We start from the raw sequence: 115,343 nt of genomic DNA, 5'->3' as shown, positions 1-115,343 counted from the left end.
ATGCGGCGGGTCTGGTGGCGGAACAGGTACCGGGCATCGACGCGATTCTGGTGGGCCATGCGCACACGGAGATTCCGGAGTACCGGATCGCGAACAGGGAGACGGGGAAGGAGGTCGTGCTCTCGGAGCCGCTGAAGTGGGGGCAGCGGTTGACGCTGTTCGACTTCGGTCTGGTGTGGGAGCGGGGCCGTTGGTCGGTGGAGTCGGTGTCGGCGCGGGTGGTGGACTCGAACACGGTCGAGGAGGATGCGCGGATCACGGGGTTGCTGGCGGACGAGCACAAGAAGGTCGTGGCGTACGTCAACCAGGTGATCGGGACGTCGCGGGCGGCGATGTCGGCGGAGGAGGCTCCGTACAAGGATGTGCCGATCATCGATCTGATCAACCATGTGCAGGCGGAGACGGTGCGGGCGGCGCTGGCGGGTACGGCGCATGCGTCGCTTCCGGTGCTGTCGCAGGCGGCGTGTTTCTTGCGGAGTGCGGGGATCCCGGCGGGTGAGGTGACGATCCGGGATGTGGCGGGTCTGTACGTGTTCGAGAACACGCTGGAGGCGCGGCTGCTGACGGGAGCGCAGGTGCGGGACTACCTGGAGTTCTCGGCGAATTATTTCGTGCGGACGGCTCCGGGTGCCGAGGTGGATCCGGCGAAGCTGACGAACGCGGACGGCATTCCGGACTACAACTACGACGTGGTCAGCGGTGTGTCGTACGAGATCGACATTGCGAAGCCGAAGGGTTCGCGGGTGACGGATGTGCGGTTCGGGGGTGAACCCATCGATGAGGAAGCGCAGTTCGTGCTGGCGGTGAACAACTACCGGGCGAGTGGTGGCGGCAATTTCCCGCACGTGGCGAAGTCCGAGCAGCTGTGGGCGAATTCGGATGAGATCCGCAACACGATGATCGCTTGGGTGAAGGAGAAGGGCGAGATCGACGGGTCGCAGTTCGCGTCGGTGGACTGGGTGCTGACGCGGGAGGGCGCTCCGGTGTTCTGATGCCGCCGGGGTGCCGGTGATTCAGGGGCGGGCCCCCGGAGCCTGTGACGGGTTCCGGGGGCCCTGTCGTGGGTGGGGGCCGGGTCGGCCGGGTCACATGCCGCGGACGTGGAGGGCCCGGTCGAGGTCGGCGAGGTGGTCGACCAGCCGGCGGCGGAGGGCGGGGACGGGGTCCGCGTCGCCGATGCACTGTTCGGTGCGGCGGCGGGTGTCGGGGTGGACGGCGTGAGCGGGGTAGGCCCAGCGCCCGGCGGCTTCGGCGATGGCAGAGCCGCGGCGTCGGGCGACGGCGACGGCTGCGGGGTGGTAGCGGGGCAGGTAGTCCTCGAGGAGCTCGTGCTGTTCGGGTTGCCAGAAGCCCTGGGCGGTGGCGGTGAAGAGGTAGTTGGAGAGTTCGTCGGTTTCGAAGAGGGCGTTCCAGGCTTCGGCTTTGGCGCGGGGGTCGGGGAGGGCGGCGCGGCAGCGGGCGGCACCCTCGCGGCCGGTGGCGCTGGGGTCACGGGTGAGTTCGGCGTCGATGTCGGCGGGGGTGGCGGCGCCGAGAACGCTGAGGCGATGGAGAGTGCGCCAGCGGAGTTCGGGGTCGAGCCGGGGGCCGTGGGGGACGGTGTCGTGGGTGAGCCAGTCGCGGAGTTCGGCCGGGTCGGCGGCACTGTCGATGAGGGCACGGACGGCGGTGAGGCGGAGCCCGGGAGCCTGTCGTTCGCGCGTGGTTTCGAGGATGTCGCGGCAGACTGCGGTGAGGGTGTCCAGGGCGTGGGGACGGGCGTCGGGGGCGAGGTAGCGGTCGGCGATCTGGGTGCGGGCGAAGGTGAGGACGCCGTGGGCGACGGCGACGTCGCTCTCTTGGGGCAGGTGGGTGCGGGCGGCGTCGAGGTAGGCGGCGGGCGGGAGTTCGCCGTCGCGGACCATGTCGCGGGCTGCGTTCCAGACGACGGAGCGGGTGAGGGGGTCGGGGATTGCGGAGAGGGCTTGCCGGACGGTGGTCCAGGATGCGGGGTCGAGCCGGATCTTGGCGTAGGTCAGGTCCTGGTCGTTGAGGAGGACGAGATCGGGGCGGGGGCCGGTGAGGGCGTGGGGGCGGGGGTCGCCGTCGGCGGGGATGGCGAGGTCGAAGCGTTCGCGGAGGGTGAGAGCGTCAGGTGCGGCGGGGGCCAGGTCGTAGGCGGTGACGGCGATGTGGTGGGGCCGGTTGCCGGAGTGGCTGACGCCGAGGTTCCAGGTATGGCGGGTGGGGTTGTCGTCGGTGGTGCGGGTGGTGACGGCGGGGGTGAGGGTGTCGACGCCGGTGGTGCGCAGCCAGCGGTCGGCCCAGGCGTGGATGTCCTGGTCGGATGCGCGGCCGAGGGAGTCGAGGAAGTCGGCGAGGGTGGCGTTGCCGAAGCGGTGGCGGGCGAAGTGGTCGTTGATGCCGGCGAGGAAGTCCTTCTCGCCGAGCCAGGCGACGAGTTGCCGCAGCGCGGAGGCGCCCTTGGCGTAGGAGATGCCGTCGAAGTTGAGGAGGGCGGCGGCGCTGTCGGGGACGGCTTCGGCGTCGGGTGCGACGGGGTGGGTGGAGGGGCGTTGGTCGGCGTCGTAGCCCCAGCTCTTGCGGGCGATGGCGAACTCGGTCCAGGCGCCCTGGTGGGGGGTGGCGTCGGTGACGACCTGGTAGCCCATGTACTCGGCGAAGGACTCGTTGAGCCAGATGTCGTCCCACCATTGGAGGGTGACGAGGTCGCCGAACCACATGTGGGCCATTTCGTGGGCGATGACGACGGCGCGGGTCTGGCGTTCGGTGTCGGTGACGGCGGAGCGGTAGACGAACTCGTCGCGGAAGGTGACGAGTCCGGGGTTCTCCATGGCGCCGGCGTTGAACTCGGGGACGAAGGCCTGGTCGTAGGAGTCGAAGGGGTAGGGCTCGTCGAAGATCTCGTGATAGCGGTCGAAGCAGCGGCGGGTGATGTCGAGCAGTTCGGCGGCGTCGGCGTCGAGGTGTTCGGCGAGGGAGCGGCGGGCGTGGAGGCCGAGGGGGAGGCCGGCGTGTTCGGCGCGCACGGAGTGGTAGGGACCGGCGGCGACGGCCACAAGATAGGTGCTGATGGGTGGGGTGGGGGCGATGGTCCAGGTGCCGGTTCCGGTGGTTCGGGTGGCGATGCCGTTGCCGAGGACCGTCCAGTCGTGGGGGGCGGTGACGGTGAGTTCGAAGACGGCTTTGAGGTCGGGTTGGTCGAAGGCGGCGAAGACGCGTTGGCAGTCGTCGAGGAAGCCCTGGGTGTAGAGGTAGGTCTCGTCGTCGGCGGGGTCGGTGAAACGGTGCATGCCCTCGCCGGTGCGGGAGTAGGGCATGTCGGTCTCGACGCGCAGTTCGTGTTCGCCGGGGGTGAGGCCGTCGAGGGGGTAGCGGCCTTCGGTGAGGGCGGCGGGGTCGAGTTCGCTTCCGTCGAGGAGGATGCGGTGGAGGGTGGTGGGCCGCAGGTCGAGGAAGGTGCTGCCGGTTTCGCGCGCAGTGAAGCGGATGACGGTGGTGGAGGCGAAGGTCTCGTCGCCGCGTGTGAGGTCGAGGTCGATGCTGTAGCGGTGGACCTCGAGGAGGCGGGCTCGTGTCTGCGCTTCGTCGCGCGTCAGTGCGGGCATGGAGTCATGCTGCCTCATGCCTCGCGGGTGGTGCAGGGGTGTTGGCGGAGGTCGTCGCGGGCCGGTGCGGGCTGCGCCGCCGTAGTGTGGAGGTGTGGGATCGGTCGGTGAGGTGGTGCATGGTCTGCCGCACCTGGGGACGGTTCGTTCGTCGATCACCACGTTGTACCGGCGGTTGTCGGCGGACGCGGTGCGCGGGTTCGGGACGTCGGTGCTGCCGGCGGATGTGGCGTTCGCCGATGACGACGATCTGTTCCTCGGGGTGCAGCGGGTGGCGCGGGTGCTGGTGCGGCATCTGCGGTTGCCGGATGCGCGGGTGATCGTGAGTTTCCGCCGGATGCGGCATGCGGGGAGTGTGGAGCTGGCGGCGGGGCCGGAGTACTTCGTCGAGTTGAACGAGCGGTTCAAGGAGCACCGGCGGGACATCGGTGCGGTGCTGGCACACGAGGTGATGCACGTGTATCTGCACCGGCTGGATCTGTGGCTGCCGGACACCGGGGAGAACGAGGTGCTCACGGACACGGCCGCGGCGTATCTGGGGACGGGCTGGCTGGAGCTGGACGCGTTCCGCGAAGACGCCGTGTCCTCGCAGAAGTTGGGCTATCTGACGCCGGAGGAGTTCGGGTACGTGCTGGCGAAGCGGGCCTTGCTGTTCGGGGAGGATCCGTCGGTGTGGTTCACGAGTCCGCAGGCGTACACGGCGTACACGGCGGGGATGGCGGAGGCGCGCAGGGACGGTGAGCGGCCTCCGCTGGCGGCCGCGGGGCGGGTGGGCCGGCACCGTTACGCGCGGGACCGGCGCCGGGCCCTGGGGCTGGATCGGGCGGGGAGGACGGCGCTGCCGTCGGTGCAGGACGGTTACGCGTTCGAGGAGGGTGCGCCGCTGCGGGTGACGTTTCCCTGCCCGGTGTGCTGTCAGCGGATTCGGGTTCCTGCGGAGGGGCGCAGGGTGCGGGTGCGGTGCGGGCTGTGCCGGACGGTGCTGGTCTGCGACGTGTGAGGACGGGCGCGGGCAGGGCTTCGCTCCCCGGTGGGCATCGTCGGGTCATCCGTGCTGCCATGGATGGAGGCCCGGATTCAGCGAGGTCCGACTGCTGCCCGGCCACGTGGGGTGTGCCGGAGGCGGCCCGGGCGGAAGGGAGGCGACCGGTCATGGCGCGCACGAAGAGGATGGCGGTACGCGAGATCATGCACGAGGGCGCGCAGTGCGTCACCGAGGGGCAGACCCTCTTCGATGCGGCGCGGATGATGCGTGATCTGGACGTCGGGTGTGTACCGATCTGCGGTGACGACAACCGGCTGAAGGGGATGATCACGGATCGTGACATCGTGCTGCGGTGCTGCGCCGAGGGGCGTGATCCGGCGCAGGTGCGGGCGGGCGAGTTCGCGGGCAGCCTGTGGTGGATCGATGCGGATGCCGACGTTTCGAAGGCGTTGGACGCCATGGAGGAGCACAAGGTCAAGCGGTTGCCGGTGATCGACGTGGCCGATGGGCACCGGCTGGTCGGCATGATCAGTGAGGCGAACCTGGCGCGCAATCTGAGCGATCACGAGCTGGGCGAGTTCGTCGGGCAGGTGTACGCCCCGGCGTGACGGGGCGGGCTGCGTGCCGGGGGTGCGGTTCGCGGTGATGCGCGGTGCCGCGTGGGGCGATGAGAGGTCGCTCCGCGGGGCGCCGCGCTCTGCTGTGCCCGGTGGGATGCGGGAAGGGATCGGTGGGACCGCCGAGTTGACGGGGACCGGTGGGCGTGACGGGGGTGAGCCGCGGGATCGGGGGGCGCGTCGGGAGGCCGGTGCGGGGTGTGCGGACGACGCGGGGTGCCGGGCCCGTACGGTGGCGGTGGTTTCCGCGTGCGAGGAGTGGCATGGCCCGTTACGGCTCGATGCGCCGGCGTCCGCCGGCCGGTGGTTCGGATGGTGCGTCCGGTCTTGGGGGTGCCGGTGCCGGGGCGGGGCTCGGCAGCCGGGACTTCCTGCTGTTGCTGGCGGCGACGCTGGGCACGTTCGCGAATTTCGCGCCGTTGCTGTCCGTGGTTCCGCTCTGGTCGGCCGAGGGCGGGTCGGGGCACGGGGGTGTGGGTGCGGCGACGGGCGTCACCATGGCGACGACGGTGTGTGCGCAGCTCGGCATGGGGTGGCTGCTGCGGCGTTTCGAGTTGCGGCATCTGCTGGCCGCGGGGGCGTTGCTGTTGGGGGTGCCGACGTTCGCATACCTCGCGTCGTCGGAACTGGGGTGGGTGCTGGCGGTGTCGGGGGTGCGCGGGCTGGGCTTCGGCCTCGTCGTGGTGACGGGCAGCGCGTTGATCGCGGAACTGGTGCCGGTGGGGCAGCGGGGGCGGGCGGTGGGGTGGTACGGCGTGGCGGTGGGGGTGCCGCAGGTGACGCTGTTGCCGCTGGGTGTGTGGTGTTCGGGGCGTTTCGGTTTCGCTCCGGTGTTCGTGGTGACGGGGATGCTCGGTGTGCTGGCGCTGCCGTTGGTGGCCGCGATGTCGGGCCGGCGCTCGGGGGGTGGTCGGGAACCGGCACGGGTGCGGGTGCCGGAGGCTGCGCCGGTGGGGCGGGGTTCCGGGGGCCGGTGGCGGGGGCTGGCGGTGCCACCGGGGGTGCTGGCGGTCGCGGCGTGTGCGCTGGGTGGTGTGACGTCGTTCCTGCCGCTGGCGCTGGGTGGTTCGTCGGTGGCTGCGCCGGTGGCGTTGTTCGCGTTGTCCGCCGCGTTGGTGGTGGGGCGTTGGGGTGCCGGTGTGTGGAATGACCGGGTCGGTGCGGGCCGGCTGGTGGTTCCTGCTGCGGTGGCGTGCGGGCTGGCCACCGGAGGGTTCGCGGTGGTTTCGGGTCCGGTGCCGGACGTCGTTGCGGTGGCGGGGGCGGTGACGGCTGCCGTGGTGTACGGGTTGGGATTCGGTGCCTTGCAGAACGACACGCTGGTGGTGATGTTCCGCCGTGCCGGTCCGGGTGGGAACGGCATGGTGAGCACGGTGTGGAATCTGGCGTTCGACGCGGGGACGGGGATGGGCGCGGTGGCCGTGGGGCTGTTGTCTCAGGGGGTGGGGATGGACGGCGCGTATGCCGTGGCGGCGGCGCTGATGCTGGTTGCGGTGGTGTTCGCGGTGCGGGACAGGGTGGTGGACCGAGCGCCGGCGCAGGGCGCGGGTGGTCTGCGGGGGCCGGATGACACGGGTGCGGTGCGGGCCGGAGACTCCGTAGGCGGCCAGGATCCCGTGCGGGACCGGAGTGCCGGGTGAGCGGCCGGACGGTCCCGTGAAACGACGGCGGCGCCCGCCTCCGGGGGAGGCGGGCGCCGAGGCGGGTCCGGCACTGCCTGTGCGGGGGCTGTCGTCAGGCGGTGAGTGCGCGGTCCGTCGGCCGGACGGGCGAGGGCAGTGCGCTGGTGCCCATGAGGAACCGGTCCACGCCGCGGGCTGCGGAGCGTCCCTCGGCGATGGCCCACACGATGAGGGACTGACCCCGTCCGGCGTCACCGGCGACGAACACACCGGGCACGTTGGTCGCGTAGTGGGTGTCCCGGTCGATGTTGCCGCGTGCGTCGAGGTCGAGACCGAACTGTTCGACGAGGCCGTTCTCCCGGTCGGTTCCGGTGAACCCCATGGCGAGGGCGACCAGTTGGGCCGGGATCTTCCGCTCGGTGCCGGGCTTCGGCTCCGGGCGGCCGTCCTTGAACTCCACCTCGGTCATGTGCAGCCACTGGACGTTGCCGTCCTCGTCGCCCTCGAAGTGGGTGGTGGACACGGAGTAGACCCGGTCGCCGCCCTCCTCGTGCGCGGAGGTGACCTTGTAGAGCATCGGGAAGGTGGGCCAGGGCTGGTTGGCGTTCCGCTCCTCGCCCGGCTTCGGCATGATCTCGAGCTGGGTGACGGATGCCGCGCCCTGGCGGTGGGCGGTGCCGACGCAGTCGGCGCCGGTGTCGCCGCCGCCGATGACGACGACGTGCTTGCCCTCGGCGCTGATCGGGCTGACGGTGAGGTCGCCCTCCTGCACCTTGTTGGACAGCGGCAGGTACTCCATCGCCTGGTGGATGCCGTTCAGCTCCCGCCCCGGGACGGGCAGGTCGCGGGCCGTGGTGGCGCCGGCGGCGATGACGACCGCGTCGTAGCGGCGCCGCAGCTTGACGGCGTCCAGGTCGCGGCCGATCTCCAGCCCGGTGCGGAACTTGGTGCCCTCCGCACGCATCTGCTCGATGCGGCGGTTGATGTGGCGCTTCTCCATCTTGAACTCGGGGATGCCGTAGCGCAGCAGGCCGCCGATGCGGTCGGCGCGCTCGTAGACGACCACGGTGTGGCCGGCCCGGGTGAGCTGCTGGGCTGCGGCGAGCCCGGCGGGGCCGGAGCCGATGACGGCCACGGTCTTGCCGGACAGCCGCTCGGGCGGCTGGGGGGTGACGTCGCCGTTGTCCCACGCCTTGTCGATGATGGTGACTTCGACGTTCTTGATGGTGACCGGCGGCTGGTTGATGCCCAGCACACAGGCGGACTCACAGGGTGCGGGGCACAGCCGACCGGTGAACTCGGGGAAGTTGTTGGTCGCGTGCAGGCGCTCGCTGGCCTCGGTCCAGTCCCCGCGGTAGGCGTAGTCGTTCCACTCGGGGATGAGGTTGCCGAGGGGGCAGCCGTTGTGGCAGAAGGGGATGCCGCAGTCCATGCAGCGTCCGGCCTGCTTGCTGATGATCGGGAGCAGGGAGCCGGGCTTGTAGACCTCGTTCCAGTCCCTGACCCGCTCGTCGACGGGCCGGGTCTCGGCGACCTCGCGCCCGGTGGTGAGAAAGCCCTTCGGGTCAGCCATGGGTCGCCGCCTCCATCATCTTCTCGTGGACCTCGGACTCGGGGAGTCCGGCCTGCTCGGCGGCGTCCTTGGCGGCGAGCACTGCCTTGTACGTGGCCGGGGTGACCTTGCTGAAGCGGGTCACCGCGGCGTCCCAGTCGGCGAGGAGCTTCTCGGCCACGGTGGAGCCGGTCTCCTCGAAGTGGCGCTGCACCACGCCGTGCAGCCACTGCCGGTCGGTCTCGTCCAGCGGGCCGACGGCGGAGGTGAGCTGGGGGTTGACGTTGTCGGGGTCGAGGTCGACGACGTAGGCGAACCCGCCCGACATGCCGGCCGCGAAGTTGCGGCCCGTCTCCCCGAGTACGACCGCGTTGCCGCCGGTCATGTACTCGCAGCCGTGGTCGCCCACGCCTTCGGAGACGACGGTGGCGCCGGAGTTGCGGACGCAGAACCGTTCGCCGACCCGGCCGCGCAGGAAGATCTCGCCACCGGTCGCGCCGTAGGCGATGGTGTTGCCGGCGATGGTCGAGTACTCGGCCAGGTGGTCGGCGCCTCGGTCCGGGCGGACGATGACGCGGCCTCCGGAGAGGCCCTTGCCGACGTAGTCGTTGGCGTCGCCCTCGAGGCGCAGCGTGATGCCGCGCGGCACGAATGCGCCGAACGACTGGCCGGCGGATCCGGTGAAGGTGATGTCGACGGTGTCGTCGGGCAGTCCTGCGCCGCCGAACTTCTTGGTCACCTCGTGGCCGAGCATGGTGCCGACGGTCCGGTTGATGTTGCGGATCGCCACCTGGGCGCGGACCGGCTGGGCATCCTCCGGGGAGGTCGCGGACAGCGCGTCGGCGGCGAGCTTGATCAGCTCGTTGTCGAGGGCCTTCTCCAGGCCGTGGTCCTGGTCGATGGCCCGGTGCCGTACCGCGCCGTCCGGGAGGTCGGGGACGTGCAGGAGCGGCTCGATGTCGAGACCCTGCGCCTTCCAGTGCTTGACGGCGGTGCTGGTGTCGAGGAGTTCGGCGTGGCCGACGGCCTCCTCGAGGGTGCGGAAGCCGAGTTCCGCGAGCAGTTCGCGGACCTCTTCGGCGATGAACTCGAAGAAGTTGACGACGAAGTCGGCCTGTCCGCTGTAGCGCTCGCGCAGCACGGGGTTCTGGGTGGCGATGCCGACCGGGCAGGTGTCCAGGTGGCAGACGCGCATCATGATGCAGCCGGAGACGACGAGCGGGGCGGTCGCGAAGCCGAACTCCTCGGCGCCGAGGAGGGCGGCGATGACCACGTCGCGGCCGGTCTTGAGCTGGCCGTCGGTCTGCACGACGATGCGGTCGCGCAGGCCGTTGAGCAGCAGCGTCTGCTGGGTCTCGGCGAGACCCAGTTCCCAGGGGCCGCCCGCGTGCTTGAGCGAGGTGAGCGGGGACGCGCCGGTTCCGCCGTCGTGGCCGGAGATGAGGACGACGTCCGCGTGTGCCTTGGAGACGCCCGCCGCGACGGTGCCGACGCCGACCTCGGAGACCAGCTTCACGTGGATGCGGGCCGCCGGGTTGGCGTTCTTCAGGTCGTGGATGAGCTGGGCGAGGTCCTCGATGGAGTAGATGTCGTGGTGCGGCGGCGGGGAGATGAGTCCCACACCCGGCGTGGAGTGCCGGGTCTTCGCCACCCACGGGTAGACCTTGTGGCCGGGCAGCTGGCCGCCCTCGCCGGGCTTGGCGCCCTGGGCCATCTTGATCTGGATGTCGTCCGAGTTCACCAGGTACTCGCTGGTGACGCCGAAGCGGCCGGAGGCGACCTGCTTGATCGCGGAGCGTCGCTCCGGGTCGTACAGGCGCTCCGGGTCCTCGCCGCCCTCACCGGTGTTCGACTTGCCGCCGAGCCGGTTCATGGCGATGGCGAGGGTCTCGTGCGCCTCCTGCGAGATGGAGCCGTACGACATGGCGCCGGTGGAGAAGCGCTTGACGATCTCGGATGCGGGCTCGACCTCGTCGACGGAGATCGGCTCGCGGGGGCCGTTCTCGCCGGCCTTCAGGTCGAACAGGCCGCGCAGGGTCATGAGCCGCTCGGACTGCTCGTTCACCCGCTGCGTGTACTGCTTGAAGATGTCGTAGCGGCGGGTGCGCGTGGAGTGCTGGAGCCGGAAGACGGTCTCCGGGTCGAACAGGTGGGGTTCGCCCTCGCGGCGCCACTGGTACTCGCCGCCGATCTCCAGGGCGCGGTGCGTGGCGGCGACGCCGGAGGCCGGGTAGGCCTTGGCGTGCCGGGCGGCGACCTCCTTGGCGACGACATCGAGACCGGCTCCGCCGATCTTGGTCGTGGTGCCGTGGAAGTAGCGGTCGACGAACTGCTCGTCGAGACCGACGGCTTCGAAGACCTGGGCACCCCGGTAGGAGGCGACGGTGGAGATGCCCATCTTGGACATCACCTTGAGGACGCCCTTGCCGAGGGCCTTGATGAGGTTCTTGATCGCGGTGTCGGTCTCGATGCCGGGGAGGAAGGTTCCGGCGCGGACCAGGTCTTCGACGGACTCCATGGCGAGGTAGGGGTTGACCGCTGCGGCGCCGTAGCCGATGAGGAGCGCCACATGGTGGACCTCACGCACGTCGCCGGCCTCGACCAGCAGGCCCACCTGGGTGCGCTGCTTGGTGCGGATGAGGTGGTGGTGGACGGCGGAGGTGAGCAGCAGTGACGGGATCGGCGCGTGTTCGGCGTCGGAGTGGCGGTCGGAGAGCACGATGAGGCGGGCGCCGCCGGCGATGGCGGAGTCCGCTTCGGCGCAGATCTCCTCGATGCGGTCCTGGAGTGCCTGGCCGCGTCCGCTGACCCGGTAGAGGCCGGAGAGGGTGGCGGCCTTGAAGTTGGGCAGGTCGCCGTCTGCGTTGATGTGGATGAGCTTGGCGAGCTCGTCGTTGTCGATCACCGGGAACGGCAGGGTGACGCTGCGGCAGGTCTCGGCGTCGGCGTCGAGGAGGTTGCCGGCCGGGCCGAGCGAGGAGATCAGCGAGGTGACGAGCTCCTCGCGGATGGCGTCCAGCGGCGGGTTGGTGACCTGCGCGAACAACTGGGTGAAGTAGTCGAAGAGCAGGCGGGGCCGCTCGGAGAGGGCGGCGATGGGCGAGTCGGTGCCCATGGAGCCGATGGGCTCGGCACCGGCCTTCGCCATCGGGGCGAGGAGGACGCGCAGTTCCTCCTCGGTGTAGCCGAAGGTCTGCTGGCGGCGGGTGACCGAGGCGTGGGTGTGCACGATGTGCTCGCGCTCGGGGAGGTCCTCGAGCTCGATGATCCCGTTCTCGAGCCACTCCTCGTAGGGCTGCTCGGCGGCGAGCTGGGACTTGATCTCGTCGTCCTCGATGATGCGGCGCTCGGCGGTGTCGACGAGGAACATGCGGCCGGGCTGGAGGCGGCCCTTGCGGACGACCCTCGCCGGGTCGATGTCGAGGACGCCGACCTCGGAGGAGAGGACGACGAGGCCGTCGTCGGTCACCCAGTAGCGGCCGGGGCGGAGCCCGTTGCGGTCGAGGACGGCGCCGACCTGGGTGCCGTCGGTGAAGGTGATGCAGGCCGGTCCGTCCCAGGGCTCCATCAGGGTGGAGTGGTACTGGTAGAACGCCCGGCGCGCGGGGTCCATCGACTCGTGGTTCTCCCAGGCCTCGGGAACCATCATGAGCACCGAGTGGGGCAGGGAGCGTCCGCCGAGGTGGAGGAGTTCCAGTACCTCGTCGAAGGTCGCGGAGTCGGAGGCGCCGGGGGTGCAGACCGGGAAGATGCGGTCCAGCGCCTGTTCCCCGCCGCTGCCACGGTCGGCAGAGCCACTGCGTCCGTGGTCGGCAGAGCCACTGCGTCCGTGGTCGGCAGAGCCGAACTTGTCGCTGACCAGCTGCGACTCGCGGGCGCGCATCCAGTTGCGGTTGCCCTGGACGGTGTTGATCTCACCGTTGTGGGCGACGAACCGGTACGGGTGGGCGAGCGGCCAGCTGGGGAAGGTGTTCGTCGAGAACCGCGAGTGGACCAGGGCGATGGCGGTGGCCAGACGGCGGTCGGAGAGGTCCGGGAAGAACGGCTCGAGCTGGCCCGTGGTGAGCATGCCCTTGTAGACGAGGGTCCGTGCGGAGAGCGACGGGAAGTAGACGCCTGCCTCGCGCTCGGCGCGCTTGCGGAGCACGAAGGCGAGGCGGTCCAGCTCGATCCCGGTGCGCTCGCGGCCGACCGCGGCCACGAAGAGCTGGGAGAAGGTCGGCATGGTGGCACGGGCACCGTTGCCGAGCAGCTCGGGGGCGACGGGGACCTCGCGCCAGCCGAGGACGGTGAGTCCTTCCTCGACGGCAATGGTTTCGACGCGGCGGGCGGCCGCCGCAGCGTCCTCGCCCTCGCCGGGGAGGAAGGCCATGCCGACGGCGTAGGCGCCGGCGGCAGGAAGCTCGAAGGGGACGCTCTCGCGCAGAAAGGCGTCCGGGACCTGCATCAGAATGCCCGCGCCGTCGCCCGAGTCCGGCTCGGATCCGGTGGCACCGCGGTGCTCGAGGTTGCGCAGAACGGTGAGAGCCTGTTCGACGAGCTCGTGGCTGGCCTCGCCCGTGAGGGTGGCCACGAATCCGACGCCGCAGGCGTCGTGCTCGTTGCGCGGGTCGTACATGCCCTGCGGGGCAGGGCGCCCGTCCAAGGGCGACCAGGCGGCGTTGCCGTCGGTCACGGAAAGCCCGGACGTGAGGTGCGCGGAACGCATCGGCTCTCCTGTCGTCGTCGTGGCAGTGTCAGTGCCGAGGGACGACATTGGCCCTCTGCTTCGTTTCCAGCAGGTCACATCATGACTCGCTGCTCAAAAATGGGATAGCTCATTCCAGTATGCGGACACCGGGAGGAGCCGTCCGGTCGGGAAGAGGACGGCGGATCACTCTCCGTCGTCCGGGAGCTGCGCGGGCGACGCTGCCCGCAGCGCTCTGCGCTCTCTTTCCCGGGCCACGCGATTTTGAAACCGCCGAGTAACCGGAATGTTTCGGCATGGGTACGGTCGGGCCGCCGCAGGCGCCGGCCCGACGGCCGTCAGCCGATCGCGGCGCCGAAGAGCGACCCCAGCCAGAATGTCACAGCCGCCGCGGCACCGCCCAGCGTCAGTTGCCGCAGCCCGCTGAACCACCAGCTGCGGGCGGTGACGCGGGCGACCACGGCCCCGCAGGCGAAGAGTCCGGCCAGCGCGAGCAGGACGGCAGGCAGCAGGCTGGTGGCACCCAGTAGATAGGGCAGCACCGGGAGCAGGGCCCCGACGGCGAACGATCCGAACGACGAGACGGCCGCCACCCGGGGGGACGGCAGATCGGTCGGGTCGACTCCGAGCTCTTCCCTGGCATGTATCTCCAGGGCCCGGTCGGGGTCCTTCGAGAGCTGGCGCGCCACCTCCGCGGCCAGAGCCGGAGCGACGCCGCGCCGCTCGTACAGCTCGGCGAGCTCCCTCTCCTCGTCCCCCGGGTTGCGGCGCAGCTCCTCGCGCTCGACGTCCAGCTCCGCCTGAACCAACTCGCGCTGGGAGGCGACGGAGGTGTACTCCCCCGCGGCCATCGAGAAAGCGCCGGCTGCGAGCCCGGCGAAGCCGGTGAGGACGACGGCGCCCGAGGAGACCTGGCCGCCGACGACGCCGCTGATCAGCGCCAGATTGGAGACCAGGCCGTCCATCGCTCCGAAGACGGCGGGGCGCAGCCATCCACCGTTGACGTCACGGTGGGTGTGGTTGTCGCGGTGGGCGGGGTGCGGGCCGGTCTGCGGGGTGTCGTCCCGCGCTGTGCCGTCCTGCACTGTGCCGTCCTGGGCGGTGTCGTCGCCGACGGGGGCCGTAGTGGCCATGGTGGGGTGCTCCCTTCACCGGTGCGGCCGGGCGGCCGGATCCCCAATGCCTCGACGGTACGCACGACTTGCGGGACCGCGCCAGCAAGGAAGGCCGAACTTACCTCGCTGACCTGCCGTTTTGCGGAGGAGCGCGAAGAAATGGCCGCCCCGCGGGTGGCGGGGCGGCCGGGAGACCGGGGCGAGGGCCTCAGAGTTCCTTCGAGGCCCGTTCCGTGCTCGTGGTCCCGGAGGCGGTCGCGTCGCCGGAGTCGGAGGCTTCCGGGGCGCTGTCCTCGGCAGCCGGGCCCGTGGTGCCGTCCTCGGCGGCTGCCGTCGCCCGCGCCGCCTCTGCGGCCGGCTCGACCACCGTCTCGCGGCCCGGGCGCACCTTGGCCGAGATCACCAGGTAGGCGATGGCCGCCACGAAGACGACCAGCGACGTCCAGACGTTGAGGCGCAGCCCCAGGATGTGGTTCGCCTCGTCGATGCGCAGGTACTCGATCCAGCCGCGGCCCACCGTGTAGGCCGCCACGTACAGGGCGAAGGCCCGTCCGTGACCGAGTCTGAAGCGCCGGTCGGCCCAGATGACGAGGAGGGCGACGCCGATGCACCACAGGCACTCGTACAGGAACGTCGGGTGGTACGTGCCGCCCGCTCTGCCGATCGTGGGGTCGGCGTCGATCCGCAGCGCCCACGGGACGTCGGTGGCCTTGCCGTAGAGCTCCTGGTTGAACCAGTTGCCCCAGCGGCCGATCGCCTGGGCGAGAGCGATGCCGGGGGCGACGGCGTCGGCGTACGCGGGCAGCGGGACGCCGCGGCGCCGGGCGCCGATCCAGGCGCCCACCGCGCCGAGGGCGACGGCGCCCCAGATGCCGAGTCCGCCCTCCCAGATCTTGAAGGCGTCGACCCAGTTGCCGCCCGGGCCGAAGTAGGGCTGATAAGAGGTGATCACGTGGTAGAGGCGGCCGCCGACGAGGCCGAAGGGCACGGCCCAGACGGCGATGTCGGCGACGGTCCCCGGCAGGCCGCCCCGGGCGACCCAGCGGCGGCCGCCGAGCCAGACGGCGACGAAGACGCCGATGATGATGCAGAACGCGTAGCCGCGCAGCGGGATCGGTCCGAGGTGGATCACGCCGGTCGACGGGCTGGGAATGAATGCGAGGTCCATGGCAGGTCCGAACCTACAGTGCGTGGGCTGCGGATCCCACCCCCGCCCGCCCCTGGAGCTCGCCCGGCCGCGCCGGAGGACCCTGAGGGGGGCGGTGCGGCCGGGGCGGGGCGGGGCTCAGCTGCGCTTCGCGGAGGCTTCGACGAGTTTCTGCAGCCCGGCCGGGGTCAGCGGCTTCTGCGGGTTGTTGTAGACGTCCTTGCCGTTGAGCAGCACGGTGGGGGTTCCCCGGTGGCCCGACTTGGAGAACGCCTCCTGGGACTTCGCGACCCAGCTGTCGTGCACACCCTCCTCGACGCAGCTGCGGAACTCCGGGGTGTCCAGTCCGTCGACCTTGGCGGCCAGCTCGATGAGGCGGGCGTCGCGGGCGTAGCCGTCGTCGGTCTCCTGCGGCTGGTTCCTGAAGAGGACGTCGTGGTATTCGGCGAACTTTCCGGCGTCCTGCGCGCACGCGGCGGCGTTCGCGGCCCGCTGGGAGCCCTGACCGCCCAGGTTGCCGTCGATGATCGTCGCCAGGTGGTACTCGGTCTTCAGCAGGCCCTTGTCCTGGAGGCGGTGAACGGTCTCGCGGTAGCCGTTCTCGAAGGCCCGGCAGGCGGGGCAGCGGAAGTCCTCGAACACGGTGAGGGTGGCGGGGGCGTCCGGTGAACCCACCGGGATCATCAGCTTGTTTTCGCCCTTGGCCCCGGCGGGGGCGGCCACCGGCCCGGCGCCGCGTTCCGGCTCGTCGCCCATGCCGGCGATCATCACGCCCAGGCCGCCGGCGACCCCGAGTGCCGCCACCACGCAGGCGCCCACGATCAGCATCCGCCTGGTCTTGTCCCGCGTCCTGTCCCGCTCGCGCTGCTGCTGCAGTCGTTCCCGGGCGGCGCGCATTCCGTCACGATTCGTCTGGCTCACACCCGGAGGAACGAACCGGGGAGGCGTGGGCACGCCTCCCCGGTGGTGCTTTCCCTCGAAAGAGGGAGAGATCTCCTCGTCCGGGTGTCAGGGGCGGCGGACACCCCGGGCCAGTTCCCCCGCCAGGCGGCGCACCCCGGTCACTCCGGCGTCCGCGTCGGGGGCGTTCAGCAGTTCCTTGACGAAGGCGGAGCCGACGATGACCCCGTCCGCGAACCGGGCGACCTCGGCCGCCTGCCCGGGGTTGGAGACACCGAGGCCCACGCACACCGGGAGCTGTGTCGTCGCCCGGGTGCGTCGCACCAGGTCCTCGGCCTGCGCGCCGACGGACTCCCGGGTTCCGGTGACGCCCATGAGGGAGGCGGCGTACACGAATCCGCTGCCTGCCCCGGTGATCCGGGCCAGCCGCTCGTCGCGGCTGCTGGGCGCCACCACGAAGACCGTGGCCAGCCCGTGGTGGTCGGCGGCCTTGCGCCACACCTCGGACTCCTCGACCGGCAGGTCCGGGAGGATGCAGCCCGCTCCCCCGGCCTCGGCCAGCTCGGCGGCGAAGCGCTCCTGGCCGTACCGGTCGACGGGGTTCCAGTACGTCATGCAGAGCACCGGGGCGCCGGTGGCCCCGTGGACCTCCCGTACCGTCCGCAGGATGTCGGCGATCCTCACGCCGCCGCGCAGGGCGATGTCGTCGGCGGTCTGGATGACCGGGCCGTCGAGGACCGGATCGCTGTGCGGCAGCCCGATCTCCACCACGTCGCAGCCGCCCTCGATCATCGCGACGGCAGCCCGCACGCCCTCGTCCACCGTCGGGAAGCCCCCGGGGAGGTAGCCGACGAGCGCCGCGCGGTTCTCGGCCTTCGCCGCCGCCAGAACCGATCCCAGCAGTTCCACGTTGCCTGCCATCACTCGGCCCCTTCGGTCTCGTCGGGTTCGACGGCGTCCGTCGCGTCGTACAGCCCGAAGTACTCCGCGGCAGTCGCCATGTCCTTGTCGCCGCGGCCGGACAGGTTGACCAGGATCAGCCCGTCCTCTCCCAGTTCCCGTCCCAGCCGGAGCGCGCCGGCCAGTGCGTGGGCGCTCTCGATGGCCGGGATGATGCCTTCGGTCGCGGACAGCAGCCGGAGCGCCTGCATCGCCTCGTCGTCCGTGACCGGCCGGTACTCGGCGCGGCCGCTGTCCTTGAGGTACGCGTGCTCGGGGCCGATGCCCGGGTAGTCGAGCCCCGCGGAGATCGAGTAGGGCTCGGTGATCTGGCCCTCGTCGTCCTGGAGGACGTAGGAGCGCGAGCCGTGCAGGATTCCCGGCTCGCCGACGCTGAGGGTGGCGGCGTGTTCGCCCGAGTCGACGCCGTGGCCGGCGGCCTCGAGGCCGACCAGCCGCACTCCCTCGTCGGGGACGAACGCGTGGAAGAGACCGATGGCGTTGGAGCCTCCCCCGACGCACGCGGCGACGGCGTCCGGCAGGCGGCCGGTGCGCTCGACGATCTGACGGCGGGCCTCGACGCCGATCACCCGGTGGAAGTCGCGGACCATCGCCGGGAAGGGGTGCGGTCCGGCGACGGTGCCGAAGAGGTAGTGCGTGCGGTCGACGTTCGCGACCCAGTCGCGGAAGGCCTCGTTGATCGCGTCCTTCAGGGTGCGGCTGCCGGACTTCACGGCGACCACCTCGGCACCGAGCATCCGCATCCGCGCCACGTTCAGCGCCTGCCGCCGGGTGTCGATCTCGCCCATGTAGATCACGCACTCGAGGCCGAACAGCGCGCAGGCGGTGGCCGTGGCCACACCGTGCTGGCCGGCGCCGGTCTCGGCGATGACCCGGGTCTTGCCCATCCGCCGGGTGAGCAGGGCCTGCCCGAGCACGTTGTTGATCTTGTGTGAGCCGGTGTGGTTGAGGTCCTCGCGCTTGAGGAAGATCCGGGCGCCGCCGGCGTGTTCGGCGAACCGCCGCACCTCGGTCAGCGCGCTGGGCCGGCCGGTGTAGTTGACCATCAGGTCCTCGAGCTCGGCCGCGAAGGCCGGGTCGGCCTTGGCCTTGGCGTACTCGACGGCGACCTCGTCCACCGCGGCGACCAGCGCCTCGGGGATGAACTTGCCGCCGAACGCGCCGAAGTAGCCGCGCGCGTCCGGGATCCGGCCCTCCGGGTCGGGAATGAAGAAGTCAGAAGACATCCGACGTGCTCCTCGATGGGGCGTTGTGCCCCGACATCTCGTTGTGCATGGTCACGGTACGTCCCGGCAGCTGCACCCGGCCCGTCCGCCCGGCCCCGCGGCGCACACCGGCGCGCCCCGTACGGCGGGACTGCGAGGCGGTGCGTCCGCGTGGGCAAGGCGCACCGGAACGCACGGCATCGCCTCGCGGGAGGTTTGCACCGGTGCCGGAGCGGATCGGGTCCGCATCCGGCAGACGTCATGGCGTGGCGGCCGAAAGGGTCAGAGCGCAGCCGCCGGACGCCATCGCATGCCGTTGACCTGCCCCGGTTCGCATCCGATGACGTAGCGCACGCGCCGGCCGCGCACCCGCCGCGCGGGCGCGCGGCAGCCACGCGGCCTGCAGCCGCGGGCCAGACGCGCGTACGCCTGCACGGGGTCTCAGCCCCGTCCGTGCCGCAGTGCGGGGTGGGCCCCGGCGGCGACGAGGTCGGACACGGCCGTCTTGGGGTCACGGCCGGTCACGAGGGACTCTCCGACGAGGACGGCGTCGGCGCCCTCGTTCGCGTAGGCGATCAGGTCGTGCGGGCCGCGCACCCCGGACTCGGCGACCCTGACGATGTGGTCGGGGATCTCGGGGGCGACGCGTTCGAAGTTCCCCCGGTCCACCTCGAGCGTCTTGAGGTTGCGGGCGTTGACGCCGATGACCCGGGCCCCGGCGTCGACCGCGCGCGCGGCCTCCTCCTCGTCATGGACCTCGACCAGCGGGGTCAGCCCGATGGACTCGGCACGCTCGATCAGCGACACCAGGGCCTCCTGCTCCAGGGCCGCGACGATGAGCAGGATGAGGTCGGCCCCGTGGGCCCGGGCCTCCCACAGCTGGTACGCGGTGACGACGAAGTCCTTGCGCAGCACGGGGATGTCGACCTTGGCGCGCACCGCCTCCAGGTCTGCGAGGGAGCCGCCGAACCGGCGCTCCTCGGTGAGAACGCTGATGACGGCCGCACCGCCCGCCTCGTAGTCGGCGGCGAGGCCGGCCGGGTCCGCGATGGCGGCGAGGGCGCCCTTGGACGGACTGGAACGCTTGACCTCGCAGATCACGTTGACGCTGTCGCCGCGCAGCGCGGCGACGCCGTCCTTGGCCCGAGAAGCCCTGGCCGCCCGCTCCTTGAGCTCGTCGAGGCCGACGCGCGCCTGCCGCTCTGCGAGGTCGGCGCGCACTCCGTCGATGATCTCATCGAGCACACTCACGGGAGCGGCTCCCTTCCGAACGTGATGGTTCCCTGGTCGGCTCCCGGAGAGCACTGCCCCGCGCCGGGACGCTCTGCGGGACCACTGCGATGGTATCCGGACGCGGGCCCCGGACCCGCATCCAGTGGGCGCCGGTCCCACGACCTGGACATTTCCCGGGAGCGAGGGCGCGCATCAGGGCGCCAGGGCGGAACCGAAGGGAAGGTTCCGCACGAGGGTGAACAGGGCGACGGCGGCAGCGAGGGACCACCAGTGCACAAAGCCCAGGGCGACCGCCGGGGCGGGACGGCCGCGTACGCACCTCAGCAGCCAGACCGTCCACACGACGGCGAAGACGGCGCTGCCGGCGACCACCGGGACATTGGAGCCGAGCGCGGTGAGGAGGTCTCCGTGGGCCAGTGCGTGGGCGCTGCGCAGGCCGCCGCAGCCGGGGCAGAGGATGTCCGTGAAGTGGAGCAGCGGGCAGAGCGGGTAGTGGCCCGGGGTGTTCGGGTCGACGGCGCCGACGTATCCGAAGGCGCTGCCGACGGAGGCCAGGACTGCGAGGGGGACGGCCGTACGGCGCAAGGGCCCGTGGGCGTGTTCGCCGGGGCGCGCGGGATGCGGCGCGCGTTCGCGCAGGTGCGGCGGCGCCGGCCGTACAGGCTGTTCGGTCACAGCACCGAGTCTGGATGCCGGGCGGGCCGCGCGCAGCGCGGGTGCCGCCGGGTGCGTCCGTCCGGGCCGTGCCCGGTCCCCGGGCGGCTTCCGCTCGGCTCCGGCCGTCCGGCGAGGGTCGCGCCCCCGCCGAAGGGCCGGTTCCGGGGTCAGCTCTGCGGCTGGGGTTCCGACGCGGGCGCCTTGGAGCGCGTGACGGTCTTCTGGCCCAGTCCGGCGGCACCCATGGCCAGGCCCACGACACCGCCCAGGGCCGCGACGACGAGGCCGCCCACGACGCCGAGCGGCTCGGCCATCACGGTGAAGGCACCGGAGATGCAGAACCCGATGAAGGCGATGGTGACCCCGGTCCAGGCGGCCGGGGTGTGTCCGTGGCTGCTTCCCGCCATGAGTACTCCTCGTTGCTGTGACGCGCCTGGGTGGGCGCGGTGAAGGCTCGGCGTCCATTGTCACCGACGCGCGCGGAACCTCCGTGGCGGGGTCCGCGCCCGGGTGCCTCAGGCGTCGCGGGTGGGGTCCTCGCCGCGGTCGAGCGCCTTCCAGATCTCCTCGGGGCGGTCCGGGTCCGCCGGGGCGCGCCGGGCGGTCGCGCCGGCCTGGCCGGGGCGTTCGTAGCGTCCGGACATCGCGGGCCAGTGCCGGCCGTGGCGGAGCGCGAGCAGCCCCGCCGCCAGCAGCAGCACGCCGCCCGCCGCCGAGGCCCAGGGCCAGACGGTGTGGGCGACCTCGCGTACGCCGGCTCCGGCCAGGCCGGTGGCCGCGGCCGCTTCCGCTTCGAGCGCGGAAGTGTCGGTGGCGCCCAGCACAGAGGTGACGACGATCGCGGCTCCGCACAGGGCCATCACCGCCGCGACCGCGGTGCGTCCGGACCGGCGTACGGCGAAGACGGCGACGAGCGAGGCCAGGGCGACCACGGCGAGGGCGGCGGGGATGCCGGTGACGTCACGACCCTGGGCGGTCAGCGGGACGGCGCCCTGTGCGGCGGACGTGACTGCCTCGCCCCAGGGCCTGCCGCCTGCGACGAGCGCGAGGGCGGCGCCTGCGGCTCCGAGGAACAGGGCGACGGCGAGACTGCGGCGGCGTCCCGCCTCGGCGGGCGGTCCGTCCGTGGTGCTGCCGGTGGCGTGGGCGGGCGGCTCGTGTTCGGGACTCACCCTTCCACTATGGCCTCCGGGCCGCCCCCGCCCGGAGGCGGGGGCTCGCCGGCGCCCTCCCGGCAGGCCGGCAGCGCTCACGCCTGCGGCCCGGAGATGCCGTTGGCGACAGCGACGGCACGCAGGACGGCCGCGGCCTTGTTGCGGCACTCGGTGTCCTCGGCGACCGGGTCGGAGTCGGCGACCACGCCGGCGCCGGCCTGGACGTAGGCGGTGCCGTCGCGCAGCAGCGCCGTGCGGATGGCGATGGCGGTGTCGGAGTCCCCGGCGAAGTCGAGGTAACCGACGCAGCCGCCGTAGACACCGCGCCGGGTCGGCTCGAGCTCGTCGATGATCTGCAGGGCCCGGGGCTTCGGCGCGCCCGACAGGGTTCCGGCGGGGAAGCAGGCGGTGAGGGCGTCGAAGGCGGTGCGGTCCTCGGCGAGGCGGCCGGTGACGGTGGAGACGATGTGCATGACGTGGCTGTAGCGCTCGATCGTCATGAAGTCGACGACCTCGACGCTGCCGGGCTCGCAGACCCGGCCGAGGTCGTTGCGGCCGAGGTCGACGAGCATGAGGTGCTCGGCGCGTTCCTTGGGGTCGGCGAGCAGTTCGTCGGCGAGGGCGGCGTCCTCCCGGGGGGTGGCGCCGCGCGGGCGGGTGCCGGCGATGGGGTGCATCATCGCCCGGCCCTCCTCGACCTTGACCAGGGCCTCGGGGCTGGAGCCCACCACGTCGAATCCGCCGGGCCCCCCGGGTGCCCCGTCGTCCCCGGATCCGGGAAAGCGGAAGAGGTACATGTAGGGGCTGGGGTTGGTGGCGCGCAGCACTCGGTAGACGTCGAGGGCGGAGGCGTGGCAGGGGGTCTCGAACCGCTGCGAGGGAACGACCTGGAAGGCCTCGCCGGAGCGGATCCGTTCCTTGATGTCCTCGACGGCCGACTGGTAGTCGGTGCCGCCCCAGAGCGCGGAGTACTCGGGCACCTGCGCGGGCGGCAGTTCGACGGTGCCGGCCGGAGCGGGCCGGGCGAGGTCGGCGGCCATCCTGTCGAGCCGGGCGACGGCATCGGCGTGGGCCTCGTCGACTCCGGTGTCGAGGTCGTTGTGGTTGATCGCGTTGGCGATCAGCAGCACGGTGCCGTCCCAGTGGTCGAGGACGGCGAGGTCGGAGGTGAGGAGCATGGTCAGTTCGGGCAGGCGCAGGTCGTCGCGTCCGCCGTCACCGACCCGCTCGAGCCGGCGCACGATGTCGTAGCCGAGGTAGCCGACCATTCCGCCGGTGAACGGCGGCAGTTGGGTCGATCCTCCGAGGTCGCGAGGCGTGTGGAGGGTTTCGACGGTGGCGCGCAGGGCCTGCAGGGGGTCGCCGGTGGTGGGGAGGCCGACGGGCGGGGTGCCGAGCCAGTGGGCCTCGCCGTCGCGTTCGGTGAGCGTGGCAGCGCTGCGGACGCCGACGAAGGAGTAGCGGGACCAGGAGCGGTTGTTCTCGGCCGACTCCAGGAGGAAGGTGCCGGGCCGTTCGCCGGCGAGTTTGCGGTAGAGGCCGATCGGGGTGTCGCCGTCCGCAAGCAGCCTGCGGCTGACCGGGATGACGCGCCGGTCGGCGGCCAGCTTGCGGAACGTGGCGAGGTCCATGGTGGCGGCACCGGGAGTCATGTGGCGGGATCCTACTGGTGGGTGAGTGGTCACCGGCCGGAGCCGGGGGTGATGTCCCCGGCGTCGAAGCAGGTGCGGTCGCCGGTGTGGCAGGCGGCGCCGGTCTGGTCGACCTTGACGAGCACGGTGTCGGCGTCGCAGTCGAGGGCGACGGACTTGACGTGCTGGACGTGGCCCGAGGTGTCGCCCTTGGCCCAGTACTCCCGGCGGCTGCGGCTCCAGTAGGTGCAGCGGCCGGTGGTGAGGGTGCGGTGGAGCGCCTCGTCGTCCATCCAGCCGAGCATCAGCACCTCGCCGGTGTCGTACTGCTGGGCGATGGCCGGGAAGAGCCCCTCGTCGTTGCGGCGCAGGCGGGCGGCCAGAGCCGGGTCGAGTCCGGAGGAGGGCTGTGTACGGGACATGCGCCCATTGTGCCGCCGGGGGCGGGGCGCCGTGAAACCGGTGCGCCGGGTGGGCCCGTCGGGGCGGGTTCCGGCTGTCGCCGGATCTCGTGAGCACGGACACGGGCGATGGGGCATGCTTCGGGCATGACCTTCCCGCCTCCGCCGCACGAGCGTCCTTCTTCGTCGCCCGGCGGCGGCTTCGGTCCGCCGCCGGACCTGGGAATGCCGGATGCCGCCGCACCGGTGGCCGGCGGCGTTTTCGGGCCGCCTCCGGCGCCCTTCGGTCCCGGGGCGGGCGGTCCTCCTCCCGGCGGCGACGGCGGGGACCGCGCCCCGCGGATAGCGGCGTTCTTCATCGGTGCGGTGCTGGTGGTCGGGCTGGGCGTCGGCGGGCTCCTGATCGTCACCAGCGACGGCCCGGCGACGGCCGACGCGGGCAGGCGTCCGGCACCGGCGAAGACCTCCCCCACTCCGGCGCCGCCGCGCGGCGGCGCCGGGGCCACCGAGCCGCCGTCGGACACGGGGGCGCCGGGGGGACCGGCGCCCCCGCCCTCCGACGCGCCGGGCGAAGAGCTGCCGTTCGTGGCCCTGGGCCGGGGGGTGTGCTTCGACCATCCCGAACTCGACCCCGGCGTGCGCAAGGTCGTCGAGCGTCCGTGCACGGGACCGCACGACGGCGAGGTGATAGGGAACCGGGAACTCACCGGTGACTTCGCCTCGGACCAGGAGCTGGAGACCGAGGCACTGCGGCTGTGCGGCAGCGATGTGAAGCGCCGCATGCGGGACATTCCGGACGACGGCCGGCAGTACTACAACTACGCGCTCTACCCGTCGCTCCCGACGTATCAGACCGAGGGCGAGAACCGGGTCTCCTGTGCCCTGACGCTCAGCGACGGGCCGGGGGGACGGAAGCTGACGGCCGCGCTCCCCTGACCGTGGAGTTCCCTCCGGACACGCTTCCCGGTGACCCGGCCGGCCCGCGGCAACGAGCCGTGCGGGTCACCGCGCGGCACCGTGGCGGGCCGGGGCTGCCGGTCGTACGCTGGCGGCATGTCGACTCATGCACAGCGTGAACGCCTACTCCTCGCCGACCTGTTGGAAACGGCCGGGTCCGCGGCCCCAACCCTGTGCGACGGCTGGACGACCCGCGAACTCGCGGCGCACCTGGTGGTCCGGGAGCGGCGGGCGGACGCGGCCGGCGGCGTCCTGTTCAAGCCGCTCGCCGACCGGCTCGCCCGGGTGCAGGCCGAGTTCGCCGCCAAGCCGTACGAGGAGCTGATCCAGCTCATCCGCACCGGTCCGCCACGGATGTCCCCGCTCGCCATCAAGCAGATCGACGAAGCCGCCAACACCGTCGAGTTCTTCGTCCACGCCGAGGACGTCCGCCGGGCGCAGCCGGACTGGACGCCCCGGGAGCTGGATCGGGTGTTCTCCGACGCCCTGTGGTCCCGGATCGAGAAGATGGCACGCGTTCTGGGCCGCCGCTCCCCGGTCGGGCTGGTGCTGCGGCGCCCGGACGGCCGGACTGCGGTGGCCCGCCGGGGTGTTCCGGTGGTCACCGTGACCGGCGAGCCGGGTGAGCTGACCATCTTCCTGTTCGGCCGGCAAGAGGCGGCGCGGATCGAGGTGGAGGGCGACAAGGAGGCCGTCGGCCGGCTGTACGAGGCGAAACTCGGGTTGTGATTCCTCCGGGAAGACGATTCCTCACCGTCCGGGGCTGATATGGGGTTTCCGGATGGAAGCGGGCCCCGGCGGTGGGCGGGTGGGGCAGGCACCGGCGCGCTGCCCGAGTTCCGCACGGCGGGACCGCGGCGGTCCGGCGCACGCCCGGTGCCGTCCGCCGCCCCGGTGCCGTCCGCCGCCCCGGTGCCGCTCGGCGGACCGGAGTTCCGCCGGGAGCGATTCCGCTGAGAGCTTGCGGCGGTTCACGGACGGCGTCCGCAGGGGCAGAGTCACCGCATGAGACTGCTGATGCTGGGCGGGACGGGATTCGTGGGCCGCGCGGTCGCGGACGAGGCGCTGGCGCGGGGCTGGCAGGTGACGGTGTTCAACCGCGGACACCACGAGGCGCCGCCGGGCGCCGCCCAGGTGACGGGTGACCGGACCTCGCCCGGCGGAACCGCGGCCCTGGCGCAGGGCACGTGGGACGTGGTGGTGGACACCTGGACGGGCGCGCCGTCGGCGGTCCGCGACGCCGCGCGGGTGCTGGCCGGTCGCGCGGGCCACTACGTCTACGTCTCCAGTCGATCGGTGTACCGCTACCCGGCCGCAGCGGGGCTGGACGAGGACGGGCCGCTGGTGGACGCCTCGCCGGACGACGGCGACGACGGCGATTACGCACGCGCCAAGCGCGGCGGTGAGCTCGCCGCCGCCGAGGCGTTCGGTGACAACGCCCTGCTGGCCCGCGCCGGGCTGATCATCGGCCCGCGGGAGAACATCGGACGGCTGCCGTGGTGGCTCCACCGCATCGCGCGGGGCGGCCCGGTCCTGGCGCCGGGTCCGCGCGAGCTGCCCCTGCAGTACATCGATGCGCGCGATCTGGCCGCGTGGGTCCTGGACGCCGCCGCCCGGGGGCTCGGCGGGCCCTTCAACGTCGTCAGCCGGCCGGGCCACACCACGATGGGCGAGCTCCTGGAGACGTGCGTGCGCGTCACCGGCGGGGCGGCCGAACTGCGCTGGACGGCCCCGGAGCGGATCGTGGCGGCCGGCGTCGAGCCGTGGTCGCAGCTTCCGGTATGGCTGCCACCGGGCGAGCTGTACGACACCCTGCACCGGGGCGACGTCTCCCGGGCGCTGGCGGCCGGCCTGCGCTGCCGGCCCGTCGCGGAGACGGTGGCCGACACCTGGGACTGGTTGCAGAGCATCGGCGGGCGGGCCCCGCAGCGCCCGGACCGTCCCGTCGTCGGCCTGGACCCCGGGACGGAGGCGAAGGTCCTCGCGGGCTGAACCGCCCGTGCGGCGCGACCGGTTCAGCGCACCGGGTGGCCGGCCGCGCGGAGGGTGTCCTTGACCTGGCCGATGCGCAGGTCGCCGAAGTGGAAGACGGAAGCGGCGAGGACCGCGTCCGCCCCGGCGTCGACCGCGGGCGGGAAGTCCTCGAGACGTCCGGCGCCACCGCTGGCGATCACGGGGACGGTGACGTGCTTGCGGACCGCTTCGATCATGGCGGTGTCGTAGCCGTCCCTGGTGCCGTCCGCGTCCATGGAGTTCAAGAGGATTTCGCCGGCGCCGAGTTCGGCCGCGCGGTGGGCCCACTCGACCGCGTCGATGCCGGTGCCGCGCCGCCCGCCGTGGGTGGTGACCTCGAAGCCGGAGGCGGTGACGGTGCCCTCGGCGGTGCGCCGGGCGTCGACCGACAGCACGAGCACCTGGCTGCCGAAGCGTTCGGCGATCTCGCGGATCAGCTCGGGGCGGGCGATGGCAGCGGTGTTGACGCCGACCTTGTCGGCGCCCGCCCGCAGCAGCTTGTCCACGTCCTCGGCGGTGCGGACCCCACCGCCGACGGTCAGCGGGATGAAGACCTGCTCGGCCGTGCGGCGCACGACGTCATAAGTCGTCTCCCGGTTGCCGGAGGAGGCGGTGATGTCGAGGAAGGTCAGCTCGTCGGCACCCTCCGCGTCGTACACCCGCGCCATCTCGACGGGGTCGCCGGCGTCGCGCAGGTTCTGGAAGTTGACCCCCTTGACGACCCGGCCGCCGTCCACGTCCAGGCAGGGGATGACTCGGACCGCGAGGGTCATGCAGGGGCTCCTCGGAGTGGTTCCGGTGCGGCACGGAACGCCTCGAGCTCCACCTCGACCAGCACCCGGCTGTCGACGAAGCCCGAGACCACGACCATCGTGGCAGCGGGGCGTACCGCGTCGAAGAGTTTCTTGTGGGCACGGCCGACGGCGTCCACGTCCCGGGCATGGGTCAGGTACATCCGGGTTCGGATGACGTCCTCCGCCCCGAGCCCGAACTTCTCCAGCGCGACCAGGCCGTTGCGGAAGGCTGCGGTCGCCTGCTCGTACGGATCGCCCTCGCCCAGCAGGACGTCGCCGGCGAACGGCATGGTGCCCGACACGAGCACCCGGTCGCCCGCGGCCACCGCGCGCGCGAACCCGATCGTCTCCTCCCAGGGGCTGTCGGACTGCACTCGCCGCACGGCTTCGTTCATGGGGACACTGCCTCCAGAGCCTCTTCCAGGGTGAACGCCTTGGCGTAGAGCGCCTTGCCCACGATGGCGCCTTCGACACCTTCGGGGACCAGGGAGGCGATGGCCCGCAGGTCATCGAGGGAGGAGACACCGCCGGAGGCCACCACGGGCTTGTCGGTGGCGGCGCACACGTTCCTCAGCAGCTCCAGGTTGGGCCCCTGGAGGGTGCCGTCCTTGGCGATGTCGGTGACGACGTAGCGCGCGCAGCCCTCGGAGTCGAGCCGTGCGAGCGTCTGGTACAGGTCGCCGCCGTCGCGTGTCCAGCCGCGGCCGCGCAGGGTGGTGCCGCGGACGTCGAGGCCGACGGCGATCCGGTCGCCGTACTCGGCGATGACCTTGGCGACCCACTCGGGGGTCTCGAGGGCGGCGGTACCGAGGTTGACGCGGGTGCAGCCGGTGGCGAGGGCGGCGGCGAGCGTGTCGTCGTCGCGGATGCCGCCGGACAGCTCGACCTTGATGTCCATCGAGCGGGCGACCTCGGCGATCCGCGCCCGGTTGTCGCCGGTGCCGAAGGCGGCGTCGAGGTCGACCAGGTGCAGCCACTCGGCGCCGGCCTGCTGCCAGGCGAGGGCCGCGGCGAGCGGGTCGCCGTACGAGGTCTCGGATCCGGACTCGCCGTGCACCAGGCGGACGGCCTGGCCGTCGCGGACGTCGACGGCGGGGAGGAGTTCCAGGCGGTGGGTGGTCATCGGGCCAATCCCTCGGTGATGGTTCTGTGCGTTCCGGAGGCTCTAGAGAGTTGCGAGCCAGTTGGTGAGCAACTGCTGTCCGGCGTCGCCGGACTTCTCGGGGTGGAACTGGGTCGCCCACAGCGGGCCGTTCTCGACGGCGGCGACGAAGGGCTTGCCGTGGGTGGCCCAGGTGACCCTGGGTGCGGTGATGCCGGGGTTGACCGTCTCGAGCTCCCAGTCGTGCACGGCGTAGGAGTGCACGAAGTAGAAGCGGGCGTCGGCGTCCAGTCCGGCGAACAGCCGTGAATCGTCGGGGGCCTCGACGGTGTTCCATCCCATGTGCGGGACGACGTCCGCCTGCAGCGGCCCGACCGTACCGGGCCACTCGTCGAGGCCCTCGGCCTCCTGCCCGTGCTCGATCCCGCGGGAGAAGAGGATCTGCATGCCGACACAGATGCCCATCACCGGCCGGCCGCCGGCGAGTCTGCGGCCGACGAGCCAGTCCCCGCGGGCCTCACGCAGGCCCCGCATACAGGCCGCGAAGGCCCCGACCCCGGGCACGAGCAGGCCGTCGGCGGCCATGGCCCTGTCGTAGTCGCGGGTGATCTCCACGTCGGCGCCGACGTGGGCCAGGGCACGCTCCGCGGAGCGGACGTTGCCGAATCCGTAGTCGAGGACGACCACGCACTTGCTCATTCCCAGACTCCCTGAAGTCGCATGACGCCGGCCAGCAGGCAGAGCGCGGACCCGGTGCCGAGCACCGCCACCACCCCGACCGGCATGCCCTGCTTGCGGAAGGAGATGACGCCGCCGAGGAGGAACAGGCCGACGACGATGAGGAGCGTCGACAGGCCCGTCACAGCGCGCCCTTGGTGGAGGGCAGGATTCCGGCAGCGCGCGGGTCCCACTCGGCGGCGTAGCGCAGCGCCCGGGCGAGTGCCTTGAACTGGCACTCGACGATGTGGTGGGCGTTGCGGCCGTACGGCACGTGGATGTGCAGGGCGATCTGCGCCTGGGCGACGAAGGACTCGAAGATGTGCCGGGTCATCGTGGTGTCGTAGCTGCCGATCATCGGCGCCATGTTCTCCGGTTCGGTGTGCACCAGGTAGGGGCGGCCGGAGAGGTCGACGGTGACCTGGGCGAGCGACTCGTCCAGCGGCACCGTGCAGTTGCCGAAGCGGTGGATGCCGACCTTGTCGCCGAGCGCCTGCTTGAAGGCGGCGCCGAGCGCGAGGGAGGTGTCCTCGATGGTGTGGTGGCTGTCGATGTGCAGGTCGCCCTCGGTCTTGACCGTCAGGTCGAACAGGCCGTGGCGCCCGAGCTGGTCGAGCATGTGGTCGTAGAAGCCGACGCCCGTCGAGACGTCGACCTTTCCGGTCCCGTCGAGATCGATCTCGACGACGACGGATGTCTCCTTGGTGGTGCGCTCAACGCGGCCCACGCGGGTCATGCGTTCTCCTTCATCAGCTCGCGTACCGCATCCAGGAACGCGTCGTTCTCGGCCGGGGTGCCCGCGGTGACCCGCAGGTGTCCGGGCACGCCGTTGTCCCGGACGAGCACCCCCCGGTCCAGCAGCTGCTGCCATGCGGCGTGTGCGTCGTCGAACCGCCCGAACTGCACGAAGTTGGCATCCGAGTCGGTGACCTCGCATCCCGCCGCCCGCAGCTCGGTCACGATGCGGTCCCGCTCGGCCTTGAGCTGGTCGACGTATCCCAGCAGCGTATCGGTGTGTTCGAGGGCGGCGAGCGCAGTGGCCTGGGTGACGGCGGACAGGTGGTACGGCAGCCGTACCAGCTGCACCGCGTCGACGACCGCCGGGTGCGCCGCCAGGTACCCGAGCCGCAGTCCGGCGGCGCCGAACGCCTTCGACATGGTCCGGCTGACGACCAGGTGCCGGCGCCCCTCGATGAGCGGCAGCAGCGACGGGTGGTGGCTGAACTCGCCGTACGCCTCGTCGACGACCACCATCGAGGGCTTCGCCGCCTGCGCGGCGTCGTACAGCCGGCGCACGGTGGCGGCGTCGACGGCGGTGCCGGTCGGGTTGTTGGGCGAGGTGATGAACACCACGTCGGGGCGGTGCTCGGCGATGGCCGCCTCGGCCGCGCCGACGTCGATGGTGAAGTCGGTGTTGCGCGGTCCGGAGAGCCAGCCGGTGCCGGTGCCGCGCGAGATGAGGGCGTGCATCGAGTAGGAGGGCTCGAAGCCGATCGCGGTGCGGCCGGGCCCGCCGAAGGCCTGGAGCAGCTGCTGCAGGACCTCGTTGGAGCCGTTGGCCGCCCACACCTGCTCCAGGGCCACCTCGTGGCCGCAGGTGCGGGTGAGGTACTTCGCGAGTTCGGTGCGCAGCTCGACGGCGTCCCGGTCGGGGTAGCGGTTGAGTTCGCGGGCGGCGTCGCGGACCCGCTCGGCGATCCGCTGCACGAGCGGTTCGGGCAGCGGATACGGATTCTCGTTGGTGTTCAGGCGCACGGGTACGTCGAGCTGGGGCGCCCCGTAGGGGGACTTGCCGCGCAACTCGTCGCGGATGGGCAGGTCGTCCATGGCGGACCGGGCGGGCTTGCTCGTCACTGGCTCTGCGGCACCTTCCAGTCGAACCGTGCCTTGATCGCCGCGCCGTGTGCGGGCAGGTCCTCGGCGTCGGCGAGGGTCACCACGTGGTGGGCGACCTCGGCGAGCGCGTCGCGGCTGTAGTCGACGACGTGGATGCCGCGCAGGAACGACTGCACGGACAGGCCGGAGGAGTGGCAGGCGCAGCCGCCGGTGGGCAGCACGTGGTTGGAGCCGGCGCAGTAGTCGCCGAGGGACACGGGCGCGTAGGGGCCGACGAAGACCGCGCCGGCGTTGCGCACCCGGGCCGCGACGGCGGAGGCGTCCGCTGTCTGGATCTCCAGGTGCTCGGCCGCGTAGGCGTCCACGACCCGCAGGCCCTCGTCGAGGCCGTCGACGAGGACGATCGCCGACTGGCGGCCGGCCAGCGCCGTGGTGATGCGCTCGCGGTGCCGCGTCGCCTCGACCTGGGCCTTGAGGTCGGTCTCGACCGCGTCGGCCAGGTCCGGGGAGTCGGTGACGAGGACGGCGGCGGCCAGGGTGTCGTGCTCGGCCTGGCTGATGAGGTCGGAGGCGACGTGGGCGGGGTCCGCCGTGGTGTCGGCGAGCACGGCGATCTCGGTGGGTCCGGCTTCGGCGTCGATGCCGATGCGGCCCTTGAGCAGGCGCTTGGCCGCGGCCACGTAGATGTTGCCGGGGCCGGTGACCAGGTCGACGGGCCGGCACTCGTCGGTGCCGTAGGCGAACATGGCGATCGCCTGGGCACCGCCGGCGGCGTACACCTCGTCGACGCCGAGCAGGGCGCAGGCGGCGAGGACGGTCGGGTGCGGCAGGCCGCCGAACCGGGCCTGCGGGGGCGAGGAGACGGCGATGCCCTCGACACCGGCCTCCTGGGCCGGGACCACGTTCATCACGACGGACGACGGGTAGACCGCGAGGCCGCCGGGGACGTACAGGCCGACGCGCTCGACGGGCACCCAGCGCTCGGTGACGGTGCCGCCGGGGACGACGCGGGTGGTGTGGTCGGTGCGGCGCTGCTCGCGGTGGACCAGGCGGGCGCGGTGGATCGCCTCCTCGAGTCCCGCGCGGACAGCCGGGTCCAGCTCGTCCAGCGCCCGGGACAGGGCCTCGGTCGGCACCCGGACCCGCTCGAGGGAGACGCCGTCGAACCGCTGCGCGTAGTCGATCAGCGCCGCGGTGCCGCGATGGCGCACGTCGTCACAGATCGGCCTCACCTTCTCCAGGGCGGCCTCGACGTCGAACTCGGCTCGTGGCAGCAGGTCTCTCAGGGCGGCGCCCTCGGGGAGGGCGTCGCCGCGCAGGTCGATTCGGGAGATCACGCAGTCCAGTGTCTCAGACCGGGCGGACGCTCCTGTCGCACGTATCAGTGGCTGATACGGCGGCCGGACACGACCGTCACCCGCCGCGTTCAGGCGGTCGCCGAGCGGGAATGGAGGAAGGTGAGGGGCGTATGTGCCCCACGATCCGGAATCGGCCCGTGTGACGCGGGCCGCCGCCCGGCCTGCAGCCCGTCACGTGCACGGTCCGGCCCGGTTCCGGATTCCGCCGCACGGCAGGGGGAGGGGAACGGCCGTGGTGCATCCAGCCGTACCGGGGAGTCGCGGAGGTCCGGGTGACGGGGGCGAGTGCGCACACCCCGGCGCGGCACACGACGCCGAGCCGCCCGCGGAGCTCGAGCCGACGGCCGCCGAGCGGTCGATGTGGCAGGCGTTCCGCAACGGCACGGTGTGCGATCTGCGGGCCGGCGATCAGGAGCAGGACGACACCGCCGGCCCGTACCCGTGGGGACCGGAGCGCGCCGTGCGTGCCCGGCTGGTCGCCCTGCTGCTGCTCGACGGTCCGCCCGGCCTGCCGGGACGGGTGGCGGCGCTGAAGCTTCGCGGGGCGCTCGTCACCGGCGCCCTCGACCTGTCGGGAGGGACGGTCGAGCCGTACGTGGAGCTGCGCGACTGCCGCTTCGAGCACGAGGTCCTGCTGCCGGAGTGCCGCTTCACGACCCTGCGCATGACCGGTTGTCTGATACCCCGGCTGGAGGCCGCACGGCTGACCACCGAGGGGGACCTCCATCTGCCCCGGTGCACGGTCCCCGGCGGCATGCGGCTCACCGACGCGCACATCGGAACCGACCTGCTCCTCAACCAGCTCACGGTCCACCCCGACCGCCGGGGCCGGTCCATCGCCGCGGACGGGCTGAGCGTCGCCCAGGACCTCCAGGCGGAGATGCTGGAGTCGCGAGGGGAGATCAGCCTGCGGGGCGCGCAGGTGGGGGTGTCGTTCAGCATGCGCGGGAGCAGGCTGAGCAATCCGTACGGGCGGGCGTTGAACGCACCGCAGCTGACCGTCGCGCGCAGCCTCTACCTGACGTCGATCGGGCTCAGCGGCATGCTGTTCGGCGGCGCCACCCCGCCGTACAGCATCTCGGCGACCCCGGCCCAGGGCACCCGGGTCCAGCGGTTCGAGTGCGAGGGTGGGATCCGGCTGGACGACGGCCGGTTCGGGGACGCCGCCGACTTCTACCAGGCCCGGTTCGTCATGGAGCCGGACCAGGAACTGTCGTTGCGCCGCATCCAGACGCCGGAGCTGCGGTTCCTCGGCGAGCGCCCCCGGGCGGGACGGGTGGTGCTGTCGGGCGCGAAGGTCGGCAACCTGGTCGACAGGTCGACGAGCTGGCCGGCCCCGGGGGGGCTGGCGATGGCGGGGTTCACGTACGAGGCCCTGATCCCCCGCGGCAACTTCCCGTTGCCGAAGCGGCTGGAGTGGGTCGCGGCCGCCACCCCGGAATACGCCCCGGGCCCGTACGAGCAGCTGGCGCACGTACTGCGGGCCTGTGGGGAGGACGCGGAGGCCCGGGAGGTGCTGCTGGCCAAGCACCGCCGGCGGCGGGAAACCCTGCCGCCGGCCGGGAAGCTGTGGGGGTACCTCCAGGACCTGACGGTGGCCTACGGCTACCGTCCGGGGCAGGCTGCGCTGTGGATGGCGGTGCTGTGGGCAGTGGGCACCCTGCTGTTCGCACAGAACCGTCCCTCCCCGCTCAAGGAGGGCGAGGAGCCCCACTGGGACGCGGCGCTCTACGTCCTGGACCTGCTGCTTCCTGTGATCGATCTCGGGCAGGCGGGCGCCTGGCGTCCGGGCGGCGGGTACCAGTGGGCTGCGGCCGCCATGATCATCCTGGGCTGGATCCTGGCCACCACGGTGGCGGCGGGCGCCTCCCGGGTGCTGCGACGCAACTGATGCCACGTGCCCGGTCCTCGGCGTGGACCCCGCACGAGCAGACCCGCACCGTGCGATCCGGTGTTCCCGGCTCCGCGGGGCCCGGGGAACACCGGGCGCCTCGGGCCTGTCCTCAGAGATCCACCGGACACGCCTTAGGCTTGAGCGTCGTGACCACCGCGCGCATTCCGCTCTTCCCGCTGAACTCCGTTCTCTTCCCCGGTCTCGTACTGCCGTTGAACGTGTTCGAGCAGCGGTACCGCGCGCTGATGCGCGCCCTCCTCGAGCTGCCCGAGGACGAGCGGCGGTTCGGCGTCGTGGCCATCCGCGACGGCCGGGAGGTCGCTCCGAGCGCCCCGGGGATGCCCGATGTCACGGCCCATACCGCACGCGGCGCCGCCGCCGGTTTCGGCGCGGAGCCCATGGACTCGTTCTTCACCGTCGGCTGCACCGCGGACGCCGCGACGATCCGGGAGAAGAGCGACGGCGGCTTCGAGGTGCTGTCCACCGGGACCCGCCGGTTCCGGCTGCTGTCGGTGGACGCCTCCGGGCCGTATCTGGTCGGCGAGACCGAGGAGTTGGACGAGCCGGAGGGCGAAGGGGCCGGGGCACTCGCGTCGGGGGTGCTGCGGACCTTCCGCACCTATCAGAAGCGTCTGGCGGGGGCCAACGAACGGTCCATGGCGGGCGAGCAGGAACTGCCCGACCAGCCGTCGGTCGTCTCCTACCTGGTGGCGGCGGCAGCGGAACTCGACACCCCGACCAAGCAGCGGCTGCTCGAGGCGCCGACCACGGCGGCGCGCCTCGCTCAGGAGCTGAAGATCCTGCGGGCGGAGTGCTCGGTCATCCGCAGCCTGCCGTCGCTGCCGGCCGTGAAGCTCACCCAGCAGCCCACCAGCCCCAACTGACACGAGGTCCGACGCGTTGCCCAGGAAGTCCCGCAAGCAGCAGTCGAACGGCACGCCCGCCACCGTGGCCCTGACCGCGGCGGGCGTCGCCTTCACCACCCACGCCTACGCGCACGACCCCGCATCTCCGTCGTACGGCGAAGAGGCCGCGGAGGCGCTCGGCGCAGCGTTGGGCATCCCGCTCGAGGACGCCCGGGGGAGGATCTTCAAGACTCTGCTCGCGGACGTCGACGGGGCGCTTACGGTTGCGGTCGTGCCGGTCGCCGGGTCACTCGACCTCAAGGCCCTGGCCGCGGCGGCCGGCGGCAAGCGGGCCGCGATGGCCGACCCGGCTGCGGCCGAACGGGCGACGGGCTACGTCCGGGGCGGCATCTCACCGCTCGGCCAGCGACGGCGGCTGCCGACCGTGCTGGACGCCTCGGCGGCGGCGCACACGACAGTGTGCGTGTCGGCGGGCCGCCGGGGTCTGGAGGTCGAGCTCGCGCCGGCCGACCTGGCGGCGCTCACCGGCGCGGTGCTGGCGCCGATCGCCCGGAGCTGACCACACGGCCGGCCGGGCCGTCACCCGCGGGGGGGTCCCCCGTGTCCGTTGCCGAAGGGAACGCCCATGGCGTTCTCGCCGGGTTCGGGATCCCGCGGGCCGAACAGCGCGGTCAGGCCCAGGTGCACCGCGAGTGCGGCCACCGGCCAGACCAGCAGCGCCCCCTTGGCTCGCAACTGGAGCGGCGCGTCGAAGACGACCCCCTTGCCGACCCGCCGGGCGTGCTGCGCGACGTCGCCCGCCGGACCGAACCAGCCCCCGAGCCGCCAGGCGAGCACGGCGCCCAGCAGTCCGCCGAGCGCGAGGCCGACGACGATCGGGATGCCGCCGGACCGGCGCACCAGGAAGACCAGGGCTCCGCTGAGCACGCCGAACCCCAGCGCGAGCAGGACGAACACGCCGTCGGCCCCGATCGCCTCCTCGCCCTCGGAGTTCTTGAAGTAGACGGCCTTGCCGTCCGAGACGAGGAGCACGTGCGGGGCCAGCCACAGCCAGAGTGCGCCGAGCACCGCGCCGCTGAGGGCCACCAGGACGGTGACCAGGGCCGCCTGCCGTACCTTCGCGGCCCCGGTTCGTTCCCCGTCCGCGCCCTGACGGGGTGGTGGGCTGTGCGAGGGGTCGCCGGGCGGCTCTTCGTGCGGAGTCAGCGGTGCGGTCACCCTGCCATCGTGCCAGTCGGCCGTGGCGCGCCCGGCGGCGGGACGGCCGTCCGGGTGGCTCACCGTACGGCCGCCCGGCGGTAGGCCCGGGTCGCGATCGCCAGGGAGACGACGGCCACCACCGCGCAGACCGCCAGGTCGGCCGTGACCAGTCCCCAGTCGGTGTGCGGCCGGAAGGTGTGGGCCAGTGCCTCCACCCCGTAGGTGGACGGCAGCAGGTCGCGACACCACGCCAGCGGCGCGGGCAAATGGCCGGCGGGCAGTACGCCGAGCAGCAGTGCAGCGGACATGCCCAGCTGCCCGAGCAGGGTGGCCAGCTCCTGGCGCGGGGCGAGCAGCCCCAGCGCCGCGCCGAATCCCGCCAGAGCCGCGCCCGCGAGCGGGATGACGGCCGCGAGGATCCACAGATGGGCCAGCGGCAGCTGGAAGAGGACGCTGCCGGCGACGGCCGTGACGACCGTGCCCGGCGCGGTGAACGACGCGTAGGCGCCGGCCGCCCCGAGCACCACGGCCGCCGGCGGAACGGGCAGCGTCGCGTAGTAGTCCAGGCCCCGGCCGGCCCGGAGCTGGCCGAAGTACTGCGCCAGCAGGTTCAGCGCCACGAATGCCACGACCAGCACGCTCGAGCCGGCCACAACGGCACGCGCCTCGTCGCCCCCGTCGACGACGCCCCGCATGAGCACCATGATGCCGACCGACTGGAACGTGGCCACGAACAACAGCGGGATGCGGGCCACCCGGGCGCGCGAGAGCTGGGCCCGGTAGACCGTGGCGAGTGCGGGCAGCAGCCGGGCGCGGGGAGCGAGCGGGACGGCTTCGGCGGCCGGGCGGTCCGGTCCGCCCGTGACGTCCGCGGACTCCGGCCGGATGCGTTCCCGGCCCGTGACGGTGACGGCCTGCGCCTGCACGGCACTCACCTCTCGCTGCTTCTGTCCGGTACCGGCGACGGTGTCGGTGTTCACGCCTTGACCAGCCCCTGCGTGCGCCCGCCGAGCGCGAGGTAGACGTCCTCCAGGCTGGGCGTGGTGAGGGTGAAGTCGTCGAGGGCCTCGAACGCCGGACCGCCGGTGAGAGCGGCGACCGCCGACCGGGCCAGGTCGGGATCGAGCCGCAGCACCCAGCGCCGTCCCGAGCACTGGGCGGACTCGCTCAGTGCGGCCACCTCGGGCACGTGCAGGGGCGGGCCTTCGCGCCACAGAAGTTCCAGCCGGACCTCGTGCGCCACGAGTTTCTTGAGGCCGGCGGGTGTGTCGCACGCGATGACCCGGCCGCGTTCGAGGACGGCCACCCGGTCGAGCACCGTCTCGGCCTCGATGACGTTGTGCGTGACGAGCACGACCGTGGTGCCGTCCCGCTTGCGCCGCCGGTCCACGGCAGCCCACACGGCGCGGCGTGCCACGGGGTCCATACCGGTGGTGGGCTCGTCGAGCACGAGAACCGGGCGGGGGCCCACGAGGGCCGCCGCGAAGCAGGCCAGCCGGCGCTGCCCGCCGGACAGCTTCTTCAGCGGCCGGCCGGCGATGTCGGCGAGTCCGAGCTCGTCGAGCACTCCGTCGCGCTCCGCACGAGCGGTGCGGGCGTCGAGACCGCGCAGCCGGCCGGTGGTCTCGGCGGCGAGGGAGACCGTGAGCTCGTCCAGGGCGGTCGATTCCTGCCCGAGGTAGCCGATGAGCCGTGCTGCGCGCCCGGGGTGGCGCACGAGGTCGTGGCCGAGCAGGTCGATCGCGCCGGCGTCGGGGCGCATCAGGCCGGTGAGCTGGCGGACCAGCGTGGACTTGCCGGCCCCGTTGGGTCCGAGGAGCCCGAAGATCTCGCCGTGCCGGATGTCGAGGCTGATGCCGTCGTTCGCCCGGACCGCGGGGGCGGCGGGGGCGCCGCGGCGGGCCCGGGTGGCCGGGTAGGTCTTGACGAGATCGCGCACCGTGCACACGGGACCGGCCCCTGCCGTCCCGGCTCCGGTGCCGTGTCCCGCCTGTGCTGTGCCCGTCCTCACGAGCTACGAGGGTACGCGTCCGGCCCCGGTCCTCCAGCCCCGGGGCCCTGGGACTCCGAGGGCTTCCCGCTGCACGGGCCCGTCGCGACCGGGGACCACGCGGGGCCAGCGCAGCCGGGGCTGCGCCGCCTCAGTCACCCGTCCGGGCGCGCTCCGGCGTCGCGCGACTCTCCACCTCGCGCCAGAACCCGGCCCGGATCGCGTACCGGTCGTGCTCGTCGATCTGGTCGTCCTTGTGGGCCAGCAGTCCGAAGCGGGCGGCATAGCGCAGCAGTTCCCCGTCGATGCGGTGCGGGATGCGCGGGTACTCCGCGGAGAGCTGGCGCAGCCGCCGGTCCGAGGCGAGCCGCTCGATCCACCGCCGGGCGAACACCTGCCCGACCTCGGACGGGTCGCCGCTGACCGCGGTGATGTCCTCCTCGCGGTCGGCCCAGCGCTGCTCGGCGGTGGTGAGCTGGGCCAGGGTGGGGAGCGCGGGGGCTTCCGGCTGCTCGGCCTGGCCGCCGCCGGTCCAGCTGCGGTCGGAGGACCAGCGCAGGGTGGCGTGGGGGCCCTGCTGGCCGGTACCGGCGCCGGCGACGTGAGCCCGGCCGAGATCGGCGAGGTCCTTGGGGGTCGGCACGCCCTTGGTGTGGCCGGGTTCGCCGGCCGGGTCCGTTCCGGGCGCGGCGGGGGCTGCGCCGGGCGGGGTGCGGCCGTCCTCGCGGCCGGCGGGTCTGCCGGGGCTCTGACCGGCGCCGTTGCGGCCGGGGTCGGGGGGCGGCAGTCTTCCGGGGCCGTGTGGTTCCTCCGCGGCGGCCTCCGGCAGCGGGGCGGAGAGGATCGCTGCGATCTCCGGACGGGGGACGGCCGCGGGGGCGCCGGAGCCGCTCGGTTCGACGGCACGGACCGCGCGGGTGATCCAGATCCGGTCGAGCACCCGGCGTTCGTCGGCCTCTGCGACGAGGTCCTCGGACTGGTTGTAGTCACCGTCGGCGGCCTGGACGGCCCAGAGGTGGACGGCGACGCCGTGTTCCTTGGCGGACATCAGGCCCGGCAGCAGGTCGCCGTCCCCGGTGACCAGGACGATGTCGGAGCAGGCGCGGTTGCGGGCCAGTTCGGTGAGTTCGGCGTGCATGGCGGCGTCGACGCCCTTCTGGGCCCAGCGTCCGTCGCTGCGGGTCAGGGCGCCCAGCCGCACGGTGACCCGTGGCATGACGCGCAGTCTGCGGTGCTCGGGCTGCGGCACCCGGTCGGGGGCCCCGTCGAACCAGTAGATGCGCAGGAGGGGGCGCTGCGTCTCGGCTTCGGCACGCTCCCGCAACCCCTGGATGAGTGCGGTGTGGTCGACGGAGATCCGGGACCGCGCCGGCTCGCCGGCCAGCAGGCTTGCAGCGGCGCCCAGCAGGTAGCCGGCGTCCACCAGGACGACGCAGCGATCCACGTTGCACCCTCTTCCCTGAAGCACGGCGCCCCCGTAACGGTTCTGCCGCTCCTGCCTCCCGAGTCTGCCCGACCGCAGGGGGGTTAGGGCCGGGTACTCGATCTTCGGCGTGGCGGATCGTGGGCCTCGGCGGCCACCACACCTTTCACACACGGTAATTGCCCGAAATGCGTTCATCGTCGCCACGTGCGAACGTGATTGCGCGAACACGCTCCGCTCCCTTGATCCCGGGGAGCCGCGAGCTGTTCCCGAAACCTCACAGGAGGCACGATCATGGCCAAGAACAAGAACCGCGGGAAGCAGCAGGGCAGTGCCGCCGAGCGCAGCCAGGAGCACTCGCGGAACTCGTCGATGGAGGCACACAGCCAGAGCCAGTCGCAGGCCCAGGGCAGCCCGGCGGACGTGGCGCGCAAGCAGCAGAAGCGCTTCGGCCACAACTGACCTTGTCGCGACGCACCCGAGGGCGCACCCGGTGACGGGTGCGCCCTCGGGCGACATCGGCGGAGCGGCAACCGCCCCACGGCCGGGGAGCGGCGTCGGAGGAGCCGGGGGCACTCACACGAGGCCCCTCCAGGCTTCCTGTCCGAAGCTGCCCTTGATGTCCGAGGCGATCGAGTCCGCGTTCACCTGCATGCCCAGTGCGTACACCAGGGTCTTGTCCGGGGTGCGCACCCGCAGATGCACGGGGAAGTCCCCGGGGTGCGCCAGGGCGATGCGCTTGAGTTCGGCCACGGCGGGCTCGTTGATCCGGTGGTAGGGGAAGGAGAGCTGCACCGGAGGCTTGCCACCGCTCTCGGCGGAGGACACATCGAGTACCTCCAGTTCCCGTCCGAAGATGTTGATCGTGCCGTCCCGGTCTTCGATCTTCCCCTTCACGCTGATGACACTGTCCTCGATCAACGCATGCTGGACGAGCTGGTAGACGGCGGGGAAGAAGAGCACCTCGAGACTGCCGTCGCGGTCGGCGAGGTTGACGATCGCCCACTGGTTCCCCTGCTTGGTCATCTTGCGGGTCACGCCGGTGATCAGCCCGGACAGCTTCACATCGCCGCTGTTGCGGCCGGATCCGAGAAGCTCGGCGATGGACACGTCACGGTGAGTGGCGAGAATGTGCTCCGCACCGTCGAGCGGGTGGGCCGAGACGTACAGTCCCAGCATCTCCCGTTCGGTGGCGAGGAGTTGCTTGCGCGGCCACTCCGACTCGTCGATGGGAAAGTCGAGGCCGAACGCCGGCTCCTCGCCATCGTCCCCTCCCATTCCCGCGAAGAGGTCGTCCTGGCCGAACGCAGCCTGCTTCTTCACCGGGATGATGGCGTCGATGGCGTCCTCGTGGACCCCGGTCAGACCTTTGCGCGTGTGTCCGAGGGAGTCGAACGCACCGGCCTTGATCAAGGACTCCACGGCCCGCTTGTTCAGGGCAGCGATCTCCGCCTTGTCGATGAAGTCGGCGAACGAGGCGAACTTCCCCTTCGACTTGCGGGCGGTGATCAGGGCCTCGATCACGTTGTCGCCCACGTTGCGCACCGACCTGAGCCCGAACCTCACGTCGTCGCCGACGGCGGTGAACTCGGCCACGGACTCGTTCACGTCCGGCTGCAGGACGCGCACCCCCATCTTCCGCGCGTCGGCGAGGTAGACGGCTGCCTTGTCCTTGTCGTCCCCGACCGACGTGAGCAGCGCGGCCATGTACTCGGCCGGGTAGTTCGCCTTGAGGTACGCGGTCCAGAACGAGACGAGTCCGTAGCCGGCGGTGTGGGACTTGTTGAATGCGTAACCCGAGAACGGGAGCATCACGTCCCACAGAGCCTTGATGGACTCCTCGGAGTAGCCGTTGTCCCTCATGCCGCCGTGGAACTTCTCCCACTCCGCGGCCAGCACCTCGGGCTTCTTCTTGCCCATGGCACGTCGCAGCAGGTCGGCACCGCCGAGGGTGTACCCGGCGAGCTGCCGGGCGATGGCCATGATCTGCTCTTGGTAGATCAGGAGGTGGAAGGTGGTTCCGAGGATCGGCTCCAGCGGGTCCTTCAGCTCCGGGTGGATCGGTTCGATCGGCTGACGGCCGTTCTTGCGGTGCGCGTAGTTGGTGTGCGCGTTCGCGGCCATGGGGCCGGGCCGGTAGAGGGCCAGGGCGGCTGCGATGTCCTCGAACCGGGTGGGTTCCATCAGCTTGAGCAGGGTGCGCATGCCACCGCCGTCGAGCTGGAACACACCGAAGGTGTCGCCGCTCGCCAGCAGCTCGTACGTCCGGGTGTCGTCGAGGGGGATGTTCTCGGTGGACAGGTCCACGCCGCGGTTTTCCCGGACGTTCTCGATGGCCTGGTCGATGACACCCAGGTTCCGCAGCCCCAGGAAGTCCATCTTGACCAGCCCCATGTTCTCGCAACTGGGGTAGTCGAAGCCGGTGATCTTCACGCTGTCCGATGCCCGCATGTGCAGCGGGATCCGGTCGGTGAGCCTGGTCTTGGAGAGGATGACCGCGGCCGCGTGGACGCCGGTGCCCCGGGTCAGGCCCTCGACGCCCTTGGCCGTGTCGATGACCTTCTTGACGTCCGGCTCGTTCTCGTACATCTGCCGGACTTCGCCGGCCTCGCCGTAGCGGGGGTGCTCCGGGTCGAAGATGCCCGCGATGGGGATGGACTTGCCCATCACGTCCGGTGGCAGAGCCTTGGTGATCCGCTCACCGTGCGCGAAGGGGTAGCCGAGGATGCGCGACGAGTCCTTGATCGCGTTCTTGGCCTTGATCTTGCCGAACGTGTTGACCATGGCCGTGAACTCGTCGCCGTACTTCTCGGTGACGTAGCGGACCATCTGGTCGCGCCGGCGGTCGTCGAAGTCGAGGTCGACATCCGGCGGGTTGATGCGCTCGGGGTTGAGGAACCTCTCGAACAGCAGCCCGTGCTCGAGCGGACACAGTTCGGTGATGCGGGTCGCATAGGCGACGATCGAGCCGGTCGCGGAACCACGGCCGGGACCGACCGGAATCCTGTTGTCCCGGGCGTACCGGCAGATGTCCGCGACCACCAGGAAGTACGAGGAGAAGCCCATCGGGCCGATGACCTTCATCTCGGTCTCGAACCGCTCCATGACCTCGGCCGGGACCGGGTCGCCGTAGCGCATGACGAGGCCCTTGAGGACTTCCTTGCGCAGCCACGACTCCTGGGTCTCGCCCTCGGGGACGTCCGGGAACTGCGGCATCTCGTCGACGTAGTCGAAGACCTCGTCGTACGACTCGATGCGCTCCGCGATCACCAGGGTGTTGTCGCATGCCTCGGGCAGTTCGGAGAACAGCTCCCGCATCTGTGCGGCCGTCTTGAGGTAGTAGCCGGATCCGTTGAAGCGGAACCGGTTGGGGTCGTCCTTGTTCTTGCCGACACCGATGCACAGGAGGTTGTCGTGGGCGTCGGCCTGGTCCTCGGTGACGTAGTGGGCGTCGTTCGTCGCGAGCAGGGGGAGCTGCAGATCCTTCGCCAGGCGCAACAGGCCGTCCCGCACCTCGCGTTCGATGCCCAGGTCGTGGTCCATCAGTTCCAGGAAGTAGTTCTCCTTCCCGAAGATGTCCTGATAGGCCGCCGCGACCTGGCGCGCCTCGTCGTACTGGTTCAGGCGCAACCGGGTCTGGATCGCACCCGACGGGCATCCGGTCGTGGCGATGATGCCGTCCGCGTGCTCCGAGATGAGCTCCATGTCCATCCGGGGCTTGCCGGACGGGAACTGACCCGTGTACGACGCCTCGGTCGACATGAAGAAGAGGTTCCGCAGCCCCTGGATGTTCCGCGCCCACATCGTCATGTGGGTGAAGCGGCCACCGCCGGAGACGTCCTTGGAGCCTTCGCCGTCGTCGGACATGGCGCGTCGCCCGCCGGGACCCCAGAACTCCTGCTTGCGGTTGCGGCGCGAGGAGGGCGCCACGTACGCCTCGATGCCGATGATCGGTTTGACGTCGTCGAAGTCCTTGGCCACCTGGGAGAATTCGTACGCACCGAACATGTTGCCGTGATCGCTCATGGCGATCGCCGGCATGCCCTGACGCGCGACTTCGGTGAACATCGGCTTGAGCTTCTGCGCACCGTCGAGCATCGAGTATTCGGTGTGATTGTGCAGGTGAACAAAGGAGTCGGCCACCGGGTACGCACCTCCGGAGCAAGTCGTGGGAAGCCTCCACCCTATCCCTCGGGGCCCTCCCAAACGCGGCTGCGGCCGACCCGCCGCGGCATCGGGAACGGACCACGGGCACGACCTCGTCCGATGACGCACAGCACTCACGTCGTGTCCCGGCGTACCTGCCGCCAGGGCGCTCCCCGGCTCGTCCTTTCGCACGCCCCTGCGTGCACTTCCGCACCGCAGGCCCAGCTTACGGCCGACCCCTGACACCGGACGGGCACTCACTGATCCGCCCGGCCGTTGCACACCTGGAACGGCTGTTCGCCGCGACCCGCTCCGGCGTTCCGCCGCCGCTCGTCCATCGTCCCACCAGGAGGCCCACCGCATGTCGCTCCAGCAGGCCACGGCAGTCAACGACGAGGAGCGCGGCGAGAGGATTCTCGCCGTGTTCGACGCAGCCTTCGGCGAGCTCCTCGCCGCGGATCCCGCCGCCTTCGAGGTCAAGTTCCGCAAGATGGCCGGCTCCGCGTTCGCCTTCTACCGGGGCACTGCCTGCCTGTTCTATTCCGATCTCGAGGACGAGAAGGACTCCGGCCCGTTCCTGAACGAGCAGACCTCCCGGGTATGGGTCCACGGCGATCTGCACGCCGAGAACTTCGGCACCTACATGAACTCCCACGGGCGTCTGATCTTCAACGTCAACGACTTCGACGAGGCCTACGTCGGCCCCTTCACCTGGGACCTCAAGCGGTTCGCGGCGTCCGTCGCGCTGATCGGCTACGCCAAGGCGCTCAGCGACGAGAAGATCACCGGCCTGGTCCGGACGTACGCGAGCGCCTATCGCGAGCGCATCCGTGTGCTGGCCAAGGGCGCGCCGGACGGGGAGGTGCCGCCCTTCACGCTGGACACCGCCGAGGGGCCGCTGCTCGGAGCGCTGCGCGACGCCCGCTCCCTGACGCGTTTCGGGCTGCTGGACACCATGACCGAGATCCGCGAGTTCGAACGGCGCTTCGCCCCCGGCGGCGGCTCGATCGAGCTGGACGCGGCCGAGCGCTACAAGGTGCTCGCCGCCTTCGACGACTATCTCGAGACGCTTCCCGAGGCCAGCCTGGCGCGTCCGGACTCCTACCGGGTCAAGGACGTCGTCGGCCGCCGCGGCATCGGCATCGGCAGCGCGGGCCTGCCGTCGTACAACATCCTCCTGGAGGGCAACAGCGACGCCCTCGAGAACGACGTCGTGATCTACATGAAGCAGGCGCAGACCCCGGCGGTCTCCCGCTACATCGCCGACGAGCGGGTGCGCGGCTACTTCCGGCACGAGGGGCACCGCACGGTGATCTCCCAGCGGGCGCTGCAGGCCCACGCCGACCCGTGGCTGGGCTGGACCGAGCTGAACGGTGCCGGCCAGCTGGTGGCCGAGGTGTCCCCGTACGCCGTCGACCTCGACTGGACCGACCTCGACGACCCGGACGAGATCGCCGCGGTGGTGGCCGACCTGGGCCGGGCCACGGCCACCATGCACGCGGCGGCGGACGACGAGAGCGGCCACGCGCTCGTCCCCTTCTCCACCGAGGAGGCCATCGACACGGCCATCGCCGAGGACGAGGACGGCTTCGCGGAGCTGCTGGTCGAGTTCGCGCACTCCTACGGCGCCCGGGCGCGGGCCGACCACCAGATGTTCGTCGACCTGTTCCGCAACGGCCGGCTGAGCTGAGCCGTGCCCGCCGGATCTGCCCGGGCGGGGGATCTCACGGTCCTCTTACCGAGAGGCATGGCACACTCTCCGCGATGGACATATCCGCAGGACGGCTTCGGGCATTGCGCGCGGCGCTCTTCACGGCGCTCTGCGTGACGCTGTCCGCTGCCTCGCACGTCCTGCTCTCCGGGGCGCCGCTGCCCCCGGTCACCGTGGGCGGACTCGCGGCCGGCGTGTTCCTGATCGCCTACGCCCTGGCCGGCCGGGAGCGCAGTTTCCGTTCGATCGCGGCGCTGCTGGTGCCGTTGGAGCTCGCGGCGGACACCGTCTTCACCACGGGCCAGCACCTCTGCTACGGGGAGGCGGGGGGCCCGGTCGCGGGTCCGCTGCGCTCCCTCGGGCTGGACGTGCTGTGCACGGGCGGGCACGTCGGGGCGCCACTGGCCCGGATCACGGGCGGGGAGACCGGTGCGCCGGTCGCGCTCCCGGCCGGGCCGTCCACGCCCTGGCTGCTGCTCGCCGCCCATGTCGCGGTGGGGCTCGCCGCCGCGGCCTGGCTGAGGCGCGGCGAGGCCGCGCTCGGCGGGCTGGTGTGTGCCGTCGCGGGCGCGGCCTTCCGTCCGCTGCTCACCGCTGTGGCCGCGGTGGGCGCGTCGCCGGCCGGACCGGGCCGTGAGCCCCGGCCGCGGCCTGCCGCCCCCACCACCCGTATCCCTCCGATCCTGGTGCACTCCGTCGTCCGCCGCGGACCGCCCTGCCCGTCGTTCTGACGAGAGCACGACCGCAGCCACCCACGATCACGACGGAGCAGGAACACCACCATGAGCAACCGCAACAGCCACGCCAACAAGCAGGCCGCCCGTGAGCGGCTGCGCGCCGAGCGCGAGCGCCAGGCCAAGCGCGACAGGATCCGCCGCCGGCTGCTCGTCGGCGGCTCGATCGTCGCCGTCCTCGGTCTTGCCGCGGGTGTCGGTGTGGCGGTCAGCAATATGAGCGACGAGGGCAGCGGCAAGGGCGACAACAGCAACTGGACCGCCGCAGCGAAGGCGAAGGACTTCGCCAAGCCCGCCAACTCCAGCGGCCCGAACGGCACCACCGTCGTCGTCGGGGATCCGAAGGCCAAGCACACGATGGACGTGTACGAGGACATGCGGTGCCCGATCTGCTCGCAGTTCGAGCAGGCCAACGGTGAGACGCTGATCAAGGACATCAAGGACGGCAAGTACAAGGTGTCCTTCACGTTCGGCACGTTCCTGGACGGCGACAAGAGCCAGCGGGGCACCGGCTCCAAGAACGCTCTCAGCGCCCTGGGGGCGGCCCTGAACGTCAGCCCGGACGCTTTCCTCGAGTACAAGAAGGCGCTGTACTCCGCGAAGAACCACCCGGAGGAGTCGGTCGACGCGTTCTCCGACGACAAGCACCTGATCAAGATCGCCCAGCAGGTCGACGCGCTCAAGGGCAACCAGAAGTTCGAGAAGGCCGTGAACAACAGCACCTACGACACCTGGGCCGTGAAGATGAACGAGAAGTTCTTCCAGGCCAAGGACGTCACCGGCACCCCGACGATCAAGATCGACGGCGCCAAGGTGACGGCCGAGGGCGGCCAGACGGCACCGATGACCCCGGAGCAGTTCCGGACCGCGGTGGACAAGGCCCTGGCGGCGAAGCAGTAGCGGCGCTGCGGCAACGGGCGGGCGAATTCGCGGGATTCGCCCGCCCGTTCGCATACCTGTCAGTAATCTGATCGGCCGTGACCGATGACCACACGCACACCTCTCGCCGCACGGTCGTCAAGGCCGTAGCCGCCTCCGCCGCCCTGTTACCGCTCGCCGGCCCCGCCACCGCCCACGCGGTGGGCGATCTCCCGGCGTTCCGCCACGGTGTCGCCTCCGGCGACCCCCTTCCCGACGGCGTCCTGCTGTGGACCCGGGTGACGCCCTCGCCCGACGCCGTACCCGGTTCCGGCAAGGGCCCGGACACCGCGGTCGGCTGGGAGGTCGCCGAGGACCGGGAGTTCGCCCGGATCGTCGCGAGCGGCAGCGCGACCGCAAGGGCGTCGAGCGACCACACCGTGAGGGCGGACGTCCGCGGACTGCGGCCGGCCACCGCGTACTTCTTCCGCTTCACGGCGGCCGGCGTGCCCTCGCCGGTGGGACGCACCCGCACCACCGCGGCCCATGACGCCAGGACCGACGGCGTCCGCTTCGGGGTGGTCTCCTGCGCGAACTGGGAGTCCGGGTGGTTCTCCGCCTACCGGCACCTGGCCGCACGGGTGGATCTGGACGCCGTACTGCACCTGGGCGACTACATCTATGAGTACGGCGCCGCCGAATACCCGTTGCAGGGCCCCGTCGTACGCAGCCACGTGCCCACCCACGAGATCACGTCGCTCGCCGACTACCGCGCCCGGCACGGCAACTACCGGACGGACGCCGATCTGCAGGCCCTGCACGCGGCGCACCCGGTCGTCGCCATCTGGGACGACCACGAGTTCGCCAACGACACCTGGTCGGGTGGAGCGCAGAACCACACCCCGGGAGCGGAGGGTGAGTGGGCGGCCCGGATGGCCGCCGCGAAGCAGGCGTACTTCGAGTGGATGCCGGTACGCCCCTCGGTGGCCGGAACCACCTACCGGCGGCTGCGTTTCGGGCGGCTGGCCGACCTGCATCTGATGGACCTGCGCTCCTTCCGGTCGCAGCAGACGTCGCCGGGCAGCGGCAACGTCGACGACCCCGACCGCACGATCACCGGCCGCGCCCAGCTGGACTGGGTGAAGTCGGGACTGGCCTCCTCGGATGCCGCCTGGCACCTGGTCGGCACCTCGGTGATGATCTCCCCGGTGGCGTTCGGGGCCGTCCCCGCGCATCTGCTGGGCCCCCTGGCCGAGTTGCTGGGCATCCCCGAGGGAGGGCTCGCGGTCAACGTCGACCAGTGGGACGGCTACACGGACGACCGGCGGGAACTGCTCGCCCATCTGCGCGGCAGGGGCATCGACAACACCGTTTTCCTGACCGGTGACATCCACATGTCGTGGGCCAACGACGTCCCGGTCACGGCCGCGACGTATCCGCTGTCGCCGTCCGCGGCCACGGAGTTCGTCGTCACCTCGGTGACCTCCGACAACCTCGACGACATCCTGCGCGTCCCCCCGCACACCGCGTCGGTCGCGGCGGAGACGGCGGTGAAGGCCGCCAACCGCCACGTCAAGTGGGTCGACATGGACTCGCACGGCTACGGCGTGCTGGACGTGACCGCGGAGCGGGCGCAGATGGACTACTACGCGGTCAGCGACAAGACCGACCCGGAGGCGTCCGCGACGTGGCGGCGTTCCTACCGGACCCGGTCGGGAACGCAGCGGATCGAGCGGGCCGACCAGCCGGTGTTCTAAGCGTCGATTTTCAGCCACGGGCGTCCGGCGCGAGCGGGTCCGCTCAGCGGCGATGAGGGGTGTGGTCGTGTCATCTATCCGGACACACCCCGCACAATTCTATGGGCCCCCGGTGCCCCGACCTGTCATCCCCTATCAATTTTGTCGGCTGTCGACGCATCAATACCCTTATATAACACAGCTATTGAATGGGCTTGATCGAATCTCTTCCTGATCTGACAGGGCCTCGTAATGTCCCGGCGACGGGCGGAAACCCCCCACCCCTGTGACCACGAGGAGCCCAGATGCGCACTGCTCGAATATCGTCGCGCCTCCGCAACCGCTTCATCGGCACCGCCATGCTGGCCGGTGTGCTGGCCATCACCCCCCTGTCTGCCTCCGCAGGCACCGTGACCGCCGGCGGCGCGGCCAGGACCGTCACCAAGTCCGAGGCGTGCGTCGACGGCTCCGGTGCGAACACGGCCGCCCGCCTGGCGCACCCGGACTCCGAGCACGGCCAGTCCGGCGCGCACGAGCCCAACGCCGTCTCCAGGGCCGAGGCCGAGGAGATGAACGCGAACCTGAAGCGAAGAGTGGACGAGCTGCTCCGGTCGGAGAACGGCCGTGCCATGAAGGAGCAGGGCGCCACCGTCCCGGTCTACTTCCACGTCGTCCACGACGGCGCCGCCGGAAACCTCTCGTCGTCCGACATCGCCGCCCAGATGAACGTCCTGAACGCCGCCTACGCGGGCCAGGGCGACGGGAACACGCCCACCGGCTTCTCGTTCTCGCTGGCCGGAACCGACTACACGGACAACGCCTCCTGGTACAACGGCATCGAGCCGGACAGCGCCGAAGAAGCCGCCATGAAGTCCTCGCTGCGCCGCGGCGGCGCCAACGCCCTCAACATCTACACCGCGGACCTCGGCGGCGGCCTGCTCGGCTGGGCCACCTTCCCCGACTGGTACGCGAGCGACCCGGAGATGGACGGCGTCGTCATCCTCGACGAGTCCCTGCCCGGCGGCTCGGCGGCCAACTACAACCAGGGCGACACCGCCACCCACGAAGTCGGCCACTGGATGGGCCTCTACCACACCTTCCAGGGCGGCTGCGCCGCTCCCGGCGACTCCGTCGGCGACACCCCGGCCGAGGCCAGCCCGGCCTACGCGTGCCCGACCGGACGTGACACCTGCAGCGCCTCCGGCGTCGACCCGATCAAGAACTTCATGGACTACACCTACGACTCCTGCATGACCCAGTTCACCCCGGGCCAGGTCAGCCGGATGAACACCTACTGGAACGCCTACCGCGGCTGACTCCCCGCGCGGCACCCGGCTGCCCGGTCACCCCGTCCTCACGGGGTGACCGGGCAGCCGGCGGTTTCCGGCCGGGACGCACCCGGCGGCAGCTCACAGCCCGGCGAGGAACCCCAGCGCCACCGTCCAGGTCTCCTCCGCCGCCTCGGCGTCGTGGTCCGGCAGGTCCGGGTCGGTGTACAGGTGACCCGCGCCCCGGTAGCGGTAGACCTCGACGTCGGCGCCGGCCCGGCGCATCAGCAGGTACCAGGCGCTCAGCCAGTCGTGCGGCTCGAACGGGTCGGGGTCGGCGACGTGCAACTGCACCGGCAGATCGTCCACCGAAGCGTCCTCGGGAAGGTCCGACGTGCCGTGCAGCAACAGCAGCCCGCGGGCCCTGTCGTCGGCGAGCGCGAGGTTCTGCGCGATGGAGCCGCCGAGCGAGAAACCCGCGTAGACCAGCCCCCGGTCGGACAGCGGGGCCACGGCGGTGACCGCACGCCGGAGCAGTTCGTCGTTGCCGATCCCGTCCCGGATCTCCCGTCCCTCCTCGACACTGCCGGCGGTCCTGCCCTCGTACAGGTCGGGCACGTGCACCTCGTGGCCTGCGGCACGCAACCGGTCCGCGGCCGCGTGCACGGCCGGACGCAGACCGTAGGCGCTGTGAAAAAGAACAATCGTCGGAAGCCCCGGCACCGGTGTCACTTTCCTCTCGCGGGTTAGCAGTCTCTCCATCGTGCCATTCGCGGTCCGCGGGAAGCGGACCGCTGAGGGAAAGGACGGCAGGTCCATGGAGGACGTTCTGCGTCCCGTCATCGTCATCGGCGCAGCGGTGGTCCTGACGCTGCTCGTCGGCTGGGCCGTCTCGTGGCTGCTGGCCAGAACCGACGCCCGGCATCCGGAGACACCGCTGTGGGGGATGCTCAGGAGAGCCCGCCCCCCGCTCCAGGTGGCGGTGTGCACGGCGCTGCTGCGCGGCAGCTACCGCGAGATCCACGTCGGTCTCGCCCACAGCACCGCCATCGGCCGGATCCTGACCCTGATCCTCATCGGCGCCGCCGCGTGGACGCTGCTGCGCGTGGCCGCCGCCGTCGTGGAGTCCAGCTACGCCCGCTACGCGCAGGCGACCCGCGACCCGGCCCGCGTCCGCCGGGTGCGCACCCAGCTCACTCTGATCCAGCGGGTCGTGACGGCGATCGTCGGTGTGGTGGCCGTCGCCGCGATGTTGCTCACCTTCCCGGCCATGCGCGCCGTCGGCACCTCGATGCTGGCCTCGGCCGGCCTGCTCGGCATCGTCGCGGGCATCGCCGCACAGTCCACCCTGGGCAACCTGTTCGCCGGACTGCAGATCGCCTTCGGCGACATGGTGCGCATCGGCGACACCGTGGTGGTGGAAGGCGAGTGGGGCACGGTCGAGGAGATCACCCTCACCTTCCTGACCGTCTGCACCTGGGACGAGCGCCGCATCGTCATGCCCGTCTCGTACTTCACCGGCCAGCCCTTCGAGAACTGGTCCCGCGGCGGACCGCAGATGACCGGCACCGTCTTCTTCCACCTCGACCACTCCGCGCCCATCGAGGAGATGCGCACCAGGCTCGACCTGATCCTCAACGAATGCGACGCCTGGGACGGCCGGGCCCGGTCGCTCGTCGTCACCGACGCCACGCCCACGACCATGGAGGTGCGCGCCCTGGTGACCGCCCGGGACGCCGACGACATCTGGACCGTCCGCTGCGTGGTCCGGGAGCAGATGATCGCGTGGCTCGGCGAGCGGCACCCGTACGCGCTGCCGCGGGTGGCCACCGCACCCGCCGTGCCGGCCCCGGACGCTCAGCGCCCGGCGATTCCCCGCCCCAAGGAGGCGGGCAAGCCCTCCGCCGGTCACTGACGATGCCCCGGGCCTGCCGCTCCACCGGTGCGCGGCCGGCCCGGGCCCGGTCTCAGTTCCCGCGCTCCGCACCGCCGTTGACGTGAATGACCTGGGACGTGATGTGCCCAGCGGCGTGGGAGGCGAGCCAGTGCAGGGTCGCGGCGACGTCACCCGGCACGCCGGCCCGGCCGATCAGGGTCTCCTCGGCGAGTGCGCGCCGCCGCTCCTCGGGCAGCCCGTCGCCGAAGAAGTCGGTGTCCTCGATGTAACCGGGCGCGACCACGTTGACCGTGATGCCCCGGGGGCCGAGCCGCCGCGCGAGGTCGAAGGCGTAGGGATGGAGTGCGGCCTTGGACGCCGCGTAGGCGCCGGATCCGGAACCGCGCCGGGCGGCGATCGAGCCGAGGAAGAGCAACCGGCCCCCGGGCGAGGCCAGATGGTCGAACAGCGCCTCGGTCAGCAGGACCGCCGTGAGCGTGTTGAGCCGGAAGTTCACCGTCCAGTCGTGGGCGGTCCCGGTCAGTGCTCCGTCCGGATGCTCCGGCCCCGGTTCGAGACCGCCGTTCCCGCCGGCGCTGTTGATCAGGACGTCGACGGCGCCGAACTCCTCGCAGACGAACCGCGCGGCCCGTTCCGCCTGCTCCGGATCGCTCAGATCGGCGGGGCAACCGACCGCCCCGTTGATCCCGGCCGCTGCCCGCTCCAGCACTTCGGGCCGCCGGCCGATCAGCACGATCCGGTTGCCGTCCTCGGCGAACGTCCTCGCCGCGGCCAGCCCGATGCCCGTGCCGCCTCCGCTGATGACGACGGTTCTCGACATGTCACTCCCGCGTGAGAGGGCCGCTTGTGCTGTCGATCCTAGGTCCTGTCCGACAAAGAGCGCTGTCCGCCGCAAGGCGGGGGCGGGGGTGTCCGGTGCGTGCGCAAGGTGGAGAGGCGTCCTCGCAGTGGGCTGCTCGGAGGTTCCGACAGGTTTGTCGGACAGTGCGCTTGCCCGCCCGTCGCCCGGGGCGCCGGGTGCCCAAGGACCGTGCCGTGGGTACGGTCAGCCGCGCAGGCTGCGGACGTCGAGCCTGCGGATGACGCGGTCGACGATCTCGGGGTCCGCCCCGGGCTCGCTGCGTGCGTCGACCATCTCGTGCCGGGCGGCCGACAGCATCTCCCCCTGGATCCGGTGCATCTTCCGGGCGCTGCGGATCCTCCTCTCGTGGGCCTCCTGCCGCCGGTCGTCCACGAGGTCGGGCGCGATGCGGACACCCATCTCGTCCGCGCGGCGCAGCAGTTGCTCCGACAGTTCCGCGGACAGTTCCTCCGCCTCCCCGATCTCACGCAGGCGTTCCTTGGCCGCCCGGGTGGCGCGGTGTGCGAGCCGGTGCTCCTGCTCCCGCTCGGCGTCGGTGTCCCGGCGGACGTCGAGCGTGCGGACCAGCCAGGGCAGGGTCAGCCCCTGCAGCACGAGGGTGGCAAGGACGACGGCGAAGGCGACGAACAGGATGGCGTCGCGGCCGGGGAACGGGTCGCCGTTGTCCAGTTCGAAGGGCACGGCCAGCGCCAGGGCGACGGAGGCGACGCCTCGCATGCCGGACCACCACATCACCACCGTCTCGCGCCACGTCATCGGAATGTCCTCGGCGTCCCGGAGCTTGTGCAGCCGGCGGGCGAGCCAGGCCGCCGGCAGCAGGTACAGCAGCCGGACGCCGACGACCGTCGTGGCCACCGCAGCCCCGACCCCGACCAGTTCGCCCCAGCGGCCCTCGGCCGCGCCGAGGACGGTGTGGAGTTCGAGCCCGATGAGCCCGAACGCGACCCCGGTGACAAGGGTGTCGACGATCTCCCAGAAGGTGTGGCCGGCGAGCCGGCCGAGCACGTCGTCCGCGTCCACGGCGTACTCGGCGAGGAAGAGGGCCGTGGTGAGCACGGCCAGGACCCCGGATCCGTGCAGCGACTCGGCGAGCGCGTAGCTCGCGAAAGGGACGATGAGGGTCAGCCCGATCTGGAGCGCGGCGTCGTCGAGGAGGCTCATCAGCCGGTTGGCGATCCAGCCCAGCGCGAGTCCCACGGCGACGGCCACGACCGCGGAGAGGACGAAGGTGCCGAGGGCCTCGGGCAGCGAGAAGCTTCCGGTCACCACGGCGGCCAGGGCGACGTGGTAGAGGACGATCGCCGTGACGTCGTTGAAGAGGCCCTCGCCTTCGAGGATCGACACCATGCGGCGCGGCAGCCCCAGTGTTCCCGCGACGGCGGTTGCCGCTACCGGGTCGGGCGGAGCGACCAGGGCGCCGAGCACCACGGCCGCCGCGACGGACAACCCCGAAACCATGGCGTGCGCGACGCCGGCGACCGTCGCCGTGGTGACGAACACGAGCGCCACGGCCAGCAGGAAGATGGCCCGTTTGTTGGCCGTGAACTGCCGCCAGGACGTCCGCTTGACCGCCGCGTAGAGCACCGGGGGCAGCACCAGCGGAAGGATGAACTCGGGCGGCACCTGCACGTTGGGCACGAACGGCAGCAACGCGAGCACGGCCCCGCCGATCGTCATGAGCACCGGTGGCGGAATCCGCAGCCGGTCGCCGAGCGGAACCGTGACGACGGCTCCCAGCAGGAGCAGGAACAGCAGGGCCAGCTGGTCCACGGCAGGTGTCTCCCCGCGTCGGTCCGTTGATCGGGCTCAAGCGTGCCACGGCGGTACGCGGAACCGGCCTCGCGACCCGGGCGGCTCGGAAGTGGCGGTGGGCCGCGACGCGTTCACGGGTGGCGCAGCGACGTGAGCAATAGCGCCGTTCCGGACCGCTGCCGTGCGCGATGAAGACGTTGCGGCAGCCGGAGGAGACGCAGGTGCGGCCGGGCGGCCGCTGGTGGTCCCAGAGCAGGACGGTCAGGGCCATGCAGGACGAGGCGAGGAACCACTCGTCCCAGGGGGCGTCGTCACCGCTGTCGAGGTGGGGGTGCCAGGGCGTGCTGCCCCCGTGGGCCGTCAGACGCAACGGGCCGGTGTGGTCCGCCAGGAGGAGGTTCAGCGCGGCAGCGGCGCCGTCGGCGTCATCGGCGGCGAAGACCTCCCTCAGGAGGCCGGCGGCCGTGCGCATCCGGCCGATGTCACGGCGGTCGAGCCGGATGGGGTCGGTCTCCCCATAGTCGCGCAGCACGGCGGTGACCGCGTCCGGGTCCGTGACGTCGCCGGCGAGGACGTTGACCAGGGCGGCGGCACGGCGCGCCGTGGTCAGTACGGAGTGCCGGGTGGACCAGTCGTCGGCGGGTGGGGCCATCCGCGGACTGTAACGCATATTGCTGAGTTCTGAGTTACATGCGTAACGTCCTGTTGGTGAATTCGCGTTACCCGATGGGGTCCTGGCTGTTCGGAGCACTGACGGCCCGCGCCGGGGACGAGATGTCCGGGCCGGCTCTGACACTGGCCGGGCTCGCTGTCACCGGCTCCGCTGCCGAGGCATCGTCACTGCTCGCGGGCCTCACGATCGCGGCCGCGCTGGGCGGGCCGGTGCTGGGAGTGCTGCTGGACCGCGCCGTGCGGCCGGGCCGGCTGCTGGCCGCCGCGCTGGCCCTGTATGCGACCGGCCTGGCGGTGGCAGTGGCCGGGCTGGGGCACCTCCCCATCGCCGCCGTCGTCGCAGTCGCCGTGGTCACGGGGCTGGCGGGTCCGGCGCTGTCGGGCGGCTGGACGGCCCAGCTTGCCCGGGTGGTGCCGCAGGGCAGGCGGGCCCGGGCGAACGCGCTCGATGCGATGACGTTCGATGTGGCCGGTCTCGTGGGTCCCGCTCTCGCCGGGGTGACGGCCGAGGCGCTCGGGGCGCCGGCGGCGGTGGTGGTCTCGGTGGTGCTGATCGCCGTGGCGGTGCCCGCCGCGTGGACGATGCCCGCGGTCCGGCGGTCCGCGCAGCGTGCGGATTCGGCCTCGATGCTCGGTGGGCTCGCGGCCGGGACCCAGTGCATCGCCCGGTCACCCCGACTGGCCCGGGCGACCCTCGCCTCCTGCGTTTCCTGCGTCGCCGGGGGCGTGCCGGCGGGCTGCCTCCCGCTGCTGGGCGAACGCGTCCTCGGCGCGGCGGGTTACGGCGCGGCGCTGCTCTCCTGCACGGCGCTCTCCGCACTCGCGGCCAATGCCGTGCTGGCGCGCTTCCCGTTACCGCTCGCTCCGGACACGGTCGTCCGCGCCGGTGCCCTGGTCCGGGCCGTGGCACCGGCTCTGGCCGCAACCGGCCGGCCGGACCTGCTCGTCGCCGCGGCCGTCGTGGCAGGCATCGGCGAAGGGCCCCAACTGGCCGCCCTGTTCGCCGTACGTCACCGTGACGCCCCGGAAAACCTGCGCGCCCAGATCTTCACCACGGGCGCCAGCCTGAAGATCACCGGGTTCGCCCTGGGGGCGGCCGTGTCGGGCCCGGCCGCGGCTCGGTCGCTTCCCGGGGCCCTGCTGTCGGCCGCAGGAGTGGCGGTTCTCGCGGGGCTCGCCTTCCGGCCCGTCCCACCGGCCGTTCCGGCAGTGCCGAGCCGACCGGCGTGACGGGCCGCCGGAAGCCGGTGAGCGCCGGGTCCGCGGGTCAGGAGCTCTCGGCCCGCACGATGTCCAGTGCGTTCTGCAGGTCGTCCGGGTAGGCGCTGGCGAACTCGACCCAGCGCCCGTCCGCGGGGTGCTCGAAGCCGAGTTTCATGGCGTGCAGCCACTGACGGGTGAGCTTCAGCCGCTTCGCGAGGGTCGGGTCGGCGCCGTAGGTGAGGTCACCGACGCAGGGGTGCCGGTGGGCGGCCATGTGCACCCGGATCTGGTGCGTGCGGCCGGTCTCGAGCTTGATGTCGAGCAGGCTGGCGGCCCGGAACGCTTCGATGAGGTCGTAGTGCGTGACACTCGGTTTGCCGTCCGCCGTCACGGCCCACTTGTAGTCGTGGTTCGGGTGGCGGCCGATGGGAGCGTCGATGGTGCCGCTCAGCGGGTCGGGGTGGCCCTGGACGAGGGCGTGGTAGCGCTTGTCGACGGTGCGGTCGCGGAACTGCTGCTTGAGCAGGGTGTAGGCGCGCTCGGACTTGGCGACGACCATCAGGCCGGAGGTGCCGACGTCGAGGCGGTGCACGATCCCCTGGCGCTCCGCGGCACCGGACGTGGAGACCCGGTAGCCGGCCGCGGCCAGGCCGCCGATGACGGTGGTGCCGGTCCAGCCGGGGCTCGGGTGAGCGGCGACACCGACCGGCTTGACGACCACGACGATGTCGTCGTCGTCGTGGACGATCTCCATCCCCTCGACCGGCTCGGCGACGATCTGCACGGGCTGGGCAGGCCTCGGCATCTCGACCTCGAGCCAGGCTCCGCCGCTGACCCGGTCCGACTTCCCGGCCAGGCTGCCGTCCACCAGGACTTTGCCGTCCGCGGCCAGCTCGGCCGCCTTGGTCCGGGAGAAGCCGAACATGCGGGCGATGGCTGCGTCGACTCGCTCGCCCTCCAGGCCGTCGGGAACGGGAAGCGTGCGGATTTCGGGAAGGGTGCTCACCCGTCGAGTATGCCGGACGGCGAATGGTGGCCGTTACCTCCGCCCCCGGCTGACCGGGGGCGGCGCTCAGTCCTTGTGGACCGTCCCGTCCGGGTCGAGGCCACGGAACGAGAGGATCACGATGAGGATCCCGCCGCAGACGATCGCCGAGTCCGCGAGATTGAAGACCGCGAAGTGGGCCGGGGCGATGAAGTCCACGACGGCGCCACGGAACACCCCGGGCGAGCGGAAGATCCGGTCCGTGAGGTTGCCGAGGGCTCCCCCGAGGAGCAGGCCGAGGGCGACGGCCCACGGGGTGCTGTACAGCTTCCGGGCGATCCGGGCGATCACCACGATCACGGTCACGGCGATGACCGTGAAGACCACCGTCAGGGCCTGGCCCATGCCGAACGCGGCTCCGGCGTTGCGGACGGCCTCGAACCGCAGGTAGGTGCCGATGACCTCGATGGGCGCGTGGTGCTCCAGCTCGGCGACCACGATCATCTTGCTCACGAGGTCGATCAGGTAGGCGAAGCATGCGACCGCGAGCAGCACACCGACCCGCCGGCTCCGCCCGGTTCCGGTGGCACCCGCGGGAGTCGCGCCGCGGCCCCCGGGTTCGTTCTCCTGTCCGGCCGCCCCGCCCTCAGTGCCTGGAGTACCGATGATCCGCTCCGACTCTGCCACCTGATTCCCTCAAGATCGCGCCCGCCCGCCGGTACCAGCGACCCGGCTCAGGACGAGGGTACGGCACGGCTGCAAGACGTCAGCGGCCACCGGCCTGCGGTCCTGCCCGGGCCGGGCCCGGGGCCCGCACGCCGGAGGGCCGCAGGGACGACGTCAGCGGCGCTCCTCCCGCTGCTTGCACTCGACGCACAGGGTCGCGCGGGGGAAGGCCAGCATCCTGCCCTTGCCGATGGCGTTGCCGCAGGACTCGCAGAGTCCGTACGTCCCGGTGTCGATGCGCTCCAGGGCGTGCACGGTCTGCTGGAGCATCTCGCGGGCGTTGGCGGCCAGCGCCAGCTCGTGCTCGCGGGTGATGTTCTTGGTGCCGGTGTCGGCCTGGTCGTCGCCCGCACCGTCCCCGGAGTCGCGCATGAGTCCGGTGATGGCCTCCTCGGACGACTGGATCTCGTCGGCGAGCCGGGCCTTCTCGGCCAGCAGCCCCTCCCGTGCCTCGGCGACCTCCTCCGGCGTCCACGGCTCCTCACCGGGCCGGACCGCCAGCTCCTCCGGGGCCGCCTCGGGCGTGATCGTGACCGCGGGTGCGGACCGGTCGTCACCGGGGGGAACTCCCCCGTCAGGGACCCGCTCCGCCGTCTTCTTCACGGTCTTCTTCGCAGTCTTGCCCGCGGGTCCTGCGGTGACCGTCTTCTTCGTGACCGTCTTCTTCACAGTGGCCGTCTTCCTCGCCGGGGCAGTCTTCGCCGTGGACTTCTTCGCGGTGGTCTTCTTGGCGGCGCTCTTCTTCGCCGCCGTCTTCTTCGTGGACTTCTTCGCAGCCGTCCTGCCGGCGGCGACGGGCTTCTCGGTCGCCGCCTCGTCGGCGGTCTCCGCCTGCTTCGCGGTGGTCTTCCTGGCGACCATGGCAGCGGCCCCTTCAGCTCGTGCGACCCTGCTCGCGAATCGTGCTGGGACGATAAATCGACTCCGATCCCACGGCAACGGGGCACGCCGACCCCCCGGCGGCGCCGGACCGGCCCGGACGGAACGCCGTGCCTGCCGCGCACGGGATGCCACCCGGTCTGCCTGCGTCATGCCCCGGCATCGGGAAGCTAATCCGTTCGAGGGGCGGCAGCCCTGCCCGGTGGCCCCCGCCGCGGGCCCGGAGAAATCGAGTCGGCCACCGTCGGCTCCGCCCCGTACACTGGGCGCAGCGAAAGGCGTGGAAGGGGACGAGTAGCGCCGTACGCAGCCAGGGGCCCGCCGGCAGCGGCAGGTCCGAGCGACCCGGGGACGGTGCGAGCCCGGGGGCGTGCGCGGCGTGAAGATCACCCCGGAGCCGCCGGAAGAAAGCTCCTCGAGCGAGTAGACCCGGCTGCGCGACCCCAATGAGGGGGCCGCGGGTGCGTGCGAGCGCCCCACGGTCAAGGAGGGTGGTACCGCGGGAGCGCTTGCTCTCGTCCCTCCGACGGACAGCTCCACTCGAGAACCCCGAGTCCGCCGGAGGAAGAGAACCCCCGATGAAGCCGACGCAGTACCGTCAGGTGCCCGCCCAGGTCGACCTGCCCGCCCTCGAGCACGCCGTGCTCGACTTCTGGCGCGAGAACAAGGTCTTCGCCCGCTCCCTCGAGCAGTCCGAGGGCCGCCCCGAGTGGGTCTTCTACGAGGGGCCGCCGACCGCCAACGGCATGCCGGGCGCCCACCACATCGAGGCCCGGGTCTTCAAGGACGTGTTTCCCCGGTTCCGGACCATGCAGGGCTACCACGTGGGCCGCAAGGCCGGCTGGGACTGCCACGGCCTGCCGGTGGAGCTCGCCGTCGAGAAAGAGCTCGGCTTCAACGGCAAGAAGGACATCGAGGCCTTCGGCATCGCCGAGTTCAACGCCAAGTGCCGCGAGTCGGTGACCCGTCACACGGACGCCTTCACCGAGCTCACCACGCGCATGGGCTACTGGGTCGACCTCGACGACGCCTACCGCACCATGGACCCGCAGTACGTCCAGTCCGTGTGGTGGTCGCTCAAGGAGATCTTCGACAAGGGGCTGCTGGTCCAGGACCACCGCGTCGCCCCCTGGTGCCCCCGCTGCGGCACCGGCCTGTCCGACCACGAGCTCGCCCAGGGCTACGAGACGGTCGTCGACCCCTCGGTCTATGTCCGCTTCCCGCTCACCTCCGGCCCGCTCGCCGGTGAGGCGGCCCTGTTGGTCTGGACGACGACCCCCTGGACACTGGTCTCCAACACCGCGGTGGCCGCCCACCCCGACGTGACCTACGTGGTGGCCACCGATGGCCGGGAGAAGCTGGTCGTCGCCGAGCCCCTGCTGGAGAAGGCGCTGGGCGAGGGATGGCAGACCACCGGGCAGTCCTTCACCGGCGCCGAGATGGAGCGCTGGACCTACGAGCGCCCGTTCGCGCTCGTCGAGATCGAGAACGCCCACTTCGTGGTCAACGCCGAGTACGTCACCACGGACGACGGCACCGGCCTGGTCCACCAGTCCCCCGCCTTCGGTGAGGACGACCTCCGCGTCTGCCGTTCGTACGGCCTGCCCGTGGTCAACCCGGTGCGCCCGGACGGGACCTTCGAGGACGACCTGACACTCGTCGGCGGCCAGTTCTTCAAGAAGGCCGACGAGGCGCTCGTCGCCGATCTGCACGCCCGCGGCCTGCTGTTCCGGCACCTGCCGTACGAGCACAGCTACCCGCACTGCTGGCGCTGCCACACCGCGCTCCTCTACTACGCGCAGCCGTCCTGGTACATCCGCACCACCGCGATCAAGGACGCTCTGCTCCGCGAGAACGAGCGCACCAACTGGTTCCCGGAGTCGGTCAAGCACGGCCGCTTCGGCGACTGGCTGAACAACAACATCGACTGGGCCCTCTCCCGCAATCGCTACTGGGGCACCCCGCTGCCGGTCTGGCGCTGTGAGGAGAACCACCTCACCTGCGTCGGCTCGCTCGCCGAGCTCTCGGAGTTGACGGGCACCGATCAGAGCGGTCTCGACCCCCACCGCCCGTACATCGACGAGGTCACGTTCACCTGCACCGCCGAGGGCTGCTCGCTGACGGCGACACGGGTACCCGAGGTCATCGACGCCTGGTACGACTCGGGCGCCATGCCGTTCGCGCAGTGGGGCTACCCGTACCGCAACAAGGAGACCTTCGAGAAGCGCTACCCGGCGCAGTTCATCTCCGAGGCCATCGACCAGACCCGCGGCTGGTTCTACACGCTGATGGCGGTCGGCACCCTGGTGTTCGACAAGTCGTCGTACGAGAACGTGGTCTGCCTCGGCCACATCCTCGCCGAGGACGGCCGGAAGATGTCCAAGCACCTGGGCAACATCCTCCAGCCGATCCCGCTCATGGACCAGCACGGGGCCGACGCGGTCCGCTGGTTCATGGCAGCCGGCGGCTCGCCGTGGGCAGCGCGCCGGGTGGGCCACGGCACGATCCAGGAGGTGGTCCGCAAGACGCTCCTGACCTACTGGAACACCGTCGCCTTCCAGGCCCTCTACGCCCGGACGACCGGTTGGGCTCCGAGCGCGTCGGACCCGGCCCCGGCGGACCGGCCGCTGTTGGACCGCTGGCTGCTGAGCGAGCTGAACACGCTCGTCGAGCAGGTGACCGCGGCCATGGAGGGCTACGACACCCAGCGGGCCGGGAAGCTGCTGTCGGGCTTCGTCGACGACCTGTCGAACTGGTACGTGCGCCGGTCGCGCCGCCGGTTCTGGCAGGGTGACGCTGCCGCGCTGCGCACCCTCCACGAGTCGATCGAGACCGTCACGCGTCTGATGGCGCCGCTGGTGCCGTTCATCACCGAACGCGTGTGGCAGGACCTGGTCGTGCCCGTCACTGCGGAGGTGCCGGACTCGGTGCACCTCACGCAGTGGCCGGTGGCCGACACCTCGGCCGTCGACCCGGAGCTGTCCCGGCAGATGGCGTTGGTGCGCCGCCTGGTCGAACTGGGCCGGGCCACGCGGGCGGAGTCCGGGGTGAAGACCAGGCAGCCGCTGTCACGGGCGCTGGTGGCAGCAGCCGGGTTCGAGACGCTTGACGGTGAACTCCGGGCGCAGATCGCCGAGGAGCTGAACGTCACGGAGTTGGCATCGCTCTCCGGTGTGGGCGGATCGCTGGTCGACACCACCGCCAAGGCGAACTTCCGCGCCCTCGGCCGTCGCTTCGGCAAGGGCGTGCAGGCGGTGGCCAAGGCGGTGGCCGGAGCGGACGCCGCGGCGCTGTCGCGGGCACTGCGCGAGGGCACGGCCTCGGTGGAGGTGGACGGGGAGACGGTCGCACTCTCTCCCGACGAGGTGATCATCACCGAGACTCCGCGCGAGGGCTGGTCGGTGGCATCCGACTCGGGTGCCACTGTGGCGCTCGATCTGGAGATCACGCCGGAACTGCGGCGTGCGGGTCTCGCCCGGGACGCCATCCGGCTCATCCAGGAGGCGCGCAAGAACAGCGGTCTGGACGTAGCGGACCGCATCCTGGTCCGCTGGGAGGCAACCGCCGCCGAGACGGCCGAGGCGTTGACGGAGCACTCCGGACTGATTGCCGACGAGGTCCTGGCCGACGAGCTGGCCACGGGTCAGGCCGACGGCCCGTACGGCGAGCCCTTCTCGGACGAGGCGCTCGGCCTGGTCTTCCGCCTCCGCAAGAGCGAGAAGTGACCGGCTGACACCACGGCGGGGCCGGACACCGGTTGTCCGGTGTCCGGCCCCGCCGTCGTCGCATCCGCCGGCCCACGCCGAACCGGAGCCGTGAACCACGACACGGTCCCGAACACGACATGGGCCGGGCCCCCGATCTCTCGGGGGCCCGGCCCATGTCTTGCCGACAGACACTGCGCCTAAGGCGCGATCAGTTGTCGTCCTCGTCGATCAGGAAGCCGCGCATCGGGGACGGAGCCTGCTGCATCGGCTGCTGGCCCTGCGGCCGCACCGGAGCCATCGGCTGGGTCATCGCCGGCGACATCTGCTGCTGACCGCCGTAGCCGGACGGACCGCCGGACGGACCGTGGCCCCCATGACCGCCCATGGACTGCTGTCCGCCCATGGTGTGGCCCATGGGCCCAGCTCCCGCGCCGGCCATCGACGGCGACGGCGGCAGGGACGGAGCGGCCGGGGTGCGGGGCGGAGCCAGCGAATCGTCGGTCTGGCTCTCCAGCTGACGCAGCTGGCTCTCCAGGTACGACTTCAGACGGGTCCGGTACTCGCGCTCGAAGCCGCGCAGGTCCTCGACCTTGCGCTCCAGCGTGGCGCGGGCGGACTCGAGGGACCCCATCGCGACCCGGTGCTTCTCCTGGGCGTCCCGCTCGAGGGCGTCGGCCTTGGCGCGGGCGTCCCGCTCCAGACCCTCGGCGCGGGAACGAGCCTCGCCGACGATCTTGTTCGCCTCGGAACGGGCCTCCGCGATCGCCTGGTCTGCGGTCTGCTGGGCCAGCGACAGCACGCGAGCGGCGCCGCCGTCGTTGCCTCCGGGGCCGCCCTGCGGGCCGCCGTGCGGCTGCATGTGCTGACCGGGACCGCCCATCGGGCCGCCCATGGGGCCACCCGGGCCCATCGGACCGGGCCCGTGCTGGCCCTGGGGTCCGTGGCCCTGGGGGTGCCCCTGGGGTCCGTGGCCCTGGGGTCCGTGGCCCTGGGGCCCGTGGCCCTGGGGTCCGTGGCCCTGGGGCCCGTGGCCACCGGGACCGGCAGGCAGCTGGGGTGCTCCACCCGGCAGCTGGGGCGGGCCCATCTGCTGCTGGGGCGGCACCGGCTGCGGGCCCGATATGGCCGGGGGTCCCGGAGGGCCGGGACGATCTTGCTGCTCGGGCGGTTTGCGCATGCCCTGCTGCTGACTCTGCGCGGCGGCGCGGGTGGCCGCAGCGAGCTTGGCCCGGAGGTCCTCGTTCTCGCGCAGCAGCCGGGTCAGCTCTGCTTCGACCTCGTCGAGGAAGGCATCGACCTCGTCCTCGTCATAGCCTTCTCGGAGACGGACGGTTGTGAACTGCTTGTTCCGCACGTCCTCGGGGCTCAGCGGCATCTCTTCTTCACCTCAACGTAGTCGTCGGCAATCGGCAAGACCGTATCGTTCACAGCCGGCTCACGACCGTGATCAGAATGTAGACAATGATCATCAGAACGAAGAAGGACAGGTCGAGCGCCACGCCCCCGAGACGCAGCGGCGGTATGAACCGCCGCAGAAGCTTGAGTGGCGGATCGGTGACAGTGTAAGTGGCCTCGAGGACCACAACCATCGCCTTCCCGGGTTGCCACGAACGAGCGAACTGGAAGACATAGTCCATGACCAGTCGGAAGATCAGTACGACCAGGAAGCACATCAGCACGATGTAGATCACCTGTTGTGCGATGCCCATCTCGTGGCTTCCCTCTCCCCGTGCTCGCGGTCGGCCTGCGGCCGTGGTGTAACGATGTTGCGTCTCAGCTCTGGTTGAAGAACCCGCCCTCTGCGATCCGGGCCTTGTCCTCCGCCGTGACATCGACGTTAGCAGGCGACAGGAGGAACACCTTCTGCGTCACCCGCTCAATACTCCCATGGAGACCGAACACCAAACCCGCCGCAAAGTCGACAAGTCGCTTCGCGTCGGTGTCGTCCATCTCCGTCAGATTCATGATCACCGGAGTGCCCTCACGGAAGTGTTCCCCGATGGTACGGGCCTCGTTGTAGGTCCTGGGGTGCAGCGTGGTGATCCGGTACGGCTCCCGGTCGGACACGACTTTGGGCATGATCACCGGTGCGTTCTTCTCCAGACTCTGACGTTCGGATGTGATGGACGCCACGGGGGCGATCCGTCCGGGTCGTGCGGTTTCGCCGCCCAGCGCCATCGGCTCGCGGGGCGCGGGCGGCTGAGCGACCCGCACCGGCTCCTCCGGCTGGGACCGCTCGGGCTGGTGGAGCTGGTGCTGCCGGCGCAGCCGCTCGGGCTCCCCTCCGGCATGACCACCGGGCGCCACCCCCAGCTCGGGCTCGAACTCGTCGTCGGGGTCGAACCCCCGGCCGTCGTACCCATCGTCCTCCACGAGGCCGAGGTAGACCGCCATCTTGCGCATCGCGCCGGCCATTCTCTGCGTCCTCCGCTCTGTGGTGGATCGGCTCCGTCACCGGGCGCCCAGGATCCACGCGGCCAGCCCGCTGATCTGCGGGAATGACCATATTTTCTGCTGTGGTCCGACTTGTTTCGCGACGTTACCGGAGCCGGGGTCGGACTCCGAGTACCGCAGTGCCGACGCGCACATGTGTCGCTCCCGCCAGCACGGCTTCCTCGAGGTCGTTACTCATCCCTGCGGAGACCATGTTCGCAGCAGGATGCTCCGCGCGCATGCAGGATGCGATTTCCATCAGCCTCTCGAACGCCGCGAGTTGACGGCCCGCGTACGGCCCCGACAAAGGTGCGACCGTCATCACGCCCTCGAGGCGCAGCCCTTCGGCGGCCGCGACCGCATCGGCCAGCTGCGCCACGGCATTTGGCGCGGCACCCCCTCGGCTCCCGGTCTCCCCCGACTCCGCGTCCAGGGCGACCTGGATCAGGCACCCGAGCTCCCGCCCGGCCCGGGCCGCGGCGCCCGCAAGTGCGTCGACAAGCTTCAGACGGTCGACGGACTGCACCATGTGGGCATAACCGGCCACCGAACGAACCTTGTTGGTTTGCAGTTGCCCCACGAAGTGCCATTCAAGCGGCAAGTCCGAACATTCGGCAGCCTTCGGCGCAGCCTCCTGGTCACGGTTCTCCGCGACGTGCCGGACGCCGAGTCCGGCGAGCAGCCGGACGTCGCTCGCCGGATAGGTCTTGGTGACGACGATGAGCGTCACCTCGTCCCGCTCTCGGCCGGCGGCGGCGCAGGCGGCGGAGATCCGCTCCTCCACGTGTGCCAGGTTCGCGGCCAGTTCCGCCCTGCGATCACTCACGGCTCAACCGCCCAACCAGACATAGCTCGCGAGGCGGCCGGTCGTCCGCTCCCGCCGGTAGGAGAAATGGTCCGTGGACTCCAGGGTGCAGATCCGCGGCTCCGCCTCCGCCTCGACGCCGACGGCGGCGAGCTGGGCCCGCACACCGGCAACCACGTCCACCGCCGGAGTGCCCTGCCGGGTGGTCGCCCAGGCCTCGGGGACCACTGCGGCGACGTCGGCCCTCATCGTCTCCGGGACCTCGTAGCACAGTCCGCAGACCGCAGGCCCGGTGCGGGCCGTGATACGGCCGGGTTCGGCCCCCAGGGTCAGCATCGCCTCGATCGCGGCGGGGACCACCCCCGCCACCAGCCCGGGTCGCCCGGCATGGGCGGCGGCGGCCACACCCGCCACCGGGTCGGCGAGCAGGACCGGGACGCAGTCCGCGGTGAGAACGGCAAGTGCCAGCCCCCGGGTCGCGGTCACCACGGCATCGACGGCCGGGATCTCCGGAGAGTGTCCGGCGTCGTCCGCGGAGCCCTCCCAGGGCCCCTCGACCACCGCGACATCCCGGCCGTGCACCTGGTTCATCCAGACCACCCGGGCCGGGTCGATCCCCAGCGCCTCCGCGGCGAGACGGCGGTTCGCCAGCACTGCGGCCGGGTCGTCCCCCACGGCACCGCCGAGGTTGAGCCGGTCATACGGAGCGGCGCTCACTCCGCCCCACCGGTCGGTGAACGCGAAGTGCGCGCCGCTCGCTTCGTACTTCTGCCCTATCACGTGATTCAGATCGCTCGGAACAATGGGTCTCGGTATCCGGCTTACTTCAGGAAGTCGGGAACGTCCAGCTCCTCGGCTTCACTGTCCTGGTACAGGCGGGCCGGCGGCACGGGTGCGACGGGGGGAGCCGGCCGTGCGTCGTCGCCGGTCGCCTCGGCCCGCTCCGTCTCGCCGTCTCGCGGGCTGAGACTGCCGAGACCGCCGAACACGGAGCCCGTGTCCCCGCCCGTGGAAGCGGTGGAGGGCTGGCTTCCGGCACTACCCGACCGGTCCGGGTTGTCGTCGCGGCCGCCGTACGAACCCAGGACCTTGTCGCGGTTCTTCGGCGGCGGCTGGCCACCGTCGAATCCGGCGGCGATGACGGTCACCCGCACCTCGTCTCCCAGGGCGTCGTCGATCACGGCGCCGAAGATGATGTTGGCCTCGGGGTGTGCGGCCTCGCTCACGAGCTGCGCGGCCTCGTTGATCTCGAACAGGCCGAGGTCGGAGCCACCGGAGATCGAGAGCAGGACACCGCGGGCGCCGTCGATGGACGCTTCGAGCAGCGGGGAGGAGATGGCCATCTCCGCGGCGGCCACCGCCCGGTCGTCCCCGCGCGCCGAGCCGATGCCCATGAGCGCCGAGCCGGCCTCCGACATCACGGACTTCACGTCCGCGAAGTCGAGGTTGATCAGGCCGGGGGTGGTGATGAGGTCGGTGATGCCCTGCACACCGGACAGCAGGACCTGGTCCGCGGACTTGAACGCGTCCAGGACGCTGACCTGACGGTCCGAAATGGACAGCAGGCGGTCGTTCGGGATGACGATGAGGGTGTCGACCTCGTCGCGCAAGCCGGCGATGCCGTCCTCGGCCTGGTTCGCGCGCCGCCGCCCCTCGAAGGTGAACGGACGGGTGACCACGCCGATCGTCAGAGCGCCGAGCGAGCGGGCGATGTTGGCGACGACGGGTGCCCCGCCGGTGCCCGTCCCGCCGCCTTCACCGGCGGTGACGAAGACCATGTCGGCCCCCTTGAGGACCTCCTCGATCTCCTCGCGGTGGTCCTCGGCCGCCTTGCGGCCGACATCGGGATTCGCGCCTGCGCCCAGGCCACGGGTGAGTTCGCGACCGACGTCGAGCTTGACGTCCGCGTCGCTCATCAGCAGGGCCTGTGCATCGGTGTTGATCGCGATGAACTCGACGCCCTTGAGACCGACCTCGATCATCCGGTTGATGGCATTGACGCCACCGCCGCCGATACCGACGACCTTGATGACTGCGAGGTAGTTCTGCGGTGCTGCCACGTCGAAGGCCTCTCGCCTCGAGTTACGTGTCCGCGCCCCGGGTTGCCTCGGTACGCCGACTGATGCCATGGGCCGGTCCGAAACGCCGACCCGAACCCTCACGGTGAAGTTCAGGGTTACCAACGTGTCCGGTCCTGGGACTCCTCGGACGAGACACTAGGTCGACACGTGCTTCGCGTACAACGAACACGCCGAACCTCCCGCTTTTCTTTTCACCCTATGTGATCAAGCGGATCACTGGCCAACCCGGGTGAAGGAAGACCCACCGAACAGGTCAACTCTTCGACACCGCAGGAGCGTTGGGGGCGCTGACATCGAAGTGATCGGCGCCCGGCTCGAGCTTTGTCAACGCGAGGAGCGTCGTCGCCTTGACGTCCGTACGCTCGCTGCTGCCCCAGTCGACCGTACGACCGTCGGACAACTCGAGCGCAAGGGAGTCGTAGGAGCCGATGGCGACGACCCTCGTGCGGCGGCGCAGTTCCGCGGGCAGCTCCGAGGCGACACCCGCCGCCTCCCGCCGGAGGCGATCCGCCCCGAACCGCTTCCGCCCCGGTGACGACGAAGTGTCCGACTCCAGCAGTGGAATGCCCCGGGGGGCGCGGTCCACCAAGGCGTAACGGACGCCCCGGGCGTCGACTTCGACGTATTTTCCGCCCTTTCTGATCAGGACCGCCGGCTTCCGCTCCCGGATTGTGAGCTCGACCGTGTGCGGCCACCGCTTCCCGACCTGCACCGACTCGATGCGCGGGAGCTTCGCCGCCAGCGCTGCCGCGACCGCGTCCGGGCCGACCGCGGCCAACGGGACGCCCGGGGCGGCCCCGGATGCCTCGGCGGCCGCACGGACCTCACGTGGCGTCAGAACCCGCGTACCGGAGACCCGGACGTTCTCCACCCGCACCCAGTCCGAGGCGTGGAGAACCCAAACCCCCGCACCGGTGAGGACGGTGGCGACCACCGTCGCGATGACAAGCGTCCGGCGCCGCGGCAACCGCAGTCGTCGGCCGGGAGGCCGGCCGGCCGACGATGCGCCCCCCGCAGCACCCTGCACCTTCGTCGGCCCGGCCACGCTCCCTGCCTTCCCGGCGCCCCGTCGGCGCCCCCGTACGGCCGCTGGGTCCTGTTTGTGTGACAGAAGCTCCGTCCGCCCCCGGGCGGGGCCGGACGGAGCTTTCACAACAGGCCCTACCCTTCCCGGCCCGCCGCGATCGCCTCGTACACCATGCCGACGAGGAGTTCGTCGGCGTCACGGCGGCCGAACTCGGCGGCCCGCCGTGACATCTCGTATGTCCGGTGCGGGTCGGTGAGCACGGGAAGCACGTGGGACTGGACCCACTCGGGGGTGAGCTCCGCGTCGTCGACCAGCAGGCCGCCGCCGGCTTTCACCACCGGCTGGGCGTTGAGCCGCTGCTCGCCGTTGCCGATGGGCAGCGGAACGTAGGCGGCGGGGAGCCCGACGGCGGAGAGCTCGGCGACGGTCATCGCGCCCGCGCGGCAGAGCATCATGTCGGCCGCGGCGTACGCGAGGTCCATCCGGTCCAGGTACGGAACCGGAACGTACGGCGGCATGCCCGACATGTTGTCGACCTGCGGGAGCTCGTTCTTCGGGCCGACCGCGTGGAGGACCTGCACCCCGGCCCGCTGCAGCATCGGAACGACGGCCTGGGTGACCTCGTTCAGGCGCCGGGCGCCCTGCGATCCGCCGGACACCAGCAGCGTCGGCAGGTTGAGGTCGAGCCCGAACGCGTTGCGCGCCTCGGAGCGGGCGGCGGAACGGTCGAGGGTCGCGATCGCCCGGCGCAGCGGAATGCCGATGTAGCGGGCTCCGCGCAGCTTGCTGTCCGGCGTGCTCACGGCCACGAACCTGGCGTAGCGGGAGCCGATCTTGTTGGCCAGTCCGGGCCGGGCGTTGGCCTCGTGCACGATGATCGGCACACCGAGCCGCTTGGCCGCCAGATAACCCGGCAGAGCCACGTACCCGCCGAAGCCGACCACGCAGTCGGCCTTGGTGCGCTCCAGGATCTCCTCGGCGGCCCTGATGGTGCCGCGCAGCCGCCCCGGAACCGTGATCAGCTCGGGAGTGGGCTTGCGGGGAAGCGGCACGGCCGGGATCAGGCCGAGCTCGTAGCCCCGCTCGGGGACCAGCTTCGTCTCGAGTCCGCGCTCCGTGCCGAGGGCCGTGATTCCCACGTGCGGATCCTGCCTCCGCAGGGCGTCCGCGAGGGCGAGCGCGGGCTCGATGTGGCCGGCGGTACCTCCACCGGCGAGTACGACATGCACCGAAATTCACCGCTCTCCGGACAGACGCTCCTTGATGCGCCGTCTCATCGTCTTCCGTCCCACTCCAGCCGGCCGTCTTCTCACGGCCGGCTGCCGCATGGCAAGCGCCGCCCGCGCAGCGGGCTCGTTGCGCGCGAACGCGATCAGCAGCCCGATGGCGGACATCGTCGGCAGCAGGGCGGAACCTCCGTAGGAGAACAGCGGGAGGGGGACCCCGGCGATCGGAAGCAGCCCGAGCACCGCACCGACGTTGATCACGGCCTGGGCCGTGATCCAGGTGGTCACACCTCCCGCGGCGTACCTCACGAAGGGGTCCTCCGTGCGTCCGGCCACGCGGATACCCGCATAGCCTAGAGCGGCGAAGAGGGCGAGCACCGACAGCGTCCCCGCCAGGCCGAGTTCCTCCCCCGTCACGGCGAAGATGAAGTCGGTGTGCGGTTCGGGTAGTTGGCCCCATTTCTCCGAACTTGCACCGAGCCCTGATCCGAACAGCCCGCCGGACGCCAGGGCCCAGATTCCGTGGACCGCCTGCCAGCAGCGGTCGTCCGGACCTGGATCCGTCGCCCCGAGGCAGGCGAGCCGCGCCATCCGGTTCTCACTGGTCCTGATGAACACCAGGGCGATCAGCCCTGCACCGGCCAGCACCCCGCCGAACAGCCGGGTAGGGGCCCCGGCCAGCCACAGCAGGCCGAAGAGGATCGCGGTCAGGATGATAGCCGTGCCCATGTCGCCCCCCAGCATGATCAGCCCCAGGAGGACGAAGGCAGCCGGCACCAGCGGCACCAGCAGGTGCTTCCACTGGTTCAGAAGCCGCTTGTCCTGCTTGCGCGCGAGCAGGTCGGCACCCCAGAGGACGAGGGCGAGCTTGCCGAATTCGCTGGGCTGGAGCTGGAAAGGGCCGCCGAGCTGGAGCCAGTTGCGGTTTCCTCCGACCGTCTGACCCACGCCCGGCACCTGGACCAGGCACATCAGCACCAGGGAGAGGGCGAGCAGCGGATACGCCAGCAGCCGGTGGGTACGGATCCGCAACCGGGATGCCCCCAGCAGCAGAACGGCCCCGATGCCGGCGGCCAGCAGTTGCTTGCGGAAGTAGTACGTGGAGGGCAGGCCGGACCGCAGCGCCTCGATCTGCGAGGACGAGAAGACCATCACCAGGCCCAGGACGGTCAGCAGCAGACCGGCGCCGATGATCACGTAATACGCGGTCAACGGCCGGTCCCAGGCCCGCCGGGCGCGGGTGTGCAGCTGCCGGAGGCCGCCGAACGCCCTGCCGCGCGGGGCCCCGGGGGTGCTGCTGTCCCCACCCGCGGGGCGGGTCGGTGCGGGCCGGGCCGTCCGAGCCGTCATGTCCCCTCCACTCCCTGTGCTGCAATGATCGCTCACGGCACGAGAGGAGGTCCGGCTAGTGTTCCGCTCCCCCGTGCGCGGCCTCGAGGTCGCGCACCGCTTCCGCGAACGCCTCGCCCCGTCTGCCGTAGTTGACGAACATGTCCATCGACGCGCAGGCCGGGGCGAGTAGGACGGTGTCCCCCGGGCGGGCGAGCCCTGCCGCCTCCCGCACGGCCTCGGCCATCGCCCCAGTGTCGGTCCGTTCGAGGTCCACGACCGGGAGATCGGGGGCGTGTCGCGCGAGGGCTTCACGGATCAGAGCCCGGTCGGCACCCATCAGGACGGCGGCCCTGAGGTGCTTGACCGAAGCGAGGACGAGTTCGTCGAAGGTGGCGCCCTTGGCGAGTCCGCCGGCGATCCAGACGATGTTCTCGTAGGCCGCCAAGGACGCCTCGGCGGCATGGGTGTTGGTGGCCTTCGAGTCGTCGACGTAGGCCACTCCGCCGACATCGGCGACGTGCGCGATGCGGTGGGCGTCGGGAGTGAAGGCCCGCAGGCCGTCCCGTACGGCCCGGGGACGCACGCCGAACGCGCGGGCCAGGGCGGCGGCCGCCAGGGCGTTGGCGATGTTGTGCGGGGCGGCGGGCGTGACGTCCCCGATCTCGGCGAGTTCCTGGGCGTGGGTGCGCCGGTAACGGGCCAGTTCCGCGGGGCTCCGCTCCGGCTGTGACCGGCTGCCGTCCTCCGTGTCGTCGGGGGAGGCGAAGGCCCGGTCGACGAGGATGCCCTCGACGACGCCGAGTTGGCCCGGCGCGGGGGTGCCGAGAGTGAAGCCGACCGCACGGCAGCCCTCTTCGACGTCGGCCTCCCGGACCAGGTCCTCGGTGGCGGGATCGGCGACGTTGTAGACACAGGCGATCCGGTTGCCCTCGTAGATGCGGCCCTTGTCGGCGGCGTACGCCGCCATGGAGCCGTGCCAGTCGAGGTGGTCCGGGGCCAGGTTGAGCACCACGGCGGAGTGGGCACGCACGCTGGGCGCCCAGTGCAGCTGGTAGCTGGAGAGTTCGACGGCGAGCACGTCGTACTGATCGCCGTCCTCGCGCTGTTCGGCGAGGACCGCGTCGAGCAGGGAGACGCCGATGTTGCCGACGGCAGCGGTGCGCAGCCCCGCGGCCTCCAGGATGGAGGCCAGCATCTGCACCGTGGTGGTCTTGCCGTTGGTGCCGGTGACCGCGAGCCACGGCGCCGCGTCCGGGCCGCGCAGCCGCCAAGCGAGTTCGACGTCGCCCCAGACCGGTACGCCTGCCTCGGCAGCGGCCCGGAACAGCGGCTTGGCGGGCTTCCATCCGGGGGCGGTGACGATCAGGTCCGTGCCCTCGGGGAGGGTGTCGCCGTCGCCGAGGCGCACGGTGGCACCCAGCGCCTCCAGTTCGGCCGCCTGGGCCCGGGCCCGCTCGTCGTCGCCGTCGTTGACCACCGTCACCCGGGCCCCGAAGCCCCGCAGCACACGGGCTGCAGGGACCCCGGAGACGCCGAGTCCCGCGACGGTGACGTGCCGGTCCTTCCAGTTCACTTCTTGGCCGCCCAGCCGGCATAGAACAGACCGAGGCCCACGATCACGCACATGCCCTGAATGATCCAGAACCTGACCACGACCAGCACCTCGGTCCAGCCTTTGAGCTCGAAGTGGTGCTGGAGCGGCGCCATCCGGAAGACCCGCTTCCCAGTGAGCCGGAAGGAGCCGACCTGGATCACCACGGACATGGTGATCAGCACGAACAGGCCGCCCAGGAGGGCGAGCAGCAACTCGGTGCGGGAGCAGATCGCCAGACCGGCGAGGGCTCCGCCGAGCGCGAGGGAGCCGGTGTCCCCCATGAAGATCTTGGCGGGCGAGGTGTTCCACCACAGGAAGCCGAAGCAGGCGCCCATCAGGGCGGAGGCGACGACGGCGAGGTCGAGCGGGTCACGGACCTCGAAGCAGGCGCCGGGGTTGGTCAGGGTCTGCGCGTTGGCGCAGGACTCCTGGTACTGCCACACGCCGATGAACGTGTAGGCACCGAAGACCATGACCGAGGCGCCGGTGGCCAGACCGTCGAGTCCGTCGGTGAGGTTCACGCCGTTCGACATGGCCAGGATCATGAACAGCGCCCAGAGCGTGAAGATCACGGGGCCGAAGGACCAGCCGAAGTCCTGCATGAAGGACAGCTTGTCGGATGCCGGGGTCTGGCCGCGTGCGTCGGCGAAGTTCAGCGAGAGAACTGCGAACGCGATGCCGACGATCAGCTGTCCGGCCATCTTCGCCTTGGCCCGCAAGCCGAGGCTGCGCTGCTTGATGATCTTGATGTAGTCGTCGAGGAAGCCGACGAGGCCCATGCCCGCCATCAGGAAGAGCACCAGCACGCCCGAGAACGTCGGGTCGTTGCCCGTGATGACCTTGGTCAGGGCGTAGGCCGCCAGGGTGGCCAGGATGAAGGCGATGCCGCCCATGGTCGGCGTGCCACGCTTGCTGTGGTGGTCGCGCGGGCCGTCGTCACGGATGAACTGTCCGTATCCCTTGCGGGCGAGCAGACGGATCAGAAGCGGAGTGCCGATCAGGGACAGGAACAGCCCGAGCACTCCGGAGAAGAGGATCTGCCTCATCGACCGGCGACCTCACCCTCGCCCGTGCCGGCCTGCAACGCCGCCGCGACACTCTCCAGACCCACCGACCGGGACGCCTTCACCAGCACGATGTCTCCCGGACGCAGTTCCCTGCGCAACAGGTCGATCGCCGCCTGCGCGTCGGACACGTGCACCGACTCCTCACCCCACGAACCCTCGTTCTTGGCGCCCATGTCGAGCCATGCGGCCTCCTGGCCGCCCACCGCCACGAGCTTGCTGACGTTGAGCCGGACGGCCAGCCGTCCGACCGCGTCGTGCTCGGCGAGCGACTCCTCACCGAGCTCGGCCATCAGGCCGAGCACCGCCCACGTACGACCCCCCTGTGCCTTGCCGGCCTCACTCATGGCGACCAGCGCGCGCAGCGCAGCTCGCATCGAGTCGGGGTTCGCGTTGTAGGCGTCGTTGACGATCGTCACGCCGTCCGGGCGCTCGGTGACCTCCATCCGCCAGCGGGAGAGCTGTCCCGCTTCGGAGAGCGCCACGGCGATCTCGTCCACGGGCATGCCCAACTCCTGGGCGACGGCGGCCGCGGCAAGCGCGTTCGACACGTGGTGCTCACCGTACAGCTGCAAGGTCACGTCACTGCACCCGGTGGGTGTTCGAAGCGTGAAGGACGGCCGGCCGTGCACCAGCCGGACGTTCTCGGCGCGTACGTCGGCGTCCTCGGCCTCGCCGTAGAGGACGGTCCGGGCCTTCGTGCGGGAGGCCATCGCGCGGACGTGGGGGTCGTCGGCGTTGAGGACCGCGACCCCCCCGTCCGCCGCGGAGGGCAGTGCCTCGACCAACTCGCCCTTCGCCAGGGCGATCTGCTCCCGGCCGCCGAACTCGCCGATGTGCGCGGTGCCGACGTTCAGCACCACACCGATGCGCGGCGGGGTGAGTTCGGCGAGGTAGCGGATGTGGCCGACCCCGCGGGCGCCCATCTCCAGCACCAGGTGCGCGGTGGACTCGTCGGCGCGCAGCGCGGTGACGGGCAGGCCGATCTCGTTGTTGAGGTTCCCGGCCGGCCAGACGGTCGGGCCGCGGCGCTGGAGCAGCTGCGCGATGAGGTCCTTGGTGCTCGTCTTGCCGACCGAGCCCGTCAGTCCGACGACGGTGGTGCCGATCCGTTCGACGACGGCGCGGGCCAGCGCCCCCAGCGCCTTCTCGACGTCGTCGACGACGATGGCGGGCACGGGGGCACCGGGCCCTCCGACGGGGTGGGTGGCCAGGACCGCGACGGCACCGTCCTCGACCGCCTTGCGGGCGAAGTCGTGGCCGTCCACGCGTTCACCGCGGAAGGCGGCGAAGAGACCGCCCGGCACCACGGCGCGGGAGTCGTACACGACGGGTCCGGTGACCAGCAGGGCGGAGTCGGGTATGTCGTGCTGCCGGCCTCCGACGATGCCGGCGATCTCGGCGAGCGAGAGCGGGATCACCGGTCACCCCCGGCGGCAGGGTCGCGCAAATCCCGGCTGAAGCAGTGTGCGTGCATGTCCGTCCGTCTTCATCCCTGGTCGTTGCGTTGCGACTGCGCGCGCTCGATCGCTTCGCGCAGCACTTCACGGTCGTCGAAGGCACGCACCACACCGGCGATGTCCTGACCCTGCTCGTGGCCCTTTCCGGCGATGAGCACGGTGTCCCCCGGCTCGGCGCGGGCGACGGCCGCGGCGATGGCATCGGCCCGGTCGGCGTGCAGGAGGACGTCGCCGCGCTCGTAGACCGGCACCTCGGAGGCGCCGGTGAGCATCGTGGCGAGGATCGCCAGCGGATCCTCCGAGCGCGGGTTGTCCGAGGTCAGCACGGCCGTGTCGGAGAGACGGGCCAGGGCTGCTCCCATGGCGCGGCGCTTGTGCGGGTCCCGGTCGCCGCCGCAACCGAGCACGGCGTGCAGCTTGCCGTCGGTGACCTTGCGCAGGGCACGCAGGACGGACTCGACGGCGTCCGGCTTGTGCGCGTAGTCGACGACGGCGAGGTAGGACTGGCCCGCGTCCACCCGCTCGAGGCGCCCGGGCACTCCCGGAATGGCGGCGACGCCGTCGGCAGCAGTCTGCGGGTCGATGCCGGCTACCACGAGTGCGGCGATGGCGGCCAGGGCGTTGGAGACGTTGAACGCCCCGGCGATCGGGGAGGCGGCGCGCACGGCCTCGCCGCGCGGACCGACGGCCGTGAAGGTGGAACCGAGCGGCCCGACCTCGATGTCGTCGGCCCGCCAGTCGGCGTCCGGGTGGCCCTCGGCGGAGAACGTGGTCACCGGGACCTCGGACTCCCCGACCAGGCGGCGGCCGTACTCGTCGTCGATGTTGACGACGGCGGCCCGGCTGCGGCGCTTGGTGAACAGCTGCGCCTTCGCCTGGTAGTAGTCCTCCATGTCCGGGTGGAAGTCGAGGTGCTCCGGGCTGAGGTTGTTGAAGACCGCGACGTCGAAGACGCAGCCGTCGACCCGGCCGAGGACCAGGGCGTGGCTGGAGACCTCCATGGCGACCGAGCCGACACCGCGCTCGCGCATGACCGCGAAGAGGGCCTGGAGGTCGGTGGCCTCGGGGGTGGTGCGCTCGCTCTTCAGCCGCTCGTCGCCGATCCGGGACTCGACGGTGCCGATCAGACCGGTGAGATCGCCGGCCGCGCGGAGCCCGCCCTCGACGAGGTAGGCCGTGGTGGTCTTGCCGGACGTGCCGGTGATGCCGATCTGCAGCAGGTCGCTGCCGGGGTCGCCGTAGACCGTCACGGCGATCTCGCCCATGCGGCTGCGCGGGTTGTCCACGACGAGCACCGGGAGACCCGTGGCGGCTGCCCGCTCGGCGCCCGCCGGGTCGGTCAGGATCGCGGCGGCCCCCAGGTCCGAGGCCTGCCCGGCGAAGTCGGCGCCGTGAAAGCGCGCGCCGGGGAGCGCGGCGTAGATGTCGCCGGGGCGCACGGCACGGGAGTCGTGGGTGATGCCGGTGGCCGCACCGCCGTCGGGGGCCTTGACGCCGAGCTGGTCGGCCAGCGCGGCGAGCGGCGTCGGCCGCACCTGTTCGGGACGGGGCGGTCCCGGGTACGTGGGGCTCTCGCTCTGCGGCGCGTTCGGGGTCTGATCAGCATGTGGCACGGCCGTGAGCGTACCCGGCGCACCGGGGAGCCCGCGAAATGAGGGGGTACCGTCCGCCGGTCCGGGCGCTTCGGCGATGGTGTTCACGGCTTCTCCGATCATTCGCCGGGCCGGAAGGTGACCGGCAGCCGGGCGGGGGGTCTTCCGGTGGGCGGAACCTGCAGGGTCTTCAGGGAGAACTCCATCACCTCCTTGAAGACGGGTCCGCAGACCTGGCCGCCGAAGTAGCTCCCCCGGGTGGGGTTCTGCACGGCGCAGTACACGGCGATGCGCGGCTTGTCCGCGGGTGCGAAGCCCGCGAAGGACGCCGTGTACCCCTTGTAGCGGCCGGTGTCGGGGTCGACCCGGTTGGAGGTCCCGGTCTTGCCCGCGACGCGGTACCCGGGGATCCGGGCCTTGCTGCCGGTTCCCGCCTCGTCGTCCACCACCGACTCCAGCATGGTCGCGAGGGTCTTCGCCGTTTTCGCCCCGACCACGCGGGTCCGCTCCGGTTCGGGCGCGGGGACGAGCTTCCCGCCTGCCCCGCGAGTGCCGCGTACCAGGGTGGGCGCGACCCGTACGCCGCCGTTGGCGATGGTGGAGTAGACGGAGGCGGCCTGGACGGCGTTGAGGGAGAGGCCCTGGCCGAAGCGGACGGTGAACCGCTGCGACGAGCTCCAGTCCCGGGGGTGGGCCAGAATGCCGGGGGTCTCGCCGGGGAAGCCGAGCCCGGTCGGCTTCCCGATGCCGAACTTCCGCAGGTACGAGTGGAGGACGTCGTCGGCCTGCCGCTGGGTCCTGCCGAGCTGCTCGACGGCCAGAATGGTGCCGATGTTGCTGGACTTGGCCAGCACCCCGTTGAGGGTGAGGTACCAGGTGTCGTGGTCGACGTCGTCGGCGAACAGGCGATCGGCGCGGTGCAGCCGGTTGGGGACCGTGACGTGCGTTTCGGGGGTGGCCTTGCCCTCCTCCAGCACGGCGGCCATGGACATGACCTTGCTGGTGCTGCCGGGCTCGAACGCGTCCTGGAGGGCCGGGTTCCCCAGGGACCCGGAGTCGGCCGCGGAGATGTCGTTGGGGTCGAAGCCGGGGGCGTTGGCCATGGCCAGGATTTCGCCGGTGCGGGTGTCCTGGGCGATCACGTAGCCGCGGTCCGCCGCCGACTCCTGCACCTGGCGGCTGATGGCCTCCTGGGCCGCCCACTGGATGTCCCGGTCGATGGTCAACTCGACGTCGGAGCCGGGTACGGCGGGAAACTCCCGGGTGGCGGAGGTGGGGACCTGCCGCCCGGCGGACTGGGCGTACGTGATCTTGCCGTCCCGGCCCGAGAGCTTCTTGTCGAGCTGGGCCTCGAGCCCGCCGCCGCCCCTGCCCTCGGCGTTGACGAATCCCAGTATGCCGGCGGCCAAATCCTTGTTGGGATACACACGCTTGCTGTGCGACTCCTGAACGATGCCGGCCAGGACGTTCGCCTCCGAACCGTCGGCCGCCTTCCCGGCGAAGGTCCGCTGCAGGTCCTTGATCTGGTTCCAGACCTGCGGGCTCTGCCGCCGGGCGAGGAGCGCGTAGCGGCTGCCGGGCACCGAGAGCTTCTCCTCGAGCTGCCCGGCATCCTTGTCGAGGATCGGCGCGAGCAGGGCGGCCGCCTGCTGCGGGGCGTCCTTGGCCCCGCTCTGCTCGGGAGTGAGCAGGAAGGGATCGGCGATGATGTCGTACGCGTCGACGGTGGTGGCCAGGGCGATGCCACGGCGGTCGGTGATCTCGCCCCGTTCGGCCGCGAGGGTGTGGGTCGCCAGCCGCCCGTGTCCGGCCTTCGCCGCGTACGCCTCGGCGTCCACCGCCTGCACCTGGAGCAGGCGCACCACGAACGCCAGCATGACCAGCGTCAGGGCCAGGCTGATCATGCGCAGCCGGGGCCGCGGGCTGCCGAGGCGGATGAAGCCCTGCCGGGGCTTCGCCGGATGGCGCGTGCCGGGGCACGGCCGTGCCCCGGCCGCGGGCGGCCGGGGGTTGCGGCGGTGCGGCTGCTGCGGATCGGTCATGGGCGGGCCGGGTGCGTCACGGGGTCACCTGCCGGGTGTCTGTGCGGGCTTCCGGGAGTGGCCGGAGGCGGTCCCGGCCGTACGGTTCGGGTCGAGGAAGACGGGGCTGCCTCCGGGCACCATCCCGAGTTCACGGGCCCGCCGCTCCAGGGCGTCGGGTGCGGAGTAGCCGTCGATGTCCTGCTGGAGGGCCTGCTCCTCGTCGGTGAGTCCGGTGGTCTGCTTCCGGAGCTTGTTGAGCTGGAAGGAGCCCTGGTTCAGCGAGGCGTTGAGCAGTAGCAGGGTGATCAGCCCCCCGCCCAGGAGGAGAACGACGAGCAGGACGAACGGGGTGCGGGCGGCCGTACTGGTCCCGTTCGGCAACAGGTGCGCCAGCCTCGCGGCACGGCCCCGTACTGTCCGTTTCACGGGTTGTCCTCCCGGATCCGTTCGGCGCCGCGGAAGCGGGCCGGGGCCGCACGGCGGTTGGCGGCCACTTCCTCCTCGGCCGGCAGTTCGGCGCCGCGGGTGAGCAGCCTCAGCCGGGGCTGGTAGCGCTCCGGCACGACGGGGAGCCCCGGTGGAGCAGTGTTCGCCGCGCCGGCCGCCAGTACCTGCTTGACGAGCCGGTCCTCGAGCGAGTGATAGGAGAGGACGGCGATGCGACCGCCCACGGCCAGCCTCGAGACGGCCGCGGGTATCGCCCGTTCCAGCACCTGGAGTTCGCCGTTGACCTCGATGCGCAGCGCCTGGAACGTGCGCTTCGCAGGGTTGCCTCCGGTGCGCTTGGCGGCCTGCGGCAGCGCGTCGCGGATGAGTTCGACGAGGCGGGCGCTGTTGCTGAACGGTTCCTTCTCGCGCTCCCGCACGATCGCGTCCACGATCCTGCGGGCGAATTTCTCCTCGCCGTAGGTGCGCAGGATGCGGACGAGGTCGCCCGGCGGATAGGTGTTGAGCACCTCGGCGGCGCTGACGCCGGTCGTCTGGTCCATTCGCATGTCGAGCGGCGCGTCCTGGGCGTAGGCGAATCCGCGCTCGGCCTCGTCCAGCTGCATGGAGGAGACGCCGAGGTCGAACAGGATGCCCTGGACCTTCGGGATGCCCAGCCGGTCGAGCACCTCGGGCAGTTCGTCGTAGACGGCCTTGACGAGGATCGCGCGGTCACCGTAGGGGGCCAGCCGCTGCCCGGCGAGGCCGAGCGCCACCGGGTCGCGGTCGAGGGCGACGAGCCGGGCGGCGGGGAACGTGCGGAGCAGGGCCTCGCTGTGGCCTCCGAGGCCGAGGGTGCAGTCGACGACCACCGCGCCGGGCTCGGCGAGGGCCGGAGCCAACAGGTCCAGGGACCGCTGGAGCATCACCGGGACGTGTCGGGTCTCGCTCATGTGCCTTCCCAGGGGAGTACAGGCGGGCCCCCCGCGCCGGTACTCCTGGACGGTCCCGGGGGCGGCTTCACGAACCGGACGCACTGCCTGGTCCCCGCCCGCTCGGAGGGAAAAGGCCCTCTGGCGCCGGGGAAGGGACGCCAGCCGACCGGGGAGCGGGAGGAGGCCGGGCGGTGCGTACGCGCCGTGCACGCGAGGGGTCCCGGATTCCGAGAGGGAGCTTCAGGCCTCCCACTTCGCGTCACTTTAGTCCACTCGTCCTCGCGGTCAACCAACCGGCATGCGCGCCGCACACGGCCCGCAACGTTGCCAGCCGGCCCCGGAAGGAGGACGTCCGCCGGGGCGGCGGGGCCCCACGAAGCTGTGGCTTGAGTCACAAGGTGGGCCGTTGGTGTGTTTTGCCCGGCCCCACCAGGGTCGTGGCGGGAGCGAACGGGTTAGCGTCACGGGTATGTCGACATCCGCACCCCTCCCCCCGGAATCCACGGACCTCGTTCCGGACGCCGGCGACTCCGTGACCAGCCGACTGATCGAGGCCAACAGGAGCTACGCCGCCGGCTTCACCGACCCCGGCATGGACGCCCGGCCGGTTCTCAAGGTGGCCGTGGTGTCCTGCATGGACGCCCGTATCGACCTGCACGCCGCGCTCGGACTCGAACTGGGCGACTGCCACACGATCCGCAACGCGGGCGGTGTCGTCACGGACGACATCATCCGCTCCCTGACCATCAGCCAGCGGGCGCTCGGCACCCGCAGCGTCGTGCTCATCCACCACACCGGCTGCGGGCTGCTCAACCTCACCGAGGACTTCCGCCACGAGCTGGAACTGGAGGTGGGCCAGCGGCCCTCGTGGGCCGTGGAAGCCTTCCACGATCTGGACCAGGACGTGCGGCAGTCGATCGAGCGGGTCCGCACGTCGCCGTTCCTCCTCCACACCGACGACGTGCGCGGATTCGTGTTCGACGTGTCGACGGGCCTGTTGCGGGAGGTTCAGCCGCGCGGCTGAGACCTCGTCTCCGACCCATGTGACCTGTGTGAACCCGGTGGTTCGAGAGAGCTCACAGGGACCTTCTCGCCCCCGGGACGCCCCCGGTTGTCCACAGCCGAGTGACGCGAAGCCTCACGGGCGGCAAGAATGCGTGGTGCGGCGCCGTTTCCAGGCTCTGCCGGACACGGCGCCGCTCAACGCATGGTGGGCCGGGTCCGTGTCGGGGCCTCGGCCCCCGACGGGGCCGAGGAGGGCCGGGTGACGACCTATGACGAGCGATCGAGCCTCCCTGATCTGACGACAACGACGGAACGTGTCCGCAGGTCGGTGGAGAACGTCATCGAGGGCAAGCCGGAGATCGTCCGGCTCTCGCTGACGGTCCTGCTCGCCGAGGGGCATCTGCTGATCGAGGACGTGCCGGGCGTCGGCAAGACGATGCTGGCCAAGGCGCTCGCACGCTCCATCGACTGTTCGGTGCGGCGCATCCAGTTCACGCCGGACCTGCTTCCGTCGGACATCACCGGGGTCAGCGTCTTCGACCAGCAGCGGCGGGACTTCGAGTTCAAGCCCGGCGCGATCTTCGCCCAGATCGTGATCGGTGACGAGATCAACCGTGCCTCACCGAAAACGCAGTCCGCGCTGCTGGAGTCGATGGAGGAACGCCAGGTCACCGTCGACGGCCACAGCTACGAACTGCCGAGCCCGTTCATGGTGGTCGCGACGCAGAACCCGGTCGAGATGGAAGGGACCTACCCACTGCCCGAGGCGCAGCGCGACCGGTTCATGGCCCGGGTGTCGATCGGCTATCCGAACACGGAGGCCGAGCTGCAGATGCTGGACGTCCACGGCGGGACCTCGCCGCTCGACGACCTCCAGCCGGTGGCCCATGCCCACGAGATCGCCAAGCTGGTGGACACGGTACGCACCGTGCACGTCGCCGAGCCGGTGCGCCGCTACGCGGTCGACCTGGTCGCGGCGACCCGGCGCCATCCGGACCTGCGGCTGGGCGCCTCGCCACGGGCGACCCTGCACCTGGTGCGGGCGGCCCGGGCGACGGCGGCGCTGGCCGGACGCGACTATGTGCTTCCGGACGACCTCCAGGCCCTGGCGGTCCCGGTCCTCGCCCACCGTCTGCTGCCGACGGCTCAGGCGCAGCTGAACCGTCGTACCGCCGAGGACGTCGTCGCGGACATCCTGAGCAGCGTCCGGGTGCCGTCCGCCGAGACCGGAGCTCCCCCCGGGCCGCACCTGTACGACGGCGGGCGGCCCGGCGGCCGGAGGCCGTGATGACCACCGGGGGCGGGCTGTCCTCCGCCGGCGCCGGGGCGGGCCGTGCCGGCGGTTCCGCAGCCGGGCTGCGCACGGTGTTCTCCGGGCTGACCACGCGCGGCCGTTCCTTCCTGGCCGCCGGGATCGCGGCCGGCGTCTGCGCCTACGTACTGGGCCAGTCCGATCTGCTGCGGGTCGGGCTGTTCCTGGCCGCGCTCCCGATCGGCTGTGTGGTGGCGCTGTACCGCACGCGCTACCGGGTCACCGGCACCCGGAGCCTCTCGCCCGCACGGGTGCCCGCCGGCTCCGAGGCCCGGGTGCACCTGCGCCTGGACAACGTCTCCCGGCTCCCCACCGGGCTGCTGATGCTCCAGGACCGGGTGCACTACGTCCTCGGTCCGCGCCCCCGCTTCGTCCTGGACCGGGTGGAGGCGGGCGGGAGCCGCGAGGTGTCGTACCGGGTCCGTTCCGACCTTCGGGGTCGCTACCCACTCGGGCCGCTACAGCTGCGGCTCGCCGACCCGTTCGGGATGTGCGAGCTGACCCGGGCGTTCAGCGCCTACGACACGCTGACCGTGGTGCCGCGTGTCGAGCCGCTGCCCCGGGTGCGGTTCACCGGCGAGGCACAGGGGTACGGGGACGGCCGCCAGCGCGCCCTGGCCCTGGCCGGGGACGACGACGTGATTCCCCGGGGCTACCGGCACGGCGACGATCTGCGCAGGGTGCACTGGCGCTCCACTGCCCGCTACGGCGAGTTGATGGTGCGCAGGGAGGAGCAGCCTCAGAGGAGCCGGTGCACCGTACTGCTCGACACCCGGCAGGTCGCCCACCACGGCTCGGGGCCCGACTCGGCCTTCGAGTGGGCGGTTGCGGGGGCGGCCTCGGCCGCGGTCCATCTGCTCGGACAGGGTTTCTCGGTCAGGCTGCTCACGGACACCGGGATCTCCGTTCCCGGCCCGGACGGCTCCGGCGGCTTCGGCGGCGACTCCTCCGAGGCGGTCGGGGTCGTCCTGGACACCCTCGCTGTCACGGACCAGTCGGACGGCACCGGACTCTCGCCCGCCCACGAGGCGATCCGGAGCGGAAACGAGGGACTGCTGGTGGCGTTCCTCGGTTCCCTGGACGAGGAGCAGTGCGCCGTGGTCGCCCGCATGCGCAGACAGGCCGGTACCGCGGTGGCGTTCGTGCTGGACGGCGCCGCATGGTCGCGGGAGGCCGACGACGGACATGATCCGGTCGCGGCGCGGCTCAGGAGGCTGCACGAAGCAGGCTGGATCGCGCTGCCGGTCTCACCGGGCGACCGGCCGGCCGCGCTGTGGCAGGAGGCGGACCGGCACGCCTCGCCCACCCGAACGGGCGCGGGGGTGCGGGCATGAGCGGGCAGGCACGGCTCACGGTCTGCGCGGCGGCTGCCACACTGATGGCCGCGTGCTCGCTGCTCCCCCTGGTGGATTCCGGCAGCTGGATCCTCCGGGTGGCGCTGCTGCTGATGGTCCTGGCGGCGGTCGGCGGCCTGGCGCGCAGAGTGCCGCTGGCCCGACCGCTGACGGTGGCCTCGCAGACGCTGGTCGCGTTGCTCCTGCTGACCCTGATGTTCGTCCCCCGCCATGCCGTTGCCGGTGTGCTGCCCGGCCCGGACGCGATGCGTGCCTTCGCGGGGCTGCTGGCCGCCGGCGTGGAGGACGTCGGGCGCTTCGCCACCCCGGCGCCGGTCACCATCGGGATCCGGCTGCTGCTCGTCGGCGGGGTCGTCGTCATCGGGCTCTCGGTGGACGCGCTCGCGGTCACCTACCGAAGAGCGGCACCGGCCGGGCTGCCGCTGCTGGCCCTGTACTCGGTCGCGGCGGGGCTGGCCCAGGGCGGCGCCCGCTGGCTGTGGTTCCTCTTCGCGTCCGGGGGCTATCTGCTCCTGTTGCTGGCCGAGGGGCGGGACCGGCTGTCCCAGTGGGGCCGTCTGTTCAGTGGTGTGCCCGGGTGGCCGGGCACCGGACGGAACGGCAGCGGCGGCTCCGCCCTGGCGCCCGTCCGCACAGGGAGGCGGATCGGGGCGGTGGCACTCGGCGTCGCGCTCCTGGTCCCGACGGTGCTGCCGTCATTGGACGGCGGGCTCCTCGCGGCGCGCCGGGCGGGGGGCACGGGAAGCGGGCCGGGCGGGACGATCTCTGCCGTGAACCCGCTGGTCTCACTGCAGAACAGCCTCAACCAGTCCGACAACCGGGAGGTGCTGAACTACCGGACGGACTCCGAACAGACCCGGGACCTGTATCTGCGGATCGTGGCTCTCGACCGGTTCGACGGCACCTCGTGGAAGCCGTCCGAGCGCCGGGTCACGGACGTGCCCTCACCGCTGCCACCGCCCGACGGGCTGAGCCCGGGGGTGCGCACCACCAGGATCACCAGCAACGTGTCGGCCGCCGAATGGTACGCCCAGAACTGGCTGCCGCTCCCCTACCCGGCCACGGACGTGGACATCGACGGCCGCTGGCGGTACGAACCTGCGGGCCGCACGCTCGTCGGCGACCGGAACCAGACGACCCGGGGTGTGAGGTACCGGGTGACGAGCCTTCTGGTGCAGCCGACCCCGGCCCGGCTCGCCCGGGCCGGGACACCGCCTTCCGACGTGCTGCGCGAGTACACCCGGGTCCCGGCATCGCTGCCGCCGGTGGTGGCGAGGACCGCCGAGCAGGTGACCGCCGGGGCCTCGAACGACTACGAGCGGGCCGTGAAGCTGCAGACCTGGTTCGCCACCGACGGCGACTTCGAGTACGACACCAAGGTCCGGCCGGGCAACGGTTCGCAAGCCATCACCCGGTTCCTGCGGGACAAGAAGGGCTTCTGCGTCCACTTCGCCTTCTCCATGGCGGCGATGGCGCGCACCTTGAAGATCCCCGCCCGGGTGGCCGTCGGCTTCACACCTGGATCCCCGCAGTCGGACGGATCGATGTCGGTCGGACTCAAGGACGCGCACGCCTGGCCCGAGCTGTACTTCCCGGGGGTGGGGTGGACCCGGTTCGAGCCGACTCCGACGCGGGGCACCATCCCCGAGTACGCGGTCGACGATGCTCCCACGGGCAGCGGGAACCCCGAACCCGAGACCCCAGGCCCCGAAAACTCCGAGGCTCCTCCCGCCGCGCCGCCGTCCGCGGACGCCTGCCCCCCGCAGCTGAAGAAGCTGGGCGAGTGCCCGGGCGACGTCCAGCGGGAGATCGGGACACCGCAGGAGACCGGGCCGTCCCTGGGAGCGGTCTCGGCAGCCGTCCTCCTGGGGCTGGTGGTCGTGCTGCTGCCTTTCCTGCCGATGCTGTGGCGCGAAAAGCTGCGCAGGGACCGGCTGGGCCGTTCCGGGGACGGGGCCGGCCGCACTCTGGCCGCGTGGCGGGAGTTCCTCGACTCGGGATGGGACCACGGCATCGTGCCCGACGACTCGCGCACCCCCCGGAAGGCGGCGGAGGCGATCGTGCGGGGCGGACGGCTCAGCGGTCCTGCGGCCGAGGCAGCGCACCGGTTGGCGGAGGCCGTCGACCAGGTGCTGTACGCCCCGGTGCCGCGCGGCGGGGGTGCGTCGGCCGACGATGTGCGCCGGGTCCGGGCCGGGTTGCACGCGTCGGCGAAGTTCCGGGGCCGGCTGCAGGCGCGGTTCGCCCCACGGTCCTCGGTACGCGTGCTGTGGACCTGGTCCCGGTGGTGGGCGGCCGTCGTCTCGTGGTGGGAGGTCCGCGGCCGGCGCGTGGTGACAGTGCGCCGTCCGTTCGCCCGGCGGGGCTGAGCGTCCCGGGACTGTGAGGGCACCCGGTGCCTCCGGGAGCACCCGCAGGCATGAGTGAGGGGCAAAGACCGACGGTCTTTGCCCCTCACTCATGCCTGTGCTCTGCCGACCACTCGCCACGGCACCGGCCCGAGCGGGCCTCCGGGATCGTCCGGCGTTCCCGGATACGGGCCTCCGGACCGCGGCCGTGCGACCACGGGCCGGTGCTCAGTGCCCCTGCTCGTCCCGGCGCCGCTGCCAGCGCTCCTCGATGCGCTCCATCATCGACCGGCCGCGGGCCGGTCGTCGCCGGGCCTGCTGCCCGGTGTGCGCTGTTCCCTCCGCGGGCTGCTCGCCACGCTTGGGAGCCTTGCGCCACCCGGTGACGACGAGGGCGGCGCAGCCGAGCATGACGAGGAATCCCACCACGCTGATCCAGATCTGCTGCGCGACCATTCCGGCCATGAGGAGCGCGATACCCACCAGGAAGCCCGCAACCGCTTGGTAGACCCGTCGCCGGGTGTACGTGCGCAGCCCGCTTCCCTCAAGCGCTGTCGCGAACTTGGGATCTTCGGCGTACAGCGCTCGCTCCATTTGCTCGAGCATTCGCTGCTCGTGCTCCGAGAGCGGCACGGAGTCCTCCTACTCGTCGGTCGCCGGGGGCGACCGGGGTGCGGCCCTTTCAGGATAGGCAGGGAATCCCCCCCGTGAAACCCGCCCCTCTGCGCCAGCCCACCGTTCCCTGACCGGCGGATCGGTTCGGGTGGTGGATCGTGCATTCCCTGACCTACCACCGGTCATGCCGGACTGTGTCCCTCGATCATAAGCCGCGATGAGCCCGAACGGGTGATGAGCGCGTCACGTGGTGCTGGTGCGACCGTTCATCGCTCGCCCAGGACGTGCAGCTGGGTGGCGACGGCGTGGAAGGCGGGCAGCTCTGCCGCGGCCGCCTCGAGTTTGAGCAGCGCGTCCACGGCGCCCGGTTCGGTGTCGACGAGTCCGCCCGGCACGAGGTCCGAGAAGACACGGACGCCGTGCACGGCGACGGCCTCCAGCCCGGCGGCCGTCACCAGCCGGGACAGCTGCTCTACGGTGAAGCGCCGCGGTACCGGGTCGCTCTCGCCCCACCGGCCTGCCTCGTCCGTCAGGGCGTGCCGCGCCTCGGTGAAGTGTCCGGCGATGGCACGGGCGAGCACGGCGCCGCCGAGTCCGGCCGCGAGCAGGCTGAGCGAACCGGACGGGCGGAGCGCCGCAGCCGTCCTGCGCACCGCCTCGGACGGGTCGTCCACGTACTCCAGGACGCCGTGGCACAGGACCACGTCGTAGCTTCCGCGCTCCACGACGTCGAACAGGTTGTCGGTGTCCCCCTGGACACCATGGACCCGGTCGGCCACGCCGGTTTCGGCGGCCCGGGTCTCCAGGGCGAACAACGCGTTGGGGCTGGGGTCGACCACGGTGACGCGGTGGCCGAGCCGGGCGGCCGGAACCGCGAAGTTGCCCGTGCCGCCTCCGGTGTCGAGGACGTCGAGGACGTCGCGGCCCGCAGCCTTCGCACGGCGCTCGAGTGCCTCGCGGAGAACCTCCCAGACCACGGCGGTGCGAAGGGAGGCGCGGGGGCGCAGCGGGTCGGACACGGCGGCTAACTCCTCGGCGTGGGCCCCTTCCCCGCAGCAGGGAAGGGTCTACCGCCGCTGGCGGCGGGATGACGACAGTGCTGACCCCACCCTATGGGCTCGGCAGGTCGGCACGCCTCGGGCCGACAGGCCCGCACCCCTGCCCGCGGGCCTCCTCCGGGGCGGCCGCGCGCGGGAGCGGCAGCGCGGGCTGGAGCGAGAGCAGCCGCTCGACCAGGCGCAGGAAATGGGCGGCGTCACGCATCAGGTCGTCGGCGTCGCGGCGGCTGACGGCGTTGCGTATGCCGGCTTCGGCCCGCGCCCGTCGCGGCGCGCCCGAGGCGAACAGGGCGCTCCACTCGGCGAGTTCGGGCACCACCTCCGGCAGAACGTCCCAGGCGCTGCGGATTCGGCGGCGCTTGCGCTCGGTCGGCTCGGGACGCCCCCGGACGGCGAGCACGGCAGCGGCGGTGCGCAGTGCGGCCAAGTGGGCGGTGACATAACGCTCGTCGGGCATCTCCAGCCCCTCTGCTTCGTCGAGCCCGCGGCGGGCCTGGGAGAGCAGCCCGAGAGCCTCGGGAGGGGCGCCCGACCGGCGCACCACGGGGTGGACGTCGGCGGCACGGGTCTCCCCCGGCGCACGCCTGGGGAGGGCGGGCGAGATCGCCATGACGAACCTCCTGTCGTCGCGAACGGCTCACGGCCGTGTGCCCACATCGTTGGGCACACCACTGACAATCGACCCCGACCTGCATCAACACCCCTGACGTCGGGGGTGCGCGGGGATGGGGACCCGGTGGGGAAGCAGTCGGGCGCGTGGTGCATACTTTTTGAACTGACCGGTCAGTTCAATGCCTTCTGTGGCAAGGAGACCCCGTGAACAGCACCCCGCCCGGGGCGGCGGTCGACGTCGCCCGGCTCGGCCTCAAAGGGCCCCGCGGCTGGGCGTTCCGCGACATCGACGCCGCCGCGGAGCCCGGCACGCTCATTGCCGTGGAGGGGCCCTCCGGATCCGGACGAACGAGTCTGCTGCTGGTGCTCACCGGCCGGATGCGGCCGAGCACCGGCCACGCGGCAACCGGCAGGCTGCCGCTGACCGGCGGACGCCGCAGCGGACAGGAGCGCCGGATGGCGGCGGTACGCCGGATCAGCGCGCTCGCCCACGTCCCGGGGGTCTGCGAGCTCGATCCCGCGCTCACCGTCGCCGAGCACCTGCGTGAACACGCCCTGCTGCAGCGCCGGTTCGCCGGATCGCTGCGAGCCCTGCTGCGGCCCCGCCGGGAGCGTGCGGCCGAGGCCCGCCGGCGGATCGACGCCGCGCTCGACGCCGCCGGACTCGATCCGGCCGCACTCCCGAAGCAGGAACGCACAGCGGTGCGCGACCTCGAACGGCTGGAATCCCTCCGGCTCTCCATCGCGCTGGCCCTCATCGACGCCCCCCGCCTGCTGGCTGTCGACGACACCGACCTCAAGCTCTCCGACACCGAGCGCGAGCAGGCCTGGGACCTGCTGCGCACCGTGGCTGCCTCCGGCACGACCGTCCTCGCCGTGTGCAGCCAGGCACCACCGGACGCCTTGGTGATCCGGACGGCCCGGGACCGGCGCCCGGACTCCGCCGACGGTCCCCGGAGCGGATCCGGGACGGGCAAGGACAACGGACCCGCTCCGGAACCGGCCGGAACCGGCAGCGCCTCCGGAACCGGCGACAGCACCGACGACGACACCCCGGCCGAGGCCGCACCGGCCGCCGCTTCCGGCACCGAAGACCACGACAACGAGGGGACGAAGGATGCGTTCGCCGAAACTGGCCGCTCTTGAACTGAAGCGCTTCGGCCGCGGCAGGCTCCCCCGCGCCGCCCTCGCCGCGGTTCTGCTGCTGCCCCTGCTCTACGGGGCGCTCTACCTCTGGTCCTTCTGGGATCCCTACGGCCGGCTGGACCGCATACCGGTCGCCCTGGTCAACGCGGACCGCGGGACGAACGCCGGCGGACACCACATCGACGCCGGCGACGAGATCGCCGACGGGCTCCGCGAGAGCGGCGTGTTCGCCTGGCGCGAGGTCAGTGCGTCCGAGGCCGAACGCGGCGTCGAGAACGGGGACTTCTACCTCTCCCTGACCGTGCCGTCCGACTTCAGCCGGCGCCTGGCCTCCGCCTCGGGCGACCTCCCGCGAGCCGGGGCGCTCCGGGTACGCACCAACGATGCCAACAACTACGTCGTCGGGCAGATCTCGCGGACGGTCTTCTCCGAGGTACGGGCAGCCGTCTCGGCGAAGACGGCACGCTCCTACCTCGACCGGATCTTCGTCTCGTTCTCCGACATCCACGCGGCCACCGAAAAGGCCGCCAAGGGCGCCGACCGGATCGACCGCGGCATCGGCAAGGCCAGGAAGGGCGCCGGCGCCCTCTCCCGGGGCCTCGCGGACGCCGGCGACGGCAGCGGTGCCCTCGCCGACGGACTCCGGAAGCTCGACGACGGGGCCGGAACCCTGGACTCCGGGGCAGGTTCCCTCAAGTCCGGCGCGGGGAAGGTCAGCACGGGAGCGGCAGCCGTCGCCCGCGGCACCCAGAAGCTCGCGGACCGGGTCAACGGCTTCGCCGGACCGCTCCGCCCATTCCTCGAGGACCACGGCGAGGAGATCGGCAGGAGTGCGCGGCTCCTCTCGCTCGGTTCGAAGACCACCGCGGACGACCTCGGCAAGCTGCCCGCATCGGCGTCCCGGGCAGCGAAGGACGCCCGCGAGGCATCCGGCCGTATCGACTCCGTGTACCGGGCCCGCTGCGGCGCCGGGATCCGACTGGACGTCTCCTGCCCCCAGTTGAAGAAGGCCGCCGACGCCGCCGAACGAGCGGCGACCGCAGCAGAGCGGGTCGACCGGCTCGTGTCCCGGAACGCCTCGGCGCTCGGAAAGGTCACCGACGACCTGCGCACCCTGCACCGCCTCGCCTCCGCTCTCGCCGAGCGCGGCCCGCACCTGGCCGAGGATCTCGGCTCCGCCGTGCACGACGTCAACGCCCTCAACGACGGGGCCCACAAGGTGGCCGCCGGCGCCCGGAAGGTCGCAGCGGGAGCCGGGAGCCTCGCCGAGGGAACCGGGAAGATCCACGCCGGCACCGGCTCCGCGCACCGCGGCTCGCAGTCCCTCGACGCAGGCATCGGCAAGCTGTCCGACGGCGCCGACACCCTGAACGGCGGCATGTACCGGCTCGCCGACGGCTCGCAGAAGCTCGCCGGCGGTCTCCACGACGGTGCGGACCGGATTCCCGACTACGACAAGCATGACCGCGACGCGCGCACCGCGGTCATGGCCGACCCCGTCCGCCTGGCCTCCGGTTCCGCACACACGGCACCGGACTACGGCACCGGCTTCGCCCCGTACTTCATCCCGCTCTCCCTCTGGGTCGGCGCCATGGTGGCGTACATGCTGATCCAGCCGCTCAACCGGCGGGCTCTGGCCGCCGGGGCGCCGGCCTGGCGGATCGCCCTGGCCGGCTGGCTCCCCGTGGCCGGCCTGGGACTGGCACAGATGGCCGCTCTGATGTCCGTCCTGCACTGGGGGCTCGGGCTCCGCATGGAACGGGCAGCGGGCACGATCGGCTTCCTCTGTCTGGTGACGCTGTGCTTCACGGCGATCGTGCAGTGGCTCAACGCCCGTTTCGGGCCCGCCGGACGCATTCTGGTGCTCGCCCTGTTGATGCTGCAGTTGACGTCGGCGGGCGGCACGTACCCGGTACAGACCAGCCCCGGGTTCTTCAACGCCGTCCACCCCTATCTGCCGATGACCCACGTCGTCGAGGGTCTGCGCCGGCTCATCACCGGGGGCAGCCCGGACGCCGTGCTGCGGGGCTGTGCGGTCCTGGCCTGCTTCACTCTCGGGGCGCTCACGCTCACCGCCTGGTCGGCACGGCGCAAGCAGGTGTGGACGCTCGACCGGCTGCACCCCGAGCTGAGCCTGTGAACGAGCACCCTGCGGGGCGAGGAGAATCAGCCCATGGACACCAGCCCCCGACGCCGGGCCACCCGGACGAAGCTCTACGAAGCCGCCGTCACGCTGATCGCGGAGAAGGGCTTCTCCTCGACCACGGTCGACGAGATCGCCGAACGGGCCGGGGTCGCCAAGGGCACGGTCTACTACAACTTCGCCAGCAAGAACGAGTTGTTCGAGGAACTCCTGCGGCACGGCGTGGGCATGCTCGCGCAGTCGCTGCAGCAGGCGGCCGACACCGCACTCGCCGACAACGGCACCCGGGTCGACGCACTGGATTCGATGATCCGGGCCGGCCTGGAGTTCATCGACCGGTACCCGGCCTTCACGCAGCTCTACGTCGCGGAGCTGTGGCGTACCAACCGGGCCTGGCAGTCGACCCTCCGGACGCTGCGCCGCCAGGTCGTCACGGTGGTGGAGGACGTGCTGCGGGACGCCGTGGCCACGGGCGAGCTGAACGATGAGATCGACGTGCAGCTCACGGCCTCCGCGCTCGTCGGGATGGTCCTGGTGGCCGCTCTCGACTGGCAGGCCTTCCAGCCGGAGCGGTCGGTGGACGACATCCACGCGGCCCTCTCGCTGCTGTTGCAGGGGCGCGTGAGCGGCAGCTGACCGGGGCTGTCCCGGCCCGCGTCGGTACGCCGCCCCGGCGCGGCCCGATCCCCCGTCGAACCGCGCCGGAACGGCGCGTTCCCCCGTTCCCCGTTTTCCGGATCCCGTCGGCCGGTCTCCCGGTCCTCGGGGCTCCGGTCCCCCGTCCCCCTCCCTGCACTGCAGGGCTCCCCCGCCGGGCACCCCGTTCCCCCGTGGGTGCCTTCCCCCGTACGGAAGGAGACCGGGCCGGTCCGCCGCCCCGTGCCGGCGGTTCGGTCCTGTCCCCCGTCCGTGACCACCACTCTGCCGTCCCGGCCGTGCGGCGCCCATCCGTATCCGTACTCAACTCCGCGTCTGGGTACGGGTACTCAGGCGTTGAGCAGGGACGACGAAAGAGGGCGGCCGGGCCCACGGACGCCCGGGCCCGCACCCCGGGTTAGGGTTCCGGCCATGGCACGGATTGCGGTGATCGGCGCTGGGATGGGCGCCATGGCGGCCGCCGCCCGGCTGGCCACGGCGGGCCACCGGGTGACGGTGTACGAGCGTTCGGCAACCCACGGCGGGGCCGTCCGGCGCTTCGAGCGGGACGGGTTCGGCTTCGACACCGGGCCCGGACTCCTCCATCTCCCCGCCGTCCACCGGGACCTGTTCGTCAAGACCGGGAAGCGTTCGCTCGAGGAGTGCGTCGAGCTGACCCAGGTGGACCCGGCGAGCGTCCATCTGTTCCCCGACGGCACCCGGCTCGCCCTGCCGAACGCTTCCCGGGCCGGCGTGGTCCGGGCGCTGGACGCCGCCCTCGCTCCCGGTGCCGGAGAGCGCTGGGGCGAGCTGGTGAACCGGGCCCGTACCGCCTGGGACGCCATCCGGCGCCCTCTGCTGGAGGAGCCGATGAGCCCGGACCGCGCGGCTCTGCTGGGGCAGGACCCCTATCCGGCACTGCCCCGGCGCCGGCTGCTCGGGCGGAAGCAGCAGCCACGCACCCTGGCCGAGGTCGCGCGCAACGAACTGCGCGATCCGCGCCAGGTGGCCCTGCTGGAGAGCCACGCCCTGGCGTACGGCTTCGACTCCCGTACGGCGCCGCCGAGTTCGGCCGTTCTGGCCTATCTGGAGCACACCTTCGGCACCTGGTACGTGCGCGGCGGGATGCGGGCGCTCGCCGACGCCGTCCACGAGCGCTGCCGGGAGCGGGGCGTCGCCTTCGCCTTCGGCGCCGAGGTGGTGCGGATCCTGGAACGGGACGGGAAGGCCGCCGGGCTGGAACTCGCCGACGGCAGCGAGGCCGCGGCGGACATCGTGGTTGCGGGAGTCCACCCGTCGGCGGTGGCCGGCCTGCGGGGCGGCTCCCCGCACGCCGGCCGGGGACCGCAGGAGGGGGACGGCCGCGGCGACCGGGTGCCCGGCCGGTTCACCGTCTGCCTGGCGCTGCGCGGTACGCGCCCGGCGGAGGCGGCGCATCGCACCGTCGTGCACACAACGGACCCCGAGACGGAAGCGGCCTCGGTGTTCGGCGACGGCCCGCGCGAACCCTGCGAGCGGCCCACCGTGACCGTCCTGCGCCCGGACGACGCGGCTCTGCGCCCCGACGAGGCACACGAGTCCGTCACGCTGACCGCCACCGTGGCACCGATCGGCCCCGTCGTGTGGGACGAGGAGAGGGCCGGGCGGCTGGCCGACCGAATGGTCGAAGCCGCCACGGCGGCGATACCGGGGTTGCCGCAACGGGTGCTGTGGCGCCGGGTGCACACGCCCGCCGACACGGCTTCCGAGACCGGGACGTCCGACGGTGCGGTGCCGCGCCCCGCGCTGGTCGGCGCGGAGGGCGGGCTGCTGCTGCCCGGCAACACCACCCGGCTCCCCGGCCTCTACCTGGTGGGCGGCTGGGCTCACCCGGGCGGCGGACTCGCGCACACCGGCATGTCCGGCGCTCTGGTCGCCGGACTGATCGTCGAAGGGGACGGCTGGCGGGGGTCGTCCTGAGCTCTTCCGGCCCGGGGGAAGCTCAGTAGCGGTACTGGCCGTCGTAGCCCGTCTCGTACGGCTCGTGGTTGTCGTAGCCGCCCTGGTAGGGGTAGGGCTGTTCCCCGTCCTGCTGCTGGTACTGCTGGTCGCCGTCGCGCTGCTGCGGGACCCACACGCCGCCGGGTGGCGTTTCCGTGCCGTACTGCTGCCGGCCGTAGGGGTCGGCCGGATAACCGCTGGTGTCGTAGCCCTGGCCGTAACCGGAGTAGGGGTCGTAACCCTGCTGTCCGTACGGGTCCGTGTAGCCGGCGTACTGCCCGCTGTTGTTGTAGTCGAACCCGGCCTCGGCGTAGGCATCCTGCCCGCCGGTGTATATGCCCTGGCCGTCGGGGCCCGCCTGGCCGCCGGGATATCCGCCGTCGCCGTAGGTGCTGTGGGCCGCCGCGTTGACGTCCTGGCCGTACGGGTCGAGTCCGCCCTGGCCGTAGCCGGTGTAGCCCGGGTAGCCGTCGTAGATGCCCTGCTGCTCGGCGGCCTGCCGGGCGCTGTCGTCGTAGACGCCGTACTGGCCGGTCTCGTCCGGCATCGGCTGGGGGGTGTAGACGGGATCGGGCGCCTCGGCATGGGCGGACGGCACCGCGTCAGGAGCGGTCTCGGAGCCCTCGTGGCCGTCGTGGCCCTCGTAGTCCTGACGGTGGTCGTCGTAGGTCTCCCGGTCGTCGTAGCCGTCGTACGCCTCGCCGTACTCCGGCACGTCGTCGTCCCGGCGGCGGGCCCAGGCCGGGGCGTTGGGCACCGACCAGCCCGAGGAGAAGCCGCTGCGGAAGGAGAGCGTGACGTACGTCTGGCCGATCGCGAACGCGATCGCTCCGGCTCCGATCACCGGCACCGAGGGCACCAGCACACCGAGGACGACGGTCAGGAAGCCGACGAAGGCCAGCAGCCGCCAGCGCAGCCGCGCCTTGTACTGCAGCAGCACCTCGCCGAGCAGCCACAGAGCGACGATTCCGAACGCGATATAGAGGACCGTCCAGCCCATGTACGCCCCTCTCCTGCCGGTGACCGGCCGCTGTCAGGACTGCTGATGCAAACCGAGATTCTCGTAGATTTCCAGCGTTGCCGTGGAGTGGTTCAGGGTAATGAAGTGCAGGCCGGGGATGTCCTCGGACATCAGGCGCGCACAGAGCTCCGTGGCGTACTCGATGCCCATGGAGCGTACAGCGGCCGGATCGTCCTCGACCGCCAGGATGCGTTCCGCCAGCTCGGGCGGGAACGCCGCGTTGCTGAGCTGGGCGAACCGCTCGATCTGCCGGACGTTCGTGACCGGCATGATCTCCGGGATGATGGGGGTCTCGCAACCGGCCGCCGCGACCCGGTCGCGCAGGCGGAGGTAGTCGTCCGGGTAGAAGAACATCTGCGTGATCGCGAAGTCCGCACCCGCCCGGCATTTGTCGACGAAATGACGAACGTCACTCTGCCAGTCCGTCGAACGCGGGTGCATCTCGGGGAAGGCCGCGACGCCCACGCAGAAGTCACCGGACTCCTTGATCAGCCGGACCAGGTCGGCCGCGTACTGCACTCCCTCGGGGTGCGGCACCCACTCGCCCATCGGGTCGCCAGGCGGATCGCCGCGCAGTGCCAGCATGTTGCGGATCCCGGCGTCGGCGTAACGCCCGATGATGTTCCTGAGCTCGGCGACGGAGTGCTCGACGGCGGTGAGATGCGCCACCGGCGTGAGCGTGGTGTCCGTCGCGATGCGCTCGGTGGCGCGAACCGTCCCGTCGCGCGAGGACCCCCCGGCTCCGTACGTCACGGAGACGAAGGTGGGCGCCACCGCCTCGATGCGACGGATGGCGTTCCACAGGGTCCGCTCACCCTTCTCGGTCTTCGGCGCGGCGAACTCGAACGAGAACGATCGCTCGCCGGAAGCGAGCAGGTCACGTACGGTGCGCGCGCGATCCGACCGGGTGGAAGCAGTACCAAGGGCCATACGGGCAGGTTAACCAGCGGGCTCCCGCACCCCCAATCGACGAGCCCATATGTCCGATTGACCGGGCTCCTGTCCAGCCCTCGGACAGCCCGTCACTCAGGGTGCCGTCACGCACTCCGCTCGCGGATCGTCTTCGCCAGCCCGGTGGCAGCCGCACCCGGATCGTCGGCCTCGGTGATCGCACGGACCACGACCGCGCGGCGCGCTCCGGCATCCAGCACGGCCTCGATGTTCGAGGCGTCGATGCCGCCGATGGCGAACCACGGCCGGGACGGGTGCAGCGCGGCTGCGTACCGGACCAAGGCGAGCCCGGGGGCGGGGCGGCCCGGCTTGGTGGGAGTGGGCCAGCAGGGCCCGGTGCAGAAGTAGTCGGTGCCGGGCTCGGTGACGGCGGCGTCCACCTCCGCCTCGGCGTGGGTGGACCGGCCGATCAGCACCCGGTCGCCGAGGATCGCGCGTGCCGCCGGGACCGGCAGGTCGCCCTGGCCCAGGTGCAGGACGGCGGAGCGGGCCGCGTGGGCCACGTCCGCCCGGTCGTTCACCGCGAGCAGCTTGCCGTGCCGGCGGCACGCGTCGGCGAAGACCTCGAGGTGCTCGAGTTCCTCCGCCGCCTCCATGCCCTTGTCGCGCAGCTGGACGATGTCCACACCGCCGGCGAGCACCGCGTCGAGGAAGTCCGCAAGGTCGCCCTGCCTCCGCCGGGCGTCGGTGCACAGATAGAGGCGGGCATCGGACAGCTGCTCGCGCGCGGTGGTCATGGTCCCCTCGGGATCGTGGTGTACGGGCCCGGGAGCGGTCCCCGGCCCGTACACCGGATGGTGTCGCCGCGGTCAGACCGCGAGGGCCTGGGCCCGGCGCTTCACTTCGGTGCCACGGTTCTCCCGCAGAGCCTGCGCCGGCGTTCCGGGAAGGCTCGGGTCAGGCGTGAAGAGCCATTCCAGCATCTCCTCGTCGGTGAAGCCGTCGTCCCGCAGGAGCGTCAGGGTGCCCACGAGGCCCTTGACGATCCTGCCGTCGCCGATGAAGTCGGCGGGCACCTGCAGCACCCGGTTCTCTCCGCGGCGCACCGCGATCAGCGAGCCCTCCTTCACCAGCTGCCGGACGCGGGTCACTTCGACCCCCAGCAGCTCGGCGATCTCGGGAAGGTTCAGCCACGCGGGGACGAGCGCATCGGTCTTGGTGTCAATCTCGGTCACGGGACAAGCCTGCCATCCGCAACCGACAGTCGGTAGCCGGGCACCGCCGGGCGGTGGTCACGACACGGCCGACTTCAGCGGAACGGACGGATCCGCGGCCTTGAGCGGGTCCAGACGGGCGCCGCGCTCGATGAGTCTGCGCCCCTGGGCGAGATCGCGCGGACGGCCGACGGCCAGCAGCGCCACCAGGACGCCGTCGTGCTGCCAGCACACGGTCCAGGCCGGGGTGCCCGGGTCCCCGCGCCAGATCAGGGTGTCCGCCGCCGTGTGGTGGCCGGCGTACTGCACGAACCGGCCGAACTGCTCGGACCAGAAGTAGGGCACCGGGTCGTAGTCCAGTCCGTACTCCTCCTTGCCCACGACGTGCACGGCCCCGACGATGTTGGCGGCGACCGTGCTCGGCCCCTGCAGGGCGTTGTCCCAGTGGTGGACGAGCAGGCGGGCCCCGTAGCGGGCGGAGGGGAACGAGGCACAGTCCCCGACCGCGTGCACATCGGGCAGGTTGGTGCGCAACCGGTGATCCGCCCGGATCGAGGCGTCGGGGCACAGTTCGATACCGGAACCGGCGAGCCAGCCCGTGGCCGGGCGGGCGCCGATCCCCACGACCACGGAGTCGGCGGTCAGCCGGCTGCCGTCGTCCAGAAGGACACCCCCGGCTTCGACGGCGACCACGCGGGCGCCGGTCAGCAGCCGGACGCCGTGGTCCGCGTACCAGCTGCCCATGTGGACGGCGACCTCCGCGGGCAGGGCGTCGGCCAGCGGGCGGTCCGCCGCCTCGACCACCGTGACCGGGCAGCCGGCCTCCAGGGCGGCGGTGGCGAACTCCGCGCCGATCCAGCCCGCGCCCACCACGACGATCTCGCGCTGCTCCGCCAGCACCGACCGGAGCCGGCGCGCGTCGTCGAGAGTACGGAGCACGTGGACACCGGGAAGGTGGGCGCTCTCCGGAAGGGTGATGGCCTCCGCGCCGGTTGCGATGACCAGGCGGTCGTACCCGACCGGCCCGGTGTCGGTGTCGACCGTCCGCCCGTCCGGGCGCAGGGCGGTGGCCCGCCGTCCCAGCATCAGCTCGATGCCGAGAGCGTCGAAGTCGATGTCGAACGCGGACCCCTCGGCGGTTCCGAGCAGCACGGCCTTGGACAGGGGCGGGCGGTCGTAGGGCTGGTGGGGTTCCTCCCCCAGCAGCGTCACCGATCCGCTCCAGCCCTGCTCGCGCAGGGCGACCGCAGTCTGCACGCCCGCCATTCCCGCGCCCACGATCAGGGCTCGCTGCTCCGCCTGCCTGTCTCCGCTCACAAGGTCACTCTAGGTCTCGGGAGGGCCCGGGCGCCGCTCGGGCTGACACTGCGTCACGTCGTCGGCTGTTCCATCGCGCTCGTACCGGTGACCTGTTCCACCACGCTCGTCCCGCTGCCGCTCTGCGATTCCCACTCCCAGGCCTCGTCCAGGCGTACCCGCCCGTCGGGCAGCTCGACGACCGCGCTCCGGCAGTGGCCGCCGGACGTCGTTCCGTCGTGCTTCAGCTGCACGTAGCGGAAATCCAGCCGGTCGCCGTCGCGGGTGCCGACGAGATGGCCGCGGACGATGTCGCCGCCCGCGTACTCCGCCCAGACCGTGCCGTCCTGCTCCCGGTAGGCGAACCGGGTCCCGGTGCCGACCTGGCCGGGCTCCTGGTCGCTGACGGGGGCCAGGACGAGTCCGTCCAGTGATCGGGCCATGTGCGGTCGCTCCTTCGGTTCGTCGCGGCAGGTGAGGCGTTAGGGTGAACGGCACGCCGTGACAAGGGGAGTCGCCCCGCCCCGCTGTCCCGGCCGGGAACAACCTACCCGCGGGAGCCCGGCGCACCGGGCTGAGAGGGGGGCTGCTGCGGCCTCCGACCGTACGAACCTGATCCGGGTCATGCCGGCGAAGGGAGGAGACGGACGTCCATGCGCACCTCATCGAACAGCCCCGGCGGCAGCCTGCGGAAATCCTGCGACGTCCTCGTCATCGGTGGCGGGATCATCGGGCTGGTGACGGCATGGCGGGCGGCGCAGCGCGGCCTGCGCACCGCCGTGGCCGATCCGGCGCCCGGAGGCGGTGCCGCCGGGGTGGCGGCCGGGATGCTCGCGGCCGTGACCGAGCTCCACTACGGCGAGGAGCTGCTGCTGGGCCTCAACCTCGCCTCGGCGCGGCGCTATCCCGCGTTCGCGGCGGAGCTGGAGGAGGCGTCGGGCCAGGAGATCGGTTACCGGGCGTGCGGAACTCTGGCGGTCGCTCTGGACGCCGACGACCGGGCCCATCTGCGGGAGCTGCACGCGCTCCAGCAGCGCTGCGGCCTGGAGTCCACCTGGCTGACGGGGCGCGAAAGCCGGCGTCTGGAACCCATGCTGGCGCCTGCGGTCCGCGGAGGGCTGCGGGTGGACGGCGACCACCAGGTCGATCCCCGCCGGCTGGCGTCCGCCCTGCTGACTTCCTGCGAACGGGCGGGCGTCGTCTTCCACCCCGGCCTGGCCGGGCAGCTGTCGGTCGTCCGCGACCGGGCGGCGGGGGCCGTCCTGCAGGACGGCGCCGAGATCTCCGCGGACCAGGTCGTTCTCGCCGCCGGCTGTCGAAGCGGCGCGCTCGCCGGGGTGCCGCCCGAGGTGCTGCCGCCGGTCCGCCCGGTCAAGGGCCAGGTGCTACGGCTGCGGATACCGGGGACGTACGCGCCGTTCCTCTCCCGGACCGTGCGGGCCGTGGTGCGCGGTGGGCACGTCTATCTGGTTCCGCGGGAGAACGGGGAGCTGGTGGTGGGCGCGACCAGCGAGGAGCTCGGCTGGGACACCACGGTGACCGCGGGCGGCGTCTACGAACTGCTGCGCGACGCCCACGAACTGGTGCCCGGTGTGACGGAACTGCCGCTCGTCGAGACGCTGGCGGGGCTGCGGCCGGGTTCGCCGGACAACGCGCCGCTGCTCGGCCCGACGGCGCTGCCCGGGCTGCAGCTGGCGACGGGCCACTACCGCAACGGCGTGTTGCTCACCCCGGTCACCGGGGACGTCATGGCCGAGGCGCTGACCACCGGCGAGCTCACGGCGGAGGCGCAGCCCTTTTCCCCGGACCGCTTCACGACGTCCGCGGACTCCTCCGCGGCTGCCGCACCTTCCGTCCGCCCCGCGGGCTTCGCCCCATCCGCCGACTCCCCCTGAATCCCCTCCCCCGCCGCACGGACGGCCGGGGCCGCCCCGGACCCAGGAGCAGACCGCATGATCGTCTCCCTCAACGGCGAACCGCGCGAGGTCCCGCCCGGGACCACGCTCGACCATCTCGTCGCCACACTCACCACGGCCCCGTCGGGCGTCGCCGCCGCGCTGAACGAGACGGTGGTGCCGCGCGGCCGGTGGGCCGGGACCGCACTCGCCGACCGGGACCGCGTCGAGGTCCTCACCGCCGTACAAGGAGGCTGAGCCGTTGCTGCACGAGACGCAGGAGACCGAGCGGGCCGCTGTGCCCCTACGGCCCGGGGCCACCGCCGCGGATCCGGCAGCCGATCCGCTGGTGATCGGCGGGACGTCGTTCGGTTCGCGGCTGATCATGGGAACCGGCGGGGCGCCCAGCCTGGACGTGCTCGAGCGTTCGCTGGCCGCCTCCGGGACCGAGCTGACGACCGTCGCCATGCGACGCCTGGACCCGACCGTGCAGGGATCGGTGCTGTCCGTCCTCGGCAGGCTGGGCCTGCGGGTGCTGCCCAACACCGCAGGCTGCTTCACCGCCGGGGAGGCCGTCCTGACCGCCCGGCTCGCCCGTGAGGCCCTGGGCACCGACTGGATCAAGCTCGAGGTGGTGGCCGACGAGCGGACCCTGCTGCCCGACCCCGTCGAGACGCTGGAGGCGGCGGAGACCCTGGTCGACGACGGTTTCACCGTCCTGCCGTACACCAACGACGACCCCGTGCTGGCGCAGAGGCTGCAGGACGCCGGCTGCGCGGCGATCATGCCCCTCGGTTCACCCATCGGCTCCGGCCTGGGCATTCGCAATCCGCACAACTTCCAGCTGATCGTCGATCGGGCGGAGGTGCCGGTGATCCTCGACGCCGGGGCGGGAACCGCATCGGACGCCTCGCTGGCGATGGAGCTCGGCTGTGCGGCTGTGATGCTCGCCTCAGCCGTGACCCGGGCGCAGGAGCCGGTGCTGATGGCCGAGGCGATGCGGCACGCGGTCACCGCCGGACGGCTGGCGCGCCGCGCGGGACGCATCCCGCGGCGGCACTTCGCCACCGCATCCTCCTCCGGGGACGGATTGGCGGCCCTCGACCCGGAGCGGCCCGCCTTCGGCTGAGCCCCCCGTCGGGCTGCACGGCCGGGTGCCGGGGGCAAGGGTAGGGGGTCCGGTTGTCACTGTTGGGGTACGAGTGCACCGGTTCGGGAGGCAAGGATGATTCCGTCGCCGGGCGGCTCGTAGACTCCCCTGCGTGGATACGACCCTCCAGGACCCCCTCGTCGGGTATGTGCTCGATGGCCGGTACCGGGTAGAGGCGCGGATCGCCGTGGGCGGGATGGCCACCGTCTACCGGGCCGTCGACACTCGCCTCGACCGGGTGCTGGCGCTCAAGGTGATGCATCCGGGCCTCGCCGCCGACGGCGCTTTCGTCGACCGCTTCATCCGTGAGGCCAAGTCCGTCGCCCGGCTCGCGCACCCCAACGTGGTCAGCGTGTACGACCAGGGCACGGACGGCTCGTACGTCTATCTCGCGATGGAGTACGTCGCCGGGTGCACCCTGCGCGACGTGCTGCGTGAGCGGGGAGCGCTGCAGCCCCGTGCGGCGCTGGACATCCTCGAGCCGGTCCTGGCGGCGCTCGGCGCCGCACACCGCGCCGGACTGGTGCACCGGGACATGAAGCCCGAGAACGTGCTGATAGGGGCGGACGGCCGGGTCAAGGTCGCCGACTTCGGACTGGTGCGGGCCGTGGACACGAACATCACGGTCACCGGCGGGGCCCTGCTGGGCACAGTCTCCTACCTGGCCCCCGAGCAGATCGAGGACGGCACGGCGGGCACCGCCGCCGACGTGTACGCCTGCGGTGTGGTGCTGTACGAGATGCTGACGGGCGCCAAGCCGCGCTCCGGCTCCACCGCGGCCCAGGTGCTCTACCAGCATCTGCACGAGGACGTGCCGGCGCCCTCCGCCGCCGTCCCCGGTCTGGCTCCGGCTCTGGACGGCCTGGTGGCCGCGGCGACCGCCCGCGACCCGCGCGCCCGGCCCGGTGACGCGGTGGCACTGTTCGGGCAGGCCCGCGCGGTCCGCTCGACGCTCACGGACGCCGAGTTGGACGCCGTGCCGCCGCTGGCCCAGGGCACGGGCGAGGTGCGCTCCGTCGCGCAGGGGCTGTCCGACCGCACCGCGGCGATCCCGCGGGGAGACCGGGACGGGGCACTGAACCGCACCAGCGTGCTGCAGTCCCCGCCGGCGTCCGGCGGTTCCCGCCGCGCCCGGCCGCGGCGGGGACTCGCCGCGGTCCTGGCCGCCGTCCTGCTGGTGTTCGGCGTCGGCGTCGGCGTCTGGTACATCAACACCGGGCAGTTCACGCAGGTGCCGGGGGTGCGGAGCCTGCCGGAGCAGGAAGCCGTGCGGAAGCTGCAGGCGGAGGGGCTGGACGTGCGCGCCGAGCGGGCGTTCAGCGATGTCACCGACCGCGGGCACGTGATCGACACCGAGCCGGGGCCCGGCGAGCGGATCCGGGACAACGGCACCGTGACGATGACCGTTTCCAGGGGACCGGAGATCGTGAAGGTCCCGGACCTCGAGGGCATGCCACTGGCGCAGGCGAAGCAACGGCTGCGGGACGCGGGCCTGGAGCCCGGGATGGTCACCGAGCGGTTCTCCGACGGCGGTGCCAAGGGCACGGTGATCTCGACCGATCCGCGGGCCGGCAGCCGGCACCGCGCCGACACGGCCGTCGCGCTCACCGTCAGCAAGGGCGAACCGGTGGAGGCCCCGGACGTCATCGGCCTGTCCCTGCCGGACGCCCGGCAGGAGCTGCGCGAGGCGGGGCTGCGGGTCGAGGTATCGGGCAAGCGGGTCCATTCCGAGGAGGATCGGAACACGGTCGCCGAACAGGTGCCGTCCGAGGGCGACGAGGTCGCGCGCGGCGACACCGTCACCCTCACCCTGTCGAAGGGCCCGCAGCTGGTCGAGGTCCCCGATGTCGAGGGGCAGAGCCTCGACGAGGCCAAGCGGAAGCTGGAGGACGCCGGCTTCACCGTCGACGTCAGCCGCTTCTTCTTCGGCGACACCGTCTTCGACCAGTCCGTGAACGGTGGCGAGAAGGCACCGCGCGGCAGCACGATCAAGATCCGCGTGCGCTGAGGTCCGTCCGGCGGCGATCCGGCCGGGGGCACCGGCCGGATCGCCGCCGGTGCCTGGCACCCTGGTGGTGTGGCGCACCCTCCGCAGGACACCTCACCGCTCGCTGCGCTGCCCGCCCGCGCCGGCGTGGCCGCCCGCCGCAACCCGGTCGGCAGCCACGTACCGGTGGCCGGCGGGCTCGCCTCGACCGGGCTGCGCTACGCGCTGGACCTGGACGCCGAGGCCGTACAGGTCTTCGTCGCCAACCCCCGCGGCTGGGCCATGCCTCCGGGAAGCCCGCGCCAGGACGAGGAGTTCCGGGCGGCCTGCGCCGCGCAGTCCCTCCCGGCGTTCGTCCACGCCCCCTATCTGATCAACTTCGGGTCCCACACAGCCGCCACGGTCGACCGGTCGGTCGACTCCCTGCGCCACTCGCTGCGCCGCGGACGGGACATCGGCGCGCTCGGCGTGGTCGTCCACACCGGGTCGGCGACCGGCGGGCGGCCGCGGGGCGAGGCGCTGGCCCAGGCGGGCGAACGGATACGGCCGCTGCTCGACGAGCTGACGCACGACGACGACCCGTGGCTGCTGCTCGAGCCCACCGCCGGCCAGGGCTCCTCGCTGTGCTCACTGGCCGAGGACCTCGGGCCGTACTTCGACGTCCTCGGGCGCCACCCCCGGCTCGGGGTGTGTCTCGACACCTGCCACGCGTTCGCTGCCGGGCACGACATGGCCGCACCGGGCGGCACGAAGGCCCTGCTCGACGAGCTGGTGGACACGGTCGGCGAGGGCCGTCTGCGGCTGATCCACGCCAACGACTCGAAGGACGTCGCCGGGGCGCACAAGGACCGGCACGAGAACATCGGGACCGGTCATATCGGCGCGGACGCGTTTCGTGTGCTGTTCGGCCATCCGGCCTCCGACGGGGTGCCGCTGGTGGTCGAGACTCCGGGCGGCAAGGTGGGGCACGCCGCGGATGTGGCCCGGCTGAAGGCGCTGCGCGAGCTCTGATCGGCCGGCGGCGTGCCGCTGAACCTACAGCTCCGGCCCGTCCCCCGGCTCCTCCTGGTAGGAGTAGCGCTGTTCCTTCCACGGATCGCCGATGTTGTGGTAGCCCCGCTCCTCCCAGAAGCCGCGGCGGTCGGCGGTCATGTACTCCACGCCGCGGACCCACTTGGGCCCCTTCCACGCGTACAGGTGCGGCACGATCAGCCGCACCGGGAAGCCGTGTTCGGCGGTGAGGAGTTCCCCGTCCTTGTGGGTGGCGAAGACGGTCCGCCCGGAGGCGAAATCGGAGAGGCGCAGGTTCGAGCTGAAACCGTATTCGGCCCACACCATCACATGGGTCACGTCGGGCGCCGGCGGTGCGAGCTCCAGGACGGTGGCCGCGGCGACACCACCCCATTCGGCCCCCAGCATGCTGAACTTCGTGACGCAGTGGAGGTCGGCGACGACCGTGGTGTACGGCAGGGCCGAGAAATCCTCGTGGTTCCAGCAGTGCTTGTCACCGTCGGCGGTGGCACCGAAGACCCTGAACTCCCACCGGTCGGCCTTGAACTTGGGCACCGGACCGTAGTGGGTGACCGGCCAGCCGCGCTGGAGCCTCTGACCGGGAGGGAGGTCCTGCTGTGCCCCTTCGCGGTTCTCCGGCTGCGCCATGGCTCCATGGTGACAGACCCCGCGGTGTGGTCGTCACCAGGGCACGGCCGGCAGACCCCGGGCGCGGTTAGCACGCACTTACTGGAAGCGGATGCCGGGCGGTGCGAGTATGCGCACATACGCCCGTTTTCTTGGCTTTATCCGGAAGGAGCCGCTGCGATGCAGGGCGATCCCGAGGTCATCGAGTTCCTCAACGAGCAGCTGACGGCCGAGCTCACCGCGATCAACCAGTACTTCCTGCACTCCAAGATGCAGGAGAACTTCGGCTGGCCGAAACTCGCGAAGTACACGCGGGCGGAGTCGTTCGACGAGATGAAGCACGCGGAGGTGCTGACCGACCGCATCCTGCTCCTCGACGCCCTCCCGAACTACCAGCGGCTGTTCCATGTGCGCGTGGGCCAGACCGTCACCGAGATGTTCCAGGCGGACCGCCAGGTGGAGCTCGAGGCCATCGACCGCCTCAGGCGCGGCATCGAGATCATGCGGGCCAAGGGCGACATCACGTCCGCCAACATCTTCGAGAGCATCCTGGCCGACGAGGAACACCACATCGACTATCTCGAGACCCAGCTCGACCTCATCGAGAAGCTCGGCGAACCGCTCTACATCGCCCAGCTCGTGGAACAGCCGGACAGCTGACGGACGGACGGAGCGGCGGGGGCGGGTGCGGTCAGGCGGCTTCGACGGCGAAGGGGGCCCGTTCGGCGCCGACGGGCAGCCCGGCGACGAGCACGTCCTGGTGCCGCTGGTTCGGTCCGCGCCCCAGCAGCGTCTGGATCCGGCGCACGCACGAGCCGCAGTCGGTGCCGGCTTTGCAGGCGGAGGCGATCTGCCGGGGCGTGCAAGCCCCGGTGTCCGCATGTTCGCGCACCTGCTCCTCCGTGATGCCGAAGCACGAGCAGATGTACATGCGGTTCACCCCCGTCAACGGGTCGGTCGGGCTCGAGGTCGTTCGCCCCGCTGATCAGTGAGGCAACCCTTACCTTACCTGTACCACCCGTACCGCAACAATCCTGTGGGGCACGGATCGGTGTGATCCGTGCCCCACAGGCTCACTCGCGGGTGCTACTGGCCGCGGTACATCTCCGCCACGAGGAACGCCAGGTCCAGGGACTGGCTCCGGTTGAGGCGGGGGTCGCAGGCCGTCTCGTAACGCTGGTGCAGATCGTCCACGAAGATCTCGTGGCCGCCGCCGACGCACTCGGTGACGTCGTCGCCGGTCAGCTCCACGTGGATGCCGCCGGGGTGGGTTCCGAGGCTCTTGTGCACCTCGAAGAAGCCCTTGACCTCGTCGAGCACGTCGTCGAAGCGCCGCGTCTTGTGGCCGGAGGCCGCCTCGAAGGTGTTGCCGTGCATCGGGTCGCACACCCACGCCACCTGGGCGCCCGAGGCCGTCACCTTCTCCACCAGCGTCGGCAGGCGGTCGCGCACCTTGTCCGCACCCATGCGCGTGATGAACGTCAGACGGCCGGGTTCACGGTCCGGGTCGAGCCGGTCGACGAGGGTCAGCGCCTCCTCGGGCGTGGTCGTCGGACCGAGCTTCACACCGATCGGGTTCCGGACCCGGGACGCGAATTCGACGTGCGCGCCGTCCACTTGGCGGGTGCGCTCACCGATCCAGAGCATGTGCCCCGAGACGTCGTACAGGTCGCCGGTACGCGAGTCCGTGCGGGTCAGCGCGGACTCGTAGTCCAGGACCAGCGCCTCGTGGGAGGCGAAGAACTCGACCGTCTTGAACTCCTCCGGGTCGACCCCGCAGGCGTTCATGAAGTTCAGCGCCCGGTCGATCTCGCGCGCCAGCGCCTCGTAGCGCTGACCGGAGGGCGAGGACTTCACGAAGTCCTGGTTCCAGGCGTGGACCTGGCGCAGATCGGCGTATCCACCCGTGGTGAAGGCACGGACGAGGTTCAGGGTGGCCGAGGACGCGTGGTACATCCGCTTCAGCCGCTCCGGGTCCGGACGGCGGGCCTCGGCGGTGAACTCGAAGCCGTTGACGGAGTCGCCGCGATAGGTCGGCAGGGTCACGCCGTCGCGGGTCTCGGTGGACTTCGAACGCGGCTTGCTGTACTGGCCTGCGATCCGGCCGACCTTCACGACCGGCACGGAACCGGCGTAGGTCAGCACCGCCCCCATCTGGAGCAGCGTCTTGAGCTTGTTGCGGATCTGGTCGGCCCCGACGGCGTCGAACGCCTCGGCGCAGTCGCCGCCCTGCAGCAGGAACGCCTCGCCCTTGGCGACGGCTCCCAGGCGGGCACGCAACTGGTCGCACTCGCCCGCGAAGACGAGCGGAGGATACGACTCGAGGTCCGCGATCACGTCGCGCAGAGCCTCGGTGTCGGGCCACTCGGGCTGCTGCGCCGCGGGCAGGTCTCGCCAGGTGTTGCCACCGGCTCGGGATTCAGCGTTCACGGTCACGGAACCCACACTACGTGGTCACCCCCGGGGCCCGACCCGCTGCCCACGGATTGAGACACGGAAGCCACCCATCGGTCACCGTGTCCGGAATCCGTACGCTAAGGTTCTCGCCATGTACGCGCAGACGACCCGCACCTGGTGGTGGACCGCTTTCCCGGCGGCCCGCTGACTGCGCGTACCCACAGCGACGCGAAGGCCGCCCGAGGGGCGGCCTTCTTCCGTTTCACCGGCCGTTCCTCCGATCCGCAGCTCCGGAAGGAACCGTCATGCAGCTTGATCCCGCCACGCTCGTCGAGCGGCTGGCCGCGGACGACTGCCCCCCGTTCGCCCTCCTCCACCGAAGCACCCCGGGCCGGGCCGGCGCCGGGACCGTCGAGGTCCTCGTCGGCCCGGTCCGGGACGTCGAGCGGCTGGATGCCATCCCGCTTCCGAAGGGCGCGACCGGCGCACCGGCCACCGACGCCCTCGTCCTCGTCCCGTTCCGGCAGATCCGCGAGCGGGGCTTCGAAGCCACGGACGACGGAACGCCACTGAGCGTCCTGTTCCCCGACGAGACGCACGAACTGCCGTCGGCCGGGCTGCTCGAGGCCCTCCCGTCGCACCGGGTGAACGTCGAGGACGGCCGGTTCGACGTGGACGACGACGCGTACGCATCGACCGTCCGGCGGGTGCTCGAGGACGAGATCGGGCGCGGCGAGGGCGCCAACTTCGTGATCCGGCGCACCTACGAGGGGGTGCTGCCTGGCTTTCGTCGCGCGGACGCGCTCGCCCTGTTCCGGCACCTGCTGACCGGCGAGCGCGGCGCTTACTGGACGTTCGTGGTGCACACCGGTGAGCGGACGTTGGTCGGGGCCGGCCCCGAGGTGCACGTACGCATGTCCGGCGGCACGGTCGTGATGAATCCCATCAGCGGCACCTACAGCTACCCGGACGCGGGGCCCACCACCGAGGGGCTGCTCGCCTTCCTGCACGACCCCAAGGAGGTGGAGGAGCTGTCGATGGTCGTGGACGAGGAGCTCAAGATGATGTGCACCGTGGGCGACATGGGAGGCATCGTCATCGGCCCGCGGCTCAAGGAGATGGCCCACCTCGCCCACACCGAGTACGAACTGCGCGGCCGCAGCTCCCTCGACGTGCGGGAGGTGCTGAAGGAGACGATGTTCGCCGCGACGGTCACCGGCTCACCGGTGCAGAACGCCTGCCGGGTGATCCGGCGGTACGAGCCGGGCGGGCGCGGTTACTACGCGGGGGCACTGGCCCTCATCGGACGCGACGCCACGGGGTCGCAGACCCTGGACTCCCCGATCCTGATCCGGACCGCGGACATCGACGCCGCCGGTCGGCTCAGGCTCCCCGTGGGCGCCACCCTCGTACGCCACTCGGACCCCCGCGGCGAAGTGGCCGAAACCCACGCCAAGGCCGCGGGTGTGCTGTCCGCCCTCGGTGTGCGGCCCGCACCGGCAGGGCCCGGGGACGGAGTGCCGCCCCGGCTCGCGGACGACCCGCGGGTGCGGGCCGCACTGGACGCCCGCCGCGCCGGTCTCGCGCCGTTCTGGCTGCGGATGCGGACCGAGGCGGACGCGCAGGTCCGCACGGCGGCCATGGCCGGGCACGTCCTGGTGATCGATGCCGAGGACACCTTCACGGCGATGCTCGCCCACCTGATCCGCTCGTCCGGCCCCGAGGTGACGGTGCGGCGCCACGACGAGCCGGGGCTGCACGACGCCGCAGCGGCGCACCCCGGTCCGGTGGTGCTCGGCCCCGGGCCCGGTGACCCGCGGGACACCGCCGACCCGAAGATGCGGTTCCTGCGTTATCTGGCCGCCGGACTGGTCCGGGAGCACCGGCACGGGCTGCTCGGGGTGTGCCTGGGGCACGAGCTGATCGCCGCCGAGATGGGGCTGGAGATCGTGCGCAAGGACGTCCCGTTCCAGGGGGCCCAGGAGACGGTGGACTTCTTCGGGCGGGACGAGACCGTCGGCTTCTACAACACGTTCACGGCCCGCTGCGACGCGAAGGCCGAAGCCGAACTCGCCATGCACCGGGTGGAACTCGGCCGCGATCCGGTGACGGGCGACGTGCACGCCCTGCGCGGTCCGGGGTTCGCGGGCGTGCAGTTCCACCCTGAGTCGGTGCTGACCCTGAACGGGTCCGCGCTCACGGCGGACCTCCTGGCGGGCGTCCTGGTCTGAGCTGAGCGCTGGTCCGAGCGCAGCGGAGGGACAGCGGCGACGCGTCCGGGCGGTCCGGATCCGCCGTCACCCGAAGAAGACCCCGGCCTCCGCGTACAGCGCCGGGTCGACCGTCTTGAGCCGGGCGGTCGCCTCCGCGATCGGCACCCGCACGATGTCCGTGCCGCGCAGGGCCACCATCGAGCCGAAGTCGCCGTCGTGCACGGCATCCACGGCGTGCAGCCCGAACCGGGTGGCGAGCCAGCGGTCGAAGGCGCTCGGGGTGCCGCCGCGCTGGATGTGTCCCAGTACCGTGGTCCGCGCCTCGTTCCCGGTTCGGTTCTCGATCTCCTTGGCGAGCCATTCGCCGACGCCGGAGAGCCGGACGTGCCCGAACGCGTCGTGCGAGCCGTCCTTGAGCACCATGCCGCCCTCCCGGGGCATGGCTCCTTCGGCCACCACGACGATCGGGGCGTACCGGACCCGGAACCGGGATTCGATCCACGCGCACACCTCGTCCACGTCGAAGCGCTGCTCGGGGATCAGGATGACGTTGGCCCCGCCGGCCAGGCCGGAGTGCAGGGCGATCCATCCCGCATGACGCCCCATCACCTCGACGACGAGCACCCGCATGTGCGACTCGGCGGTGGTGTGCAGCCGGTCGATGGCCTCGGTGGCGATGTTGACCGCGGTGTCGAAGCCGAACGTGTAGTCCGTGGCCGACAGGTCGTTGTCGATGGTCTTGGGGACGCCGACGCACTTGATGCCGAACTCGTCGCAGAGCCGGGCGGCGACACCGAGCGTGTCCTCCCCGCCGATCGCGATCAGCGCGTCGATCTCGGCCTTGGCGAGGTTGTCCTTGATCCGCCGGACGCCGTCGTCTGCCGTGAAGGGGTTGGTGCGGGACGAGCCGAGGACGGTTCCGCCGCGCGGCAGGATTCCGCGCACCTCGGGAATGCCGAGCGGCACGGCGCGCCCCTCGAGAAGGCCCCGCCAGCCGTCGCGGAAGCCGGTGAACCCGTAGCCGTACTCCTGGACGCCTTTGCGGACAGCGGCGCGGATCACGGCGTTGAGCCCCGGGCAGTCGCCACCACCGGTCAGCACTCCGACGCGCATGGCACTTCCCCTTCCTCGCAACGGGACGGTCCCGGTCCGTCCACCATGGTGGCGCACGTCACAGGAGGGAAGGGGGTTGCAGCCGGTGCCGGACGAGGATGTTGCCGGTTCTCCTCACCCGGACGGGCGGGCGCTCGCCCCCGGCTCAGTCCTCGTCGAGGCCGCGCTCGATGGCGTACCGGACCAGCTCCACCCGGTTGTGCAGCTGGAGCTTGCCCAGGGTGTTCTGCACGTGGTTCTGCACTGTCCGGTGCGAGATGACCAGCCGCTCGGCGATCTGCTTGTAGGACAGCCCCTTGGCCACCAGGCGCAGCACCTCCGTCTCCCGCTCGGTGAGGCGCGGCGCATCGGACGTCTCGGGTTCCGCGGCGCCCGAGGCGGCCGCCAGCCGGCGGTACTCGCCGAGCACCAGCCCGGCCAGGCCGGGCGTGAACACCGGGTCCCCGACGGCGGTCCGGCTCACCGCGTCGAGCAGTTCCTCGGGGGCGGCAGACTTCAGCAGGTATCCGGTGGCACCGGACTTGACGGCCTCCAGGACGTCCGCGTGTTCCCCGCTCGCGGACAGCACCAGCACCCGCAGCGCCGGATCCGAGCCGACCAGCTCCTTGCAGACCTGGACACCGGGCAGGCCGGGCAGGTTGAGGTCGAGGACAAGCACATCGGGGGACGCGGCCCGGGCCCGGCGCACCGCCTGCGGGCCGTCGCCGGCGGTCGCCACCACGTCGAATCCGGCCGCGGCGAGGTCGCGGGCGACGGCGTCCCGCCACATCGGATGATCGTCGACCACCATCACCTTCACGGCCTTGTGCTGCGGGTTCTGTTCGTTCATGGCCCTGCCTCGCTCACCCGGGGAACCTTCATTTCGACTTCGGTGCCCTGCCCCGGGACGGACAGCAGTTCCGCGCCGCCGCCCAGCTCCCGCAGACGTCCCCGGATCGAGAGGGCGACACCCAGCCGCCCCTCCCGTTCGGCATCGGCCAGCCGACCGTCCGGGATTCCGGGGCCGTCGTCCCGAACCGTCACGATCACCGCGTCCGGCTCGTCCTCGACCAGAATCCACGCCTGTGCTCCTTCGCCCGCGTGCAGGCGCACATTGTCGAGGGCGGCACCGACGGCCGCCGCAAGTTCGGCGGCGGCGCCCGCGGTCAGCAGCACCGGCGTGCCCGGTTCCGCGAAGGACACCCCGGCGCCGGCGTAGGCCGCCAGCAGGGCTCGCAGGTCGCACGGTTCGGCAGCGGGTTCCGTCCGGCCGGCCGCCCCTGCCCCGGTCTTCCGGCCGCGATCCGGCCGTGCCCGTCGGACCGGCCGTGCCGGGAGGTGTGCCGCGACCGCCGGCGTCAGGCCGGAGTGCTCGCCGTCCTCGCTCCCGGCAGCCGGGACGAGTCCGCCGGAGACCAGCGCACGCAGCGCCGCCTCCTGCTCACCGGCCATCCGGCCGAGATCGGCGGCCTCACCGCCGATCGCGCTCCCGCGCCGCTGCACCATGGCGAGGACCTGGAGAACGCTGTCGTGGATGTCGCGGGCGAGCCGCTCGCGTTCCCGGGTGGCCGCCTCGATCCGCAGGGCGCGGGCGAGGGTGTGTTCACTGACCCGCGCCACCTCGACGACGTACCCGATCGCCACGCTCGCCACCCAGACCAGCAGCACGTTGTGCACGGAGTCCTGGGTGAATCCCCGGATCGCGGCGAAGTTCGCGGCGCCGACCATCGCCGAGGTCACCGCGGCCCAGCGCCAGCCGCCCTTGACGGCGAAGCCGAGCACGGCCCCGGCGGTCCAGATCGACGGCAGCGTGGGGCTGCCCGCAGCGATGCGCTCGGCCGTGTCGACGACAGGTGTCAGCAGGATGCCGACGAGGGCGAACGTCAGATCCGCGACCAGGAACCGCCGGGTGCAACGCTCGGCGGAGGACACCTTCCGGACCGTGAGCCCCACCCACACCGTGAGCGCCCCCAGGTAGGCCCCGGCGCCGAGCGGGTGCGCATAGCCGCGGAACGCGTAGACGTACAGCGCGATCGCGTAGCAGAGGGTCAGTACCCGGTAGACGGTCAGCGCTCGCCACAACGGCTGCTCGACCGACATCCTCATCACCGCGCCGCCCCTGGCCATCTCCCCCACCGACTCCCGTGCCCCTCACGGGCTCTCAGGTTCCGGAACCGCCCCGCTTCCGGAACCTGCCGGAGCCCGCGGACTTCCCGGATGCCTTGTCGGCCGCTTTCTCCTCCTCGGCCTTCTGCTTGGCCGCCTCGGCGATCTGCTTCTTGGCCACGGTCGCGTAGATGTCGACGTACTCCTGGCCGGAGAGCTTCATGATCTCGTACATGACCTCGTCGGTCACCGAACGCAGAATGAACCGGTCCCCGTCCATGCCGTGGTAGCGGCTGAAGTCGAGGGGCTTGCCGATACGGATGCCGGGCCGGACGAGATTGGGCACCAGCTTGCCGGGCGGCTGGACCTTCTCCGTGTCGATCATCGCCACGGGAATCACCGGGGCCCCGGTGGCCAGCGCGACGCGGGCCAGTCCTCCGGGCTTGCCGCGGTAGAGCCGGCCGTCGGGCGACCGCGTCCCCTCCGGGTAGATGCCGAAGAGCTCACCGCGCTCGAGCACCTGGATGCCGCTCCTGACCGCCGCCTCGCCGGCACCCCGGCCACCCGACCGGTCGACCGGCAGCTGCCCGACGCCCTTGAAGAAGGCAGCCGTCAACTTGCCCTTGACACCCGGCGAGGTGAAGTACTCCGCCTTGGCGATGAAGGTGACCTTCCGGTCGAGCACCGCGGGGAAGAAGAACGAATCCGAGAAGGACAGGTGGTTGCTCGCGAGGATCGCGGGCCCTTCCTTGGGGATGTTCTCCAGCCCCTCCACCCACGGACGAAAGGCAAGCTTCAACGTCCCGCCGATGGACAGTTTCATTGCGCCGTAGAACAACCGAGGACCTCCTGTGTCGATCACAGACCATAACGTGCGGGCGCCGCGGGAGCGCCCCCGAGGCCGCTTCCGGAACCTGGTCGGCCATCTCCGGTTCGCGTACGGTGAACCCGATCCCACGGCGCGCCCGTGATCCGAACCACCGGGCCCCGCCCGGACGAGACGAACAGGAGGCGTCTGGTGCTGCTCCTTCCCGGGGCCGAGCCGTTCCGCCACGACGGTGGGGACGTCGGTGTACTCCTCTGCCACGGCTTCACCGGTTGCCCGCAGTCGCTGCGCCCCTGGGCCGATTATCTCGCGGAACGCGGGCTGACGGTGGCCCTGCCCCTGCTGCCCGGACACGGCACGCGCTGGGAGGACATGCAGCTCACGGGCTGGCAGGACTGGTACGCGGAAGTCGACCGGGAACTGCGCGCCCTCCGGGAGCGCTGCGGCACCGTGTTCGTCTTCGGCCTGTCCATGGGCGGCGCCCTCGCACTGCGGCTCGCGGCGAAGCACGGGCGGTCGGTGAGCGGTGTGGTCGTCGTCAATCCGGCGATCAGGGTCCACGGGCCGGCGGCACACGCGCTGCCGGTCGCCCGGCACCTGGTGCGCAGCACCAAGGGGGTGGCGAGCGACATCGCCAAGGAGGGCGTT

102 protein-coding genes, 1 pseudogene and 1 riboswitch (2 of these 104 only partly in view) are annotated in these 115,343 nt (G+C 71.7%); of the genes and pseudogenes, 36 read left to right on the top strand and 67 right to left on the bottom strand.

The window, feature by feature from the left end; translation table 11 throughout:
• A protein-coding gene (locus tag M1E25_RS03950; RefSeq protein ID WP_251409694.1) for a bifunctional metallophosphatase/5'-nucleotidase crosses the window boundary here: on the top strand, positions 1-992 show its 3' portion. The gene continues 820 nt to the left of window position 1, outside the view; 992 of the gene's 1,812 nt are visible here — the last part of the coding sequence; the start codon falls outside the window, past its left edge; it ends in the stop codon at positions 990-992.
• Positions 993-1,085: 93 nt separating this feature from the next.
• Here M1E25_RS03950 and pepN read toward each other — a convergent pair whose 3' ends face one another.
• A complete protein-coding gene (gene pepN / locus M1E25_RS03945) occupies positions 1,086-3,608 on the bottom strand; it encodes an aminopeptidase N (RefSeq protein WP_251409545.1) in 2,523 nt (840 codons plus the stop codon).
• A gap of 94 nt (positions 3,609-3,702) precedes the next feature.
• Between pepN and M1E25_RS03940 the strand changes: the two genes are divergently transcribed.
• The 3 genes from M1E25_RS03940 (at position 3,703) to M1E25_RS03930 (ending at position 6,850) form a co-directional block, all read left to right on the top strand.
• Positions 3,703-4,608, top strand: coding sequence for a hypothetical protein (locus M1E25_RS03940; RefSeq protein WP_251409542.1), 906 nt, complete (start codon positions 3,703-3,705; stop codon positions 4,606-4,608).
• A gap of 152 nt (positions 4,609-4,760) precedes the next feature.
• Positions 4,761-5,201 carry a CBS domain-containing protein gene (locus M1E25_RS03935; RefSeq protein ID WP_251409539.1) on the top strand — a complete coding sequence of 147 codons (441 nt, stop codon included), beginning with the start codon at positions 4,761-4,763 and terminating at the stop codon, positions 5,199-5,201.
• Positions 5,202-5,587: 386 nt separating this feature from the next.
• Positions 5,588-6,850: an MFS transporter gene (locus tag M1E25_RS03930; protein WP_285830315.1), complete on the top strand. Its 1,263-nt coding sequence runs from the start codon at positions 5,588-5,590 to the stop codon at positions 6,848-6,850.
• Positions 6,851-6,944: 94 nt separating this feature from the next.
• On the opposite strand, the gene M1E25_RS03925 is transcribed toward M1E25_RS03930, so the two are convergent.
• The 14 genes from M1E25_RS03925 to hisI all read right to left on the bottom strand — a co-directional run bounded on the left by M1E25_RS03925 (position 6,945) and on the right by hisI (position 23,495).
• Positions 6,945-8,405: a glutamate synthase subunit beta gene (locus tag M1E25_RS03925; protein ID WP_251409536.1), complete on the bottom strand. Its 1,461-nt coding sequence runs from the start codon at positions 8,403-8,405 to the stop codon at positions 6,945-6,947.
• Positions 8,398-13,092 carry a glutamate synthase large subunit gene (gene gltB / locus M1E25_RS03920; protein ID WP_251409533.1) on the bottom strand — a complete coding sequence of 1,565 codons (4,695 nt, stop codon included), beginning with the start codon at positions 13,090-13,092 and terminating at the stop codon, positions 8,398-8,400. The genes M1E25_RS03925 and gltB overlap by 8 nt, the downstream gene beginning before the upstream one ends.
• A gap of 317 nt (positions 13,093-13,409) precedes the next feature.
• Positions 13,410-14,204, bottom strand: a complete 795-nt coding sequence (locus M1E25_RS03915; RefSeq protein ID WP_251409530.1) for a VIT1/CCC1 transporter family protein — start codon at positions 14,202-14,204, stop codon at positions 13,410-13,412.
• Positions 14,205-14,394: 190 nt separating this feature from the next.
• Positions 14,395-15,354 carry a prolipoprotein diacylglyceryl transferase gene (gene lgt / locus M1E25_RS03910; RefSeq protein ID WP_251409527.1) on the bottom strand — a complete coding sequence of 320 codons (960 nt, stop codon included), beginning with the start codon at positions 15,352-15,354 and terminating at the stop codon, positions 14,395-14,397.
• Between the two features lie 117 nt (positions 15,355-15,471).
• Complete coding sequence (locus M1E25_RS03905; protein ID WP_251409524.1) at positions 15,472-16,254, bottom strand: DsbA family protein; 783 nt, start codon at positions 16,252-16,254, stop codon at positions 15,472-15,474.
• Positions 16,255-16,341: 87 nt separating this feature from the next.
• Positions 16,342-17,154: a tryptophan synthase subunit alpha gene (trpA, locus tag M1E25_RS03900; protein ID WP_251409521.1), complete on the bottom strand. Its 813-nt coding sequence runs from the start codon at positions 17,152-17,154 to the stop codon at positions 16,342-16,344.
• Positions 17,154-18,419, bottom strand: a complete 1,266-nt coding sequence (gene trpB, locus M1E25_RS03895) for a tryptophan synthase subunit beta (protein WP_251409518.1) — start codon at positions 18,417-18,419, stop codon at positions 17,154-17,156. Before trpB ends, trpA begins: the two co-directional genes overlap by 1 nt.
• 261 nt (positions 18,420-18,680) lie before the next feature.
• Complete coding sequence (trpM, locus tag M1E25_RS25865) at positions 18,681-18,833, bottom strand: tryptophan biosynthesis modulator TrpM (protein ID WP_372500514.1); 153 nt, start codon at positions 18,831-18,833, stop codon at positions 18,681-18,683.
• A gap of 6 nt (positions 18,834-18,839) precedes the next feature.
• Positions 18,840-19,649 carry an indole-3-glycerol phosphate synthase TrpC gene (gene trpC / locus M1E25_RS03890; protein ID WP_251409515.1) on the bottom strand — a complete coding sequence of 270 codons (810 nt, stop codon included), beginning with the start codon at positions 19,647-19,649 and terminating at the stop codon, positions 18,840-18,842.
• A 174-nt stretch (positions 19,650-19,823) separates the two neighbouring features.
• Positions 19,824-20,306 (bottom strand): DUF2752 domain-containing protein, encoded by a 483-nt coding sequence (locus tag M1E25_RS03885; RefSeq protein WP_372500513.1) that lies wholly within the window; start codon positions 20,304-20,306, stop codon positions 19,824-19,826.
• Positions 20,307-20,455: 149 nt separating this feature from the next.
• Positions 20,456-20,695 (bottom strand): HGxxPAAW family protein, encoded by a 240-nt coding sequence (locus M1E25_RS03880; RefSeq protein ID WP_251409512.1) that lies wholly within the window; start codon positions 20,693-20,695, stop codon positions 20,456-20,458.
• A gap of 108 nt (positions 20,696-20,803) precedes the next feature.
• Positions 20,804-21,460, bottom strand: a complete 657-nt coding sequence (locus M1E25_RS03875; protein WP_308290386.1) for a TIGR02234 family membrane protein — start codon at positions 21,458-21,460, stop codon at positions 20,804-20,806.
• A 77-nt stretch (positions 21,461-21,537) separates the two neighbouring features.
• On the bottom strand, positions 21,538-23,073 hold the full coding sequence (locus tag M1E25_RS03870; RefSeq protein ID WP_251409686.1) for an anthranilate synthase component I: 1,536 nt from the start codon (positions 23,071-23,073) through the stop codon (positions 21,538-21,540).
• Between the two features lie 50 nt (positions 23,074-23,123).
• A complete protein-coding gene (hisI, locus tag M1E25_RS03865; protein ID WP_251409509.1) occupies positions 23,124-23,495 on the bottom strand; it encodes a phosphoribosyl-AMP cyclohydrolase in 372 nt (123 codons plus the stop codon).
• 126 nt (positions 23,496-23,621) lie between these two features.
• Between hisI and M1E25_RS03860 the strand changes: the two genes are divergently transcribed.
• The 3 genes from M1E25_RS03860 to M1E25_RS03850 all read left to right on the top strand — a co-directional run bounded on the left by M1E25_RS03860 (position 23,622) and on the right by M1E25_RS03850 (position 26,423).
• On the top strand, positions 23,622-24,410 hold the full coding sequence (locus M1E25_RS03860; RefSeq protein ID WP_251409506.1) for a hypothetical protein: 789 nt from the start codon (positions 23,622-23,624) through the stop codon (positions 24,408-24,410).
• A 117-nt stretch (positions 24,411-24,527) separates the two neighbouring features.
• A complete protein-coding gene (locus tag M1E25_RS03855; protein ID WP_251409503.1) occupies positions 24,528-25,160 on the top strand; it encodes a TIGR03085 family metal-binding protein in 633 nt (210 codons plus the stop codon).
• 276 nt (positions 25,161-25,436) lie between these two features.
• Positions 25,437-26,423 (top strand): NAD-dependent epimerase/dehydratase family protein, encoded by a 987-nt coding sequence (locus M1E25_RS03850; protein WP_251409500.1) that lies wholly within the window; start codon positions 25,437-25,439, stop codon positions 26,421-26,423.
• A 23-nt stretch (positions 26,424-26,446) separates the two neighbouring features.
• Here M1E25_RS03850 and hisF read toward each other — a convergent pair whose 3' ends face one another.
• From hisF to hisD, 8 genes are read right to left on the bottom strand one after another with little or no spacing between them, the layout of a single operon-like run.
• On the bottom strand, positions 26,447-27,217 hold the full coding sequence (hisF, locus tag M1E25_RS03845) for an imidazole glycerol phosphate synthase subunit HisF (protein WP_251409497.1): 771 nt from the start codon (positions 27,215-27,217) through the stop codon (positions 26,447-26,449).
• Positions 27,214-27,633, bottom strand: coding sequence for a RidA family protein (locus M1E25_RS03840; protein WP_251409494.1), 420 nt, complete (start codon positions 27,631-27,633; stop codon positions 27,214-27,216). Before M1E25_RS03840 ends, hisF begins: the two co-directional genes overlap by 4 nt.
• Positions 27,630-28,361, bottom strand: coding sequence for a bifunctional 1-(5-phosphoribosyl)-5-((5-phosphoribosylamino)methylideneamino)imidazole-4-carboxamide isomerase/phosphoribosylanthranilate isomerase PriA (gene priA / locus M1E25_RS03835; RefSeq protein ID WP_251409491.1), 732 nt, complete (start codon positions 28,359-28,361; stop codon positions 27,630-27,632). The genes M1E25_RS03840 and priA overlap by 4 nt, the downstream gene beginning before the upstream one ends.
• Before the next feature lie 42 nt (positions 28,362-28,403).
• Positions 28,404-29,039 (bottom strand): imidazole glycerol phosphate synthase subunit HisH, encoded by a 636-nt coding sequence (gene hisH, locus M1E25_RS03830; protein WP_251409487.1) that lies wholly within the window; start codon positions 29,037-29,039, stop codon positions 28,404-28,406.
• On the bottom strand, positions 29,036-29,203 hold the full coding sequence (locus M1E25_RS03825; RefSeq protein WP_251409484.1) for a CG2302 family histidine operon protein: 168 nt from the start codon (positions 29,201-29,203) through the stop codon (positions 29,036-29,038). The genes hisH and M1E25_RS03825 overlap by 4 nt, the downstream gene beginning before the upstream one ends.
• The gene (hisB, locus tag M1E25_RS03820; RefSeq protein WP_251409481.1) at positions 29,200-29,793 is read right to left on the bottom strand and encodes an imidazoleglycerol-phosphate dehydratase HisB; all 594 of its coding nucleotides are present in this window, start codon (positions 29,791-29,793) and stop codon (positions 29,200-29,202) included. The genes M1E25_RS03825 and hisB overlap by 4 nt, the downstream gene beginning before the upstream one ends.
• Positions 29,790-30,884: a histidinol-phosphate transaminase gene (locus M1E25_RS03815; protein ID WP_251409683.1), complete on the bottom strand. Its 1,095-nt coding sequence runs from the start codon at positions 30,882-30,884 to the stop codon at positions 29,790-29,792. Before M1E25_RS03815 ends, hisB begins: the two co-directional genes overlap by 4 nt.
• 23 nt (positions 30,885-30,907) lie before the next feature.
• A complete protein-coding gene (gene hisD, locus M1E25_RS03810) occupies positions 30,908-32,230 on the bottom strand; it encodes a histidinol dehydrogenase (protein WP_251409478.1) in 1,323 nt (440 codons plus the stop codon).
• Positions 32,231-32,483: 253 nt separating this feature from the next.
• On the opposite strand from hisD, the gene M1E25_RS03805 reads away from it, so the two are divergent.
• The 3 genes from M1E25_RS03805 to ybaK all read left to right on the top strand — a co-directional run bounded on the left by M1E25_RS03805 (position 32,484) and on the right by ybaK (position 35,570).
• On the top strand, positions 32,484-34,142 hold the full coding sequence (locus tag M1E25_RS03805) for an oxidoreductase (protein ID WP_251409476.1): 1,659 nt from the start codon (positions 32,484-32,486) through the stop codon (positions 34,140-34,142).
• Between the two features lie 149 nt (positions 34,143-34,291).
• Positions 34,292-35,029, top strand: coding sequence for an LON peptidase substrate-binding domain-containing protein (locus tag M1E25_RS03800; protein WP_251409473.1), 738 nt, complete (start codon positions 34,292-34,294; stop codon positions 35,027-35,029).
• A 16-nt stretch (positions 35,030-35,045) separates the two neighbouring features.
• Positions 35,046-35,570 carry a Cys-tRNA(Pro) deacylase gene (gene ybaK, locus M1E25_RS03795; RefSeq protein WP_251409470.1) on the top strand — a complete coding sequence of 175 codons (525 nt, stop codon included), beginning with the start codon at positions 35,046-35,048 and terminating at the stop codon, positions 35,568-35,570.
• 20 nt (positions 35,571-35,590) lie between these two features.
• On the opposite strand, the gene M1E25_RS03790 is transcribed toward ybaK, so the two are convergent.
• The 4 genes from M1E25_RS03790 to M1E25_RS03775 form a co-directional block, all read right to left on the bottom strand.
• Entirely contained in the window at positions 35,591-36,229 is a 639-nt protein-coding gene (locus M1E25_RS03790; RefSeq protein WP_251409467.1) for a hypothetical protein, read from the bottom strand.
• 59 nt (positions 36,230-36,288) lie between these two features.
• Complete coding sequence (locus tag M1E25_RS03785) at positions 36,289-37,098, bottom strand: ABC transporter permease (RefSeq protein ID WP_251409680.1); 810 nt, start codon at positions 37,096-37,098, stop codon at positions 36,289-36,291.
• Positions 37,099-37,187: 89 nt separating this feature from the next.
• Positions 37,188-38,222: an ABC transporter ATP-binding protein gene (locus tag M1E25_RS03780; protein ID WP_372500512.1), complete on the bottom strand. Its 1,035-nt coding sequence runs from the start codon at positions 38,220-38,222 to the stop codon at positions 37,188-37,190.
• A gap of 130 nt (positions 38,223-38,352) precedes the next feature.
• Complete coding sequence (locus M1E25_RS03775; protein WP_251409464.1) at positions 38,353-39,645, bottom strand: NYN domain-containing protein; 1,293 nt, start codon at positions 39,643-39,645, stop codon at positions 38,353-38,355.
• Positions 39,646-39,918: 273 nt separating this feature from the next.
• On the opposite strand from M1E25_RS03775, the gene M1E25_RS03770 reads away from it, so the two are divergent.
• Positions 39,919-40,086, top strand: a complete 168-nt coding sequence (locus tag M1E25_RS03770) for a hypothetical protein (RefSeq protein WP_251409461.1) — start codon at positions 39,919-39,921, stop codon at positions 40,084-40,086.
• A 114-nt stretch (positions 40,087-40,200) separates the two neighbouring features.
• Here M1E25_RS03770 and dnaE read toward each other — a convergent pair whose 3' ends face one another.
• Positions 40,201-43,767 carry a DNA polymerase III subunit alpha gene (gene dnaE, locus M1E25_RS03765; RefSeq protein WP_251409457.1) on the bottom strand — a complete coding sequence of 1,189 codons (3,567 nt, stop codon included), beginning with the start codon at positions 43,765-43,767 and terminating at the stop codon, positions 40,201-40,203.
• Between the two features lie 364 nt (positions 43,768-44,131).
• Here dnaE and M1E25_RS03760 point away from each other — a divergent pair, with 364 nt between their 5' ends.
• The 5 genes from M1E25_RS03760 to M1E25_RS03740 all read left to right on the top strand — a co-directional run bounded on the left by M1E25_RS03760 (position 44,132) and on the right by M1E25_RS03740 (position 50,125).
• Entirely contained in the window at positions 44,132-45,460 is a 1,329-nt protein-coding gene (locus M1E25_RS03760) for a DUF2252 domain-containing protein (RefSeq protein ID WP_251409454.1), read from the top strand.
• Between the two features lie 74 nt (positions 45,461-45,534).
• Positions 45,535-46,212 carry a hypothetical protein gene (locus tag M1E25_RS03755; protein WP_251409451.1) on the top strand — a complete coding sequence of 226 codons (678 nt, stop codon included), beginning with the start codon at positions 45,535-45,537 and terminating at the stop codon, positions 46,210-46,212.
• A gap of 51 nt (positions 46,213-46,263) precedes the next feature.
• On the top strand, positions 46,264-47,115 hold the full coding sequence (locus tag M1E25_RS03750) for a DsbA family protein (protein ID WP_251409448.1): 852 nt from the start codon (positions 46,264-46,266) through the stop codon (positions 47,113-47,115).
• 77 nt (positions 47,116-47,192) lie between these two features.
• Complete coding sequence (locus tag M1E25_RS03745; protein WP_251409445.1) at positions 47,193-48,830, top strand: alkaline phosphatase D family protein; 1,638 nt, start codon at positions 47,193-47,195, stop codon at positions 48,828-48,830.
• Between the two features lie 284 nt (positions 48,831-49,114).
• The gene (locus M1E25_RS03740) at positions 49,115-50,125 is read left to right on the top strand and encodes a zinc metalloprotease (RefSeq protein ID WP_251409443.1); all 1,011 of its coding nucleotides are present in this window, start codon (positions 49,115-49,117) and stop codon (positions 50,123-50,125) included.
• Between the two features lie 93 nt (positions 50,126-50,218).
• Here the strand turns inward: M1E25_RS03740 and M1E25_RS03735 are convergent, their stop codons facing one another.
• Positions 50,219-50,839, bottom strand: coding sequence for a dienelactone hydrolase family protein (locus M1E25_RS03735; protein ID WP_251409440.1), 621 nt, complete (start codon positions 50,837-50,839; stop codon positions 50,219-50,221).
• 55 nt (positions 50,840-50,894) lie between these two features.
• Here M1E25_RS03735 and M1E25_RS03730 point away from each other — a divergent pair, with 55 nt between their 5' ends.
• A complete protein-coding gene (locus M1E25_RS03730; protein ID WP_251409437.1) occupies positions 50,895-51,992 on the top strand; it encodes a mechanosensitive ion channel family protein in 1,098 nt (365 codons plus the stop codon).
• Positions 51,993-52,044: 52 nt separating this feature from the next.
• On the opposite strand, the gene M1E25_RS03725 is transcribed toward M1E25_RS03730, so the two are convergent.
• The 3 genes and pseudogenes from M1E25_RS03725 to M1E25_RS03715 form a co-directional block, all read right to left on the bottom strand.
• Positions 52,045-52,794: an SDR family NAD(P)-dependent oxidoreductase gene (locus M1E25_RS03725; RefSeq protein WP_251409434.1), complete on the bottom strand. Its 750-nt coding sequence runs from the start codon at positions 52,792-52,794 to the stop codon at positions 52,045-52,047.
• A 225-nt stretch (positions 52,795-53,019) separates the two neighbouring features.
• Entirely contained in the window at positions 53,020-54,606 is a 1,587-nt protein-coding gene (locus M1E25_RS03720; protein ID WP_251409431.1) for a Na+/H+ antiporter, read from the bottom strand.
• Between the two features lie 85 nt (positions 54,607-54,691).
• Positions 54,692-55,240, bottom strand: a pseudogene (locus tag M1E25_RS03715) (CGNR zinc finger domain-containing protein); the annotation flags it as partial.
• Between the two features lie 56 nt (positions 55,241-55,296).
• Here M1E25_RS03715 and M1E25_RS03710 point away from each other — a divergent pair.
• The gene (locus M1E25_RS03710; protein WP_372500511.1) at positions 55,297-56,490 is read left to right on the top strand and encodes an MFS transporter; all 1,194 of its coding nucleotides are present in this window, start codon (positions 55,297-55,299) and stop codon (positions 56,488-56,490) included.
• A gap of 37 nt (positions 56,491-56,527) precedes the next feature.
• On the opposite strand, the gene M1E25_RS03705 is transcribed toward M1E25_RS03710, so the two are convergent.
• The 3 genes from M1E25_RS03705 to M1E25_RS03695 all read right to left on the bottom strand — a co-directional run bounded on the left by M1E25_RS03705 (position 56,528) and on the right by M1E25_RS03695 (position 59,035).
• Positions 56,528-57,469, bottom strand: a complete 942-nt coding sequence (locus tag M1E25_RS03705; protein ID WP_251409428.1) for an RluA family pseudouridine synthase — start codon at positions 57,467-57,469, stop codon at positions 56,528-56,530.
• A gap of 66 nt (positions 57,470-57,535) precedes the next feature.
• On the bottom strand, positions 57,536-58,135 hold the full coding sequence (lspA, locus tag M1E25_RS03700; protein WP_251409425.1) for a signal peptidase II: 600 nt from the start codon (positions 58,133-58,135) through the stop codon (positions 57,536-57,538).
• A gap of 153 nt (positions 58,136-58,288) precedes the next feature.
• Positions 58,289-59,035, bottom strand: a complete 747-nt coding sequence (locus M1E25_RS03695) for a TraR/DksA family transcriptional regulator (protein WP_251409422.1) — start codon at positions 59,033-59,035, stop codon at positions 58,289-58,291.
• Between the two features lie 596 nt (positions 59,036-59,631).
• Here M1E25_RS03695 and ileS point away from each other — a divergent pair.
• On the top strand, positions 59,632-62,778 hold the full coding sequence (gene ileS, locus M1E25_RS03690; protein WP_251409419.1) for an isoleucine--tRNA ligase: 3,147 nt from the start codon (positions 59,632-59,634) through the stop codon (positions 62,776-62,778).
• Between the two features lie 190 nt (positions 62,779-62,968).
• Here ileS and M1E25_RS03685 read toward each other — a convergent pair whose 3' ends face one another.
• The 16 genes from M1E25_RS03685 to rsmH form a co-directional block, all read right to left on the bottom strand.
• Positions 62,969-64,135 carry a DivIVA domain-containing protein gene (locus tag M1E25_RS03685; RefSeq protein WP_251409416.1) on the bottom strand — a complete coding sequence of 389 codons (1,167 nt, stop codon included), beginning with the start codon at positions 64,133-64,135 and terminating at the stop codon, positions 62,969-62,971.
• Positions 64,136-64,184: 49 nt separating this feature from the next.
• On the bottom strand, positions 64,185-64,469 hold the full coding sequence (locus M1E25_RS03680; RefSeq protein WP_251409413.1) for a YggT family protein: 285 nt from the start codon (positions 64,467-64,469) through the stop codon (positions 64,185-64,187).
• Positions 64,470-64,533: 64 nt separating this feature from the next.
• The gene (locus M1E25_RS03675) at positions 64,534-65,175 is read right to left on the bottom strand and encodes a cell division protein SepF (RefSeq protein WP_251409410.1); all 642 of its coding nucleotides are present in this window, start codon (positions 65,173-65,175) and stop codon (positions 64,534-64,536) included.
• A 124-nt stretch (positions 65,176-65,299) separates the two neighbouring features.
• Entirely contained in the window at positions 65,300-66,019 is a 720-nt protein-coding gene (locus M1E25_RS03670; protein ID WP_251409407.1) for a YggS family pyridoxal phosphate-dependent enzyme, read from the bottom strand.
• A 3-nt stretch (positions 66,020-66,022) separates the two neighbouring features.
• A complete protein-coding gene (gene pgeF, locus M1E25_RS03665) occupies positions 66,023-66,778 on the bottom strand; it encodes a peptidoglycan editing factor PgeF (protein WP_251409404.1) in 756 nt (251 codons plus the stop codon).
• A gap of 41 nt (positions 66,779-66,819) precedes the next feature.
• On the bottom strand, positions 66,820-68,058 hold the full coding sequence (ftsZ, locus tag M1E25_RS03660; protein ID WP_251409401.1) for a cell division protein FtsZ: 1,239 nt from the start codon (positions 68,056-68,058) through the stop codon (positions 66,820-66,822).
• A gap of 274 nt (positions 68,059-68,332) precedes the next feature.
• A complete protein-coding gene (locus M1E25_RS03655; protein WP_251409398.1) occupies positions 68,333-69,013 on the bottom strand; it encodes a cell division protein FtsQ/DivIB in 681 nt (226 codons plus the stop codon).
• Between the two features lie 227 nt (positions 69,014-69,240).
• A complete protein-coding gene (gene murG / locus M1E25_RS03650) occupies positions 69,241-70,335 on the bottom strand; it encodes an undecaprenyldiphospho-muramoylpentapeptide beta-N-acetylglucosaminyltransferase (protein WP_251409395.1) in 1,095 nt (364 codons plus the stop codon).
• 6 nt (positions 70,336-70,341) lie between these two features.
• The gene (gene ftsW / locus M1E25_RS03645) at positions 70,342-71,682 is read right to left on the bottom strand and encodes a putative lipid II flippase FtsW (RefSeq protein WP_251409392.1); all 1,341 of its coding nucleotides are present in this window, start codon (positions 71,680-71,682) and stop codon (positions 70,342-70,344) included.
• A 55-nt stretch (positions 71,683-71,737) separates the two neighbouring features.
• Positions 71,738-73,252: a UDP-N-acetylmuramoyl-L-alanine--D-glutamate ligase gene (murD, locus tag M1E25_RS03640; protein ID WP_251409672.1), complete on the bottom strand. Its 1,515-nt coding sequence runs from the start codon at positions 73,250-73,252 to the stop codon at positions 71,738-71,740.
• A complete protein-coding gene (gene mraY, locus M1E25_RS03635) occupies positions 73,234-74,304 on the bottom strand; it encodes a phospho-N-acetylmuramoyl-pentapeptide-transferase (protein ID WP_251409389.1) in 1,071 nt (356 codons plus the stop codon). The genes murD and mraY overlap by 19 nt, the downstream gene beginning before the upstream one ends.
• Positions 74,301-75,743 carry a UDP-N-acetylmuramoyl-tripeptide--D-alanyl-D-alanine ligase gene (locus tag M1E25_RS03630; protein WP_251409386.1) on the bottom strand — a complete coding sequence of 481 codons (1,443 nt, stop codon included), beginning with the start codon at positions 75,741-75,743 and terminating at the stop codon, positions 74,301-74,303. The genes mraY and M1E25_RS03630 overlap by 4 nt, the downstream gene beginning before the upstream one ends.
• A gap of 68 nt (positions 75,744-75,811) precedes the next feature.
• On the bottom strand, positions 75,812-77,497 hold the full coding sequence (locus M1E25_RS03625; RefSeq protein ID WP_251409383.1) for a UDP-N-acetylmuramoyl-L-alanyl-D-glutamate--2,6-diaminopimelate ligase: 1,686 nt from the start codon (positions 77,495-77,497) through the stop codon (positions 75,812-75,814).
• The gene (locus M1E25_RS03620; RefSeq protein ID WP_251409380.1) at positions 77,494-79,416 is read right to left on the bottom strand and encodes a peptidoglycan D,D-transpeptidase FtsI family protein; all 1,923 of its coding nucleotides are present in this window, start codon (positions 79,414-79,416) and stop codon (positions 77,494-77,496) included. Before M1E25_RS03620 ends, M1E25_RS03625 begins: the two co-directional genes overlap by 4 nt.
• Positions 79,417-79,440: 24 nt before the next feature.
• Positions 79,441-79,824 (bottom strand): cell division protein FtsL, encoded by a 384-nt coding sequence (gene ftsL, locus M1E25_RS03615; RefSeq protein WP_251409377.1) that lies wholly within the window; start codon positions 79,822-79,824, stop codon positions 79,441-79,443.
• A complete protein-coding gene (gene rsmH, locus M1E25_RS03610) occupies positions 79,821-80,777 on the bottom strand; it encodes a 16S rRNA (cytosine(1402)-N(4))-methyltransferase RsmH (protein ID WP_251409374.1) in 957 nt (318 codons plus the stop codon). The genes ftsL and rsmH overlap by 4 nt, the downstream gene beginning before the upstream one ends.
• A 451-nt stretch (positions 80,778-81,228) precedes the next feature.
• Between rsmH and M1E25_RS03605 the strand changes: the two genes are divergently transcribed.
• The 4 genes from M1E25_RS03605 to M1E25_RS03590 all read left to right on the top strand — a co-directional run bounded on the left by M1E25_RS03605 (position 81,229) and on the right by M1E25_RS03590 (position 86,800).
• Positions 81,229-81,783, top strand: coding sequence for a beta-class carbonic anhydrase (locus tag M1E25_RS03605; RefSeq protein WP_251409371.1), 555 nt, complete (start codon positions 81,229-81,231; stop codon positions 81,781-81,783).
• Positions 81,784-82,023: 240 nt separating this feature from the next.
• Positions 82,024-83,052, top strand: a complete 1,029-nt coding sequence (locus tag M1E25_RS03600; RefSeq protein WP_251409368.1) for an AAA family ATPase — start codon at positions 82,024-82,026, stop codon at positions 83,050-83,052.
• Positions 83,052-84,410 (top strand): DUF58 domain-containing protein, encoded by a 1,359-nt coding sequence (locus M1E25_RS03595; protein WP_251409366.1) that lies wholly within the window; start codon positions 83,052-83,054, stop codon positions 84,408-84,410. Before M1E25_RS03600 ends, M1E25_RS03595 begins: the two co-directional genes overlap by 1 nt.
• Complete coding sequence (locus M1E25_RS03590; RefSeq protein ID WP_251409364.1) at positions 84,407-86,800, top strand: transglutaminase TgpA family protein; 2,394 nt, start codon at positions 84,407-84,409, stop codon at positions 86,798-86,800. The genes M1E25_RS03595 and M1E25_RS03590 overlap by 4 nt, the downstream gene beginning before the upstream one ends.
• Before the next feature lie 207 nt (positions 86,801-87,007).
• Here the strand turns inward: M1E25_RS03590 and M1E25_RS03585 are convergent, their stop codons facing one another.
• The 3 genes from M1E25_RS03585 to M1E25_RS03575 all read right to left on the bottom strand — a co-directional run bounded on the left by M1E25_RS03585 (position 87,008) and on the right by M1E25_RS03575 (position 89,062).
• Positions 87,008-87,412 (bottom strand): SCO2097 family morphological protein, encoded by a 405-nt coding sequence (locus M1E25_RS03585; protein ID WP_251409362.1) that lies wholly within the window; start codon positions 87,410-87,412, stop codon positions 87,008-87,010.
• 248 nt (positions 87,413-87,660) lie between these two features.
• Positions 87,661-88,413, bottom strand: a complete 753-nt coding sequence (locus M1E25_RS03580; protein WP_251409360.1) for a methyltransferase domain-containing protein — start codon at positions 88,411-88,413, stop codon at positions 87,661-87,663.
• A gap of 91 nt (positions 88,414-88,504) precedes the next feature.
• Positions 88,505-89,062 (bottom strand): SAV_6107 family HEPN domain-containing protein, encoded by a 558-nt coding sequence (locus tag M1E25_RS03575; protein ID WP_251409358.1) that lies wholly within the window; start codon positions 89,060-89,062, stop codon positions 88,505-88,507.
• Positions 89,063-89,268: 206 nt separating this feature from the next.
• On the opposite strand from M1E25_RS03575, the gene M1E25_RS03570 reads away from it, so the two are divergent.
• From M1E25_RS03570 to M1E25_RS03555, 4 genes are all read left to right on the top strand, one after another.
• Entirely contained in the window at positions 89,269-90,210 is a 942-nt protein-coding gene (locus tag M1E25_RS03570; protein WP_251409356.1) for an ATP-binding cassette domain-containing protein, read from the top strand.
• Positions 90,182-92,350 carry a YhgE/Pip domain-containing protein gene (locus M1E25_RS03565; protein ID WP_251409355.1) on the top strand — a complete coding sequence of 723 codons (2,169 nt, stop codon included), beginning with the start codon at positions 90,182-90,184 and terminating at the stop codon, positions 92,348-92,350. Before M1E25_RS03570 ends, M1E25_RS03565 begins: the two co-directional genes overlap by 29 nt.
• Positions 92,351-92,383: 33 nt before the next feature.
• Positions 92,384-92,989 (top strand): TetR/AcrR family transcriptional regulator, encoded by a 606-nt coding sequence (locus M1E25_RS03560; protein WP_251409353.1) that lies wholly within the window; start codon positions 92,384-92,386, stop codon positions 92,987-92,989.
• Between the two features lie 432 nt (positions 92,990-93,421).
• Positions 93,422-94,948 (top strand): phytoene desaturase family protein, encoded by a 1,527-nt coding sequence (locus M1E25_RS03555; RefSeq protein WP_251409352.1) that lies wholly within the window; start codon positions 93,422-93,424, stop codon positions 94,946-94,948.
• Positions 94,949-94,970: 22 nt separating this feature from the next.
• Here the strand turns inward: M1E25_RS03555 and M1E25_RS03550 are convergent, their stop codons facing one another.
• From M1E25_RS03550 to M1E25_RS03525, 6 genes are all read right to left on the bottom strand, one after another.
• On the bottom strand, positions 94,971-95,969 hold the full coding sequence (locus M1E25_RS03550; RefSeq protein ID WP_251409351.1) for a hypothetical protein: 999 nt from the start codon (positions 95,967-95,969) through the stop codon (positions 94,971-94,973).
• A 33-nt stretch (positions 95,970-96,002) separates the two neighbouring features.
• Entirely contained in the window at positions 96,003-96,920 is a 918-nt protein-coding gene (gene metF / locus M1E25_RS03545; protein ID WP_251409350.1) for a methylenetetrahydrofolate reductase [NAD(P)H], read from the bottom strand.
• A gap of 107 nt (positions 96,921-97,027) precedes the next feature.
• Positions 97,028-97,678, bottom strand: a complete 651-nt coding sequence (gene thiE / locus M1E25_RS03540) for a thiamine phosphate synthase (RefSeq protein WP_251409349.1) — start codon at positions 97,676-97,678, stop codon at positions 97,028-97,030.
• A gap of 72 nt (positions 97,679-97,750) precedes the next feature.
• Positions 97,751-98,116, bottom strand: a complete 366-nt coding sequence (locus M1E25_RS03535) for an Rv2175c family DNA-binding protein (protein ID WP_251409348.1) — start codon at positions 98,114-98,116, stop codon at positions 97,751-97,753.
• Positions 98,117-98,173: 57 nt separating this feature from the next.
• Entirely contained in the window at positions 98,174-99,412 is a 1,239-nt protein-coding gene (locus M1E25_RS03530) for an NAD(P)/FAD-dependent oxidoreductase (protein WP_308290385.1), read from the bottom strand.
• 53 nt (positions 99,413-99,465) lie between these two features.
• Entirely contained in the window at positions 99,466-99,834 is a 369-nt protein-coding gene (locus M1E25_RS03525) for an avidin-fold protein (protein WP_251409347.1), read from the bottom strand.
• 100 nt (positions 99,835-99,934) lie between these two features.
• A riboswitch (TPP riboswitch) is annotated at positions 99,935-100,047 on the top strand.
• Between M1E25_RS03525 and thiO the strand changes: the two genes are divergently transcribed.
• The 5 genes from thiO (at position 100,045) to M1E25_RS03500 (ending at position 105,434) form a co-directional block, all read left to right on the top strand.
• Complete coding sequence (thiO, locus tag M1E25_RS03520) at positions 100,045-101,286, top strand: glycine oxidase ThiO (protein ID WP_251409346.1); 1,242 nt, start codon at positions 100,045-100,047, stop codon at positions 101,284-101,286. It overlaps the preceding riboswitch by 3 nt.
• Before the next feature lie 57 nt (positions 101,287-101,343).
• On the top strand, positions 101,344-101,544 hold the full coding sequence (thiS, locus tag M1E25_RS03515) for a sulfur carrier protein ThiS (RefSeq protein ID WP_251409343.1): 201 nt from the start codon (positions 101,344-101,346) through the stop codon (positions 101,542-101,544).
• A 40-nt stretch (positions 101,545-101,584) separates the two neighbouring features.
• On the top strand, positions 101,585-102,415 hold the full coding sequence (locus M1E25_RS03510) for a thiazole synthase (RefSeq protein ID WP_308290387.1): 831 nt from the start codon (positions 101,585-101,587) through the stop codon (positions 102,413-102,415).
• Positions 102,416-102,548: 133 nt separating this feature from the next.
• On the top strand, positions 102,549-104,444 hold the full coding sequence (gene pknB / locus M1E25_RS03505; protein WP_251409340.1) for a Stk1 family PASTA domain-containing Ser/Thr kinase: 1,896 nt from the start codon (positions 102,549-102,551) through the stop codon (positions 104,442-104,444).
• Positions 104,445-104,552: 108 nt separating this feature from the next.
• Positions 104,553-105,434 carry a deoxyribonuclease IV gene (locus M1E25_RS03500; RefSeq protein ID WP_251409663.1) on the top strand — a complete coding sequence of 294 codons (882 nt, stop codon included), beginning with the start codon at positions 104,553-104,555 and terminating at the stop codon, positions 105,432-105,434.
• Positions 105,435-105,458: 24 nt separating this feature from the next.
• Here M1E25_RS03500 and M1E25_RS03495 read toward each other — a convergent pair whose 3' ends face one another.
• Positions 105,459-106,082 (bottom strand): sulfite oxidase-like oxidoreductase, encoded by a 624-nt coding sequence (locus tag M1E25_RS03495; RefSeq protein ID WP_251409337.1) that lies wholly within the window; start codon positions 106,080-106,082, stop codon positions 105,459-105,461.
• A gap of 159 nt (positions 106,083-106,241) precedes the next feature.
• Here M1E25_RS03495 and bfr point away from each other — a divergent pair, with 159 nt between their 5' ends.
• Entirely contained in the window at positions 106,242-106,721 is a 480-nt protein-coding gene (gene bfr, locus M1E25_RS03490) for a bacterioferritin (protein ID WP_251409333.1), read from the top strand.
• Positions 106,722-106,752: 31 nt separating this feature from the next.
• On the opposite strand, the gene M1E25_RS03485 is transcribed toward bfr, so the two are convergent.
• A complete protein-coding gene (locus M1E25_RS03485; RefSeq protein WP_308290384.1) occupies positions 106,753-107,001 on the bottom strand; it encodes a (2Fe-2S)-binding protein in 249 nt (82 codons plus the stop codon).
• 146 nt (positions 107,002-107,147) lie between these two features.
• Positions 107,148-108,497 carry a class II 3-deoxy-7-phosphoheptulonate synthase gene (locus tag M1E25_RS03480; RefSeq protein ID WP_251409327.1) on the bottom strand — a complete coding sequence of 450 codons (1,350 nt, stop codon included), beginning with the start codon at positions 108,495-108,497 and terminating at the stop codon, positions 107,148-107,150.
• Positions 108,498-108,609: 112 nt separating this feature from the next.
• Here M1E25_RS03480 and M1E25_RS26025 point away from each other — a divergent pair, with 112 nt between their 5' ends.
• Both M1E25_RS26025 and M1E25_RS03475 read left to right on the top strand, forming a co-directional pair.
• Positions 108,610-108,666, top strand: a complete 57-nt coding sequence (locus tag M1E25_RS26025; RefSeq protein ID WP_505016598.1) for a trp operon leader peptide — start codon at positions 108,610-108,612, stop codon at positions 108,664-108,666.
• Positions 108,667-108,763: 97 nt separating this feature from the next.
• Entirely contained in the window at positions 108,764-110,689 is a 1,926-nt protein-coding gene (locus M1E25_RS03475) for an anthranilate synthase family protein (protein ID WP_251409324.1), read from the top strand.
• A gap of 66 nt (positions 110,690-110,755) precedes the next feature.
• Here the strand turns inward: M1E25_RS03475 and M1E25_RS03470 are convergent, their stop codons facing one another.
• The 4 genes from M1E25_RS03470 to M1E25_RS03455 form a co-directional block, all read right to left on the bottom strand.
• Positions 110,756-111,784 (bottom strand): 6-phosphofructokinase, encoded by a 1,029-nt coding sequence (locus tag M1E25_RS03470; RefSeq protein WP_251409322.1) that lies wholly within the window; start codon positions 111,782-111,784, stop codon positions 110,756-110,758.
• 145 nt (positions 111,785-111,929) lie between these two features.
• Entirely contained in the window at positions 111,930-112,613 is a 684-nt protein-coding gene (locus M1E25_RS03465) for a response regulator (RefSeq protein ID WP_251409319.1), read from the bottom strand.
• Positions 112,610-113,890, bottom strand: coding sequence for a MacS family sensor histidine kinase (gene macS / locus M1E25_RS03460; protein WP_251409317.1), 1,281 nt, complete (start codon positions 113,888-113,890; stop codon positions 112,610-112,612). The genes M1E25_RS03465 and macS overlap by 4 nt, the downstream gene beginning before the upstream one ends.
• Before the next feature lie 34 nt (positions 113,891-113,924).
• Complete coding sequence (locus M1E25_RS03455) at positions 113,925-114,707, bottom strand: lysophospholipid acyltransferase family protein (RefSeq protein WP_251409314.1); 783 nt, start codon at positions 114,705-114,707, stop codon at positions 113,925-113,927.
• A 180-nt stretch (positions 114,708-114,887) separates the two neighbouring features.
• On the opposite strand from M1E25_RS03455, the gene M1E25_RS03450 reads away from it, so the two are divergent.
• Positions 114,888-115,343, top strand: partial view of an alpha/beta hydrolase gene (locus M1E25_RS03450; protein ID WP_251409312.1) — the 5' portion only. Its footprint extends 336 nt past the window's final position; the window shows 456 of its 792 coding nt (coding positions 1-456); its start codon is at positions 114,888-114,890; the stop codon falls past the right edge of the window.

Origin of the sequence: Streptomyces meridianus (genome assembly GCF_023703325.1) — a bacterium.
Classification (GTDB): domain Bacteria; phylum Actinomycetota; class Actinomycetes; order Streptomycetales; family Streptomycetaceae; genus Streptomyces; species Streptomyces meridianus.
This window is presented reverse-complemented; position numbering and strand designations above follow the sequence as displayed.

Coding starts and splice junctions, on each gene's coding strand:
- M1E25_RS03590 (WP_251409364.1), top strand. CDS start 84,407: ATGAGCGGGCAGGCACGGCTCACGGTCTGCGCGGCGGCTGCCACACTG.
- M1E25_RS03840 (WP_251409494.1), bottom strand. CDS start 27,633: ATGAACGAAGCCGTGCGGCGAGTGCAGTCCGACAGCCCCTGGGAGGAG.
- M1E25_RS03525 (WP_251409347.1), bottom strand. CDS start 99,834: ATGGCCCGATCACTGGACGGACTCGTCCTGGCCCCCGTCAGCGACCAG.
- M1E25_RS03860 (WP_251409506.1), top strand. CDS start 23,622: ATGACCTTCCCGCCTCCGCCGCACGAGCGTCCTTCTTCGTCGCCCGGC.
- hisI (WP_251409509.1), bottom strand. CDS start 23,495: ATGTCCCGTACACAGCCCTCCTCCGGACTCGACCCGGCTCTGGCCGCC.
- M1E25_RS03870 (WP_251409686.1), bottom strand. CDS start 23,073: ATGGACCTCGCCACGTTCCGCAAGCTGGCCGCCGACCGGCGCGTCATC.
- ileS (WP_251409419.1), top strand. CDS start 59,632: ATGAAGCCGACGCAGTACCGTCAGGTGCCCGCCCAGGTCGACCTGCCC.
- M1E25_RS03560 (WP_251409353.1), top strand. CDS start 92,384: ATGGACACCAGCCCCCGACGCCGGGCCACCCGGACGAAGCTCTACGAA.
- M1E25_RS03495 (WP_251409337.1), bottom strand. CDS start 106,082: ATGGCGCAGCCGGAGAACCGCGAAGGGGCACAGCAGGACCTCCCTCCC.
- rsmH (WP_251409374.1), bottom strand. CDS start 80,777: ATGAGCGAGACCCGACACGTCCCGGTGATGCTCCAGCGGTCCCTGGAC.
- M1E25_RS03675 (WP_251409410.1), bottom strand. CDS start 65,175: ATGGCCGGCGCGATGCGCAAGATGGCGGTCTACCTCGGCCTCGTGGAG.
- M1E25_RS03680 (WP_251409413.1), bottom strand. CDS start 64,469: ATGGGCATCGCACAACAGGTGATCTACATCGTGCTGATGTGCTTCCTG.
- M1E25_RS03475 (WP_251409324.1), top strand. CDS start 108,764: ATGCAGCTTGATCCCGCCACGCTCGTCGAGCGGCTGGCCGCGGACGAC.
- M1E25_RS03935 (WP_251409539.1), top strand. CDS start 4,761: ATGGCGCGCACGAAGAGGATGGCGGTACGCGAGATCATGCACGAGGGC.
- hisH (WP_251409487.1), bottom strand. CDS start 29,039: ATGAGCAAGTGCGTGGTCGTCCTCGACTACGGATTCGGCAACGTCCGC.
- hisB (WP_251409481.1), bottom strand. CDS start 29,793: ATGACCCGCGTGGGCCGCGTTGAGCGCACCACCAAGGAGACATCCGTC.
- M1E25_RS03620 (WP_251409380.1), bottom strand. CDS start 79,416: ATGACCGATCCGCAGCAGCCGCACCGCCGCAACCCCCGGCCGCCCGCG.
- ftsW (WP_251409392.1), bottom strand. CDS start 71,682: ATGACGGCTCGGACGGCCCGGCCCGCACCGACCCGCCCCGCGGGTGGG.
- M1E25_RS03730 (WP_251409437.1), top strand. CDS start 50,895: ATGGAGGACGTTCTGCGTCCCGTCATCGTCATCGGCGCAGCGGTGGTC.
- M1E25_RS03595 (WP_251409366.1), top strand. CDS start 83,052: ATGACCACCGGGGGCGGGCTGTCCTCCGCCGGCGCCGGGGCGGGCCGT.
- M1E25_RS03565 (WP_251409355.1), top strand. CDS start 90,182: ATGCGTTCGCCGAAACTGGCCGCTCTTGAACTGAAGCGCTTCGGCCGC.
- priA (WP_251409491.1), bottom strand. CDS start 28,361: ATGACCACCCACCGCCTGGAACTCCTCCCCGCCGTCGACGTCCGCGAC.
- M1E25_RS03555 (WP_251409352.1), top strand. CDS start 93,422: ATGGCACGGATTGCGGTGATCGGCGCTGGGATGGGCGCCATGGCGGCC.
- M1E25_RS03855 (WP_251409503.1), top strand. CDS start 24,528: ATGTCGACTCATGCACAGCGTGAACGCCTACTCCTCGCCGACCTGTTG.
- lgt (WP_251409527.1), bottom strand. CDS start 15,354: ATGGACCTCGCATTCATTCCCAGCCCGTCGACCGGCGTGATCCACCTC.
- trpA (WP_251409521.1), bottom strand. CDS start 17,154: ATGGCAGGCAACGTGGAACTGCTGGGATCGGTTCTGGCGGCGGCGAAG.
- M1E25_RS03915 (WP_251409530.1), bottom strand. CDS start 14,204: ATGGCCACTACGGCCCCCGTCGGCGACGACACCGCCCAGGACGGCACA.
- M1E25_RS03725 (WP_251409434.1), bottom strand. CDS start 52,794: ATGTCGAGAACCGTCGTCATCAGCGGAGGCGGCACGGGCATCGGGCTG.
- thiE (WP_251409349.1), bottom strand. CDS start 97,678: ATGACCACCGCGCGCGAGCAGCTGTCCGATGCCCGCCTCTATCTGTGC.
- M1E25_RS03735 (WP_251409440.1), bottom strand. CDS start 50,839: ATGGAGAGACTGCTAACCCGCGAGAGGAAAGTGACACCGGTGCCGGGG.
- M1E25_RS03685 (WP_251409416.1), bottom strand. CDS start 64,135: ATGCCGCTGAGCCCCGAGGACGTGCGGAACAAGCAGTTCACAACCGTC.
- M1E25_RS03880 (WP_251409512.1), bottom strand. CDS start 20,695: ATGGCGGGAAGCAGCCACGGACACACCCCGGCCGCCTGGACCGGGGTC.
- M1E25_RS03770 (WP_251409461.1), top strand. CDS start 39,919: ATGGCCAAGAACAAGAACCGCGGGAAGCAGCAGGGCAGTGCCGCCGAG.
- M1E25_RS03470 (WP_251409322.1), bottom strand. CDS start 111,784: ATGCGCGTCGGAGTGCTGACCGGTGGTGGCGACTGCCCGGGGCTCAAC.
- hisF (WP_251409497.1), bottom strand. CDS start 27,217: ATGACCCTCGCGGTCCGAGTCATCCCCTGCCTGGACGTGGACGGCGGC.
- M1E25_RS03760 (WP_251409454.1), top strand. CDS start 44,132: ATGTCGCTCCAGCAGGCCACGGCAGTCAACGACGAGGAGCGCGGCGAG.
- M1E25_RS03925 (WP_251409536.1), bottom strand. CDS start 8,405: ATGGCTGACCCGAAGGGCTTTCTCACCACCGGGCGCGAGGTCGCCGAG.
- M1E25_RS03550 (WP_251409351.1), bottom strand. CDS start 95,969: ATGGGCTGGACGGTCCTCTATATCGCGTTCGGAATCGTCGCTCTGTGG.
- M1E25_RS03605 (WP_251409371.1), top strand. CDS start 81,229: ATGTCGACATCCGCACCCCTCCCCCCGGAATCCACGGACCTCGTTCCG.
- trpB (WP_251409518.1), bottom strand. CDS start 18,419: ATGTCTTCTGACTTCTTCATTCCCGACCCGGAGGGCCGGATCCCGGAC.
- metF (WP_251409350.1), bottom strand. CDS start 96,920: ATGGCCCTTGGTACTGCTTCCACCCGGTCGGATCGCGCGCGCACCGTA.
- M1E25_RS03465 (WP_251409319.1), bottom strand. CDS start 112,613: ATGAACGAACAGAACCCGCAGCACAAGGCCGTGAAGGTGATGGTGGTC.
- pepN (WP_251409545.1), bottom strand. CDS start 3,608: ATGCCCGCACTGACGCGCGACGAAGCGCAGACACGAGCCCGCCTCCTC.
- M1E25_RS03575 (WP_251409358.1), bottom strand. CDS start 89,062: ATGGCGATCTCGCCCGCCCTCCCCAGGCGTGCGCCGGGGGAGACCCGT.
- M1E25_RS03815 (WP_251409683.1), bottom strand. CDS start 30,884: ATGGACGACCTGCCCATCCGCGACGAGTTGCGCGGCAAGTCCCCCTAC.
- M1E25_RS03740 (WP_251409443.1), top strand. CDS start 49,115: ATGCGCACTGCTCGAATATCGTCGCGCCTCCGCAACCGCTTCATCGGC.
- M1E25_RS03755 (WP_251409451.1), top strand. CDS start 45,535: ATGGACATATCCGCAGGACGGCTTCGGGCATTGCGCGCGGCGCTCTTC.
- M1E25_RS03750 (WP_251409448.1), top strand. CDS start 46,264: ATGAGCAACCGCAACAGCCACGCCAACAAGCAGGCCGCCCGTGAGCGG.
- M1E25_RS03850 (WP_251409500.1), top strand. CDS start 25,437: ATGAGACTGCTGATGCTGGGCGGGACGGGATTCGTGGGCCGCGCGGTC.
- bfr (WP_251409333.1), top strand. CDS start 106,242: ATGCAGGGCGATCCCGAGGTCATCGAGTTCCTCAACGAGCAGCTGACG.
- M1E25_RS03625 (WP_251409383.1), bottom strand. CDS start 77,497: ATGATCGGAGAAGCCGTGAACACCATCGCCGAAGCGCCCGGACCGGCG.
- gltB (WP_251409533.1), bottom strand. CDS start 13,092: ATGCGTTCCGCGCACCTCACGTCCGGGCTTTCCGTGACCGACGGCAAC.
- thiO (WP_251409346.1), top strand. CDS start 100,045: ATGCGCACCTCATCGAACAGCCCCGGCGGCAGCCTGCGGAAATCCTGC.
- thiS (WP_251409343.1), top strand. CDS start 101,344: ATGATCGTCTCCCTCAACGGCGAACCGCGCGAGGTCCCGCCCGGGACC.
- M1E25_RS03695 (WP_251409422.1), bottom strand. CDS start 59,035: ATGGTCGCCAGGAAGACCACCGCGAAGCAGGCGGAGACCGCCGACGAG.
- macS (WP_251409317.1), bottom strand. CDS start 113,890: ATGGCCAGGGGCGGCGCGGTGATGAGGATGTCGGTCGAGCAGCCGTTG.
- mraY (WP_251409389.1), bottom strand. CDS start 74,304: ATGAGGCAGATCCTCTTCTCCGGAGTGCTCGGGCTGTTCCTGTCCCTG.